Consider the following 115,343-nt stretch of genomic DNA (forward strand, 5'->3'; position numbering starts at 1 on the left):
TTGGATAGGCAGCAAGGTGCTGCCGGAAGAAACGGTCGATTATCTTGAGAAACTGGAACGAAAAGGCGGCGGGGAAAGTACGGTTTTTGATATTGTGTTGGCTGTCGAACGATTTTTCTTTGTATTGCTGGCGGCCCTGATCGGCAGCCGCGTAAGCGGAGTGATCTTGCGCACCTTCTCCGGCGAGGGATTTCGCTGGCGCAGCACTTAAAAAAGGGGAGAGAAACCTATGAAAGTTAAAGCATGGATCAAACAAATCGGTCTATGGAGCGCACTTGCCGGCAGTTTGGGTGTATCGCAGGCGATTGCCTTTGCATGGAGCATACCGGGGGTAACCCGGCCGTACGATCCGCCTGCCTATTACAGCCCTACCGCTATTTCCTGGCGGGATTCCAAGCCTTCGGTCTTTACGCTGCTTGACCTTGCACGGCAGGGCGGCACTGTCCATGACTATCAGGAAGAAGGGCAGGATACGTTCAAGGAGCTAAAAACTACGATTGAGCAGCTTAGACGGATTGACGAGCTTTTAAAAGAAATAAAAAACCTGACGCCTGCGGCCTGGGACGGTTTCTGGCAGTCCCTGGCCGAGCCATACACATCCCAAAGGGACCAGGCGATTTTTACGCAGCATGAGAACGCGGAAGCGCTGCTTTCCACTACCGATAAAAATGGCAGCGATCTTGCAAAGCCGGAAGCAGATAAACTACGTTATCTTGATACCCTGTATCGCAACATTCTCGCCTACAGCCAGGAAAACCGGCAGAGCTACGGGGCGAGTACGGGCGCCATTGAAAGCGGTCTGGCGCTTTCTGCCGTGGCCGAAGGCCAATTGGCGGCAACGCAGGCACAGGCCGGTCTGGGGGGAATACAGGCGGCCGAAAGTTTGCAGAAAAACCGTTTAATCGGTTTGCAGAACACGGTCATTGCCGTCAGGGAGCAGGCGAAAATCGATGAAACGGTGCGGGTTCAGGCGAAAAATCGCCGCAACTTCAATATGCAGTTTGCCTCGCCTTACGCTAAGAGTGCAAGTGATGCAAAGGTGTTTGCGAAACCCAAGGCGCCGGGCCTGCCGGATTTTTCCGAATGATGGCCTGATAGCGTTTTTTTGCAGGAAAAGGGTGTGTCATGCGGATGGATTCCTGGTAGCGTAAAGATGAGCGGTTGATGATAACCGAAAGGAGCGAGTGAAATGGCGGATGTTGAAATTCGTACGTTTGAAGCGTATGACACCAAGGGAAAAGGGAAGCCCTGGGCGGCCAAGGTGCTTGACAGCGGGAAACTGGATTTTAATATTCCTTCGACCTACAGCGGGGATATGGAAAATGGGGAGGCGGGCGTTCTTTATATCAAAGAAGCGGAACCGGGAAGAATTTATGCAACCGGGCAGAAAGATTACCAGACGCGGGAAAGCAATATTGAATATGTGAATTTTAACGGGCAAAGTTTTGATACGGTGGAGAAAGACGTTATCGTCGAGATGAAGGACCGCTATTATGCGGTCCTCCCGGCTGAGCGATCGACGAATAGAGCGCAGGAAGCGCAGGAAAACGTCGAACAGCAACTGGAACGCTATAAAAAATTTAATGAAATTGTCGTGATAAAGGAATTTGGCACCTATTCGACGGAAAAGCTAGGCAAGCCCTGGGTGTGCGAGCTGACCCAAGAGGGAATCCAACTGAATGCGGCCGGCAATCCGGAAGGAAAAGTCGTCGGGCGAGTGGTTGGACAGGCGGGCGAGTTTCAACAGGCTTTTGTCGTCAATCCGACGCCGGAGCAGGTGTTTGTCGTTGGACAGAAGGATTTACAGATGGATAAGCATCATCTGCATTTTTATCGGGTGGAGAATGGGCAAGCCGTGGAAATGACCAGGCAGGAGGCCGAAAAAAGCGTTGGTTATGAGCGGAAATTCCGTCCGTTTGAAGTCGAGGACAAAGGCAAAGTAGTTTTGAACATGCCAGAAGGGTACGAACCTGACCGCTATCAAATGTGGATAGCGAAAGAGGTGGTGGAAAACGGGAAACGAACCTGCAAGAGCGGTGAGCAAGAGGGCCAGTTTTATGGCAGCTATTCCGGCGGTCGGGAAGGAAAGCCCGGACAATTTTACATCAACCAGCCGGAAGAAGATGCAATTTATGTCGTATGGAAAAAGGATCTGGCGGAAAAACAGACGGAGATGGCGGCGCGCATGAAGTTCATGAATGGAGAAATGCATGAACAGCCGATTTTGCAGAAAGCGCGGGAGAAGGTGGTCTTAAAGGAAGTGCCGGCGTTTGATGAAGAACGGTTTGGCAATCCGTCCGTAGCCCTGTTGCGTCAGGATGGCAGTTTCTCTTTTATGAACGGCCAGAATGCTTACGGGCATCCGCAGCGGGTGGGCGGCTATACCGGACGGGACGGCCTGGGTGAGCCGGGCACTTTGTTTGTCTATGAACCCAAGGAAGATATGGTTTTTGCTGTTGTGCAGGAAAATTACCAGACGCTGCGAACCCATGTTTCCTATTATCAGTATCAAAAAGGAAACTTTATTGAAACCGACCGCGAAACCGCAAAAGAACTTGCGGCGAAGCAGCCAGAGCCGGAACAAAGCGTGAAACAGCCGGAAAAAGAGTTGGAGGCGATTGTGGAAAAATTGCAAAACGGTCAAGTACCTCCAGAAGAAAGGGCCCAAATGAAGGAACGGCTCCAAGACCTTCAGGTTGAAATGAAAAAGGAGCAAAAAGAGATCGATCGGAGTATAGCAGGCTCCAGAGGCAAGGGAAAATCGTTGGTGATTGCCCAACTAGAGGCGTATGATGCAAAAAGTTTCAAAACGCCCTACATTATGCTGCAAAATGAAAAGGACCGTATGAGCTTCGTTCAAGATAAGAGTATTGCCGAATTCAAAGGCTCGGCGGCGGAAGGGGGACAGATCATTCTGCACGATGCAAAAGACGGAACGGTCGTTGCCTATGGCCAGGCTCGTACCGATGGAACGAAAACACAGAGCCGGTATGCATTGGTCTTAGACAATAAGGTTCAGGAAATATCGCCGGCGCAGTATCGCGCGTATAAGAAAGATCCGGCAAGCCTTATTAAACCGAAAGAACAGGAATACGCGTCCCTTTCGCAAGCGGCAGATAGCCTGGCGGCGAAGGGGATTACGGGCCCGATGCTGGAGAAAAAACTGGCCGTGCTGGAGTTGCCGGAATTTAAGGGGAAAAGTGTGATCGAGAAGGCGAAGGCTATTCAGGAAACCGTGCAGATGCGTGAAAGAACAAAAGAACCTCATAGTTTGGCAAGATAAGGTGAAGCTGGAAATAGAGATATTAATCCTAGTTGCCAATAGACAAAGTCAACAGAGTGTCAAATCGGGTGACTTTGCGCTGGAGTTGCCACGAAAGGATTCATGCCGGGTAAGATCATACAGACCTGAGCAAGACAGTCTGGGATGTGGGAACATAAAGGGCGACGCGCTGCTTCAGAAAACCTACACCGTTGATTTTTTGAGCAAGAAACGGGCATATAACAATGGCCAGGTGCCGCAGTATTATGTGGAAGACAGCCATCCCGCAATTATTGCAAAGAGATGTGGGAAGCGGTACAGATTGAGATGGAGCGCAGACGGAATTTTGTGCTGCGGTATGGCATTCAGAAGTGGAGTACGCGACAACAGATAATCTTTTTGCGGGTCAGAGTCATCTGTGGCTCTTGCGGTCAGATTTTTGGCAGGAAGGTATATAGTGCTCTGGGAATTGTATTGGTTGTTATGGGGGTAGTGCTACTAAATTTTAAAGGAAATACTCACTAATGAAATCCTGTATTAACTGACGGCAAAAAGTGAATGTTATATGCTAAGACTAAGACAACTTTTGGAAAATAAAAGCCCGATTTTCTTACGCTAAGTAGATAATCAGGCTTTCTCTTGTCCTCTGGGTGTTGTCAAAGCGTAGAGAAATCAGTAAAATGTTCAAATTTATCGGAGATTTATTTATTCAATAATCATATTTAATGTGGTATTTTATTGTATAAGCACATTGTAGAATTGTGGATGAGTTGAAAATACAAATTTCTGAAAGAAAAGGTGTGTTTTATGGGAAATATATTGAGAGTAGAATCAATATCGCTCTTGCATGAAATTTTTGGTTATGATAAGCCCAAACATCCATTGATATCATTGATCGATTTAACTCATATCAGCCCGGTAAGCAAATACCAACATATGCAGGTAGTAACTGGATTGTATACGATATCGTTGAAAAACGGGATTAACTGTGATGTTAAATATGGACGGCAATATTATGATTTTGATGAAGGAAGCCTAGTTTTTATGGCACCTGGACAAGTGACTATGGTTGAATATGGCAGCTATGACAAAGTGATAACAGATGGAAAAGAAAACTGGATGCTTTGTTTTCATCCGGATCTAATAAGGAAAAGTAAACTGGGCAGCAAAATAAATGAGTATAGCTTTTTTTCATATGACGTGAATGAAGCGCTTCATTTGTCTGAATACGAAAAGAATATTGTGACTAGTATCGTTCGATCTATAGAACATGAGTATTGCCAAAATATTGATGTATATAGCCAGGATGTTATTATTTCAAATATCGAATTACTGCTGAATCATTGCAATCGCTTCTATGGACGGCAATTTATTACTAGAAGTACAATAAACAAAGATGTTGTAAGTCAATTTGAAACATTGATAAGAAATCAAATAGATCTTGAATGCTTGGAAGAAAAAGGAATACCAAGTGTTAAATCTTTGGCGCATGAGTTGGGGTATTCTCCCAATTATTTAAGTGATTTATTAAAAAAGGAGACAGGTAAGAATGTACAGGAACATATTCAACTGCATCTTGTAGAGAAGGCCAAAACTTTACTCCTCAACACATCAGAGCCAGTTTATCAGATTTCATACAGGCTTGGCTTTGAATATCCATCTCACTTCTCTAAGTTTTTTAAGGCCCAGACGGGCATGTCGCCAGTGTCATTTAGAAAATGAAAATTGTATGGATGAGAGAATAAATAGTTTGTATAAGTATTGAAAACTTATACAAACTATTTTTTTATGAAATATCAACATCTGTAAAATGTATAAGGTTATCGGAGATTGATATATTTAAGGAATCGATGTTCAATAGTAAACTTTTAGTTGTAAAGGTAATGCGCATTAAATGAAACAAAACGAATTTCAAAAGGTGGATAAAGAGATGAGATATTACGATCTAAATAATGGCACTCAGATACCGATTATGGGTTTTGGTGTTTGGCAGATTGATGATCAGCAGCTTTGTGAAAGTACAGTTGAACATGTACTGAAGTTAGGTTGCCTCTTGATTGATACGGCGACGGTGTATGGAAATGAAGCAGCAGTTGGCGCTGCTATCAAAAAATCAGGAGTTAAGCGCGAAGATTTATTTATCACTTCAAAACTGTGGGTTCAAGATATGGGGTATGAAAGAACGAAAAGCGCAATTGATCGCGTACTCATTCGTATGGGACTAGAGTATTTGGATATGTATTTGATCCACCATCCTTTTGGAGATTACATTGGCAGCTGGAGAGCGATGGAAGAAGCTTGCGAAGAGGGAAAAATAAAAGCCATTGGAGTATCGAATTTTTCAGTTAACCAGTTGCAAAAACTGATGGCAACTGCAAAAATTATGCCGGTTATCAACCAAGTAGAATTCCATCCGCTATTTCAGCAAAAAGACCTGCGAGCTTTTATGAAAGAACATGACATTCGCTTAGAAGCATGGAGTCCTTTAGCAAGTGGACATGAAAATTTGTTAACAGACCCTGCGATCAAAGAAATTGCCGATAAATATGAGAAAACTGCCGGCCAGATTATTTTACGCTGGCATGTACAGGAAGAATCGATTGCTATTCCTAAATCTGTTAATCCGGATAGAATTCTGAGCAACTTTAGTCTTTGGGATTTTGAACTAACGACAGATGACATGAATGTACTGAAAAGTCTGGATACGAATAAGCCGGTATTGGGTTATAATCCGGACGAACCTGGAGAATGGCGTAATTTTATTATGAAAATTGTCGTTGAGAGCTAAAACCGTAAGTGTATTTTTGAATAAACGGTTCAATTTTTCATTATATTTATGGAAAAGTTGGAAATGTTCTGAAGTTAAAATAGCATTGCATAGGGTGATGTCAGTATGAAGAAAATAAGTCGACGCAAGGCAATTAAATCCATCGGCGCTGGGTTACTGGGGTTGGCTGGAATTGCGGGGCTATGGACAAGGGAAGGTATTAGAGTAGAAGCTAGGAGTCATTTAGGAAATGGAATGAAAGGAAGAGATGAAATGGAGAAAAAAGTATTTTTTAACAACAATCAAATTAAAATGGCAGGAATCTTGTTTTTGCCAGATGATTTTAATGAAGCAAAGAAGTATCCAGCACTTGTTATTTCTGCACCAGCAGGTGCGGTAAAAGAACAATCCCCTTCTTTATATGGGAAGAAAATGGCTCAGAAAGGATTTCTGGCATTAGCATTTGATACATCTCATCAGGGGGAAAGCGGCGGTGAACCGCGCTATCTTGAAAATCCAACGGAAAGAGTAGAGGATATTCGCTGTGCAGTCGATTATTTAACAACACTTCCCTATGTAGACATAGAACGCATTGGAGCACTAGGAATTTGTTCCGGTGGCGGATATGTAGTGAATGCCGCTATGACAGAACGTCGTATTAAGGCAGTTGCCGGTGTCAGCTTATCAGATCCGGGTTCATGGATTAGAGATGGCCTTGATGGAAAAACACCTGTTGAAGAGCAGATCAAATTGCTGGAAAGCGTTGGGAAACAACGTACTGCAGAAGCAAATGGAGCAAAGCCGGTATATGGACCATATGTGCCGGATGTAGTAACCGAAGATATGCCTGTGGTATTAAAGGAGGCAAATAATTACTACAGAACACCTAGAGCTCAACATCCAAATTCAGAAAATCGTGTGCTTATGACATCACTAGATAAGTTGATTGCTTTCTCAACATTTACATTAACAGAAAGTCTACTTACCCAGCCATTATTATTGGTTGCAGGAAGTAAAGCTGATACAATTGGATATTCGGAAAAACTATATGAAAGAGTGAAGTGTAAAAAGGAAATGTTTAAGATAGAGGGTGCTACTCACGTAGACCTATACGACATTCCTAAGTATGTAGATCAAGCCATCAACAAATTAGATGGATTTTTCGCTAAAAACCTTTAACAAGCAGCATCTTAGAAGCTGCGATAAGTTCTCATAAGCAAGCAGATTGCTGTCCATATGATTACGTCTGTAAACCAACGGTCAATGATTTGCTACCGAACAAGTCTTTGACCGTTGGTTTACAGTTGCCCTTGTGACGCATACTGCAAAAAAAGCCGTTGTTGCCCAGCAATTTCTGATATTCCTTTCATAATCATGCAGATTTACTAGATAGAATCCTGACCGCGCATCTGGAAGTGGATTTTGTCCAGTTGCAGATTAATTATCTGGGCTGGGACAATGAAAGCATTCAGTTAAGAAAATGCTACGAGGTAGCAAGAAAACATGATAAACCAATTGTTGTGATGGAACCTGTCAAAGGCGGTACACTTGCGCAAGTACCTGAGAAAGCAGAAAAATTATTTAAAGGCTATCATCCGGACATGTCCGTACCCTCATGGGCAATCATGATGGTACTAAGTGGGATGTCCGATCTTCCTCTGTCAAGACAAGAAAACGATCCCTTAAGAATTTTAATCTAGTACAAACTGGATTGGGCCCATGGCTTAATTGAGTCAGCGTATTATTTGGGGAAGGAGTTTATTAATGCTGTCTTTTGAAAAAACATTTGAACCGCAATATTTTCAAAGTTTTCATTGCAGCGTAGGCAATTGTCTGGATAGTTGCTGTACCGGATGGGATATTGCTATTGACAAAGAAACCTATGTCGCTTATCAGAATTGCCAGGAGCCGCTCTTAAAACCGCTTTTTCAAGAAAACCTTGTAATAAATGATAAGAGTGTCGCGAATTCAACTTACGTCCCGTATGCTCTTGTAAAAACAAATCAGTATATTTGCCCGTTTTTGACAAGTAGGAAACTTTGTATTATTCAAAAGACGCTGGATGAAACAGCGCTATCCATGACCTGTGCCACCTATCCACGTACTTTTAATGTCGTCAACGGCGTGTTGGAGAGATCTCTTAATTTATCGTGTCCGGAGGCGGCTCGGTTAGCTCTTCTAAATGAAGATCCAATGCAATTTGAAAGTTATGAATTTGTTGTCGGCGTTCGTAATCCGGAAGTTCCTTTATTAAACACGCAAAGCAGCGCACAAAACAAACCGTACCAGTATTTTTACGCAATACGGGACTTTATTGTTGCCCTTTTGCAGGACAGAACATATCCGTTATGGCAGCGGCTAATTATTCTAAGTGTATTTTGCGGCAGACTGGAACAAGTGATTGCGGAAAACTATGAAACTGATATTCCCTGCCTTCTTTCTTATTTTAACGCTAAAATTCGGGAAGGCGAATTTCGGGCAGCAATGAGCGAAGCTGAGACTAACCTAGAAATGCAGATTCAGGTAGTGAAAGTTCTGCTTGACCATCGTTTGAGGGTGGGATTTGTGAGTAATCGCTTTCTTGCTTGCATCAACGAGTTTAAGCAAGGGCTTGGTATTGGGGAAGCCGCTCCGGATGAGGATGCCGTCGCACGATATGCAGAAGCGTATAGTAAGTATTATCAGCCATTACTGGAAAGACACGAATATATCTTGGAAAATTACATTGTCAATTACGTATTTAAAAATTTATTTCCGTTCGGCCCGCAAAAAAATAGTTTTTTTGAACCCCAAAGTATATATGATGAATACATATTATTAGCGCTTCATTATTCCTTAATCAAATCATTGCTGATTGGCACCGCCGCTTATTATCAGACGGATTTTGGAACCGAACAGGCAGTAAATCTGATCCAAATTTTCGCAAAAACGATTGAACACAACCGACCTTACTTGGAACAAGCTGTGCAGTTTATTCATGCGTGCAATATGAATAATACGGGTGGCATGAACGTATTGTTGAAAAATTAACTGTTGGGCGCTGGGTAAGGGAAATAGTATTGTCGTTAAGATAAATACATAAAAGTGGAGAAAAGTCCTCGGGGTTCTGAAAAATATACATGTGAAACGGAGGAGAACAGATAATGAAAGTATTATTGATTAATGGAAGCCCCAATCAAAATGGTTGCACAAATCGAGCTTTGGTGGAAATTGCCCATACTTTGCATGAAGAGGATATCGAAACCGAGATTTTTTGGATTGGCAACAAGGCTATTTCCGGGTGCCTTGCCTGTTACACCTGCATGAAAACTGGGAAATGTGTGATAAAAGGCGATAAAGTGAGCGAATTCCTTGAGTTGGCAAAAGGTGCAGATGGCTTTATTTTTGGCAGTCCTGTGCATTATGCCGCTGCAAGCGGAGCAATAACGTCTTTTATGAACAGGGCCTTCCTTTCTGATCTTGCCGGAAACGGTAATAAAACTTTCTACATGAAACCAGCCGCTGCCGTGGTTTCTGCACGACGGGCCGGGACGACAGCGACGTTTGATCAGCTTAATAAATATTTTACCATTCAAGAAATGCCTGTAATTTCATCCCGCTATTGGAACATGGTGCATGGTAATACTCCGGAGGACGTTGAGCAAGACATGGAGGGCTTGCATGTCTTGCGCGTTTTGGCAAGAAATATGGCCTACTTCCTCAGATGCAAGGAAGCGGGCAAAAAGGCTGGGGTTCCGCTGCCTAAATTGGAAGAGTATGTTTTTACAAATTTTATCCGGTGAAGCTCCTTTCAGCTTAATATTTGTAAGACCTTATGAAGTTGTCAAGAAAAGCGTACGGGTAAAGTATTTTAGCAGGATGATGATATGGGGAAAAATGCTATTAAGAAATTTGTCGATGTGATATTGTTGGGGCTGTTCTTTTATGAGGCCGGTAGTATGGCTTCTGCGAGCCGTATTCATGAAATATTGGGCTGTGTCTTTTTTGTTCTGCTCATTATTCATAATGCGCTCAATAAAGGCTATTACATGAACCTTGGACGAGGTCGGTATAGTCGTAAAAGGATAGCAGGCATTGTTGTAATTGGCATTTTTGGTATCAGTGTTTTGGTACTGGGAATTAGTGGAGTAGCAATGTCGACACAGTTGTTCCCTAATATAAGGTTTCTTTCTGACTGGAATGTTCGCACTCTTCATCTCAGTGCTGCAATTGCTGCCATGGCAGCATTGCTTTTCCATGTGCTCATGCATATGGGGAGGTATATACAGGGGAAAAAATTCTATTATTTGACCGGATTGGCACTTGTGCTGATGATTAGCGGCATCTTTGGCCTGCCCTATATCGAACGTTGGTATCATCCGGTAAGTATAAACCTGCAAGAGAGCATTGAGGGTGAAAAAGTTGATTTCTCTGGCAATGTGTTGATTGTATATTTTAGCCGGGTAGGTAATACGGAGTTTTCTGCGCAAGTGGATGCCGTATCGGGTGCTTCTTTAGTGAAGGCAAATGGAACTCTTTTAGGAAATGCTCAGGTTTTAGCTATGATGATACAGAATGCAATAGGCGGAGATATTGCGTCTATTCAGACAGAGGAAAACTATCCTGCCAGTTATAATGAAACCACTAAGATTGCAAGGGATGAGCTGGCGAATCAAAGCTTTCCTGTTCTGAAGCATAAGCCGCTGGATTTGGCACAGTATGATACGATTGTACTAGTTTATCCTTTGTGGTGGGGGACACTTCCCAGGCCTGTGGCCAGTTTTATGAAGGCATATGATTTCGAGGAGAAGACCATTGTGCCAGTCGTAACTCATGGCGGTGGGGGTGCAGGTGATAGCGTGAAAGTGTTGCGAGGGCTGGCAAAGGGAAAGGTGGTAGATCCACTGAGCGTATACAGCAGCGACATTCCGTTGTCAAGGAAAGATGTGACGAATTATTTGAAAAACTTCGTTATAGGAAATGCATATTAGTGATATGTTTACATGGGAGATTTTGATATCAAGGACAACCTACGTCAATGAATTGATAGCGGTTGTCCTTGTAAATTCCATATATAGTTCGAAAAAACAAAGAGGAAGTGTATTTATGAAAGTCATTATTTTCGGAGCTACGGGGATGATTGGGCAAGGTGTATTGAGGGAATGTCTGTTAGATGATGAAATCGAAACAGTGTTGTCAGTTGGTCGCAGTGTGACGGGGGTACAGCATGATAAGCTTTGCGAAGTTGTGCACGATGATTTTGAGGATTTTTCGGCCATTGAAGATATTTTAGCGGGATATGATGCCTGTCTTTACTGTCTTGGCGTAAGTTCGACGGGCATGAGCGAAGAAGAGTACCATCGCATCACGTTTGGTTTTACTCGGGCGGCGGCGGAAACTTTGGTAAAGCTTAATCCAGCTATGACCTTCGGCTATATTTCAGGCGCGGGGACTGACAGTAGCGGGCAGGGAGGCCAGATGTGGGCAAGAGTCAAGGGGAAGACCGAAAATATGCTGCTAGGGTTGCCCTTCAAATCCGCGCACATGTTCCGCCCGGCATATATTCAGCCGCTAAACGGTATTGTATCGAAGACTAAACTGTATAGAGTGATGTATAAAGTACTTGGGAATTTATACCCGCTATTGAAATTGCTATTTCCTAAGTCTGTCACAACTACGGAAATACTAGGACGCGCCATGCTTAAAGCGGCTAAAAAGGGTTTTCCCAAACAAATCCTTGAGGCAGCGGATATTAACAACATAGGTCTCTGACCGAGCCCCCTATGGAAAAGGTACAGATTGGCTGGTCGGCACTTGATTAAACAGCGTTGCATTGCCTGAACTGAGGGGGATTTGTGCTTTTTTGCGGCGAGCAATGCTTGGTGCCGGCCAATATGGTAAAGCGGCTATCCTGGTACCCAATTAGCTGATTTTTGTTAAGGCGTCATTCACGGATGAATAAGTATACAGACTTTACCTACATGAATAAATTATCAATTAAGTGCTATAAAATCAATTTTGGGCGAATGGCAGGAGAAGGCGGTTGAGAAAAATGCTAATAGTCCTGTTAATAAGTCTTGTCATAGGTTCTCTTGGTATAGGCCTTTATCTTCAGCAGCCTAAGTTCGGAAAATTGCCGGACGGCCCCTACCTTGAAAGAATCAAAAGTTCACCCAATTATGTCGATGGCCAGTTTCAAAATTTAGTTCCCACGCCTCGGTTGGCCGAAGAAACTAGTAGTGCTTCTATGCTGTGGCATTTTCTATTTGCGAAAAAAGCACGGCTGGCGCCAACAGAGGACATTCCGTCGGTAAAAACCGATTTGCTGGCCTTGGACCAAAGTCAGGATGTCGTTATTTCGCTCGGACATTCTTCTTATTTTGTGCAGCTTGGCGGCAAAAGGATGCTGATTGATCCTGTTTTTAGCCATTATGCAGCCCCTGTTTCTTTCGCCAATAGGGCCTTTGCGGGAACCAATCCATACACCGCGGATGATATGCCGGAGATTGATTATCTGATCATTTCCCATGACCATTGGGATCATTTGGATTATCCCACGTCTATTACATTAAAACCCAAAGTAAAATATGTAGTGTGTCCATTGGGTGTAGGGGCGTATTTTGAACAGTGGGGATTTGAAGAAAAGCGTATTCAAGAGGCGGACTGGTTTAATGCAGTAGAAATAGAAAAAGACCTTACCATCTATGTTCTTCCGGCCCGTCATTTTTCTGGTCGTTTGCTCACTGAAAATAAGACACTGTGGGCAGGGTTTGCCTTGGTCACTCCCGAGCGCCGGATATTTTATAGCGGTGACGGTGGATATGGGCCTCATTTCAAGAAAATCGGCGAAATGTTTTCTGGTTTTGATCTTGCTATTATGGAGAATGGTCAGTATGACAAACGGTGGCCTTACATACATATGATGCCGGAAGAAGTTTCACAAGCGGCTGAAGAAGTGGGAGCCAAGGTTGTATTGCCAGCCCATTCAGGAAAGTTTTCACTGGCCAATCATGCTTGGGATGAACCGTTAAAACGTATAACGCTTGCCAGCCAGAATAGAAAGTATAGGTTGATTACGCCTAAGATTGGGGAGAAGGTAGAAATTGAAAATCAGCAGCAAATTTTTTCACACTGGTGGGAAGGGATTAATTGAATGAAATTTTCCTAATTTGCAGTGCATATTAGATACCATTGACGACTAGACCTAATTACAGTGAGGGCGTTATTGGATAAAGAAAGCACATCGTTAACTTCACTTGCTGACGATGTGCTTTCTCTTTTTGCATAAGGATTTATTAATCGGATTTTCCTATCTACTGCCGCAATAGATTATAGAGCGAGGTATTAGGGGGTTCTGCTGCTTATAACTTTGTTCAGCACTGCGGCCGCATTATCGGCTTCTTTTTTGCCAACTTTGTCTTCAAGAACCGATACCAAGCTTCTCAGCTGAGCCTCGGTCAGTCCGACATTAAACCCGACGTTAAGATGCGATTGTAGTTGAGGATTGACGTTCCCGATACTGGCCAGAGCTGAGATGGTTGCAAGCTCTCTACTCTGGAAATCAAGGGTGTCGCGTCCGAAGATGTCTCCGAAAAGATGGCTTTTTAAAAACTGGTCAATAGCAGGGGCGAAAGTAGTAATTTTAGACTTGTACGGTGCTCCAACCAACTGGGTTTGAATTTCCGTTCCAAGTTCCAGACTGCTTTTGTTGGTGGGCAGTGGGTTTGCTTCCCGGCCAAGCTCATCATGGATGCCCTTGCGTTCGCGATCTTCCATGACGGCTATAAAGGTGTTGATACCATTTAGGCTTCGGGGAAAACCTGTATAGGCATACATCTGCACCAGAACTTCCTTTATTTCATTTACGGTCAAACCGGCGTCCAGTCCTTCGTTCAGGGCAGTTTTCAGTTTTTCCAAATCGCCGTTGGCAGTAAAAGCGGCAATAGTGACGATGCCCCGCTGCTTGGCATCTAAGCCTTGAGTATTTGTTGGCTGCGCCTGCGAAATGGATGTAAAGCAGAGTATCGAGAGAAAGATACTCGTGAAAATTATTGAGATCTTATTCATGATAGTACCACCTCATTCTTATCGAGTAGTATTTACCCGCTAAAAGGAAAGATGCATGCATAAAGGGGGTTACTCGGAATATTGGTCATCGCTCACTTTTTCCAACCATTCAACGCTTTTGCCATTGAGTACTCCCGCGATAGCGATATGCGTCATGGCAGTGGTGGGGGAGGCTCCGTGCCAGTGCTTGACGCCAGGCGGAAACCAGACTACATCGCCTGCCCGAACCTCTATAATCGGACCGCCCCATTCCTGTACCCAACCAACACCGGACGTAATTATCAGACGCTGGCCTGCGGGATGAGCATGCCATGAGGTTCGGGCTCCCGGTTCGAACGTTACGTAAGCACCGGAAAAGTGTGCCGAGTCGTTTGCAGTAAATAGGGGGTCAACGCGTACATTACCGGTAAAGTATTGGGATGAGCCTTTGACGGAAGGCGAGGAGCCAGCCTTGGTAATTACTGTTTGCAAATTATTGTTTGCTTCAGCTGCTAGTGCTTTTTCTGTGATGCCCGTTGAAATAAGCAAAGAGGCTGAAATGACCATGGCGGTTAATAATCTCATTTTATCCTTCCTTTCGAAATTATCTTTTTTGTTGGCTTTATAGTGAAGTGTTGTAAAAAATAAAGACATTCGTGAACGGAACCGTAGATTTCGTCGGAGTCATTTTCCGCAAAGCCAGATGCCATTATGCTGCCGATGTTTTCCCACCGGCAGCATAATGGCAATATACTGGAACATACGATCACAAATGTGCTCCATAGAACTCAGTTAATTTATCAACGGCTTGGTTCACATATTTCGGCACCCAATACGTCTGAATATGGGTTGCTCCCTCGATCAGGAACAATTCCTTATCATTTGTGCCAGTTGCTGCTGCAAAGCACTGTTCGGTCATATAGAAGGTATCCGCATTGCTGCCGGCCATCATCAGTAACGGCTGGTTGATCAAATCCATATTATTGGCCGCGTCAAACGTGAATAAGTCAAGATTGCTACTCACTGTGTAGCGGAATGTGGAATTCGGATGTGCGTGCGTCTTGCCATAGTACTCATAGCCTTCACGATACAAAACCGGCATTTTGGCAAGCTGTTCCTCACTCAGTTTCATATCCAGCATGTCCGGAGTATATTGTACTTCACCGCCAGCAGCTTCCTTAGCTCTGGCCTCCGAGGCTTGCTGTAAACGCTTTTGAATGGTATCCGTTTGCGAATTCAAGAAACCGTTACGTCGAACAATGCCCGAATTGAACATACTGAGCGTTGCCACCGCTTTGAAACGCTTGTCAGTTTGCACTGCCTTCAGCGTGTAGCCGCCACCACCGCAGATTCCCAGAATTCCCAGGCGCTCTGCGTCAACTCCAGGATAAGAAGAAATGACATCTGCCATACCACGAATGTCTTCAACCCGATAGGCCGGTTTATCAACATTGCGCGGGTGCCCGCCGCTTGCGCCCTGGAAAGAGGCATCTGCCGCAATGGTGATATAGCCTTTTTCGGCCATACGCTGTGCATATAAGCCCGCTACCTGTTCCTTAACTCCGCCATTAGGATGCGCGACAACAAGTGCCGGATATTTTTTCGTGCTTGACTTATCATAGTCTGCTGGCGTATACACATTGGCTGAAACCTTTATGCCATTCAAATCATAGGTTATTGGATGAATATTCACCTGACCGGGGACATTCTGGGTAATTGCTCCCTGATAAACCAGACCAAACGGATTTTCATTCGGGCTTTTGATGGTGCTTGGATCTATTTCCTGAAATGTTCTCTTTTCCATTGTCACTGCAGGATGGCTGCCTCGCTGCACCTGCTGTGCACTGACTTCCTGCCCGCCACTTCCAATGCCCATTAACCCCAATGTTAGCATTGCTATACTTACCTTTAATTTCAAGCTCATAGAAATTCCTTCTTTCTTCTTTTAGTTGTTACTTATTTAATCCTTACATAATGAAAATTCAAGAATCAACTCATCCATATCATTAATATTTTAATTCTTTCACCCATACAGCAACATCATCCGCACAATTCTGCACAGTATCTCTAGAAACTGTAAAGCCGTTTTTAACGATGGTGGCGTTCGGCTGTAAGGTAGCAATGGTGCTGATCGTATTAGAAAATCCGCTTCCTCCGTGAGTATTGAACGGAATGATGGTTTTACCGGACAGATTATGACTTTCAAGGAAAGAGTACAAAATCATTGGCATATCGCTCCACCAGTTGGGATATCCTAGAAAAATCACATTGTACTGATCAAGATTTTCTATTTTTGCCGCAAGCTCTGGTCTTGCTCTATTATTCTGTTCTGCCTTGGCCAAATCTACCAGTGTTTTATGATTGGTAGGATACGGCGTTTTCGGTTCAATACGGAAGATATCGGCGCCAGTATTTTTCTGAATCAAATACGCAACATATTGTGTGTTGCCTAAAACTTCACCATTGATAACTACTGTGCTGTTTGCCTCTTCCTGGGTCATATTATTGGGATTAGTTGTTTCCGGCATGGAAAAGTACACTACCAAAGCTTTCTTGCCTTTTTTATTTGCAGATGAGGCTTCGGCAAGGGGAGATGTTGTTTTGGTTTGTTCGGTACTGGAAGGCTGCGGCTGTGAGCTATTGTTGGACTGATTTTTACTGCTGCCGCATCCCGCAAAACTGGCTACCATAATAATCAAAGCTAAAACGAAAGTTAAAGTTTTCTTCATTCATAGGTCCTCCTCTCTATTCTATGCTTCCTGTGAAATAAGCTTTGTAATTTTATTATGCACAAGTAAGAAGGTAGCGCGGTATCTCATTTCTCTTAAATGATTGCCTAATTGTAGCAAACATCAAAAAACCATTTGGGGGAATGCAGTTTTTTTCTGCACTCCCCCAAATGGTTTTTACGCATCTGCCTTTTGGTTGTAATTGGCTTTCATGCGCTTCATATCTTCTTTAGGCGGAAGATTAAACATGCGAGAATATTCCCGGCTAAACTGTGATGGACTTTCATAGCCGACCCGAAATGCGACCTCAGCGGCATCGGCTGACTCGGATAGCAGCAAGCGTCTTGCTTCATGTAAGCGCAGTTGCTTCTGAAACTGAAGAGGGCTCATGGCGGTTACCTCTTTAAAGTGCCGATGAAAAGAAGAAACACTCATATTTGCCATTTCTGCAAGATCTTCAATCCGAAAAGACTGGTCATAGCGATTCATGAGCCGTTCAATGACGTTTCTAATTCGATAGGTATAGCTTCCTTCGACGGCAATCTGTTCTAACGTTTCTCCGTGCTGTCCCTGCAGAATCCGATAGAGAATTTCCTTTGTAACGAGAGGAACAAGTACCGGAATATCGTCGGGGTTTTCTAACAAACGAACCAGCCTGAGTACGGCCTCCAACAACGAGGTTTCAATCCGGCTGACAAAAATAGCATGACTAGAATGTTTTTTCGTGACAATGCGAGTTTCTAAATTGCTGAGAACATCTAAAACTTGCTTTGGTGTAAATTCCAGTTTGAGGGACAGATACGGCAGGGCGGGGGTGGCTTCTACAACTTGAGCTATAACGGGCACACTAATAGATGCAACAAGGTAATCGGCAGGACTGTACCGAAAGCGCTCCTGGGCCAGCCAGACATCCTTTGCGCCTTGAACAACAATGCATAAGGACGGCTTGAAAACTCCATAAACGGGTCCGGCAATCACAGACTGGCGGTTAAAAAATAAAGACGGAATAGCAGTCGGATGAACACCGTCCTGTCCGGAATATCGTTCAATGAAATCGGCGAGTTCAGCCTGCTGTTTATCTATTGATTCAGACATGAGATCCTCCTGTTCGTTCAGCCTTTAATAAGTCTATTATAATATGTATTTATCTGCTTGCAACTGGCTGCGATAGGATTAGGCAATCATTTGACACAAATGGGCTACCGGGCATTTGCCGGTTGGCTGCATAATGAAGATAACAAGGGATACCGGTGTTATAGAGGTATGTTGAAATGAAATTTGTTAGCCTAATTATCGCAAGCAGTCTCTTTTGTAGTTTCACAATGGTTCATTACGGTTGAGTCAGAAAGGATACAATGCATTTGTCATTCAATATCGTGTAGGAAGCGAGAAAGCCGCTTGCGAAGATTTGGCAGCCGCTATTTCTTTCATATTTAGAAATGCGGAATTGCTGAGTGTTGGTATAGAAGACTACTCTATATGGGGCAGTTCTGCAGGGGCAAGGATGGCAGCGAATATCGGATCATATGGTTCTTCCGGCTTTGGCTATTATGAGTTTCCAAAACCTTCTACGGTTGTCATGGCTTATACCGGGCACTCCGCCTATACCAAGGAAGATTCGCCGACTTTTGTCGCGGTTGGAGAAAATGATGGGATTGCCAGTCCGGTACTTATGAAAAACCGTGCGAATGCTTTGAACGCTGCAGGTGTTGATGTTGAGTTCCACAAGTATCCGAATATTGGTCATAGTTTTGGACTTGGCATTGGCACGCCGGCGGATGGGTGGATGGATGCGGCGGTTCAATTTTGAGAAAAGCATATGTCACCTAATAATATCAGGCGGCCATCTGACGACAGTGTGGGGCGATAGAATAATCGTGCTCTTAGCACACAAACGAAGAAAGAGGGAATAGAAAATGTCGAAAAAAGTATTAGTATTATCAGCAAGTCCCCGGATAGGAGGCAATTCCGATACGCTATGCGACCAATTTATACAAGGAGCAGAAGCCGTCGGAAACACGGCAGAAAAAATATATGTGCATAATCAGACGATTGGTTCCTGTATGGCCTGTTATGCTTGTAAAAAGACAAAAGCATGCATACAGAAGGACGATATGTCTGCCATCATGGATAAGCTGGTTGATGCCGATGTTATTGTACTCGCGACACCCGTTTATTTTTATTCGATGGATGGACAGCTGAAAACCTTGATTGATCGTACACTACCACGATATACGGAAATCCGTAACAAGGATTTTTACTTTATCGCAACAGCGGCTGCAGGAAAAGCTTCTATGGAGCGTACGATGGATGGTCTTCGGGGTTTTACCGATTGTTTGCCTGGCGCTAAGGTCAGGGGGCTTATCTATGGTGCTGACGCATGGCAAAAGGGTGATATCCAAGGAAACAAAGCAATGAAAGAAGCTTTCGATAAGGGAAAAGGCATTTAATTCATGTGAAGAAATTAGGCTTTGGATTTATGTGCCTTCCAGTTTTTGATGAAATGACTGATCTACAATTAGAATAATATTCATCTGTTGTGTAACTGATTATGAAGATAGGATTAGGCAATCATTTGGCACGAATGAGATAACGGTCAGTATTTCATTTGGTGCATAATGAAGATACTGAATTGGCTCATGAATTATTATGAGTTAATTTATCAAATATAGATAAAGGAGTATCTAGGACATCATGAGTAGTACATGGAGAATTTATTTGCTGACCATGCTCAGCTTCTTGATTGGAACATCACAATTCGTCATCGTGGGCATTTTGGATAAAGTTGCTGCCTCTGTCGGTGTATCTATCTCGACAGCCGGGCAGCTTATTACCATATTTGCGCTCGCAACTGCGATCGGCACGCCTATCGTTATCATGGCGACGGCCAAGATGAACCAGAGCAGGCAGCTACTGCTGGCTCTCGCTATCTTCTTTCTTGGCATCGTCGCAACGCTCGCCTTCCCAGGCTTCGGCTTCCTTTTGGCCTCTCGCGCCATACTCGGGGTCGGAACAGGTGTCTTTGTCGTCACCGCCTATGCTATATCAGCGCAGCTAGCCTCTCCCGAACATCAGGGCGAAGCGATGGCCAACATCTCAATGGGCTTTAGCGCATCCCTTGTTTTCGGCGTCCCGCTCGGTCGTGTTATTACTGCAGTGTATGATTGGCAGGCGATCTTTTGGGGCATCGGCTTCTTCGGTTTAGTGGGAATTTTTGCTGTTGCGAGAACAATTCCGGCCATGGTGGGCGAACCCCCTGTCCCCCTTGGTAAGCAAATTGCCTTTTTGAAGAAGTCGGAAATAGCTGTTGCCCTTGGTGTGACATTCTTAGTGTTTATCGGCTATTCAATGGTTAATACGTATATCACTCCTTTTCTGGCTTCTATCAGGCCGATGAGTGAACAGGAAATGAGTAGCATTCTCTTCACTTTAGGCATCGCGAGCTTGATAGGTTCCAAGCTTGGCGGCTTCCTGGCGGATCGAATCGGCATCACTCGTACGCTCGTCGGCAGCATGACCGTCCAAGCCCTCGCCCTCGCGCTCTTGTCCGCTGCCTCTGGTTCTGTAATCGTCACCATCATGTTGATCATGCTTTGGGCGACTTCAGCCTGGACGTTCGGACTGACCCAGAACTTTAACCTAATCTCGCTTGCCCCGGAAGCCTCCGGTATTATGCTGAGCCTGAACAGTTCCTTCGTGCAGCTCGGCTTTGCCGCCGGCGCCGGTATCGGGGGAATCGCCGTGGGAAGTTCGTCAATAATGGCGATCAGTTGGATCGGTGCTGCCTTGGTCACGCTCGCGGCCTGTGTCGCAGTCTTCTCCTTTGGCGTTACCCGCTCGTTATCAATAGCGCGTGATTAAGAGGGTGCACAACCCGTCTCCGGATGCGATACAGGGGTATTGCAGGTGCCAGTCGAGGAAGTAAGCCGGTAGGGTGAAAGACCGCATAAAAGGAGACATATAAAAGCATTGGGGCTGTTCAAAGAGAGAGTGATACTTACTGCGATCACGATGTCAGAGGTGCTTATAAATGAAAAAGACTAAACTAATCGTCATTATTGGACAATTGTTGGTCTTGATGATATTCATTACAGGCGGTAAGGATAAAGAGATTCTTATTCGTGCTACGCCTCATGATCCGACGGCTATATCAAATTCGGCCGGTAACGAAATCTTAAATGAAGAAGGAAACGTGATGGGAAGCTTTGCCCATGTAAAAACCAATGATACTGTCCGTGATGTTGTGAATCACCCGGCATTTAAAGGCTTTGGCAAATTTATACTGCCGCTCGATCGTGGGACATACGACAAGAACATGCAGCTGAATCGTGTGGCTTCGCTTTTGCCGTATCACGGGCATGTGGACCCTGACGCAGTTGTGGGCACAATCAATTACATGATTGACAAAGTGGGCGGCGGTGAAACCATATTCTACGATTTTTACACCGAACAGCAAAAGCGGGAGGATTCCACCAAAGAGTCTACTGGTCTTTTCTTCTTTCGCGGAAAGCCGGGAGCGCCGTTTGCCATTGTGTGCCCCGGCGGCGGCTTTTCCTATGTAGGCTCCGTCCATGAAGGTTTCCCGCACGCGATCGAACTGAGCAAGAAAGGGTATAATGCTTTCGTTTTACAATACCGCGTGGGCGGAGAGCGTACGGCCTGCGAAGATTTGGCAGCAGCCTTGTCTTATATTTTTAGGAACGCGGATATGTTAGGAGTCAGCACTAAAAATTATTCTTTATGGGGCAGCTCGGCGGGCGCAAGGATGGCGGCCAATATCGGTTCCTATGGAGCCGCTTACTTTGGAGGCAGCGATCTCCCGAAACCGGGTACTGTCGTCATGGCTTATACCGGTCATTCAACGCTTAGCGAAAATGATCCTCCGACTTTTGTTACATCAAGCGAGGATGATCCAATCGCCAGCGTTTCTACTGTTGAACGGCGCGTAAATACCATGAGAAAGGCAGGAGTCGAAGTCGAGTACCGTAAATATCAGCGCGCCGGTCATGGCTTTGGGCTCGGTATTGGGACAGATGCCGAAGGCTGGATCGGGTATGCCATTCCGTTCTGGGAAAAACATATGTCTAAATAAGGAGATGTCTAAAACTATGAATTTCACTATGTATGTACCTACGAAAATTTTATTTGGTGCAGGAATGCTCAATGAGCTTCACAAACAGGAATTGCCGGGTAAAAAGGCGATGATCGTTATTTCCAGCGGCAAGTCAACAAGAGCTAATGGCTATTTGGCGCGAACGGAGGAACAGCTTCGTTTGGCTGGTGTGGAAGCTATTGTGTTTGATAAGGTGCAGCCGAATCCGGTGAAGGACACAGTAATGGAAGGCGCTGCTTTTGCCAAGGGAAATGACTGTGATTTCGTGGTTGCGCTTGGCGGCGGTAGCTGCATCGACTCGGCCAAAGCAATTGCCATTATGGCAGTAAACGACGGCGATCTCTGGGATTATGTCGCAAGTGGCACAGGGAAGAAAAAACCAATTGTCAATGAGCCACTGCCGATTGTCGCCATCAGCACGACGGCGGGAACAGGCTCCGAGGCAGATGCGGGCTGTGTAATTACGAACCCGGCAACGAACGAAAAGCTCGGCATTAAGACACCGGTACTTTTCCCGAAGCTCTGCATCGAGGATACGGAGATGATGAAGAGCGTACCGCCGCTGCTTACGGCTTATCAGGGCTTTGATGCGTTGAGCCATAGCCTTGAAGGCTATGTTTCCAAATTTGCCAACCTCATGAGCGATATGTATGCCATCACGGCGATTGAAAATGTCGGACGCTATTTGGCTCGCGCGGTCAAGGACGGCAGCGATATGGAAGCCAGAGAACATGTGGCTTTCGGGAATATCCTGTCCGGTACGGTCATGTGCGTAGGCACAACTTCCAGTCAGCATTCTTTGGAACATGCTTTATCGGCTTATCATGAAAATCTGCCGCATGGCGCAGGTCTCATTATGCTCAGCCGCGCCTATTTTACGAACATCATTGAGCATCATGTATGCGATGAACGCTTCATCCGCATGGCTAAAGCCATGGGTATGGAGGATGCCAATAATCCGATGGATTTCATCACAATGCTGGAAAAGCTCTTGCTGGACTGCGGCGTAGCGGATCTGAAGATGAGCGACTATGGCATTACGCCGGATGAATTTCCGAAGATGGCCGATAATGCAATGGGCCCGATGGGCGGACTCTTCGCCTGCGACCGTGTACAGTTGACCAAAGAAGACTGTATCGCAATCTATGAGAAATCTTATAAATAACGGATAGGAGGAGAAAAAATGAGGAAGCTATTTATCCTGGCGCTGTCCAGCCTTATGATTTTTTCACTGACTGCTTGTGGTAGCAGTAATGCTGCAAATTCCGCCTCTTCGCAAAAGCAGGCGGCAGAGACTGTCACAGACAAAGCTAACTCGGCAAGTGCCAAGACTTCGGAGGTTAAAACAGCGAATACGAAGGGTAAAAAAATACTTGTAGCATATTTTTCCCAAAGCGGAAACACAAGAAGAGCCGCTGAACAAATCCACAAGCTTGTTGGCGGCGACATCGTTGAGGTTAAGACGGTAACCCCTTATCCGACAGGCTACAATGAATGCGTCGAAGTTGCCAAAAAGGAAAAAGAAACAAATGCCAGACCGGAACTTTCTACTAAAGTAGACAATATGGCCAGCTATGATGTCATTTTTGTAGGGTATCCCATCTGGTGGCATACAGCACCAATGCCGATTTACACCTTCCTGGAATCCTATAATCTTTCCGGCAAAACGGTAATTCCATTCTGTACAAGCGGCGGCAGCGATATCAGCGAAAGCATGGACGCCATTAAGAGCCTCTGCCCCAATTCAAACATCCTGGAAGGACTTACAGCTAATGATGCTAATAAAATCGAGCCATGGCTGACCAGAATCGGTATGCGTTGAGTAAATCGGTATTTAAGAAATGCCCCCAAAAATTATAACCAAAAGAAAGAAGCTGAAAAAATGGAAAAACGTATGTTAGGCAAAAGCGGTTTAGAGGTTTCATCAATTGGGCTTGGCTGTATGGGCATGAGCCACGGCTATGGTCCGGCCTCTGATAAAAAGGAAGCAATCGCAGTCATTCATCGGGCAGTTGATTTGGGAGTGACTTTTTTTGATACGGCAGAAGTTTACGATGACAATGAAATCCTGGTAGGTGAGGCTTTGGCTTCCTATCGTGATAATGTAGTAATCGCAACGAAATGCGGCATTAAAAACGTCAACGGGAAACAGGTGGTGGATGGACGCCCGGAAGAAATCCGAAAATCAGCGGAAAAGTCCCTGAAACGTTTGGGGATTGATACAATCGACCTCTATTATCTGCATCGGGTAGATACAAATATTCCCATTGAGGAAGTGGCGGGAACCATGAAGGAACTGATGCAGCAAGGTAAAATTCGCTATTGGGGACTTTCGGAGGCCGGAGTCCAAACGATTCGCCGGGCCCATGCAGTCTGTCCTGTAACGGCGATTCAAAGTGAATATTCTATGATGTGGCGCCAACCGGAGGAAGAATTGTTGCCTGTCCTGGAAGAACTGGGAATTGGCTTTGTTCCGTTCAGCCCGTTAGGAAAGGGATTCCTGACAGGAACCATTCAAAAGGATGCGAGTTTCGACAAATCCGATTTTCGCAGTATTGTTCCCCGTTTTGCGCCGGAAAACATTGCGGCAAACCAAGAACTTGTAAACATCATAACAGAAGTGGCCGCTGCTAAGAATGCAACGCCGGCGCAGATTGCGCTCGCCTGGGTACTCGCGCAGAAGCCGTGGATTGTTCCGATTCCGGGGACCCGTAAAATGAATCGCCTGGAAGAAAATTTAGGAACTGCAAACGTACAGCTGTCTGAGCAGGAACTTACTGCCTTAAATGAAGCGCTCGATAAAATCAAGGTGTCAGGGGATCGTTATCCGGCAGGTTCCGATGCGGCTAAACGGGTAGGAAAATAGAGTTTTTACGGTACACTACATCATTTCATGGCATCAATAAGTTTTTAATGAAAGAGTGAAAAAGATGAAAGTATTGCTGGTTAACGGCAGCCCGCATGAAAAGGGCTGCACCTATACGGCGCTTATGGAAGTTGCCGATACTTTGGAAAGAGAAGGTATCGAAGCGGATTTCTTTTGGGTTGGCAATAAACCTCTGTCTGGCTGTATTGCCTGTAAGTCCTGTGCGGAAAAGAAAAAATGCGTATTTGACGATAGAGTCAACGACTTTCTTGCGATTGCGGCAAGTGCCGATGGCTTTGTATTTGGTTCGCCTGTGCATTATGCAGCCGCAACCGGTAAAATTACTGCCTTCATGGATCGTGCCTTTTATGCAGACTTGCTTGCAGGCAGTCAGTCTTTTTATTTAAAACCGGTTGCGGCCGTAGTTTCCGCCAGAAGAGCCGGGACAACTGCCACCCTTGACCAACTCAACAGGTATTTCGCTATATCGGAGATGCCTGTCATTTCGTCGCGTTATTGGAATATGGTTCACGGCGCTACGCCGGAAGATGTTAAAAAAGATTTGGAAGGGCTGCAGACTATGCGCGTGTTGGCAAGGAATATGGCCTGGTTTTTAAAATGTAGGGAGGCTGGCATGAAGGCGGGCGTGCCGTTCCCTGTGAGAGAAGAAAACATCTATACGAATTTCATTCGGGAATGATCCAAGGTTCTCTATGCAAAATCTCGACTTAACTCCAAACGCTAACGATATTTCCATAAAAACTCTTTATTAATAAATGGGGGGAGTGAAAAATGGGAAAAAAGACTTTCTTTTTGCGTATTGGAATTTTGGTATTAAGTTTGATGATAACGGCCTATTCTAGTCAAGCATTGGCTTCAGTGACACAAGACAAGAAAGTGGAAGTTTATAATTTTGATAATCGAATTAATTCTGAGCTTAGGGAAGCTTTCTCTGGAATGCCGGTGTTAGATTATGTAAAGGATGTTGTGGCTTTTCGTGAAGCACATAAAGTTAGTCCAACAACTCTTCCGACTGATGACGCGGTATTAGTAAGGGAAGAAACAATTTCCGGTTATGAAGGTATCCCAGATCTAAAAGTAAGGACTTTCCAGCCAAAGACGAGAAGTGGAAATTTGCCTGCCGTCCTATGGATTCATGGTGGGGGCTACATACTTGGTAGCGCTGAGGCTGCTGAAGGACTCATATTACGTATTGTAAAAGAAGGGAATTGTGTAGTTGTTGCTCCTAATTACAGGTTGGCGCCTGAGAATACTTTTCCTGCAGCCATTGATGACTGTTACGCTACATTAAAATGGATGGCCGATAACAGCAAAAATAACTTGATGATTAATACGGAACGCATTGCTGTTGCCGGTACAAGCGCCGGAGGTGGACTTACTGCGGCCGTTGCGCTGAAAGCCAGAGATGAAAAAGGACCGTCAATCTGTTTCGAAATGCCGCTCTATCCCATGCTAGACGATCGCAATGTTACAGCTTCAAGTTACCAAGTAACTGATGGAAGGGTATGGAACAGAGAAGATAATGTAAAAGCCTGGGGAATGTATCTTGGAAATGGAAACGGAAAGAAGGTTTCTCCATACGCTGCGCCGGCCAGGGCCACTGACTTATCAGGGCTTCCTCCGACTTTTATTATGATAGGTGAGCTTGACGTTTTTCGCGATGAAGTAATTGATTATGCTAACCGCTTGATGCAAGCAGGTGTACCTACCGAATTGCACATTTATCCAGGGTGTTTTCACGGGTTTGAAATTTTTATTCCCCAAGCGGAAATCAGTAAGAAAGCCAAATCAGAATACATTGGGGCATTAACCAAAGCAATTAATCGATAGACTAACCATTGATATTCATAATTTATAGGGGGATTGAGCATGAATTATCAAAAACTATTTGCCGCCCTCTTGCTTTCTGCCAGCGTGATATGGTCGGGAAACGTAATGGCGGCCGACAGCGCCAAACCTAAACCGTTGGTCATCCAGGAGCAAGGCAGTTTTGCAGTAGGCGGAACAGTAATCAGTAATCCTGGCACCTTCGATCCAATCAAAAGAACGCCTGAGGGACAAACGCTACATGGCGATCATGCTTATGTATTCTACCAGATTCCGGTGAATGCCCGTAAACTTCCACTCGTTTTCCTGCATGGCGCCGGGCAGTTTTCAAAGACATGGGAAACTACGCCGGATGGACGTGAGGGTTTTCAGAACATTTTCCTGCGCCGCGGCTTCGGGGTCTACTTAATCGATCAGCCACGTCGCGGCGATGCCGGACGCAGCACTCTGCCAAGCACAATTACGGCTACGCCCGACGACCAGTTTTGGTTCGGTATGTTCCGCGTCGGCAATTGGCCTGATTTTTACCCGGGTGTCCAGTTTCCTCGCGACCCGGAAGCCTTGAACCAATACTTTCGTCAGATGACGCCAAACACGGGCCCCTACGATGCCGGTGTGATTTCGGACGCGGTTGCCGCGCTGTTTAACAAAATCGGCCCAGCAATTCTCGTCACTCACTCCCAAGGTGGCGGTCCGGGTTGGATCACGGCTATCAAGAGCCAAAAGGTCCGTGCCGTCGTTGCCTATGAGCCTGGCAGCGGATTTATCTTCCCAGAAGGCGAGGTACCTTCTCCGATGCCTAGCTCCGCTGGCCCGCTTGAAGCGTCAAGCGTACCTTTGTCAGATTTCATGCAGCTCACGAAGATTCCGATTGTCATCTATTACGGCGACAACATTCCGGATCAACCTTCGGCAAATCCGAGCCAGGACAATTGGCGTGTGCGTCTGGCGATGGCCAGGCTTTGGGCGGACGCCGTGAATCGCCATGGCGGCGACGTCACCGTAGTGCATTTACCCGAAATTGGCATTCACGGCAATACGCACTTTCCCTTCTCGGACATGAACAATGTCCAAATCGCAGACCTCCTGTCTAAATTTCTTAAGGAGAAGGGATTAGATTAATCTTAGTGATTGTCTAATTTCAACTGGTGATCTGTACCCGACGAGGAGTAATTGTGCTCCTCGTTGGATCATTTATCCACAAATAATAGATGTATAGGAGAGAAGGAGTTTCATTGTAGTGTTACTCCCCCAAAATAAATCGCTAATAGTTTATATAAAACACTTGACCTGGACTGAACTCCAAGTGATAGGCTGGATTATGACTCACGGAATGGTGATAAAGTCCAATACGAAAGGAGTACACTATGAAAAAATCGGTAACATTCAAAAATAAGAATCTGAAGATGGCTGGAGACTTGTACTTGCCGGAAGGGATAGATGAAAGTAAAAAATATCCTGCCATCGTTTGTGTTCATCCTGGCGGGGGCGTAAAAGAGCAGGTTGCGGGTTTATATGCACAAAATCTTTCCCAACTTGGTCTTATCGCCTTGGCCTTTGATGCATCCCACCAGGGGGAAAGCGAGGGTGTGCCACGTCTGCTCGAAGACCCTACATCCAGAGTGGAAGATGTGCGTTGTGCAATAGATTATTTGATCACACTTCCGCTTGTTGATGAAGAACGGGTCGGGGTGTTGGGGATTTGCGCCGGCGGCGGATATGCTATAAATGCAGCTCAGACCGAAAAGCGGATCAAAGCAGTGGCAAGTATCAGTGCTGTTGATATCGGTGATTTATTCCGAAATGGGCTAGGCGGTGGAACTTCGGTTTCGCAACAATTGGAAACCCTTAAAATGGTGGCAAAGCAGCGTACAGCAGAAGCAAAAGGAGAAGCGCCATTGTTGGTTCCATATGTACCTGATTCACCTGATGGTTTCGATGAAAAAACACCCATGCTTATGCGTGAAGCCTATGAATACTACAGGACTTCCAGGGCGCACCATCCTAATTCGACCAATCGTTTTCTGTTCAGCAGTTTCGATAAAATCATGGCTTTCTCGGCCTACAGCCAGATTAGCACTTTGCTGACACAGCCGCTATTAGTCATTGCGGGAAGCGAATCTGACACACGCTATTTCAGCGAACAAGCCTTCGAACTGGCAACAGGGCTAAAAGAGCTATTTTTGGTTGAGGGAGCAACGCATATCGCTTTGTATGATATACCGGAATATGTACAACAGGCAGTAGATAAACTTGCGGAGTTCTTTAGTAAGAATCTTTAATACGAACTAAAAAGATGATTGTATTAGAAAGGGGAATAGGAAATGGCAAATCCGAAAAGCCTTATCGCTTATTATTCACGCAAAGGAAACAACTATGTCGGTGGCAACATCGTAAACCTGCCGATTGGAAACACAGAAGTAATCGCAGAAAAAATCCGGAAAATCACCGGAAGCGATATGTTCGAAATCGAGACAGTAAAAGCTTACCCGGAGGATTATACAGAAACGACAAATGTAGCCCAGGCGGAAAAACGGCAAAATGCCCGGCCTGAGCTTACAGCAACTGTTGATATTGATGCATATGATGTGATTTACCTAGGGTATCCGAACTGGTGGGGCACGATGCCGATGGCGGTATACACCTTCTTAGAGTCATATGATTTTTTCGGAAAGACCATTATCCCATTTTGCACTCACGAGGGTAGCGGAATGGGCAGCAGCGGGCGCGATATCAAGAAGCTTTGCCCAGATGCAAAAGTGCTGTCCGGTTTAGCGATCCGCGGCGGCAACGTCGGCAGAGCGGACAAAGACGTCGCAGACTGGCTAAAAAACTTGATTTGATACCATGAACAATACAGAAGTCACTGTGAGCACAATAGCTCAATCGAATAAAACTGCAATATAGGGAAGAGAGGAACAGTTAAATGGAATACGTAAAACTTGGAAACACAGGCATGGATGTATCCAGGATTTGTCTTGGTTGTATGAGCTTCGGTATAGGAGAACGGGGATTATTTCCATGGGCGCTTGATGAGGAGCACAGTCGGCCTATGATCAAAAAAGCCCTTGAGTTAGGTATCAATTTCTTTGATACGGCGAATGTGTATTCAGACGGAACGAGTGAGGAGATTGTCGGTCGGGCTCTGAAGGATTTTGCCAATCGGGATGAAATTGTCCTTGCGACGAAGGTTTATTTCAAAATGCATGAAGGTCCAAATGGCGCCGGGCTCTCCCGCAAGGCCATTATGAGTGAGATTGATAAAAGCCTTAAACGCCTGGGAACAGATTATGTGGATCTATACCAAATTCACCGCTTGGATGCCAATACTCCCATTGAAGAGACGCTGGAAGCCTTGCATGATGTTGTGAAGGCGGGGAAAGCAAGATACATTGGAGCTTCCTCCATGTACGCCTGGCAGTTTATGAAGGCACTCAAAATAGCTGAGAAAAATGGCTGGACCCGGTTTGTAACTATGCAGAATCATTACAACCTCATGTACCGTGAGGAGGAGAGAGAGATGCTGCCGCTTTGTAAAGAAGAAAAAATCGGCGTGATTCCGTGGAGTCCGCTTGCGGCAGGAAGATTGACACATGATTGGGAGGCAACAACTCCTCGTACGAAAATAGATGCAGTTGCAAAAATGGTTTTTGATGAAACAAAAGAGCTGGATCAAAAAGTGGTTGAGCGACTAACAGAAGTAACAAAAAAACGGGGCATATCAAGGGCGCAAATGGCACTTGCCTGGTTGCTGCAAAAGGATACAGTAACAGCTCCCATTGTCGGTACTAGGGAAATCTCTCATATCGAAGAGGCGGTAGCAGCTCTTGCAATTAAGTTAACATCTGAAGAAATTGCATTGTTGGAAGAACCATATGTGCCGCATCCGGTGCTCGGTATGATGTGAGTGTTTTCTTTGAGAGCTGGGACGTTATAATACGGGTATCGGGAGGTGAACCCTCATGACGATTTCTGAAGTAAGTGAAAAATTTGGTATTCCGCAAGATACGCTTCGCTATTATGAACGCATCGGACTACTTCCAAGAGTAAACCGTAATAAAAGCGGAATCAGGGCTTATACCGAACAAGACTGCAAGTGGGTTGAGTTTATTCAGTGCATGCGAAATGCAGGCCTTCCGATTGAAGTTTTGATCGAGTATGTCGGACTGTTTCAGCAAGGCGACTCGACTATCGAGGCAAGAAAAGAACTCTTTGTCGAGCAGCGTAGTCGGCTTTTGAAAAGAATGGAAGACATGCAGAAAACTCTGGAGCGCTTGGATTACAAAATCGCAGTATATGAACAGACGGTAATTGAAAAAGAAAAAGAATTACAAAAGCCTGAGAAATAGTTTTAACGGAACATGTATTGAGTTGATCAATGTAGTTTGCAAAAGCTAAGGAGGCATTATTGTGGCAATTACAAAAAAAGCAAAAGCATATCACGAAAAGATGTTTCCTGGCTATGTGTCCGGCTTCCTTGCCACCGACCCAGAATTTATCGAACGGTTTGACAACTTCGCCTTCGACGAGGTGGTCAATTGCGACGACTTAGACGACAAGACCCGTTTTATGGCGATTGTGGCCACGCTGCTGGGCTGCCAGGGAACGGACGAGTTCCGCGCCATGATTACTGCTGCCATGAACTTTGGGGTAACGCCGGTGGAGATCAAGGAAATCGTCTATCAGGCGACAGCTTATCTGGGGATCGGGCGAGTGTTTCCATTCCTGAAAATCACAAACGAGGTGTTGACTGAAAAAGGAATCTCTCTGCCGCTGGAAGGCCAGGCAACTACCACGACGGAAAATCGTCTGGAGGCGGGCATTCAGGCGCAGGTGGATATTTTCGGTGAGAATATGCGGGAATTTTACAAATCCGGTCCCGAGGAGAGCCGCCATATCAATTACTGGCTGGCGGATAACTGCTTTGGCGATTACTATACCCGCAAGGGACTGAACTACAGGCATAGGGAGATGATCACCTTCTGTTTCCTTGCGGCTCAGGGCGGCTGTGAACCACAACTCACTAGCCATGCGGCGGCAAACATGAGAATCGGCAATGATAAGGCGTTTCTGATAAAAATCATATCTCAGTGTCTCCCCTATATCGGTTATCCCCGCAGCCTGAACGCGCTCCGGTGTGTCAATGACGCCTGCAAATAAAGGAGGAATTTCAAATGAACAACGAAAGAAACGAGCTTTTTAAGACAGGCGCTCCGCTGCCTGAAATGTTTTCCCAATACTTTAGCGGTCAGGCTTATTTGCAGCCGCTGACCGACAAGGGCGGTCCAATTTTTAACGTGACATTTGAGCCGGGTTGCCGCAACAACTGGCATATACACCACAAGGGCGGGCAGATTTTGCTCTGCACCGAGGGGCGCGGCTGGTATCAGGCATGGGGGGAGGAACCCCAAGAGTTGCAACCGGGCGATGTGGTTAATATCCCGCCTGAGGTTAAGCACTGGCATGGCGCGGCAAAGGACAGCTGGTTTGCCCATCTGGCGGTGGAGATTCCTGCCGAGGGGGCTGCCAACGAATGGCTGGAACCGGTGGACGACGAAGCATACGGCAAGCTGAAATAATCAAGAGGTGCGCTCATGGACAGACCGTATATCATATGCCATATGGTGACATCGCTGGACGGGAAGGTCACCGGAGACTTTTTAGGAAAAAGCGCATACAGTGGACTCATTGGAGACTACTACAGGATTCACAGGGAATACGATGCGGACGGCTTTCTCTGTGGCAGGGTGACGATGGAGGGCAGCTTTCCCCAGCCGCCCGTTCCATCGGCTGTGTACGACGGATCGCCCATTGCGCGGGAGGATTATGTCGCGGAGAGGGCGGCGTTTTACGCGGTTGCCATCGACCCGCGGGGCAAGATTTGGTGGGACAACCGCGCTATTGCCGACCAGGATGAGGGTTATGATGGTGCGCATGTCATCGAGGTGTTGACACAGAGCGTTTCCGACGCCTTTTTAGTGCATTTGCAGAAAAAGGGCGTTTCCTATCTCTTCGGCGGTAAAACCGAGCTGGACCTCGCCCTTGTCGCCCAAAAGCTCAAGCGGCTGTTTGGCATTGAAAGGTTGCTGCTGGAGGGCGGCGGCATTGTCAACGGCTCCTTTCTGCAAGAGGAACTGGTTGATGAAATCAGCCTTGTGGTAGTGCCCGAAGCCGAGTGTTCGGAAAATGCGGTTTCGCTCTTTAAAACAGGCAAATATCAAACCAGCAACATGCACGTAGCTTCCTTTCGGCTGAAAGAAGCAAGGCGGCTAAACGACGACGGACTATGGCTGACCTATCAAAAATAATGAAGGATTAAACTATATGTAAAAAATACAAATTATGAAGGGATAAGTAGAATGAGTAAAAAGGAAAAAGATGTTGTAGTATTGGTTGGTGCTGGTTCTATTGGACAGGCCATTGCTCGCAGGGTGGGAGCTGGCAGGCATGTGGTTTTGGCGGATTTGCATCAGGAAAATGCCGATGCGGCAGCAAAGGTCTTTGTAGACGCAGGGTTTGAGGTTAGTACAATATCTGTGGATATTTCCTCTCGTGAGTCAATTCTGAAGCTCATCGGACATGCGCAGGAGTACGGGCCTATCACGAATCTTATCAATGCAGCGGGTGTATCGCCATCCCAGGCTTCTGTACCGGTTATCTTGAAAGTTGATCTCTATGGCACGGCAATGTTGCTGGAGGAGTTCAGCAAGGTCATCGCTGATGGCGGCTCGGGAATCATCATTTCCTCGCAGTCGGGTCATCGGCTCGGGGCGCTTTCTGAGGCGGAGAACATGCAGCTGGCAACAACACCGACAGAAGAACTTCTAGAGCTTCCGTTTATCAAGGATATCACTGATACGCTCAAGGCCTATCAGTATTCGAAGCGTTGTAATGTACTGCGCGTTATGTATGAAGCAACTCGCTGGGGCAAGCGGGGAGCAACGATTAATTCCATCAGTCCAGGGGTCATCATTACACCACTGGCAAATGATGAACTGAATGGTCCACGCGGTGAAGGCTATCGCAAGATGCTTTCCCTTTGCCCGGCAGGACGTGCCGGCACGCCAGATGAAGTGGGTGAGCTTGCTGAGTTTCTTATGAGTAAACGCGGTCGCTTCATTACAGGAGCGGATTACCTCATCGATGGAGGTACGACGGCGTCCTATTGGTACGGCGATCTTCAATACCTGAAGGAAACCCATTGATTTTAATTCTTATTGGGAGAATGCGGATATAAAAAAGTTATTTATTGCCATGCTGTCCCTTGTTGTGTTGATGCTGTCTGCAGCCTGTGGCAGTACGATGGGAAATAGCAGTAGCTTTTCGAACCAGAAAGTTTCTACGGCAACGCAGGCTTCGTCAGCGGGCAGCGCGCAGGCGGTTACTCCAGAAAAAGTGCAGGGTAAGAAAATCCTTGTAGCATACTTTTCCCGTACGGGCGATAACTATGCGGTAGGCAATATTTCTAAGGGCAATACGCATATTGTAGCCGACATGATTGCCGAAGCGACGGGAGCAGATACATTTGAGATGAAAACCGTAAAGCCTTATCCAGAAAACTATAGGGAATGTACAGAGGTCGCGAAAAAGGAGCTTGCAGATAATGTACGGCCGGAGCTTACGACCAAAGTGGAGAATATGCAGGACTATGATGTAATTTTCCTTGGTTACCCAATCTGGTGGAGTGATATGCCGATGGCAATCTATTCCTTTATGGAAAGTTATGATTTTAAGGGCAAGACCATCATTCCATTTTGTACCTCGGCTGGTGATGTGTTGACGGGCAAGGAAAGCAGCATCCCGAACTATGCGAAGGGTGCCAAGATACTGCCAGGTCTAGGTATTGAAGGCAAACGTGCACAGGAAAAACCGGACAGCGTACGTCCAGAGGTCCAACAGTGGTTGGCAAAGCTTGGATTTGCTAAATGATGATAATCAGGATGATATTGCGATGTTGGTTGTCTTAAGAAAAGAATTGGGGATTAACAGAGACTTAAAATTCATTATGTTCCCAAGCTGTTTTACGCTGAGTTTCTTCACGCTCGGTTGCCGTTTTGGCCGAAGAATCAAAGAGGCAATTATCCTCTTCGGAAATCCTGGCAACAGCCGCGCAGGCGACCGGTTCGGCAGCGAAGGAACGGGCAATTAGGGAAACTGCATCAGCAGAAGTGGATATGCCTTTGGCAGCGTAGCGGATATTTTGCCGCTGGTCGGTAAGTACCTGTTTTTCTGTGGCAGCAAGAAGATGAGCCAGCTCGTTTTCCTGGTTTCTTAGTTCGGACTGCCGCTTGGTCAGGCGCTGCATTTCTTTTCCGACGGATTGGTTTTTCTTTAAAATACCGGCTGTGATGGCGGACAGCCTTTCTTTAGCCTGTGGCGTCGCAGTCAATTGTTCAATTTCTTTTTCCAGACAGGAGATGCGTTCCTTTAAGGCAGTATACGTTTGTGCTGCGGCAAGGGTTTGCATCTTTTGTGTTTCGATAGCGATTTGAGCGTCCTGGTATTGGTGTTGTGCTTGGGTACTTAGCATTTTGTCATACCACTTCGGTTTTTCTAGCATGGTCAATGCGTATTCGCGGGAAAGAAGAGAATCTTCTGCGTTGCGTTTTTCACGTTCTGATCTGGACAACTCTTTTTTCAGCTTTTGCAGAGCTTGCATTTTTCCTTCACTCAGGCGATAGAGCGCAATCGTTTTGGCGCGCTTTTCGGAAATGTAGAGGGGGCGCAGCGTTTCTATCTCTTGGAGAGTGCGCTTCTGTTCAGCGCGTAAGGAATATAAGGCGGTACGCAAAATGCCTTGAACTTCCCGCGCGGTATAGCGCTGTTTATGCGGCGTTTCTTTGGTTGGCAGATGCGAGAATTTGTTTTTGACCAGAGCGGTTTCTCTTATTAGCTTTAAGCGAAGAAGGGTGAGTCGGCGGATACGGTCTGTTGTTTCGCCTAGCTTATCCTGCATCATACGGTAGGCGGTTAGCTGGGCTTTTTGCGCCAGCAGAATCGCATTGACTTTGCGGGTAACAGAGGATTTGGCCTTTGGTGTGTTAAGGTGTTGGCGGATTTCCTGCAGTATATTGCGTTGCTGTTTGCGCTGTGCCGCATGGGATTGGGCTATATTTCCCAAACGTTTTTGCTCGGCGAGAAGTGCGGTTGTCTCTTTTGGTGAAGAAGCCGTTTTGAGCCGGATTTTGACATCCTTTTGAGCGCGTTTTAGGGCAAAAAGATCCTCGGAGAGCTGAGTGTCTTTTTGCCATGCGGCTTCAAAATCCGGATTATTGAGTGTCCTGATGTATTCTTCCTGGGCTTTGCGGATCGCCTGCGGATAGGTAAGCAGATTCTTTTCCATATCGGCCAGAATAGCGGCCCGCTTTTTAAGTTCCTCCTTTTGCAAAGGAAGCTCTACCAGGGTGGCCTGCTCAACTTCTTCGAGCCGTGATGCCTGGTGCAAATAGGCAAGACAAGCTCTGGCCAGTCGATCTTTTTTATCCGTGAGGGGGGCAATGGAACGAAGCGGTTGTGCCGCTTGACGCGCTTTCGCCGTACAGTTTTCAATGGTCTGGCAGAGCAGTGTCTCTTCTTCGTTAAACTGCAAGACGGCCAGCGCTGATTCGCAGTACGCGATCTGTTGGGACAGTGTTTTATTCTCCTGCCTCTGTAAGCTGGCAAGATGGTCTTTTTCTTCACTGCATTTTTCGCGTACTGCTTCCAGGATAATGGATAAAGATTGCTGGTCGCGGTGTGCACCTTTTAACGTGGAAAAAAGCTCTTTTTCCTGTTGGCCCATTTCGGAAAAACGTTCGGCCGCCAGGTATTCGCCAAAATGCCGGATGTTTCGGCAGGCAAGATCCGTTGCTTTTTGCGCAGTGGCGAGGTCAAGGGGAGGAGACAGGGGGGATTCATCAGATGTGCTGTGTAGTTGGACATCCACTTGCTCGGTTAGCTTTTTTGATTTTCGCCCATTTTTATAGTTCTGTAATTTCTGCAGACGGTCGGCCGATTCTATTAACTGGCAAAGCTCTTTACGGAGAGCACGGCGCTCTTTTATGGCGATCACCAGCGGGTGATCGGGAGTATTCGCAACCGTTGGGCCGATGTGTTTTTCCGGTTCCAGGGAAAAGAGCCTCTCCGTCAAGGCATCCCCCTTCTGGGCGGCCTCCTGCCTGCGTGCACGATAGGAGCGGTGGTCGACGCATTCCGCATGCCCATGTTTTTCTAACGCCGCATTCGTCAATTTGGCAAAATCCTCGCGCAGATATAACAGGTGGTTCCGGCCTTCTATTTGTTTATTCCAGACGGGAGCAACGGCGCAGCCGCCTTCGCGGCGCCGGTCCACGATGCTTCCGTCCTTACGGGTATAGAGCCGGCGAGCTTTTTGAAAAAAACAACGTGGCTGGCGTTCGCTTTCCTTTTCCAAGGCATCCAGTTTTCGCGGTGAAAACATGAGATGGCAGTGCAGGTTTTCTTCGCCTTCGCCCATGGCGGCCAGCTTGTTGTGGATGGCATATGAGTAATAATAGTCTGTTCCGAAATGTTTGCCGATAAATTCCTGAGCAAGTGCGAGGTTCTGTTCCAGCGTCAATTCGCTTTGCAGGGCAAATTCGATTTCCTTGTAGGTATGCACAGAAGTTTCATAAGCGTCTGCGGCCCGGAAGAAGGCTTTCGGTGAGTTCTTCGCCCATTCGGGGAGGTGATGTCCGCCGCAGATAAAACCTTCTTTTTGGCTGTATTTTTCCTGCCGCGCAATATAGGCAAGGTGATCGGCGGCAGCGATATGTCCGGCGCGCTTTTGATCAAGGTTTGCATACTTCCCCTCGCGATGATTATATTCGGCGTGGTCGCTGGCCAGGATGATGCGTCCGCCCGGTGTTTTGTTGTCTTTGATCGTAAAGTGGTAAAGCGCCATGACCGGATACCCCCTGAAAGGAAATTTGCCAACCGCAGGTTCAGCGCAGCCGAAGGCAAGCGGCAGATGGGTTTGGCGCGACTTGACGAAACCGTCAAGTCATAAGTGCGCCTGTCTCTTTTTCGGGCTGCTGTTTCGTTTTCATTGTAGCATGGCCGCGAGAAAATCATGTTGCACGCTGCTGTAGGAGTTGCGCACACCGTCTATTCCTGGTTATACGGGCTCCGTATAATGAAAAAAAGGCGGTGGAAAAGCATGGATAGCCTAGCGGTAATTGAGAAGAAAATCGAGCAGAGGCAAATCACTTTAAAGCGGGTGGATAAGGCGTGCCGGTCCTTGCTACATAAATATAACGCACGTATTTTCCACGATGCGTTGCGACAGGCCGGCTGGCAGGGTAAAGAGGAATGGAGCGAGGAGGAATTTTCCTTGCTAGTCGGCTTCCTGCGTGCTTTAAAATGCCGTGCTATTTCTGAAACCGACCGCCGCCTTTATTTGCACTTTGCAGCAGGCAAAGCAGCAAAGAAAGAGGGGGATGGGTGATGACAGCGGCAAAACCGAAAACGATTGAAGAGATGGAGGAACGGCTTGGCATTCTTTACAGGCGGCGGCAGAAAGCGGAGCAGCGGCTGAAAAAGTCGACTGCGGAAATGAGAACAGTGGAAAAGAAAATCAGGGAGTTAGAAGAGGCAAAGTTTACCCGCGAGTGTCGAGACTTCGGTTTGCGCTTGGCGCAGGCAAATCTTTCCCCGGGGCAGGTGGATATGGAAAAGGTCGCCCAAATGGTTGCGGCAAACCGCGGCGAATACGCCCGGCCGGCAGATTCTCCTTTGCCGGAAAATCCGCTTAACCCGGAAGACGGGAGGGAGACCGAATGAGAGTTTGGATTGCCGAAAAACCGAGTGTTGGGCGTGAACTGGCCAAATATTTGGGGAAGGGGACGCCAAGGAGTGGATACATTGAAATTGCAGGGACAAGCGATGTGGTCACCTGGCTGTTTGGACATATTCTGCAGCAGAAAACTCCGCAGATGTATGATCCGCTTTACAATTCGTGGTCGCCTGCGTTGTTGCCGATTGTGCCCCAAAGATGGGAGCTGTTCGTCAAGGCTGAAGCAAAAGAACAGTTTCAGACGATCAAGGATTTGTTAAAACGGGCGGACGAAATCGTTCACGCCGGCGATCCCGACCGTGAGGGCCAACTGCTGGTAGACGAGCTGCTGGAGTATTTGAAAAATAGAAAGCCGGTGAAAAGGCTTTTACTGAATGCTCTCGATGAAATCTCTATCAACCGGGCTTTGGGGGATTTGAGAAATAATGCCGATTTTCAGCCGCTCAAGAATTCGGCGCTTGCCCGCAGCCGCGCGGATTGGCTGATTGGTATGAATTTAACACGCGCCTATACAGCAATGGCCAAGCAAGCGGGTTACGATGTGGTCATGCGGATTGGCCGGGTCAAGACACCGACAATGGCGCTTGTCGTGAGACGTGAACGGGAAATCCGGGCATTTCGGTCGACCAAGCATTATGGAATTCAAGTGAGCCTGGAACAAAAGGGGAAATGCTTTTCGGCAGTGTGGCTTATACCGGAGGATTTTCCCGGCTGCGACAGTGAAGGGCGGATATTAAAACGAGAGCTTGTAGAGCGCGTTACGCATGAGATTCTACAGTCCGTAAACAATGGTGAAGTCGTTCGGGTCGAAGACGCGGCAAAAAAAGAAGCGGCAGAAGCGCCCCTTCTGCCGCTTAGCTTATCTGCACTGCAAATTCAAGCCGGCAAGCTCGGATATACGCCGCAGCAGGTCTTGGATCTAGCGCAAAAATTATATGAAATGAAGCTGACGACCTATCCGCGCTCCGACTGCGATTACTTGCCGGAAGCTCAATTCAAAGATGCAAAAGTCATTTTTGAGAATTTGGCACGGGCGGGTTGGCAGGCAGAAGTGGCAGGCGCGGATGTAAGCAGAAAAAGCCGGGCCTGGGTAGATGAAAAGGTTTCGGCGCATCATGCAATTATCCCGACAACCCTCCCGTGCGATCAGGCAAAACTTACGAAAGAGCAGCAAGATATTTACGCCTTACTTGCCCGCTCGTATCTTGCACAATTTTATCCGCCGCATCGCTTTTCTAAGACGGTTCTTCGCATCCGTATAGGCAACTATATTTTTCAGGGGACCGGGAAAGTGGTCTTGGAACAAGGCTGGCGCGCCTTATATAAGGCGGAACCAGATGATGAAAAGTCAGAGGAGGAAGCCGTTTTCCCTGATCTTAAAAATGGGGATGTAGTAAACTTACGGGAAATGTCTTTACAAGAGAAAATGACAAAGGCGCCAAAGCGCTTCAATCTTTCCAGCATTATTGAAGCCATGAAGAGCATTCACCATTTTGTTCGGGAAGAGACCTTCAAGGCGCAGATGAAAGAATGCTCCGGTATTGGAACAGAGGCAACACGGGCAGGAATTCTAGATGAACTCGTACAGGGAGGATTCCTGCGGGTCGAAAAAAACATGCTTTATGCAACAGATATTGCAGAAAAGCTGTTTGACGCGCTGCCGGAATCACTGGCTTACCCCGATATAACGGCAATTTGGGAGGACAAACTTGCACGCATTGCTAAAAACAACTTTTCGGCAGATGCTTTTCTTGATGCGACCACGGATTTTGTCAAAACTCTGCTTCGGGAAGCTAGGGGAAAAACCATTTCGGCAATGGAAGGGCAAATCCTATGCCCGGTTTGCAAAAAGGGATTTTTGAAGCGGCGCAGCGGCAAGAAAAAGGGAACATACTTCTGGGGATGTTCGTGTTATCCTGATTGCCAGACAAGATATTTTGATAAACGGGGAAAACCGGATATCGGGTAAATCCATTGTAAAAAACTGCCTTAGTCTTCTGGGAAGCATGAGGACTAAGGCAGTTTTTTACATTTTTTGATAATTTGTCTGGCAAAATTGCCCAAATGTATTTTTCAACTGTTTTAGTTGTATGAAGGGAAAATGTGGAGAGTGTCTTTGCGGACACAAATAAATTAGGACGACGTGCATTCGCATAGATCTCTCTTTGCTGTGAAGGGAGGTGATATGATGGAATGCCAGGAGCGTTTTGATAGTTTTTGTAAAACCGTCTTACGGAACCATGCTCACAACTACGATCAAATGTTACGCCGTCGCAGAAAAAGAGAATGTTTCTCGGAAGATATTTGCGAAGACAAAAGATTTCAGCGCCTTTTTTCTGTCGCACCTTTTCAAGATACTTATGTATTTCGTGTATTGGATATGGAAGTGAGCGTGGAAGATGTACTTCTCGGCGAAGCTTTACAAGAATTATCCGAGGAACGAAGAACAATTGTTTTACTGTCGTACTTTTTGGATATGACGGACAGCGAGATTGGTGCATACTTGCATCTTATCCGGCGGTCCGTATCATATCGCAGAGGCACTACGCTAAAGCAACTAAAAAAGTACTTGGAGGATTTGGCAAATGAGGAAAAAAGAGAATGCTAAATTGAGGAAATCGAAATGGAAACGCTCATTACTTCCGCATGAAGTTATTTTAGCTGCTGTACGGGGAGAAGAACCTGCGCTAAGGCAGGTATTAACGTACTATGAACGCTATATAACGCGGCTGGCATCCAAAGAATTATATGATCGGTATGGAAATTTATATACTTGCGTGGATCACGAGCTGAAGACAGAACTGCAAAATAAGCTGATCGCGGGAGTTTTAAAATTCCGTACCATGTAAAAGAAGCATGTTCTTTGAAAAAGAAAGCGCAAATGCGCAGTATAAACTTTGCGGATACAAGATAATGAAACTCCCGTATAGCTCTAGTCCGAGCAGAGAGAAACTGTCGCAGGCGAAGGTACGGCTGCACGGAGGTGCAGGGGTGGAATTCCCGTGGGCATAGATGCCGTCCGCAAAGTTTTTCTATATTATAGGCATAGTTGGCAAGGAGGAAGTGATAATGAAGAAAGAGCTCATCCAATATAGCATGCAGATTGCAATGTTAAAACAGTTACTTTCCCGTAGCTTGATTACAGCAGATGAGTATAAGGCAATCAAAAGTAAATTAATGAAAGATTATGGGATTACATCTGACATTATGGCTTGAATTGTATCTACTTTATATTTATAATTAGAGATATAAAGAAAATATAAAATAAGTATAGAGTAAATACAAAGTGAGGTGGTTGGATGTGGCTGAAGTCGAAGTTATAAAAGCAAGACAGGACTTATTAGTTCCAAGAAGGGGAATTGGAATTGAGCAGTTAAGGGTTGCGCCATATTGTAGAGTTAGTACTGATGATGAGGAACAGTTAGACAGTTATAAATCTCAAGTTACATATTATAAAGACCTTATTAATAAAAAGAAGGAATGGATATTAGTCGATATTTATGCTGATGAAGCAATTACAGGTACTATGGTTACGAAGCGGGAAGATTTTCAACGGATGATCAATGATTGTTTAAATGGCGACATTGATATGATTATTACAAAATCTATATCACGATTTGCCAGAAATACATTGGATACGCTCAGATATGTCCGCATGTTAAAGGAAAAGAATATAGCAGTCTTTTTTGAGGAAGAAAACATTAATACCCTGACTATGGATGGAGAACTGCTTTTAGTCATTTTAAGTTCTGTAGCGCAACAGGAAGTTGAGAATATTTCTGCGCATGTAAAAAAAGGATTAAAAATGAAAATGCAACGGGGAGAGCTAGTTGGCTTTCAAGGGTGCCTTGGCTATGATTACAATCCAGAAGATAAAAGTCTCACTGTTAATGAAGAGGAAGCAAAAACGGTTCAATATATCTTTCAAAGATATATTGAAGGAGCCGGAGGAAGTATAATTGCCAGAGAACTTAAAAATTTAGGTGCCAAAACAAAGAAAGGGACAGCAACGTGGGCAATTAGTACTGTAATGGGTGTTATAAAAAATGAAAAATATAAGGGTGACATTCTACAGGGAAAGACGTTTACAGTAGATCCCATTTCTAAACGAAGGCTGGAGAATTTTGGGGAAGAGGATCAGTTTTATGTCCGAAATCATCACGAGCCGATTATAAGTGCTGAAACGTTTGCGCAGGCTCAGGAAATACGACTAAAGAGAAGTGTCGTACGGTCTAGGGTTGTACAGAATGGTGGTAAAAGAGAGAAGTTTAGTAGACAATACGCTTTTAGTTGCATGATAAAGTGTGGTTTTTGTGGAAGTACACTGACACGACGAAGTTGGCATAGTGGTACAATATATAATAAAATCACATGGCAATGTGTAAAAAGCACGAAAATGGGCAAACAATTCTGTCCTGACAGTAAAGCTATTTCTGAGGAGGCCATTGAGAAGGCTTTTGTTGAAAGCTATCGCCTCCTATGTAGTGATAATAAAGAAGTGGTAGAAGATTTTCTGAAAAAGATTGCAGATACTTTAAATGGTACTACTATTCAAAAAGAACTTTTAAAAATAGAAAAGTCGATAGAGACAATAGAAGGCAAAAAAAATAAGCTCATAGATATGCGCTTAGAAGAAACTTTGGATAAAGAAACATATGATACGAAATATGCAGAGTTACTCCAGGAGTTAGAAATAAAATTAAAAGCAAGAGATCAGTTGGCATCTACTTTAGAGGATGAAGCAGGTATAAAGAGGCGAATGTCTGAGTTTAAAAAAGTGTTAGAGAAGAATGGAGTTTTAGATACCTTTGATCGCTATGTTTTTGAAAGTGTTGTAGAGAAAGTAATTATTGGAGGAATTGACGAGGATGGTAATAAAGATCCTGCTCAAATAACTTTTGTGTACAAGACAGGGTTAAAGAGCAAATTAAAAGGTGGAAATTTCAGACCTATAAGGAAAAATGCAAAAAGTAAATTAACGTCAAATCATCAATCTGCTATTGCTGATAAATTGTGTTCAGATATGACCGATGAGGCTGAAAAATTGTATCCTGATCATAGCGTCGGCTCATGTGGAATCGGTTGTGAAGATTGAGAGGATAAAATGCCTATAAATCGAGGCGTTCAGGCGTTTTGAAGCTTTAGCGATTGTAAGGTAACCCTTAAGAGATAAAAAAGATGACAAAGAGCTTAAATGTGTAAATTCAAGGCTTTCCTGAATTCAATACATCCAAATCTCGTTACCTCCTTGCTATATTTCATCTAAGATAATAAAATGAAATTGACATATTTTGTTGAGTTTTGCTATGAAATTACAAATATGGAGGATTGCAAGATGGCGGACAAGCAAATATATCAATTTCCATCAAAAAAACCGATTTCCATGAAAGCAGCATTATATTTGTTTGGACACGGACCCTATAGAGAGCCAAGAATAATCGAGATGCAATATCTTAGGATATTAAGATATTGTGAAGCATTAGAAAATAAACTGGAAAAGAAAGTTGATATAAAAGGAATTTATATTGATATTAATTTTCCTAGAACAGAAAATAAAGAGAAGCTACCTAATCTACAGATTTTGTTGGATGATGTGAAAACACAAAAAATTGATACAGTAATTGTTGATATATGTAATGGAGACAGTTTTCAACAGAATAAATACGCTTCAATAATTTGTGCTATGGAGAGAGTCGGTGCAAAAGTTTATAATTGCTATTATGATGATGAAAATGTGTTGTTGGCTCAACTAATTAAACATTATGGTGAAAATGTGCATTCATATATGCTGCCAAATGACAGAGAAGAATTTGTTGAATTATTTCCTGCATTAGCTTCTGAAATTACTTATGAAGTTCTAGAGGATAGGCTTTCGAGGATTTCTGCAGGTAATAATGATCCATTTATAAATTATGTGTATCGAAAGATCAATTCTCTAAGAAATGAAAATCCATATAATCGTTCATCGCTACCTTGGCTTAGCGATAAAAACTTTTAGAGTTACATCAACTAAAAGAAGATGAATTAGACAAAAGAAGACTGATAGAAGAAACTTATATTCTTGGACCTGACCAAACAGGAAAGTTATACGATGAGGACATTGCCAGATTACGCGGACAGAAGAGTTTCGAATGGGTTTTAAGCAGGCTTAACGATTTGGGATTTCATCATCATGTTAATGAAAAAAAGCATACCTTTATAATGGAATATGGTGGATATTCATTATACGCAGACCCTAGAGAAGAAGGGTCTATTGAAATGTTTGTTTATAAAAAAGAAACAGAAGAGGGAACTAAGAAAGACGAGGGGACGGTGGTTGTGTCTTGCGAGTGGCAGTAAAAGCAGTATAATTTCCATGGGGTGATTATAATGGCAAGAGTTGCCCGGAAAGAAAGTAGTAGTAGTATCTATCATGTAATGATTAGAGGTATAAATAAGCAGGTAATATTAGAAGATGATGAGGATAATAAAAAATTTTTAGAAGTATTAAAGGTTTGTAAGGAACTAAGCGGTTATAGAATATATGCCTATTGCCTTATGGGGAATCATATTCATCTGCTGCTAAAAGTTGAAAAAGAAGGTTTAGAACAAATCTTTAAAAGGCTAGGTGCGCGTTACGTATATTACTTCAATCAAAAATACAAAAGAAGTGGACACTTGTTTCAAGACAGATTTAAAAGTGAGCCAGTAGAAAATGAAGATTACTTAATAACCGTATTAAGATATATACATAATAATCCGGTCAAAGCGGGAATGAGTGTGTCGGTTGATCAATATCAATGGAATAGTTATAATCAGTACATTCATTTCGCATCATTGGTCGACACCGAATTAGTTCTTGGGATGATGGGGATAGATGAATTTATTTATCTCCATCATCAAGCCGATAATGAAACTGTTTTGGATATCAAAGAAGATAATTTTAGGATGACAGATGCTGAAGCAAAAATGATTGTCAAAAAAGTTTGTGGAACAGAAAGCAGCAATGATTTTTTATATTTAGACATTCAGGATCGAAATAGATTCATTAAGGAACTGAAGGGAAAAGGTTTATCAATACGGCAATTGGCCAGAATTACTGGGGTAAGTAAAGGAATTATTGAAAAAATTTGAGCGGACACAACCACCGTCCCCGTGGCTTCTGTCACTGAAATCTACTTTCCTGTAAAGAAATAACATAAAAGGAAGCCCCGGTCGAGTAGAAGCGCACCTCATGGTGCGCTTTTTCTCAACTGGGGCTTCCCAAGGATGTATGTGCCTTTAAAACGAAGATTTAAGCAATTCTGCAAAAACCTTTTCCTTTACTTGCAATAATCCCAAAATCATCCTATAATTAATAACGGGAAAGAAATTGAAAATCGCCATGACCCGTAAGTGTTACGAGCACTTACGGGCTCATGCAGGTGAAGGAACCACCTACACGCAACAGCTAGCTGTCCATGACGATGATCTATATTATACCCGTATCTTCCTGTATTTACAAGCGACGGTATGTTCGGGTATAGTAGGATGGCAGTCTTGGCAGGGGCTTAGCGACTGCATGCATTTAATTGACATATTCAAAAATAACAGGCAGGATTAAGAATACGTGAGCCTGTTATTTTGAATTGCAAACGATGAAGCAAAGCGCATGTGTAGGTTAAATAAAACCTGACATGCGCTTTGCAATTTCTTCCTAAGAATACGCTGTTTGCCGGATTTTGCCCTATGGGTGAAATCCTCATCGGCGTAAAATTAGGAGGAATATATATGATATCCAAAGTTGACAAAATTCTTGCCGTGCATAACATCATTCAGGATCAAAAAAGAATCCCAATTATCCGTCTGCAGGGAAAATGGCTGTACAAACTTGGTTTTTCGCTGGATGATAAAGTCTCGGTTGTGGGAGAGGAAGGAAATATATCAATAAAACTGATAAACACAAGGTTAGACAATATCGCCGAAAAGTAATTGATGATAAAATATCTAACCGTCTAAAAGAAATTTTTGAGTATATTGCGCCAAATTACAATATTGCTTTGCAGGAATGGAACCACGACAAAGACCACGTACATATTCTGTTCAAGGCGCAGCCAAATAGCGAATTATCAAAGTTCATCAATGCCTATAAAAGCGCGTCTTCGTGCCTCATTAAGAAAGAATATCCTGTAATCAAAAAATCCTTGTGAAAAGATATTTCTGGTCGAGAAGTTTTTGCTTACTAACAACAGGTGGTGTACCGATTGAAGTTGTAAAACGATACATTGAAAGCCAAGGTGAGAAGATATGAATAAGGCTTACAAGTACCGCATATACCCTGCTCCAGAGCAGGAATTTCTTATTAACAAAACCTTTGGATGCGTGCGTTTGTCTATAACAAGATGCTTGCTAACCGCAAAGAGGTTTATGAGCAGTTCAAGGATGATAAGGAAGCCTTGAAACAGCAGAAGTATTTGCTCCCAGCAGACTTCAGGAAAGAATTTGAGTGGCTAAAAGAAATTGATAGTCTGGCTTTGGCTAATGCTCAACTAAATTTGCAGACCGCCTATAAGAATTTCTTTCGAGATAAATCAATAGGTTTTCCAAAATTCAAAAGTAAGCACCATGACAGAAAATCATATACCACGAACAATCAAAACGGTACAATCCGGCTTATTGACAGTAAAACAATCCGATTGCCGAAACTAAAAGATGTACGGATTAAGCTACATCGGCAACTACCGAAGGAAGCAGTTATAAAGTCTGCAACCATAAGCAAAACGCCTACCGGCAAATACTATATTTCCGTACTGGTTGAGTATGAATCCGATATAGAGCCAGTAATACCAACGCCAGAAACAGTACTTGGCTTGGATTATTCATCAAAATCATTGTTTGTCGATAGCCAAGCAAACAATGCCGATTATCCAAAGTTTTACCGCAAGGCGGAGGAAAAACTAAAGAAAGCACAGCGCAAACTATCCAAACGACAAAAAGGTAGTAAAAACCGTGATAAGCAACGCCGTAAAATAGCTAAACTCCACGAGAAAGTAGCCAACCAGCGTAAAGACTTCTTGCATAAGCTGTCAAGGCAGATAACCAATGCCTATACAACCGTTGCAATCGAAGACCTAAACATGCGTGGTATGGCGCAAAGTCTTAATCTGGCAAAGTCCACGAACGACAATGGCTTTGGGATGTTTAAAACATTTCTGGCGTACAAACTTGCAGAACAGGGGAAACAGCTAGTCATGATAGACAAGTGGTTTCCGTCCAGTAAAAAGTGTAGGTTCTGCAACAATGAAAACAAAGAGCTGGCCCTATCAGATAGAACATGGACTTGTAGCTATTGCGGCGAGAAATTAGACCGCGATGTAAACGCCGCCATCAATATCAAAAATGAAGGCTGTCGAATGCTCGGCATAGCCTAATAAATGATATAGAACCGTTGGGCAAACGGGGATAGCTTGGTAATTATACTGGCGTTAGCTGGTACGTCCCAAGAAGCACCCACCTCTAAGCGTTAGCGTAGGTGGTGGGAGTATGTCACTAAATCCAAGAAGTGTTTGCTGTTAGCAGACAATCTGCGGTTTCGTAACCAGACAATTATCGTTTGCGTGGATACGGTGGGTTCAACAATTGTTTTGTAAATCAAGGTGGAATCTGCAATAAGTCCTTCTGTAGACTTAGGGACTAACGCCATGCCGATCCCTCTTTTAGCCCAGAGGATATTCATTATAATGCCATCGCATAAGCATACTATGTTTGGCTTAAATCCGGCTTTAGCGCACCAGTCAGCAAACATAGATTTCCATCGAATTGGCACAATAAGCGGCTGATTAGCAAGCTCAATCAGCCGAATATTTTTAGGGTCTACTCCACAGCAGCAATTTTGTTTCATTGCTATAACTAATGGTTCATCAGGCAGGGTAATGGATTGATAAATGTCCGAATCAAACGGGGCACGTATTATACCAATTTCGATAATACCTTTATCTAATAACTCCAGGATGCGAAAGCCATCACCTTCCCATAATTGGAAGGTAACATTGGGGTATAAGTCGTGAAATCGATTAATCAAATCCGGCAGTAATACAGCTCCCGAGGTAGTTACCGTACCCAGCGAAACTGTTCCGGCGGCACCGGAATTGAGTTCAGTGATTTCATTCATTGTACCTTCAACCAATTCTAATATTTGTTCTACCCGCGAATGCATCAACTGTCCTGCTTCCGTCAGCTTTATTCTGCGGCTGCCGCGCTCAAATAACTGAACTCCCAGATTATCTTCCAATTGTTTCATTTGTCTGCTCAGCGCAGGTTGGGCGATATTTAGCCGTTTGGATGCATTGCTGATATTTCCTTCTTCGGCAATGGCATAAAAATACCTCATGTCCCGGATATCCATAATCGACTCCTAACTATACCTATTTGTTATATTAGCCATGTATTTTTGATAATTTTATTATATTTATAGGTATGCTATAATGCAAGAAATAACGAAGAGGATTTCTTAGGAGGAGAGAAATGGTTTGAAGAAGCTATATAATATTCATCTGCTTTTACTGACAGTACCCATATTCTGGGGAACATCTTATGTTGCAGCCAAAATAGGAATGCGCGATTTGTTGCCTTTGAATCTAGCGATTATGAGATTTGTAATTGCTTCCTTACTTTTTAGTCTGATTCTTTTATTAAAAAAGAAAGATATTTATCTTGATAAGAAAGATATACCGCAGTTTTTTTTACTTGGATTTATGGCCATTACTTTCTTCTACTACATTCATTATACGGGGTTACAATATACAACGAGCACAAATGCCGGCCTTATCATGGCGACAAGCCCGATTTTTGTTGCTTTGTTTTGTATACTTACTAAACAGGAAAGTGTAGAGAGCCACAGCCTTTTAGGGACATGTATTGCTTTTATTGGGGTTTTATTGGTTATAACCCAAGGGAAAATTAGCAGCCTCTATCATCAAAAAACGCTTTTAGGGGATAGCTTAATTATTCTAAATGCCATGATGTGGGCGTGGGTTACTCTTAACGGGAAAACAGTTTTGGGAAAATACAGTCCATTTGTTGCCATGGCTTATATTCATATCTTTGGTACAGTTTTATTATTGCCGTTTGCCTTTATTTCGACATCTCTGGCTGAAATATCTTTGTGGCAGCAGCTTCCGGCAGTTGGTTGGAGTACTATTTTGGCATCGGCATATCTTGCTATTTTCTGCTCAGTTTATTCTTACTTTATCTGGTATTTAGGAGTTTCAAAAATTGGCGCTGTAAAAACAGCGGCATTCAACTATTTTACCCCCATTATGGCTTCCCTGGCGGGATTCACTGTTTTTCATGAACAAATGACGGGATATATTGCTTTAGGCGGATTTCTGGTTACTTTAGGCGTATACATTACCAATCAGAAGATGAAATTGTCAATTGGCAGATTTCTGCCCATGAGGAAATATAAACATTCTTAAGGAGCTTACCGATGATATCAGTATTTTCTAATAGGGAAGATTGCTGCGGCTGCAGCGCTTGTCAGCAAATATGTCCTCAAAGCGCTATTGTGATGAGTCGGGACGAGGAGGGTTTTTTATATCCGGAAATTGATCAAACCCGCTGCATTGATTGTGGCAATTGTATCGAAATCTGTCCTATGATACATAAAGGCAATTACAAAAAAAGTAGTACGCCACGCTTTTACGTGGCGCGCCATAAATCGCAGGCGGTTTTGCGGCAATCGACATCCGGGGGCGCCTTTACTGCTATTTCTGATGCGATACTCCGTCAGAACGGCGTTATTTATGGCGCGGATTATGACGAGGACTTTCATGTTCTTCATCGGCGGGCGGAAATTCCCGGGCAGCGGGACCGGATGCGGATTTCTAAATATGTGCAGAGTGACATGGGAGATACCTATGCTCAGGTTAAAGCCGATTTGCAAGAGGGCCGCAAGGTTCTTTTCACCGGAACCCCTTGCCAAGCCGCAGGGCTGCGCGGATTTATGGGGAGTTCACCGCTTACGGACAGGTTGTATATTTGTGATTTGATTTGTCACAGTATTCCAAGCCCGCTAATCTGGGAGGAGTATAAACGGTTACTTGAAAGGGAAAAAGGCGGGAAACTTGTCAGTGTGCAATTTCGTTCGAAGAGACACGGTTGGAGCCGTGCAAACAGTAATAAAGGGTTTCTCTTTACTACAGACAAAACCACGGAAATACAAGAAGATGATCGTTTTTACCAGTTGTTCTTTAAAGTTGGTGCCATCACCCGCCCTTCCTGTTCGCAGTGCCGCTTTACCGATATTCACCGCGTTTCGGATTTGACGATCGCGGATTATTTTGGTATTGAAAAATACAGCCCTGAATGGTTTGCCCCCCTGGGAGTCTCGCTGATTTTGGTGAATTCGCCGAAAGGCGCAGACTTTTTTGACCAATGCCGGCAAGAGCTGCTTGCAGAAGAACGCCCCAAGGAAGAAGCACTTAACGAACAAAAACGCCTGCGTGAACCGTCCCAATTTCCTGAAAACCGCCGCCTTTTTTGGGAGGATTACGGACGTTTTGGGTTTGAATATGTTATTGGGAAAATAGAATAGTAAAATTATCAGGGGTACGACAAAACCCGTTTTTCCGGCCGAAAGGGGAAGGGCCAGGAAAACGGGTTTTATTTTTTACCACGAGTTTGATTAGTTAGTAAAGTGGGTGGTCTAACCTTACATTGATGTCAATTCGGATTTTACCCGTTGGATATCCGCCGGTGCAGCCGGTGCGGCTGGTTTGTAAAACCCTTTTTGCTGAGCTGTCTGAGCAATTTGATATTGCCGCTGCTCATCCTGGTTTCTCAATTGCTGGAAGGTTGTCCGCAACTGGGAATTGCCCGTTTCGGCAATTATATTGGCATATGTAGTCAAACTGCCTTTAATCATTGCCAGATAATCATTCAGCATGTCTTTATCGTTCATAGTCTTCCCTCCTATTGTAAAAATAACATGAGCTTTTGTTTGGCGCTTTTCGCTGCCGCCGCATCTTCCAGAAACATTTGTTTAAGCTGCGTATCATTGCATTGCTGGGCATACGCTTCCAGTTTATTAGCCACCGTTGCGTGACCGCCGATAATATGGCGTAAACTTTGAAGCTCCATTTGATTTAACTGCGACAAAAGACAACACTCCTTTCACGTGGGATTACATGATTATTATTGGTTAAAAAATCTGCATTATACAGGAAATAACCGGCAATTTTCCGCTTAGCCCTTTTCACTGGTTTAGACGCACACATATTATAAAATTTACATAAGATGTAGTAATAGTTAATTGGAATGGAGGTTGGACAATGAATCAAGAAGAATACCCAATACCTCAACCGATCCGATATGATGGGGCCGGGGCGACGGATCCGGGGCCGCGAGATATTTGGCGGGATATTGAAAATCCTGATATGCTGGTTCCACCTGAAACGGATGCCGGTTTGCTTCCTAACCTGAAATTTTCTTTTTCTGACACCAGCATGGTATTAAAAATGGGAGGATGGTCCCGGGAGATTACCGCCAGGGAACTGCCGGCTTTAACCACCATGGCGGGCGTCAATATGCGTTTGACACCTGGCGGCGTGCGTGAGGTTCATTGGCATATAGCCTCGGAATGGTCTTACATGCTGAAAGGGAGTGCGCGCGTAACTGCGGTCGACCAGTGTGGCCGGAATTTTATTGCTGATATCGGTCCGGGGGATCTTTGGTATTTTGCTCCGCGCCTGCCTCATTCGATTCAGGGTTTGAAAGACGGCTGCGAATTTCTGCTGCTTTTCGACGACGGAAATTTTTCTGACCTTAATACGTTTTCTCTTTCCGATTTATTTGCGCATTATCCCAAAGATGTTTTAGCAGCTAATTTTGGTGTATCAGTGAGTGATTTTAACTGTCTTTCTTCAGGACAGGTTTATATCTATCAAGGCACCGTTCCGGGTCCGCTGGAATATGAGGCGGTCCAATCCCCATACGGAAGCGTTCCCCAAAGCTTCAAGTATCAGTTATTAGCGCAAAAACCGGTAATATCGCCTGGTGGGAGTATACGAGTGGCGGACACTTCTAACTTTTCCGTTGCCAAAACCACCGCTGCGGCGCTGGTTGAAATTAAGCCCGGTGCGATGAGAGAAATTCATTGGCATCCGAACAATGACGAGTTTCAATATTACATTACCGGGCAGGGACGTATGACGGTATTTGCGCAAAATGGCAGAGCCCGCACATTTGATTATCGGGCTGGTGATGTCGGTTATGTACCCGTTGGCGATGTGCATTATGTTCAAAATACCGGGAATGAAACGTTATGGTTTCTAGAGGCGTTCAAGAGCGACCGGTTTGAGGGAGTGTCGTTAAAACAAATGATGGCCGTTAACCCTCCCGAGCTGATTGCGAGTAATTTACACGTCGGACCGGAATTCTTAAATGCGCTGCGGCAGGAAGAATGGCCCGTAGTCTGATAGAAGTATGGGACCGGCATTGTTGCGTCTGCATATTTTCAGGAGTCAGGCATTATGTTGGCATTTTTTGGATAATCTATGGCAAAGATACATTACATTATTTAAGAGAGGAAATCCATGCTGCCAATTCCGTCCGGGTTTGAAACGATTATGCAAATAAAGGTTCATCTGGGGGAAGCCAGAACACAATACTGGTACTCAAATGCATTATTTTCTTTTCAATGGTGGTTTAGTGTATTTGTACCTCTGGGGTTTGTTTGGATATGGATAAAACTTTATAAACGGTCACAGCTTGTAGAGACGGTATTATACGGGTTGTTATGGGCGACCACTGCGAGTTATCTTGATTTCGTCGGTACATCCTTTTTATTATGGGAGTACCCATATACAATACTTCCATACTCAAATAAAGATCTATCAGCGAATCTGACCTCGATCCCAATAGCCTTCATGCTTGTTTACCAGTATTGTTCAACGATAAAATCGTTCACTGGGGGGACTGTTGCAATAGCTATTTTTTTTGCCTTTGTTATGGAACCTTTTCTTGTGTGGCTGGGTCTTTATAAATTGTATCATTGGACATTCTGTTTCTCTTTTATACTTTATATTGTATTTTCGTTTGTTTTCAGGTGGTTAACGAAGAAAATTATTGCAGCTCAGTTAAAACAGGAAAAATAAATCTTCCTTTTAGGGTTAATAAACACCAATGATTGATGATTTTTCTAAGTTTTGAGTGACGCCTTCTGTGCGTGCTTTTTTTAAAAGATAATTATATTTATTTTGAGCGGCCAGCATTTGGTACATTGCGTAGTCTAGCAGATAGGGGTCCGTAACAGTGTTATAATAATTTTGTGCCCAAAAGAATTCGCACTTTGCTTGCTTAAGCTGATCGGGTAATGATGGAATAACTGGTGCAGGTTGGGATGAGCCAAAGATTAAATTACTAAACCATTTTACAAACTGCATAACAGACACAATTATTTTTTGGGGGAATTGATTAACTTTGGGCGCTATTGTACTCAGTAACCATTTATAGCGCAGTAAAATATTCATTCAATTTTCCTCCTTCACGTATCGGCTTCGAGTGATTGAACCAAGCCGAGGCAATACAGTATATCGCTGTCTAAAGGCAAACATGCAAAAGAAAGGGTAATTTTTGATGGAATAATATGGAAATGATGCTTTTCTTACTAAGTCTGCGCAGAAAAGATAGTGTATAAAATTGGGAGGATCATATCATACTATTAGGCAGCGTTCTATATATGAGTCGGGGGGAACAAGCAGATGAAAAAGTTTGTTTGCACAGTTTGCGGCTATATTCATGAAGGAAATGAACCGCCTGAAAAATGTCCGGTTTGCAAAGCGGGCCGGGATAAGTTTAAAGAAATGACCGGAGACTTAACCTGGGCCGATGAACATAGAATTGGCATCGTGAAAGACATTCCGGCTGAGGTTTTAGACGGTTTGCGAGCCAATTTTATGGGTGAATGCACCGAGGTTGGCATGTATCTGGCGATGTCGCGCCAAGCAGACCGGGAAGGTTACCCCGAAGTTGCCGAGGCCTACAGGCGGATTGCGCTGGAAGAGGCCGAACATGCTGCGAAGTTTGCAGAAATTCTGGGTGAAGTGGTAGTGCCCGATACAAAAGCTAATTTAAGAGTAAGAGTCGAGGCGGAATATGGAGCCTGTGAAGGCAAGAAAAAAATTGCCACGTTAGCCAAACAGCATAACCTGGATGCCATCCATGACACAGTCCATGAGATGTGCAAGGATGAGGCCAGGCATGGATGTGCTTTCAAGGGTTTGCTGGAAAGATACTTTAAACAATACGGAGGAGTAAAAAATGGCTAAAATTGAATGTGGCGCAACGACCTGCTCTCATAACCGGTCAGGAGTATGTTATGCGAATTGTATTGATATAGTAGGCAGTTCGGCGCATAAAGATTGTGACACTGCGTGTGGCTCGTTCCTGAACAGACTTCATTATTCGGAATTGACAAACAATATATTTAGCACAGGGTCATGCGACTGTTTGACCTGTGCGGTCGAGACATGCCGTTACAATACGAATAATCTATGTACGTTAGATAGCATTCAGGTTAGAGGAGAAAGCGCGGAATATTATACTCAGACAGAGTGTAATAGCTTTAAACCGAGATAATAGCTTTCTCCCGTGTCAGACAGGCCGAGGCTTTTTTCACCGGGCAATTCAAAATCTCTTGAACCCTGTATTCCAAGACCGCGTCAGCGGTCTTTTCTCATGGCTTGGGTGCCTAGTCGTCCAAGCCGTTTTTTTAGCAGAAAATACCGGGTGAAGCATTAGGAGACCCAGTTGATCTTATTGTTTAACATTTAACACATAACATTTAGCTTGCCAGCGGGACAATATGATGATAAAATCGCATTGATTTAAAAAGCAACTACTCGCAATAAAGGATGATTGCCGTTGTTTTCTGAAAGATGGGCACTGGTGGCTTTAATTGCGTTGAGCACATTGATTATGGGCTTTTTGTCGCTGCTGGCCTGGCGGCGGCGGCAGAGTCCGCTGGGACGTGTCTTTTTTCTATTCACTCTGTTAGGGAGTTTCTATACCTTTGGCTACATGTGCGAACTTGCCAGTAATACTTTGGCGGCGATTCGCTTCTGGCTTCGTATTGAATCGGTTGGCATTGCTTTCTTACCGACTGCCTGGGTCACGCTTGCTGTTCGTCATACGGGCATACAAAACAGACGTTGGCCTCAACTGCAGGCGGTTTTGCTGATGTTGTCGACGATTACTTTCATTCTCAGTAATACTTCGGAATTTCATCATCTTCACTATGGTCCGCTGCGATTGAATCCAGAGGCTCCTTTTCCGGTAGTAACTTTTGTGCCGGGGCCTTGGTACTGGATACATACTGCCTTCATTAACCTGGCGATTCTTTTCGGCAATATTCTTTACGCCCGTGTATGGTTGAAATCATCTTCCGATAAAAGTCAGCAGGCGTTTACTATTTTTCTGGGCTCCCTGTTTCCCTGGGTAGTATACATTATCTATCTGTTAAAGCTGATTCCCTGGGGAATTGATCCGAATCCGATTGCTTTTCTTGTGCCGGGAATTCTTTATGCCTGGGCCACATTTAACCTGAATATGCTTGAAATTACCCCGATTGCCCGGCAAGCGGTGTTTCAAAGACTTTCTGACGGCGTACTTGTTTTTGACCGGGAGGGTTGTCTTGCCGACTTTAATGCCGCCGGCAGCAGGGCATTTCCGGAATTGCGCGGCGGCACAAAAGGCAAGGCCGGAATCAGGTTGTTCTGTGAATATCCGGCGATGATGAATATTCTTGCCGGACCTACGGATGAGCAGAGTACGATATGGCTGGAGCCGGACGGCGGGAAGATTAACTTTCAGTTGCAGCGTATTGAGCTGTATGACCGGAAAGGATCTGTGGCCGGATTTATGGTGCTTCTCCGGGATATCACTCATTTTTCGGCAATTATGGAAGGGTTGCAGCTCCAGGCGACCATTGACCCGTTGACCAAAGCCTGGAATCGCTACCGTTGGCAGGCGGATGGCGAAGCCTTGCTATCCCAGGCTCGCTGGCAGCAGGGAGTAATTTCGCTTATTATCATGGATATGGACAATTTCAAACTAATTAATGATACTCACGGACACCGGTCAGGCGATGCCGTTTTAGCTCAATTTGCCTTGACATGCCAACAGAATCTGCGTGTACAGGATATTTTTGGACGCTATGGCGGGGACGAGTTTGTGATAATCTTACCGGGGATGAACCGGTCCGGAGCTGTTGAATTAGCTGAGAGACTTAAGCGTGCGGTGGAATCCATGACGGTGGAAGCGGGAGAGAAAAAAATAAAAATCACCGCCAGTTTTGGTGTAGTTACAGAACAGCAGGGAAGCACGGTCCACTTAGAAGAGATTATCGAAAAAGCGGACCAAGCATTGTACAAGGCAAAGAAAGCCGGGGGGAACGGGGTTTGTATTTTAGACAATTCCAATAAAGCAAAGTAAAAAAGTTCACGTCCGACAGACGGACAGGAGCTTTATTTTTTTTGCTCCTGAGCCCTGGGGCCGGGTCGAAAAATTGATTGACGTGGATAGCATGATAATGTAACATATACATGAACATATAATCATATATAACAATCTGTGGAGCACAGCATTGATAAAAGGGGGAAATAAGGTGAACGGGTATTTGAATAGCGGTGCCGGCCAGTTGCATATATTTCAAGTGGATGGTATTTGTTGCCTGGACTGTGCCGCCAAGTTTGAAAAGGGAGTGGCGGCATTGCCCGGAGTAATTAAGGCCTCGTTGAATACCGTTACGGGCAAACTGACGGTGAAAGGGGAGGCGGACCTGGAAAGCATTCGCCGGTTAGGCGCCGGGGAGAATTACATCATTACACCGCTGACGGACCGAATATTACCGGCATCTAAGACAAATGAGACAAAACCCAAGTGGGAACTTCGGCGGGCGGTCCTGTCCGGTGTTGCCCTGTCTGTTGCTTATGGGATAGAAAAGTCTGGTGCTTCTTCCATGATTTTTCTTCCGTTCTATGTTGTTGCGATGATCCTGGGAGGGTGGGGTAATTTTCAGAAAGCAGCCCGCGCTCTGCCCCGTTTTAATTTTAATATGAGTGTGCTAATGAGCATTGCCGTGGTCGGCGCATTGGCCATCGGCCAGTACGAAGAAGGGGCCTCCGTAGCATTTCTCTATGCTATTTCCGAGATGCTGGAGGCTTGGACAATGGATAAGGCCCGCCGCTCCATCCGGGAACTCATGGACATTGCACCCGGTACCGCCCGGATTCGGCAAAATGGCAATGAGGCAGAGGTTCCTGTAGAGCAGATTGCCATTGGTGATGTGATGATCATTCGGCCCGGCGAAAAACTGGCAATGGACGGTGTTATTATCAAAGGCGTGTCCGCCATCAATCAGGCGGCCATAACCGGGGAGTCGATTCCTGTGGAAAAAGGACCCGGGGAACCGGTCTATGCCGGTACGATAAATACCCATGGGGCGCTGGAAGTAAAAGTAACCAAACTTGTTCAAGATACAGCGATTGCCAAAATTATTCACATGGTTGAAACGGCGCAGGAACAGCGGGCCCCTTCGCAAACTTTTATCGAGCGGTTCGCCGCAGTCTACACTCCGGTGGTGATGATACTGGCAGTCGGCGTCATGATCGTGCCGCCATTCATGTTCGGTTATGGATGGGCAGCCTGGATTTATCGCGGCCTGGTGCTATTGGTCGTTTCCTGTCCGTGTGCGCTGGTGGTATCGACACCGGTGGCCATAGTCAGTGCCATCAGTAACGCCGCTAAGCACGGCGTTCTTATCAAAGGCGGTGTTTATCTGGAGAAATTCGGTGCCCTCACTGCGATCGGTTTTGATAAAACCGGTACGCTGACAAAAGGGGAGCCGGCAGTAACCGATATTGTTCCGTTTGGTAATGTTACCGAAACCGATTTGCTGGCAATGGCCGCCGGACTGGAAATAAGGTCCGAACATCCCCTGGCTGCAGCGATCGTAAAAGCGGCGGAAGCCCGCGGCTTTGAAATAGTAGCGGTGAAGGATTTTTCAGCAATTCCCGGACGCGGCGCCCAGGGAAGGTTCGCTGATCAAACTGTATATATCGGTAACCCGCGGCTTTTTAGTGAGCTTGGTGTTTCTTTAAAACCATTGGAAATAGAAATTAGGCGCCTGCAAGGCGAGGGGAAAACCGTAATCATTGCCGGTACGCAGGAAGCGTTTTACGGTACCATTGCGATTGCCGACGAAGTCCGGGATGGCAGTGCTGCGGCAATTTCAGTCTTAAAACAGGAAGGGATCCGTCACACCATCATGCTTACCGGCGATAATGCCGCAACCGCCAAAGCGATAGCAACCCGGGTAGGAGTGGATGAACTCCGGGCCGAACTGTTGCCGCAAGATAAAGTAACGGTTATCCAGGAATTGCTCACAAGGTACGGCCAAGTGGCCATGATTGGGGATGGGATTAACGACGCACCGGCCATGGCTCTCTCAACCGTCGGAATTGCCATGGGGGGAGCAGGAACGGATACGGCGCTGGAAACGGCCGATATTGCGCTTATGGCCGATGATTTGCGTATGCTGCCCTTTACCATCCGCCTGAGCCGCAATACGCTGAAAATTATCCGTCAAAATATAGGCTTCTCACTGGCAATCAAAATGATAGCCGTTCTTGCCGTATTTCCGGGCTGGCTTACTCTCTGGCTGGCAATACTGGCCGATATGGGGGCGTCTATTAGTGTCACGTTAAACAGTCTGCGGCTGCTGCAGGTTAAGCCCCGGGAAGACCAAAGGTTGTAAGGCGGCCGTGTCTTGACAATACAGGATGGCCGAAATATGATTGAACTAATAACAATACCTACTTGTGGGAGGCACTATGAAACAACTGGAATGTGAATTTGATATGTGCGAACAGTTATGCGAACATCCCCAGACGGTCTGCCTTGCCAAGGCGGAGATGATTCCCAATGAGGACGCTTACCGAATGGCTGACCTTTTTAAAATTTTAGGAGATGCCACCAGGGTTAAAATTTTACATGCCCTTTCCCGCAGAGAACTTTGTGTTTGCGATATTGCCGCCGTTGTCGCTATCGGGCAATCCGCTATTTCTCATCAACTCCGTCTGTTGCGTAACGCAAAACTCGTAAAATTCCGTAAAGAAGGGCAGATGGCCTGGTATTCCCTTAATGATGACCATGTTGCGAAGTTGTTGTCCCAGGGGATTGAGCATATTACTCATGACTAGCCGTCCCATATGATAAATGGTGTCAACTGATCCTTTTTTGTTCCGGCGGGCGAAGGCTCGTTTTTTTTTGTCTATTTTCGTGTGGGTTGTATCGTATACCCTGCCGGAATGAGGGAAATTATATTTTACATAGCCCGGTCCAATCAGTTAATTAAAATAGCGATTGCCACAAAATGGAGATAGACTAATTCCAATACGTTGACAGGGAGAATTATTAGGGTGAAAGCGGAATTGCTTAATATCATATTGCGGACGTTTATCGCTCTCGGCGTTTTACTTTTTCTAACCCGTATCATGGGAAGAAGGTCAGTGGCCCAACTAACCTTATACGACTATGTATTGGGATTCGTATTTGGCAATATTGGCGCCACTTTCGCAGTCGACAAATCCATTCCGGTAATTGACGGCGTTGTGAGCTTGTTGACCTGTACAGTATGGATGTTTGCTATTAATTTTATTGCTCTTAGAAATATGCCGGTGCGGAAATTTATTGAAAATGAACCGGTAATGATTATTTATGACGGCTGTATTTTGGAAGAGAATTTGCGGAAAAATTATTATACCGTTGACAGCCTGCTTGAAGTGTTGCGGGAACAAGGGGTATTTGACCCAGGCATGATCCGGGTTGGTATTGTTGAATCGGATGGCAAATTAAGTTTAATTAAAAAACAGGAAGACAAGGGGGAAGGAAGTAATTCCTATCAACTATACCCGGAAGGGATCAATAACTTACCGGTTCATCTGGCGGGGCAGGAAATTATCGTTGACGGCGAGATCGTTGAGCAGACATTGCAGCATGCGGGAATTAACCGGGAATGGATCTTAGATAATTTAAAAATGAGAGACTTAAAGCTAAAGGACATTACGGTAGCCTTAATTACGCCGGAGGGGAGACTGTATGTTGATAAACGGGCAGATAATCTGCCGTCGGCGCCCAGGTCCTGATAAAGAGCTAAAGATTATTACTTAATGCTCCTTTTGGCATAAACGGCAGGAGGTTTTATTATGTATCCGGGAACACAGCATAAAGTATTATTGGCAGGCTTATTTACAGGCCTTTTTTTTGCATCCCTTGACCAAACCGTAGTAGGCACCGCCATGCCGCGAATTATCGGTGACTTGGGCGGGTTAAGCATTATGACCTGGGTGACTACGGCTTATATGCTATCCTCAACGGTCGTCGTTCCTATCGCCGGCAAACTGGCGGACCTATATGGCCGCCGTATTGTATACGTCAGCGGAATCGCTGTATTTTTGGCCGGATCGGCTCTGTGCGGAACCAGTTATAATATGACTCAGTTAATTATGTATCGCGGGTTACAGGGGATTGGCGGCGGGATCATGATGCCGCTGGCCATGACCATTGTAGGCGACATATTTCCGCCGGAACAGCGGGGCAAGTGGCAGGGGATTATCGGAGCCATGTTTGGGCTTTCATCGATCGTAGGGCCGGCGATAGGCGGCTGGATCGTCGATTACACTTCCTGGCACTGGGTCTTTTTTATTAATCTGCCAATCGGAGTTCTGGCGGCGGGTACAATTTATGTCGGGCTGCAGGGAGAAAAAAGACGGAATGATAAGGTGTCAATTGATTATTCAGGAGCGATAAGTTTGATTTTGGCTACACTTTGTCTGCTGCTTGGGTTGAACCTGGGAGGAACGGATTATGCATGGTCTTCCTGGCAAATTATTTTGCTATTCGGGCTGTCTTTTTTATTTTGGGCTATTTTTATTGCAGTGGAAAAAAAGGCCAAGGAACCGGTTTTAGATTTAAAGCTGTTTGCCAACAGGATATTTGTAATTGCCAATCTTATCGGCTTTCTAATGGGGTTAGGAATGTTCGGGGCACTGATATTTACTCCTTTATTCTGGCAGGGAGTGATCGGCGCCAGCGCGACCCAGTCGGGCAATATGATGTTGCCGATGATGGCTGCCAATGTCGCAGCCAGCGTACTCGGAGGAAAATTGGTCTACCGCGCCAGTCTCCGCACAATGTTTGCAACCGGTATGGCTTTTATGGCTTGCGGTTTTTATTTGCTAAGTACAATGATCGTTGGCACCCCCTTGAAAGTTGCAGTTTTGTATCTGATTATCCTGGGGTTTGGCATGGGATTAATCCTGCCGACCGTTACCCTGTCCGTACAAAACGTTTTTCCTCAGGAAGTGCGGGGCGTGGCTACGTCGGCGACCCAGTTTTCCCGCAGTATCGGCAGCACGCTGGGCATGACGATTCTTGGCGTTTTATTTAATGATTATTCACTGCAAGTCATGGGAAGAGATTTTTTTCCTATGATCGCAGCGGTTCCTGCCTTACAAACCGGAGCGGTACAGGGAATTCTGGCCAAAGCTCATGCAGACCCTCATAGTATATTTAACCTGCTGCTTAGTCCGGAAGCCCTGGCCGTGATTCCTGCCGGTCTTCAGCAACTTTTGCTGCCTCTTTTGAAGAATGCTTTGGCGGAATCATTGCGGGTAGTATTCCTGGCGGCTATGTTTATTGCTTTGGCCGGTGTGGGTTTCAGCTTATGTCTCGGCAATATTCCGGTTGCCGCAAAAACGGCGGGTCCCCGCAATAACGATGCGGGAACTATATTACTGGCCGAAGGGGTTGCCACCGAGAACGAAATTTCCGCTGAACTGGTACCTGACTTAGTCGATGGCGATACCAGCCGGAAACGGTTTTGATTTATTTCCAGGTCTGTTTTTTAGATGTGGGGAAATAATAGAATCAAAAGTTTGCACGGGCAGGTGAAAGGAATGAAGATCGGCATTGTAGGGCCCATATCGAAGGATCTGATGATTTTGCCGGATGGCAATATTAAGATGAGATGGGGAGCTGTGGCCTATAGTGCATTGGCATTTGCCAAATTATTTGAAGGAACAAACGACCAGGTCATATGTCTGTCTCACTTATCCCGGGAGGACAGTGAGGAAGTACGCGCCTTCCTGGCTCATCCCAACATCAGCATTCCTGATGTCGACACAGCGTATACCAATGGGACCCGGATCGAATTGAGCCATGTCGATGCTCACGAGCGGCTAAGCCATCAGACGCGGACGATGACGCCGGTTTCGCCGGACGAGTTGGAACGGTTGGCCGATTGTGATTATCTTATATTGATGCCGCTCAATGCTACCGATATTTCACTGGATGCGGTCCGGCGGTTCCGGCGGATTTCCCGGGCTCAGATTTTTCTGGATGTGCATGGACTGATTACAGATGTTGATGCCGCCGGAAAACGTTTTAAGAAAGCCTGGGAACAAGCCGGTGAGTGGTTCGAATCCATTGATTTCCTAAAGATGAACGATAAGGAAGCGCCGTGGGCTGCGGGAGAGCCGCTGCCAGGCCAGGAGGATTATGCCCATTACGCAGCTTCCGCAGTCGGCATGGGAGTGTCGGTATGCTGGATTACTTTCGGCGACCAGTCATCGTTGGTTGCCTGGCGGCGAAATGAGCGGATATTCTGGGCCAATGTCCCGGTAGTGGATGTGGGCAAGGTAGTGGATACTGTCGGCTGCGGCGACTCTGCGTCGGCCGGGTTTATCTACTCGTACGCGAAGCTGCATAATCCGCTGCTGGCCGTAGTACTGGGCAATACGTTCGGCTCGGTAAAGGCTTCCCTTTCCGCCATCAATGAATTTCCTTCCAGGCCGGAAGTACGGGGAATGGTTTACCAGCATTATCGCGATTATCTGCATACTTTACTTGACGAATTTCTTACCCAGGAACATTTAATCGTACAAGAAGTTAAGGAGGGTTCTACGGATGAAAGTTCTTTGCACGGCTCAGATGGGCACGGCCACGGTCATGGGGCAAACTATGAGAGTCGTGGCAATAGCCAAGGCTCTCCAGCGTCGTGGACATGAAATAAAGTTTCTGGCAGGCGACAAGCTGATTCCTGTTATCCGGCGTTTTGGTATTGACGTGATTGAAATTGACGATATGCCGCAGCATGAATATCCGTTAAGCGACCAATTGGACGATCCGCGCTGCCGGAAAGAGCTGTTGGCGAAGATGCAGCAGGTTATGGGCCGGTTGCGTGAAATTGAAACCGAGGCGGCAGTGCGGGAAAAACCGGACCTTCTCCTGTGCGGCACAATCAGCGGGCCACAGGTAGGGCAGGAGCTTGGTATTCCTTCACTGTTGACATTTCTACAGCCGCACGGAACCAAAACATTGGCCTTATTTACGGAGCGTCTCAAGGACAGTAAAGCAAAGAGCGAACTGGCCGGTTCGCTGGCGGCGGCAAGCCTCATTATCCTCGAAGGCATGCCGGAAATAAGCGGCGGAGTTACTATGGCCAGCCTGGGAGCAAATGCAGTGGAGCTGCAGGACCAGATTCATTTTAGCGGACCCTTATTAACCGAATACCCGGATGAGATGCCATCCCGGGAAGTACTCAGAGAGAAGCACGGCGCGGCCGCGGATAAACCCCTGGTGTATGTTACGATCGGCGGCGGGTCGGCGCTCATTGGCGAGCAGTTTCTCCAAATTGTCCTGGAGGCGCTAAAGATGTTGCCGCAGCTAACGGGGATTATCGCCACCGGCATTGCCATCTCGCCGGAGAAAATAAAGTCCTTTAATCCCCCCGGCAACACAAAAGTACGGGGCTTTGTACCCGGCACGGAATTGATTAAGGCCAGTGACGTGACTATCTTTCACGGCGGTTCATCAACCCTGATGAATTGCATAGCCTGCGGTACGCCGGCGGTGGTAATTCCCTCCATGGGGGAACAAGAGGATAATGGGGACGTTTTGGCGCATAACGGCGCAGGTATCGTTCTTGAGAAAGAGACACTAACCGCATCTCTGCTGGCGGAAGCAATCCAAAAAATTGTAGGGGATTCCCGCTATCGCCGGCAAGCTTTACGGTTGAAAGCACTGGGAGAAAAATATGGCGGGGCGGTGGCGGTGGCTTTCCTTGCGGAAAAAATTGCGGCCCGGGAGGCGGTTAGGCAGTGAAAGTCCTAATATTGGCAGCCGGTAAGGGGACCCGGTTACGCCCGATTACCGACTTTATTCCGAAGCCCATGGTACCGATTCAGGGAAAACCGCTGTTGGAATGGATTCTGCTCCAATTGATTGCGCAGGGTTTTCGGGATTACGTTTTTGCGGTCAGCTATTTTGCCGAACAAATTGAAAATTATTTTGCCGACGGCAGCCGCTGGGGTATAAACATTCAGTATAGTTCCGGGGCTTCCCCGGCGGGAAAGGCCGGAGAAATATGGCGGGCGAGAAAGCTTATCGGCGGCGAAAAGTATTTTCTCATTGTACCGGGAGATACGGTTAGCCGGCTTGATTACCGGGAACTGACCGCTTTTCATGAAAGTTACCGCAGTTTGGTTACGGTTGCATTTTCCACCCGCTACCGCTTGGAAGTCGGACTGGCGGCCGTGAATGAACAAAACCTGGTTACCGGTTTTTATGAGAAAGCCAATCTTTCCCGGCCGGTCAGTACGGGGGCTTATGTGCTGGACCAGAATATTTTGCCTTATGTCGAACGGTTTGACCCGGAACGGCAAATAGTAGATTTACCGGGTGATATTTTTCCGGTGCTGCTGCAAGAGAAGATTCCCATCTACAGTTTTGTACGGGACTACGAATGGTGGGATATCGGCAATATTTCCGAATATGAGAAAATGGTGCGAATGCCGGCCGCTGAACTCTCCCGTATTTTAGGTCTGGAACGGGCATGAAAATGGTTTTATAGTTGCTTTGGCAAGGGGTGCGGCTGCGCCTCTTTTTGTTTATTCAAAACAGGGAGCCTTGGGAAAAATCTTATTTTAAATTCGCCCGTGATAAAAGGGTTATTGTTGTCTCATCCAGAATAAATAGAAAAATTCCCATAAAACCTACATTACAAAAATAAATGGAGGAGCAGATGGAACAGTCGACGAAACATTTTGATAAGCAGTTTTTCCGGTCTATGTGGAAACTAACCCATTCCTACTGGTATTCGGAGGAAAAGTGGAAGGCAAGAGGCCTCCTTGCCGTAATTGTATGTTTAACTCTGTTTGATGTATATATTGCGGTGCTTATAAACCAGTGGTACAATACGTTCTACAACACTCTGCAGCAGTATCGCCAGAGTGAATTTTTGCACGATATCAGTTTATTCGCGACTCTGGCCTTTCTTCATATCGCTGCCGGTGTCTATGGACTGTATTTGCGGCAAATGCTGCAAATCGCCTGGCGAAAATGGATGACTAACCGGTATGTGAACAGTTGGCTGGCACGGCGCACTTATTACCGGATGCAGTTACTGGGGGACAGCACTGATAACCCGGACCAGCGTATCAGCGAGGATTTGAATCTATTTACTTCCGCCACACTGCAATTGACGCTGGGTTTATTAAAGGCGATTGTTACCGTGGGTTCTTTTATTGTTGTCTTATGGCGTTTGTCCGGTATTCTGACATTACCTTTGGGATCCTATCAACTGACTATTCCCGGCTATCTGGTATGGGCGGCGGTGGGGTACACCATTGCCGGTACCTGGCTGACGGTCAAGATCGGCCGGCCCTTAATCGGCCTAAATTATAATCAGCAGCGGTATGAGGCTGATTTTCGTTTCAGTCTGGTGCGGTTGAGGGAAAACAGTGAAAGTATTGCTTTTTACCGGGGTGAGAATCAGGAGCGGGTTCATTTTACCAAGCGTTTTTTAGTCGTATTTGATAACTTTTGGCAGATTATGAAAAAACAGAAACAATTAACTTGGTTTACGTTAAGTTATTTTCAGTTTGCTATTATCTTTCCGACGTTGGTAGCGGCACCACGCTATTTTGCCAGAAAGATCGAACTGGGTGGGTTAATTCAAATATCGAATGCCTTCGGCAACGTGCAGGAATCGCTTTCGTTTATTGTGAACAGTTACACCGACATTGCCGCCTGGAAAGCAGTTGTCGACCGTCTTCTCGGCTTTGTGAGGCATATGGAGACAGTCCAGGCCGCGGCGACGGGAAAAGAGAAAATCGAATGGCGGGATGGACAGGCTGGTTTACTGGCAATAAAGAACTTGAAACTGGGTCTGCCGTCGGGACGAATGATTCTTAATAACCTGGATTTTCAGCTTAAAGAGGGGGATGCTTTGCTGGTAGCGGGTCCGTCCGGTGCCGGCAAGAGCACCTTGCTGCGTTCCCTCGCCGGTTTATGGCCCTATGGGGAAGGCTGTATCTTAGAGCCATCCGGCCAGACCGTTCTGTTTTTGCCGCAAAAGTCGTACCTGCCCTTAGGGACACTGCGGGACGTTTTGCTATACCCGCAGCCGGCCGGGTCGGTCAGCGAGGATGGAATCAAGCAGATTATGGCCTGGTGCAAATTGGACGGTTTTATCAATAAACTGGATCAGACCGAAGACTGGTCCCGGATTTTGTCCTTAGGTGAACAGCAGCGAATTGCTTTTGCCCGGGTGCTTTTGCAGCGGCCTCAGTGGCTGTTCCTGGATGAGGCGACTTCCGCTTTGGACGAAGTTACGGAAAAGGCTCTCTACCAATTGCTGCAGGAAAGGCTGAATAAAACGACCATTGTCAGTGTCGGGCACAGAGATACGTTAAACAACTACCATAAGCAAAAGCTGACGCTGGATGGTGCCGGCGGATGGAGTCTGTCGGTAATAAACCGCACCTGACTTTTGACCGGTCTTTTCCGTTTACACCGGAGCTGGCCGATTCGCATTAAAGATGTTATAATGGCATATTGGTATGGGATCGAAAATAAAAGGAGACTATTAGCTGATTATGAAGAATGTGTATGACCAGGTGCAACTCTTTTATGAAGAGGACTCCTGGACAAGTGCCGTGAAGCGGGAATGGGTGGAAGGATATTTACGCCAAAAAGCCTGGCAAGGGGCAGACGATAAAGAGCTTACGGATGACTGGCGCAACTTGGAAATGTTTTTGCAATATTTAACGTATGCCGGCCACAGCTACAGCGGCGAACTGGAAGTGATGCCGCCGCAGGAATACAGTCAGGCTGTTACATGGATGGGAAAATACATGGAGGGTTTTAATGTTACATTAAAACCGGTAAAAAAGTTTTTTAGCGTATTATTGAGCTTTTATCAATATTTAGCCGGTAAAAAAATCATCAATAATATGGGACTCCTTCAAGAAGCGGCCCAAGCCATCGCCGGCGGCAGTAAACTGGATTTGAACGTTGTCGGCGTCGACCCCATGCTCCCCGCCTCGCATACAATCATAACCGATGACTGGGATACTGCCGACGATGAAACGGTGGAAACATTAATGAACCGGCTGGGCGACTGTTTTCAGCAGGAACAGTTTATCGACGATTTTGAACGGGCTATGCTTCTATACTCAGGACCGATGCAAAATGTGCCCGATGATGAATATGATGAATTTTGGCTGGGCTTCTGGGATTATTTTTTATTTGACTATCATCTGTTGAATAACGACGATACGCCGTTGACCCATTTCTATAAGACCTATAAGGAGAATGTATCCGTTGAGGAGCGCCGGATGCTGGAAGACCTCCTGCAGGCCCAATTTACTGTTTTTTATATAACCCGAGTAATTAATCAGGACTGGGTGGATTGTGTCAATCTTTTTACCGGGGAACATATCAAGTTGCCCCATCCCGATTTTGATTATAAAAAAATGAAAAAGTTGATTTTTTATGGCCATGTATTTTCGGAAGGAATGGTCATAGTTAACTATGTTACCAGTATGGAAATCAGTCCGAAACTCCGCCGGCGTATAAAAGAAGAAGTGACACGGCAAAAGGAGATTTTTTCAATCCAAGTTCCGGGCGCTACCTGGGAGGAGTTTTTTTCCCGCCATGCTATTACGGTACGGCATACGTTTGATGTATTCGGCACCATGGCCAAGGTCAATGTGACACCATTTAATCAAATGGAACGGGTTTTTCCGGAAATTGCCGCGCCGAAAGCGGTAAATCAGGATGTCATGGTTTTACTTAGCGGTCAGATGCGGCAACTGGGTTTTTCCGCCCATGATGTGAAACTGGCCGGGCAGTTATGGCATCAGTTTAATCAGTTAAACCCGGTTGTTGTACGTAAACCGGCAGTCTGGGCCGCCGCAACAGTTCATGCCTATTCCGCTATTAATGCATCCCATGTGCTTTCGGCCGACAGTTTGGCGGAAGTGTTTGGTGTATCGGCTTCTAGTGTATATACCAACCGTAACCGGCTTTATAAAGTACTGGAACTGGAGAAATTTGACCCCCGTTTTCTTAGCGAGGAAGGGTTTTTATTTTCTTTATTTTCGACATAATTCCATTGCCTGCCAGGCACGGAAAAGGAATTTGTCCGCAAAGGCGTTTGAGGGGAGGAAGGAACGTGCGTTGTTACTATTGCGGCGCCGAGAAAGATACGATAGAAGAGCAGTGCCCCCATTGCGGCCGCAAAGAAACGGAAGTGCAAATCTTAAGCCGGGAAGAACGGGAAGGATTTCAGGGCGTCACCATTGAGGGAGAACCGGATCCCGGCTCAAATGGTTACCAGGAAGATAACAACAGCGGCGGTAACCGGATTTATGTCAGGCATATACAGTTCGGTTCCAATCGGACCGGCTTTTGGACAAGGTTATTAATTGGCGCTATATTGGCGGGCATTATTCTGATAGCACTGCCGCTGGCCGTTTTTCTGGCCGTGGCAGGCAGCTTGATCTGGTTTCTGTTCCGGCGCCGGTAAATTTTAAAGTGGAAAATTTAAAGGCTGTGGTAAGTGTTTGCTTACCACAGCCTTTTCTGTCTGATCATTTTGCCGCTCAGCAATATCCATTTCTAGAATGTTTCCCGTTCATTATAGGTTGGGGTAGTTTCGTTTCTGAAACGTTCCAGTGCTTGCCGCACCTCTTCAAGCAGCCGGTCTTTATCTGCCGGCAGGGAGCCGGCCAGCGCAACCAGATTGGAGATGTGATTGCTGCGGAAAATGGATGGTTCGCTCATCCGGGTATTTTCCAGCAGCCACTTTAATTCCTGCAGGAGTTCATAGGGGGATAAGGGAGCAAAATTTCCCTGCTCGGCTTCTGCGCGTAAAGCGGTTTCTTCCGGCAGCATAAGTGTAAGAGCGCTGAGCATGGTGGGATTAATGGCACTAACTACCTGGGCGGTATGGGCGGCGTGAACCCGGGAGAGTTCTTTGCCGCCCAGTCCGAGGATTACCATAGCCGATAATTTCATGCCGGCATCAAGCACTTTACGTCCGGCCGTTATCATTTCGTTTGCCGTTGCTCCCTTGCCTACGCGCCGGAGGACTTCCTCATCGCCGCTTTCGATGCCCAGATAAATGAGCTGGAGTCCGGCCGCTTTCAATTCCCGCAGTTCGGAAGGTGTTTTGCGCAGAATATCTTTCGGGCCGCCATAGCAGGTAACACGGGACAATTTAGGCAGCGACTCCCGCAGCCAATGCAGAATGGTCAGCAACTGTTTTTGCGGCAGAACCAAGGCATTCCCGTCCGCCAGAAAAACCCGGCGCGTTTGGGGATAGAGCCGGGCCGCCTGCCGGATCAGGGCGGACACTTCTTCCGGCGGGCGGATGCGAAATGCAACATCTTTATACATGGCGCAGAAGGTGCAGGCATTGTGGGAACAGCCGATGGTAACCCGTAAAATCAAGCTGTTGGCCTCGCTGGGAGGACGAAAGACCATCCCTTCCGCTGTGTCAAAAATCATCTTAAATTAACCTCCCTTTGCCAGGAGCTGTTTTTTTAATGTCTGGTACCGGGCTGTATAGTACACTCCGTTTTGGGCTTCCCGGTGGTCAAACCCATAGGCTCGGCGGCTTACGGCCAAAACAGGCGGCGCCTGAATCCTTTTGGCCACGGCCATGCCGTTATATAAATTCCACCACCGTTCCAGATCGGCAATAAAGGCGGCGGGAGAGGCAAAAAGTGATTGGACCAGGCCCGGCCGGCAACCGATTTTTGCTTCCAGAACTCCTTCCTGGTACCAGGAGAGAATGTCTTCCGGCGTTGCTTTATTCCAACGTTCCATAAAAGAATGAAACAAAAAATCATGATAGGGATAGATGATCGGGTCGCCTTGACCGGCGTCGACCGATTGTTCGGCGGAGAGCTCGGCACTGGGGACAATGGTGATCGTTTCCTGCGGAATGACCGGCTGCGGGTATACATGCTCGTTAATAAACGCGGCCAGGGCATAAATTTGATGTTTCCATAAATCGGCCAGAGCGGCTAAAAAACCGGCCTGGTCCCCGTATAAGGTGGAGTAGCCAACGGTCAATTCACTTTTATTGGCATTGCAGGTAAAACCGCCGCCGAAAGCAGCGGCGATGCCTGCCAATACCCGGGATGACCGGTCCCGGGCCTGTATATTTTCCTTTACAAACGAACTGACAGACAAATGACGGGAAGTATTGGCCGCAAGATCGGTAATGGGAGTGCGGCCGATTTGGTCCACCGTATAGTCGACCACGTCCTGAATCGGCATAACCGTGTATAAGGTGCCAAGGTTTTCTGCCAGTTTAGCGGCCAGATCTTTCGTAGTTTGTGAATTATACCGGCTGGGCATATTTACAAGTAAAACATTGTCCGGTCCCACCACCTTGGTATACAGGGCTGCGGCTACGGCGGAGTCAATACCGCCGGAAATGCCGATTACAACTCTTTTCATGCCGATGGAAGACAGAAAATGGGAGATGCCGTAATGGAGAGACTGGTATATGGTTTCGATATCACTTGGTTCCGTAATTGCTACCGGAGGAAGATTACCGGCGCCGGCTTTTATATCAATGTCAAAGCCGGCCAGGGTAGCGGTGAAGGGAGGACAGGCGGCGACAATTTCCCCCCGGCTGTTGTAAAGGGTGCTGGAACCGTCAAAAGTGTAAAGGGTTTTACCATTGTTTTGAATCCCCGTATTATTTACATAGAGGAGCGGTACGCCGGCGTCTTTGGCTTCCTTGGAAAAAACACGGTTGCGTTTATTATTTTTTCCCAGGGTGAAAGGGGAGCTTGAAATGTTTATATAAAGGTCGACACCACCCTGCGCCTGCAGAACGGAAATTGGTTTCACGGCATAATCATCGCTCCAGCCGTCCTCACATAATAGGCAGCCTAGTTTCATGGCGATGCCGTTCAAAGTCAAATGAACCGGTTGAATTAAATTTTCGATGGAAGTACCCAATTCTACCGCCAGTTTGCGCAAACTATAAAAATGGCGGGTATCATCAAATTCACGGTAATTCGGTAATAACGTTTTTAGGCGGAACGGGTAAGGAAAGTTTTCACTGCCCCTTAATTGTCCGTTCTGGGCAATAAAGCAGGCATTATATTTGCGGACGCGGCCGTCGTCGCCCACCTTATCCCAATCTGTGGCCACATTGCCAAAAATAATGCAAAGGTCTGCCGATGCGCGAATGACAGCCCGGCCGTATTCTTCACAATCCCGCAAAAAGGCTTCCTGCTCCCACATGTCACCCAAAAAGTAACCGGGAATGGCCATTTCGGGAAATATGACCATCTGCGCGTGAATGGCGCGGGCTTCCTCAGTCATTGATAACATGGCCGCAGTATTCAGATCGGGTCTGCCGGGTATGACTTCCATCTGGCCTAAAGCTACTTTGAACAAAATACCCACCTCTTATGAACAACGATTTCTTTATTATTTTTCCAGGGATGATGCAAAACAATGAAAATGATTAAAAATAAAATATTCTGCATGGATTTGCCATGTCCTTCTAAATTTCGATAATAAAATCGAAAGGGCCCTGCGTGCTCGCAGGGCCGGATGATTGGAACCGTTATAAACCGGGAAATGGACCGGCGGCGCTGATTGTTGCCGGCATGCCGGCAAAGTTGGCAAAATTTTTATGGAACATGGCGGCCAGCTTTAAGGCGGCTATTTCATAGGCCTTGGGGTCAGACCAAGTAGTTTGGGGTTGCAGGATGTCCGCCGGCACTCCCGGGCAGGTAAGCGGGACGGACAAATTAAAGACCGGGTGGGTGGTATAACAGACCTGGTCCAGAGCACCGGCCATGGCGGCCGATACCATTTGCCGCGTGTGCTGGATGGAGATTCGTTTCCCGATTCCATAGGGGCCTCCCTGCCAGCCGGTATTGATGAGAAACACCCTGGTTTTATGAGCGGCGATTTTGTCTTTTAATAAATTGGCGTAAACCACCGGGGAAAGAGGCAGGAACGGTGAGCCGAAGCAGGCGGAAAAAGTGGCTTGCGGTTCCGTCACGCCCCGTTCCGTACCGGCCAGTTTACTGGTATAACCGGAAAGAAAATAATACATGGCCTGGTCCGGAGAGAGTCTGACAACGGGCGGCAAGACGCCAAAGGCATCGGCAGTTAAAAAGAGAATCGTTTCCGGATGGCCGCCGGTGCCCGGATAGATACTGCCCGGTATGTAGCTGACCGGATAGGCGGCCCGGGTGTTTTCCGTAATTTCTTCACTGTTGAAGTCAAGAGACCGTTTTTGTTCGTCAAATACGACATTTTCCAGGACCGTGCCGAATTTTATTGCGTCCCAAATTTGGGGTTCATTTTTATAGGTCAGATGGATGCACTTGGCATAACAGCCACCCTCAAAATTAAATACACCGTTGTCATTCCAGCCGTGTTCGTCATCGCCGATGAGAAACCGTTCGGGATCGGCAGACAATGAAGTTTTGCCTGTGCCGGACAGCCCGAAGAATAGCGCGACATCGCCACGCGAACCTTGATTAGCCGAGCAGTGCATGGATAGCGTGCCTTGCCTCGGCAATAAATAATTCAGGATGGAAAATATAGACTTTTTCATTTCTCCCGCATAATAGGTACCACCGATTAGAATGAGTTTTTGTTCAAAATGCAGTATGACGAAGGCTTCCGAGTTTGTGCCGTCTTCGTCCGGCACAGCCTGAAACCCGGGAGCACAGAGAACTGTGAATCCGGCTTCTTCCGGTACCGGCCAACCTGTATCTTCGGGGCGAAGAAACAACTGTTGTACAAAAAGATTATGCCAGGCTAACTCGTTGATTATACGAACCGGCAGCGAGTGTTGGCGATCGGCGCCGGCAAAGCCGTTGAAGACAAAAAGTTCTTTGTCGCCCAAATAATCCAAGACTTTGTGATAAAGACGGCCGAATGCCTCTTCGGAGACGGACTGATTGTTTCCCCACCAGATTTCATCATGGACGGACGGGGTATCGACGATAAACTTGTCATTCGGGGAACGGCCGGTATATTTTCCGGTAGAAACTCTGAGTGCGCCGGATTCTGTCAGGTGTCCCTCGCCGTGCTGCAGGGAGAGCTCAACCAATCTGGGAATGGGGAGATTGATGTGAATAATGCCCGTGTGTTTTTGCCGGAGGTCATACCAAACTGATGTTGCCATTTTTTCACGTCCTTTACACTTTAAAGTAAAAGTTGATTAGTCTAAAAATTTAAATTTATCAGACTAAATATAATGATTATTTATATCATTATATGGGAATTGCCTGCCTGGATTTTATTTTTTTTTTTGACAAATTACTGTATATTGTATATTTATGGTTTTTCGTCCAGGCAGGATTTTTTTTCCGGGGCAATAACTTTATAAAATAAATCGGGTAATATTAGGAGGCCGGGTTATGGAAAAGACCTACCGAATGATTATCGACTCGTTGCGCCGGGAAATTGAAGCGGGGAAATACCGGTATGGACAAAAACTGCCCAGTGAAAAAGAATTATGCAGTCAGTTTAAGGCCAGCCGCTCTTCGGTACGGGAAGCCTTAAGCGCGCTGGAATACGTGGGAATGATCGATGCCCGGGGCGGGAGCGGCTACTATGTGACCGGCAATCCGGAGCTGCCGGGACAGGAAAGTGACAGTCCGTGCTTTAGCAAGATTATGTGTGTATTGGAAGCAAACTGGTCGGCTAAAACATTAAAAGAGCTATTGGAAAATGGAGTCGACGGAATTAGTCTTTGCCTCACCGGTGATTGTGAGGATTGGATGAGGCAGGTACGGATAATCCGACAGGCTGCACAGGATACCGCCGGAACGGGAGCGGCTGTTTACGCCGCCATTTTGTTAAAGGAAACGCCACATTTGCCGGAGATTGTTGAACGAGCCGTTACGATGAATATGGACGGTTTCATTCTAACCGGCGTACAGGATATGCGCGATATAATCACAGTCCGGCGTATTTTAGATGAGATGGACAGTAATATGCCGGTTTTATTGCGGTTGGACCCATTGGCAAATTATCCGGCAGACGGGTTGCGTATGGTGGACGGATTAGTAGTTGAGGGCTCGGGCCTTCTGGCATGTTATGAAACAGCGGTAAAGGTGATTAAAGAGTGCAACCGCAACGGCAAGACTTGTCTGGTAACCGCAACTGCAGGTACGAACGCTTCTTTAGGCAATGATGTCGTAGATAAAGCCATCGCCGCCCGGTGTGACGGGATCCTTCTGACCATGCTGGGTGCTGCCCGGCAGTTTCCCGGCGAAGCTGTCAGCCAGGTGCGAATGGGGGTACGTCAGGCAGAAGAGAAGTTACAGCAAGAGGGCGTGCGGCCGGAGGAAAAGCGGCTGGGAAGCCCATTAACCCATGCATTGTGTTTGGCAGCGGTACAAGCAGCCGGTGTGATGAAGGCCGGTGCCTTTGTCATACCCAGTGATACGGGCTTTACGCCAAGGTTATTATCGAAAGTTCGTTGTTTTGTGCCGATTATTGCCGTTTCGGCGCAACTGCAGGTGATTCGCCGTCTCAGAATGGTCTGGGGAGTCCGGCCGCTTTTATCGCGACGGGCCATTCGCCAGGAAGACCGTATCCAGTTGGCGGTTGATACCGCATTGCGGGCAAATTGTTTAAAAGAAGGAGACGCTGTAGTCGGTGTATCGGGAAGTGTTGACGTTCCGGGTACGGATAATGCTGTAAAATTGATTTTAGTTGGGGATATCGTCATCAAAGGAATCGGCATCGGTGACGGAATTATTTCCGGCAGGGTCAGTATTATAAAGAACCGGACGGACATTGCCAAATTCTGCAAAAATAAAATTCTGGTGATTCAGGCTACCGAAGCGGAACACATGCAACTCATTGAACAGGCAGCCGCTTTAATTGTTGAGGAAGGCGGACTTTCTTCGCATGCGGCAATTACTGGCCTTTCCCTGCAAAAGCCGGTAATTGCCGGAGCAGCCGATGCTACGGAATTGTTGTTCGAGAATGAACTAATAACGCTTGATATTACCCGCGGTATTGTTTATCGGGGCTTAATAAACTTTGGATAAAAGACAATCGTTTTTTACTTGCAAACGGATTGCTTTTTATGTTACAATGATTTCAATTTAATAAGCAAAAAGAATGATGATGAACGGGAAAAGTAAACATAGATGTTCAGCTACAGAGAGCCGGAGCTGGTGGAAGCCGGTGCTGACTATATGTCGAAGTTCTCCTGGGAGTTGCGGGCTGAAGTCCGGATTGGCCGGATGGTAGGCTGCGCCGGCTTCTTCCCCGTTAAGGAAGAAGGGTATCGGCTTCGGCCCGTACTCGTTGAGTGATTCGCAATTTGCGGATAAATAGGGTGGTAACGCGAGAAAACCTCTCGTCCTTAGTTAAGGACGGGAGGTTTAATTTTTGTTAGGAGGAAAGAGTATGGCAGTGTTAGAACCGGCTAATGAGCGGGTTGTAGGTTATCTTGGTCCCCGGGGCACTTACAGCGAAGAAGTAGCCCTCAAACTCTATCAACTGGAAACGGGACGGCTGTTTTTTATGCCCTATACTAGTATCGACGCCGTGATCCGGTCCGTGGAAAAAGGGGAAGTTTCCGAATGTATCGTGCCGGTAGAGAATTCTTTGGAAGGCTCGGTGAACGTTACGCTGGACGATCTGGCCCATGAAGTGGAACTGTTCATTACCCGGGAAATTGTGCTGAGTATCCGCAATAACCTTCTCGTCAAGCCGGGAACTCAAAAAATTGATGTGATTGTGTCTCATGCGCAGGCATTGGCTCAATGCCGGCATTATCTTACGACCCATTATCCGGACGCGGAGATAAAAATTATGGACAGCACCGCATCGGCAGCTTATCTCGTGGCGTCGGGAGCTAAAAATCATGCCGCCGTAGGCAGTGCCAGAGCGGGCCAGATTTATAATTTGGCCGTCCAGGCTGCCGATATCCAGGATAATCCGAATAATAGCACCCGGTTTATTGTATTGAAGAAAGATGCGGACGCAGACGTCTTCCCGGCGAATCGCAAAACTTCCATCGTCTGCCGGATTAACGGACAGCACCCGGGCAGCTTGTGCAACGTACTGCTCGAATTTGCACAGCGGCAGGTCAACCTGACTAAAATTGAATCGCGTCCGGCCCGGACCGGGCTTGGTGAATACGTTTTTTTCTTCGATATGCAAGGCAGCTTAAACGATGCCAATGTACGCGCCGCAGTCGATGCCGTAAAAAGCAAAAGCTTATGGTTCAAAAATTTGGGCTCTTATCCTTTATATGCTATATAACATATAAACTAGCGGAGAACGTACTGAATGCGTACATCGGGGTCTTCCGATAAATCCAGCACGGTTTGGTCGTTAAGCTGTACCATGGAACGGGATGGCTGCTCGGTATTCAAAAACACGACCCGTCCCTGCCGCTTATCGGTTAACACGACTTGATTGCCGGAAAGGCAATTGAGCATGTTATCGATAAATACCAGGCAGGCTTTCGGATCCAGCGTATGCAGACGGTCCCGCAGTTTTTCCAGGCTGGAATAGGGTGTAAAATGAGTGTCGGCGGGATCATGGTTTAAGGTTAAAGCTTCATCATATAAATCGGCTACGGCAACGATTTTAGCATAGGGATGGATTTTATCCGTTTTCAGTCCGTAGGGATAGCCGCTGCCGTCTTCCCGTTCGTGATGCTGTAAAATAGCATCTAAAATGCTGGGGGCGATTTGGGTCGACTGCCGGGCTAATTCATAGCCGTAGGCAACATGCTGCCGGTAATGTTCATAAGCCGGAGCGGCAAGTTTATGGGGTTGATGCAACAAATCGGCCGGCAGGCGGGCTTTGCCAACGTCATGCAATAATCCCGCCATGGAAACGGCATTCATAATATGCGGGGGAAGTTTAAGCCAGCGGGCAATCATCGACGCAATGATACTGACATTTACGCTGTGGAAATACGTGTAATCATCACAACGGGGAAGATTATACAACTGGTCGATAATATTGCCGCAGCCGGATGTTTTTTCGACTAAGCCGCCGGCCACGCATTCAAAAGAGGCGACTGGAATCTGGTCGGTTGTGCGAATATCGTCAAATGCTTTTTGAATAAATGTTACGGATTGGTTGTATTCGTTAATAAATTGCCGGATGTTCAGATCGGTAATTGGATTTACCGGAGTTTCGGCAGCAATGAAAACTTTGCTAATCTGCCAGGCCGTAAACTTTTCGATCGTGTGCCGGCTGACTATGCTGCCATTATTCGCAAGAACCTTGCCGTCGGCAGAACATACGTCGGCAGCCAGTTTCATACCGGGAACCAGGAGGGCAATATCCTGCTCAATCATTTCGGAGTCTTCCCGTTCTTTTATCTCCATACAGCACCTCGATTTATCAGCATATATCTTTTTTCGCCTGCCAAGAAACATTTTCCTGTTTATTTTAGCCTAATTTTACATTTTATACTGATAATTAAGAGGATTTTGGGTCATGATATGGAATAAAATTACTATGATTCTTTGCGAGGTGAAAAAATCATGACCAACTGTTCGGCAATTATGGCTATTCTGCAGGAAAATCGTACCGAAACAGCTGTAAAGGTTCAAGATGTATTAACAAAATATGGTTGTCACATTCGTATCCGGTTGGGGCTGCATGATTCCGGCGTGGATACGTGTACTAACAGCGGAATCATTTTATTGCAGCTCTGTGGCGATAACGTCCCGCTGCAGCAATTGGAAAAAGAATTACAGGTGATTCCCAATGTCAAAGTGAAGTATATGACCCTTGATTTTTAGCTGGAACACTGAATCGTTGTTCGTTTTTGTACGTTTTCTCTAAGCGCGGGTAACCGCGCTTGCTGTTATTTTCCTATTATATTGTTATTGTTGGATTGACAGGGCAGGAAAACAATTATATACTGTTGAGAAAAATAACAGATCCTGCTAAAGAAAATGGACGGACTGATCAAATTGTAAAGAGGGATACGCAGTGAAAACAAATGCAGCCCGGATTTTAGACGGGCTCAAGATTAAATATGAGTTACGGGAATATGTTGTGGATGAAGGCGACCTTAGCGCTGAGAATGTGGCGGACAAAGTTGGTTTTCCGGCGGAACAAGTATTTAAAACCTTAGTAGCGCGGGGGGACAAAACAGGAGTATTGATGGCTTGCGTTCCCGGATCTGCCGAATTGGACCTGAAGGCATTGGCGGTTGCTAGCGGCAATAAAAAAGTGGAAATGGTATCTTTAAAAGAAGTCCAGCCCCTGACCGGATATATTCGGGGCGGAGTGTCGCCACTGGGAGCCAAAAAACGTTATCCCGTATTTCTTGACGAGAGTGCTTCCCATTGGCCGTTCATATCCATTAGTGCGGGAATGCGGGGTCATCAGATTCTGGTGGCATCCGGCGAATTAGCCAGGGCCGTTGAAGCGAAAATATGCAAAGTAGCGCGATTTTTGGTAGTGGAGGAACTATGAATATCACGATTCATGAAAGTATTAAGGACAGTATTCCTTGTTGCCGTTTGGGATGCACATTGATCCAGGATGTTATCGTACGGGGAACGCCACCCCCTCTAACGCGTGAATTTATGGACTTACAGGCGGAAATGGCACAAATCTATAATTTAAAGGTATTGCCGACGATTCCCCGGATCGCTTCCGTACGTAATATGTATAAGAAGCTGGATGTCGATCCATCCCGCTACCGTCCGGCGTCGGAGGCGCTGGTGCGGCGGGTTTTGCAGGGAAAGGGCCTGTATTATGTAAATAGCGCCGTGGATGTAAATAATTATTGTTCAATCAAGTTCCTGCTTCCTTTTGGAATTTATGACGCCGGCCAGATTGCAGGGGACGTAACCTATTGTCTGGCGGAAAATGGAACATATATTAATATAGCCGGCAAGCAGGTTTCAACAGATCAGAAACCCTTTTTGACTGATTCTTTGGGATTTTTCGGCAATCCTACTTCCGATTCCCGGCGAACCGCTGTCACGTTATCCACCCGGAATCTTCTTTCCGTCATATTTGCTGATGAAGAAATCGGTGAACCGGGTTTAAACAATATTATGGAATTTTTCGGTGATATGATTGTTAAGTATAATGGCGGCCGTATTGTAGAAAAAAAAGTTGTCCATGCATGATGCCGCAATAAAGAGGTGTTTTATGTATATTAGTACGCGCGGCGGAAAGGACTCATTTTCCGCTTCCATGGTAATAAAAAAGGGAATTAGCGTCGATGGCGGCTTATTTGTTCCCAACAGGGTTCCGAGCTTCGGTTCAAATTTTGTGGCCCAATTAGTGCCTATGGATTATTGCCGCCGGGCGGTTGCTGTTTTGCAACCCTTTCTTGACGACTATTCGCCGGAAGAGATTCATGATTGTGTCCGGCAAGCCTATGGTAAGGCTAAATTTGACTGTGCCGCCGTCGCTCCTCTGGTGCCTGTTGGTGCCGACTATATGCTGGAACTTTGGCATGGACCGACCTGTGCGTTTAAGGATATGGCCCTGCAAATGCTGCCGCATCTGTTGACTCATGCCTTGCGAAAAAACGGTGAAACCAGGGAAACGGTCATATTAGTGGCCACTTCCGGCGATACGGGTAAAGCGGCATTGGAAGGATTCCGGGATGTTGACCGGACCCGCATTATTGTCTTTTATCCCGACGCCGGTGTGAGCGAGATGCAACGCCTGCAAATGGTCAGTCAGGAGGGAAATAATGTTGCCGTTATTGCCGTCCAGGGCAATTTTGATGATACGCAGACGGGCGTAAAAAATATATTTAATGACCCGCTTTTTAACCGGCAGCTTCAGCAGGATGGCTTTGAGCTGTCTTCCGCCAATTCCATCAATTGGGGCCGTTTGATGCCCCAAATCGTTTACTATTTCAGCGCTTATGCCGATATGGTTCGGGATGGACGGCTGGTAAACGGACAGGCTGTTAATTTTGTCGTTCCCACGGGAAACTTTGGTAATATTCTGGCCGGATATTATGCCAGGCTGATGGGACTGCCGGTTCAGCGGCTGATTTGCGCTTCCAACAGCAATAACGTATTGACCGACTTTTTACGGACCGGGATTTATGACCGGCAGCGTCCGTTTCACAAAACGATTTCCCCGTCCATGGATATTTTGATCTCCAGCAATGTGGAACGTTTTTTATATCACATGACCCGGGGTAACACGGAACAAGTCCGGCACTGGATGGAAGACTTGAAGACCGGCGGGTCGTACCGGGTGGATGAAACTACGCTGCGGCAGATACAGGAGGTATTCTGGGCCGACTGGGTCAGTGACAGGAGCGCCTTGCAATCCATTCAGGAAGTGTATGGCCGTTATGGCTATGTCATGGATCCCCACACAGCGGTAGCCTGGAAGGTGTGTGAAACGTACCGGCAGCAAACGGGAGATAAAACGCCGGCAGTCATTGTTTCTACCGCCAGTCCCTTTAAGTTTAATGCCAGCGTTTTACAGGCCGTAAACGGTGAGCAGTCCGTACAGGGCTTTTCGGAATTTGCCATGCTGGAGCAATTGTCGCAGTTAACGGGATGGCCGGTCCCGGCCGGGCTGGCCATATTGAAAAACAAGAAAATTTTGCACCGGACTATATGTGAAAAGCAGGAAATGCCGCACATTGTGCAGCAAGTTTTAAAAAGCTGACCGCGAGGCCAGCTTTTTGCTATATTTCGAATTTCCGAGAGCCGGATTTTGCCCCATAGATGATAGCCGTTAACGGCAGAAGAATCGCCTTATCAACGCTCCGCCGTTGCCACTTAACCTCCGCTTATGACAAGATGATCCTTCTGCCTGGATTAGCCGCTTAAAATGATTTTCAGACGGGTTTTCCGTGCTTCGAGCCCTGCGCCATGAGCCGAAAGACCGCATAGCGGTTTTTCTCACACCGCAGGTAGACTTTGCTGCAAGGTGAGCAGGGGAGCAAACAGGTCGCCATACTGCTGCAGCCGCTCAAGAACCTGCGGTGCCGTAAAGGTAAGACGGTCTTTGGCTTTAGTTTGCCAGGCGGATTCGATCTCTTGCCAGGTGAGGGGAGTAGAAACGGTTGGTTGCTCCCGGGCTCGCAAGGAATAAACGCAAACTGTTGTCTTGTGACTGTCATTCTGGCTCCAGTCGACAAAGACCTTGCCGGTTCGCAGATTTTTCCGCATGTTGGAAATGACGGCCAGAGGGTACCGGGTTTCCAGTAAGTGGGCCAGCGTGTTAGCGAAACGTTTGGTTTGGCTGTAACTGACCGGAGAATTTAAAGGGACATAGATTTGTAACCCCTTAGAACCGGATGTTTTCGGAAAACTTTGCAGATGATAGGATGTGAAAATATCCTGTAGCCAAAGGGCGACTTGACAGCAATCAAGAATGCCGGCCGGCGGGCCGGGGTCCAGATCGAAAACCAGGGTGGTAGGCACGGCAATGGCCGATGCGAGAGAAAGGGAGGTATGAAGTTCCAGGGCGGCCAGATTAACGGCCCAAACGAGGGACGGCAAATCTTCGACGAGACAGAAGTTAACATGACGGCGGTTTTTTTCACTCCAGACCGGGGCAGTGCGCAGCCAGGCAGGACGGTGGGCGGGGCATTCCTTTTGATAAAAAAAGGGGCTGGAGGCTCCCTGTGGATAGCGTTTCAAGGTAAGAGGCCGGTTATGGAGGTGAGGCAAAAGGTAAGGAGCAACCCGGATATAGTAATCGATTACCTGGGTTTTGGTGAAGCCGGCCGCAGGATAGTAGAGTTTGGTGAGGTTAGACAGTTGTAATGTAACTCCATTGACGGTCAGATTTGTTTTTTCAGGCACGGCTTTTTTTCCTCCTCGGTTTGGCCGCCGGCGTATCTTTAATCGCTGCCAAACTGGCTTCCAGGGCAGCCATCAGGTCGATTACTTTCCCTTTCTCTTGTGCGGCGGGTTGGGTTACCGTTTGTTCTCCCTCGGCTTTGCGTTCAATCATGGCCAGTACTTTTTCCCTGTACTCATCCTGGTATTTCGCAGGGGCAAAATCGCTTGCTAAGGATTCAATCAATTGCTCCGCCATTTTTAATTCCCGTTCCGGCGGTTCAACAGAGGCAGGCAGGTCATTCAGTTCTTCCCGGGCAACCACTTCGTCGGCAAAAAACATGGTAGCCAGGACAAGCAGATTTTCCGCCGGCCGGATTGCGGCAAGATACTGTTTACTGCGCAGGATAAAGCGGGCCAACGCTACCTTTTTTGTCTTTTGCATCGCCGAGAGCAGCAAAGTATATGCCTTACCTGCCCCTTTGTCCGGAATTAGATAATAGGAATGTTCAAAATAAACCGGATCAATTTGCTCCCACTGAACAAAATCCTCAATTTCAATGCCACGGGAAGCTTCCGGACTGAGTGCTTCCAATTCCTCATTGGTGACAACTACATATTGGTTGGAAGACAGCTCATATCCCTTTACAATTTCTTCTGCAGGCACTTCTTTGTCGTCCAGGGCGCAAACCCGCTTTAACCGGATCCGGCAGGCATCGCTCCGGCGAAGTTGATGAAAATGCAGCGTTTTTTTCTTGACGGCATTGAATAGTTTTACCGGTATATTAACCAGGCCGAAACTGATGGCACCGCTCCAGATAGGACGTGGCACATAAATTTCCCCCTTTAGGTTTCTTTAACAACAATTTGCGGATCCTTATCAAAGCGTAATCCTTTGAAGACGGGGTGGCGCAGGGTATGGGACGGTGTCCATTCGGTGAATTCAAATTCACCGATCAGGCGGGGTTCAACGAAGATTGTATCTTTCGGCAGCAACTGCGGCATTTGTGAAAACGGGGAAGAACAGCGTACCAGCGGCTGGAGCAGGTCGGCCAGTTGTTTTAGTGTTTGGCGGGAAAACCCGGTTCCTACCTTGCCGGCGTATAGCAACTGCGGCGTCGCGGCGGTCCGGTCGTAATAGCCGGTGATAAGGGCGCCGATTTGTCCCGAGCGGGCGCCCTGGCCGGGTGTCCAGCCGCAGATTAAGAGTTCCTGCCGCTTTTGATTCTTGATTTTTTGCCAGTCACCGGTGCGTTTTCCCGGTTGATAGGTACTTGCCAGGCGTTTGGCGATAATTCCTTCCAGGCCCAGTTGGCGGCTGGCTTGCCATACCTCTTGTCCGTGGCCGGCTTTGAAGGAAGGGGTTTGCCAGGACGGGCCGGAAAGGGACAGGTTCTCCAGGCGGGAGCGGCGTTCAGAATAAGGAAGATGCAGGATGGAAGAACCATTGATGAATAGCAGGTCAAAAATCATATAGGTAACGGGATATTGGTCTTTTCTCTGTTCAATCTGCTTGAGCGACGTAATTCCCATGCGGTTCTGCAGGCGGGAAAAGGAGGGTCGTCCGTCCGGGCCGATGCATACAATTTCTCCGTCCAGAATAACCGGGGCGGATGATACGCAGCCCGCTAAGGGTAAGAGTTCAGGATAATGGCTGGTAATATCCTTTAGATGGCGGCTGTGAATGGTTAACAGTGAGTTGTCGATGAGAATGAGAGCGCGCAATCCGTCCCATTTGATTTCATAGCCAAATTCGGCGTCATTATTGGGAAGCTGGGAAGATGGAGTTGCCAGCATGGGTTTCAATTGCGAAAATTTAAATGGCTTCATGAGAGTAGTATTTTTCCTGACGACAAAAATATTACAGCGATAAATAAAAAACAGACCGGAAATTCGGTCTGTTTGTATCGGAAATTAACTTTTTCCAATCATTTTTTCGCAGAGTATTAACTCCGCCCGAATCACTGCATTAAGTGATTCTTCTTTTTAGTAGCTTTTGTGAGCCTGGAAGCAGTCCCGGCAATAAACCGGTTTGCCGGCGGTAGGTTTGAAAGGAACTTGCGTGGTTACACCGCAATCGCTGCAAGTGGCTTCAAACATTTCCCGCGGTTGGCGGAATCCGCCGGAACGGCCATTATTTTGGGATTTACGGGCAGCGCGGCAGGAAGGGCAGCGTGAAGGCTCATTCTGGAAGCCTTTTTCTGCATAGAAAGCTTGTTCCGAAGCAGTAAAAGCAAAGTCTGCACCGCATTCCTTACAGGTAAGATTTTTGTCTTGGTAGGTCATGTCAACCAACCTCCTTAGTAAATTACTCCAACAATTGCGGGCGGTTGGTCAGTGACATGATCTATCAGCGAACCACGAGCAATTATTTTCGTTTCAGCTCATAATACCGTATTTTCCCGGCGTTTGTCAATAGTCTGCGAGTAATTTTTCCAATTCGCCCAGCATACCGGCAAATTTTTGTAAGGTAATTTCAACCGGTTCCGGTGAAGCCATATTAACGCCGGCTTTTTTCAGGATGCTGAGAGAATAGTCCGAGCCGCCGCTTTGTAAAAAGCCAATATACCGTTTTTGCGCCGGCTGCCCTTCCTGCAATATTTGTCCAGCCAGAGAGGTTGCAGCTGAATAGCCTGTTACGTATTGATATACATAGAAATCCCAATAAAAATGGGGAATACGGGCCCATTCCACATCGATTTCCTTGTCGATTTCTATATTGGCACCATAATACCGGACATTCAGCTCATGCCACAAGGCGTCCAGCATATCGGCGGTAATGGTTTCCCCATTTTCCGATTTATCATAAAGCAGTTTTTCGAATTCGGCAAACATGGTTTGGCGGTAAACGGTTCCCCGGACGGCTTCCAAATATTGATTCAAAAGATACATTTTCCGCTGCTTGTCTTTGGTGATTTTTAGCATATATTCCAAGAGCAGGATCTCATTGGTAGTAGAAGCTACTTCTGCGCAAAATGTGGTATAAGAAGCCGTCGCATAGGGCTGGGTTGCATAACTGTAGTAGCTATGGATGGCATGCCCCATCTCATGGGCCAAAGTGGAAACATCATCATAACGGTTGCTGTAATTCAGCAAAACAAAGGGATGAACGCCGTAAACTCCCCAGGAATAAGCGCCGGTTTGTTTTCCCTTATTTTCGTATACATCAATCCACCCGGATGAAAATCCTTTTTCCAGGATGGCTGTGTATTCAGGGCCTAACGGTGCCAAAGCCTGACGTACCAGACCCAGGCCTTCCTCATAGGGAGTGGTGAAGTCCACTTTGGCAACCAGGGGAGCATACATATCATACATATGAATTGTATCCAGTTTTAAGGCTTTCTTTTTCAGCGCTACATAGCGGTGCAGCGGAGCCAAATTGTCGTGGACGGTGGATATTAAATTTTCATATACGGCAATGGGAACATTATCGCCTTCCAGAGCCGATTCCAAGGTAGACTTGTATTTGCGGACTTTGGCATAAAAGATATTTTTTTTGATACTGCCGCCAAGGGTGGCGGCAAAGGTATTTCGATACTGGTTATAGGTGTTATACAGAGCTGTAAACGACTTTTGGCGTAATATGCGGTCCGGAGACATAATTAAAGTCCGGTACCGCCCTTCACTCAGGTGTACTTCCTTGCCGTTGGCGTCGGTGACGGAGGGAAATTTTAGATCGGCGTGGGCTAACATATTAAAAATGTTTTCCGGTGCCTGGGTTACTTCTGCAGAACGGGAAAGAATTTCTTCCTCCGGCTGAGAAAGAACATGCTTTTTTTGCCGGGCCAGGTCGTCGAAATAGAAACCGTATTCCTTTAGACCGGCTTCCTGTTGGCGAAATTGATTTAATACGGCTTCGGGAATAGCAAGGATCTCGGGCTCAATGAAAGCGGTGACGGCGCCGGCTTCCGCCAATAATGCCTCGGTTTTGCCGGTCATGGACTGAAATTTGGTATTGGCGGTATTTTCGTCTTTATGCATCCGGGCGAAGCCGAACAATTTGCCGCTGATGATCCCGATTTCATCACGGGCTTTTAGACATTTAAGCAGATTTTGGGCGCCGGAGGCTAATTTCCCCTGATATTGAACGACTCCCGGCAACAATGATTTCAAACGGTCAAAATCGGCCTGCCAGGCCTCGTCACTGGCATAAATATCATTTAAATGCCATTGGTATTTTGCCGGTATTTCATTGCGGTCGGGAACCTGGGAGGAAAGCGTGAACCCGTCATTAGCAAAATAACGCTCTGATGCGTCGATGAACTTTTTCAATATGAGACACTCCTTTATAAGAATGATCTAAAATATATTGGCATAAAAGGTCTGATTTTCCTCTTATAGCATACCCTTGCCCGATATTTTTCTATACTTTAAAATAACTTACAATTCCTTCAAAAATAGCATCGGCCGCTTTCTCCCTTCCGTCCGTACTTGAGAGAAGAACTTCTTCTTCCGGATTGGAAATAAAAGCAACTTCGGTAAGTACCGCCGGCATGCGGGCATGACGAATGACAAAAAAACTGGCAAAACGGACACCCCGGTCCGTTGTTCCTAATTGTCCTACCAGGTTTTTTTGAATTGCCTTAGCCAGGTATATCGATTCCGTACCCCCATAATGGAAAGTGGTTGTTCCCGATACCGTACTGTCGTTAAATGCATCATTATGAATGGAGATGAAAAGATCGGCATTAATTTTATTGGCAATATCGATACGGGATGCCAGTTCTTCGGCAACCGGCGCCCCGGCGTAGGAAACCTCCTGGTCGGACTCGCGTGTCATTACGGCGGAAGCACCGTTTTTTTGCAGTTTATAACATAATTGTTGGGCAATGGCCAGGGTATTTTCTTTTTCCAATGTACCGGCAGGACCGGCAGAGCCGGAGTCGCCGCCGCCATGGCCGGGATCAATGCAGATTGTTTTTCCCCCCAGCCGGTCACTTTCGGCGGATTCCGCATTGTCCGCTGAAAGCCGGTCCGGCGTAAACAGGAACAAGGACGGATTCCGGGTATTAATATAGACAATTCCCCGGCGGGTATCATAGGCAATCCCCCAGCGGAGTTTTTCCGCCATGCTCTTCAGTGTAGTGAGGATATCTTTGGTGACCCGGGGGTTTACCGGGATTTTCTGCCCATCTATGATGATTTGCATAGCCTCACACCCTTTTTCGTTTTACTTTGTTTATCTTATTCAACAAAGTTTAGGGGAGTGATTTGGCCGGGCAAGGATATTGACGCTTGCATGGGGAAAATACTAGAGTACGGTCTGTTGACACTATGAGAAGATAGGTGAGTTGTTTGAAGATAGTATTAACCACGTTAAATGCCAAGTTTATTCATTCTTCCCTGGCGTTACGTTATTTAAAGGTCTCTTGTCGGGACGCCGGCGCTGAGATAAAGATTAAGGAATACACCATTAATAATGAACCACTGGCAGTTCTGGGTGATATCTACCGGGAAAAACCGGATGTCGTTGGCTTGGCGTGTTATATATGGAATATTGAGCAAATTTTAAGTCTGGCCCAAATGATACGCAAGGTTTTGCCCCAAACTAAAATTATTCTTGGCGGTCCGGAGGTATCCTTTGATCCCTTGGAAACAATGAACCGGCATTCCTGGGTGGATTATATCGTAACGGGGGAGGGGGAAAAGGGATTTCGGGAGCTTATTTTGGCGTTAAAAGACGGCGGCAGTGTCGAGGAACTCGAGGGACTGGCGTTCCGCCGGAACGGGGTTGCCGGTGTAAACGGCGCACCGGCAATAATTAACGATTTGAATACCCTGCCGTTTCCTTACGACGAGGCAGATATGGAGCAGTTGAAGGATAAAATCATTTATTATGAATCCTCCCGGGGCTGTCCCTTCCGCTGCCAATACTGTTTATCCAGCGCGACGCAGGGAGTCCGGTACCGCTCCCGGCAGCAAGTTTTGCAAGAACTTGCCTTTTTTATTCGCCATGACGTCAAGCAGGTTAAGTTTGTGGACCGCACGTTTAACGCACGGAAAGAACATTATCTGCCCATTTTTCAGTTCCTGGCCGGTCAGGATTGCCGGACTAATTTTCATTTTGAAATGGCAATTGACAGTTTGGATGAAGAGACTCTTCAATTTTTACGCCAGATTCCGCCGGGCCGTTTTCAATTTGAGATCGGCGTTCAGTCGACCTATGAACCGGCGCTTAATGCCATTTGCCGTCATAACGATTGGCCGTCCATTGTTGCAAAAGTAAACCGGATTCAGTCTTATAACAATATCCACATGCATCTGGACTTGATTGCCGGACTGCCGCAGGAAACTTACGAGCGGTTTGCCGGTTCCTTTAATGCTGTATATGCTTTACAGCCGGATATGCTGCAGATTGGCTTTCTGAAACTCTTAAAGGGGTCGGGCATTCACAAGGCGGCTAAACAGTATGGTTATGTAGCGATGGATACGGCACCTTATGAGGTTTTGGCCAATAACTATATAAATTATGAGCAGGTCCGGCAGCTGAAAAACATGGAAACGGTATTTAATCTATTTTATAATAGCGGACGAATGCGGCTGACTACCGCCTGGATTATCCGGACTCAGGAAAAAAACGCATTTTCTTTCTATTCGCGGCTGGCCCGGTACTGGGAAGAAAAGGAGCTGTTTATGATGGCTTATAGTGCAAAATCTCTTTATCGGCATTTCTTTGCCTTTTGCCAGGATGCCTATGGGGAGATGCAAAGGTTATGGGAGCAACTGTTGAAGATGGATGCGTTGTTAACCGACCAGGGAACCATCCGGCCTGATTTGTTAGCCTGGAATGGAGAAAAGTGGGCTGGAGAAAAGAATGATTTTTGGCGGGACAAGAACCGCCTGCAGCGTTATTTACCCGGCTATTCATTTACTACCTGGCGTGACAATAAAAAGAAATTTCTGATCGAAGTTTTTGACGTAGATATCCCGGAATATTTGCGGTCAGGTACGGTGGTTTACAAACCGACGGCCCTTTTATTTTCGTATGCCGGGAAAGAAGCGTCCTATCAATTATTGCCTGACCGGGATTTCTGGCTGGAAGGGGAAACTGCGACCGATGATGCGCTATAATGTGTATTCTGAATATCTGCGCCGGCGATACGGCGAGAAAGTATATAAACTGCCTGTGAGCCTGCCTGTTACCTGCCCTAACCGGGACGGCACCTGCGGTACCGGCGGGTGCGTGTTTTGCGGCGAAATTGGCGCCGGTTATGAAAACCTGCCTGCATCTCTGGGAGTCGCGGAACAAATTGCGGCGAACCGGAATCATATCGCCCCCAAATATAAAGCAAAAAAGTTTATTCCTTATTTTCAAAATTTTAGCAATACCTATTTGCCGCCGGCACAATTACAGGAATATTTGATTCAGGCCTGTCAAGACGATGTGGTTGCCCTGGCGCTGGCTACCCGGCCGGACTGTATCCATGAAAGGTATTTGGAGATTCTGGCGGAAATAAAAAGGCGGTACCAGGTAGATATCAATATTGAATTGGGGTTGCAGACCGTTAATTATCATTCCCTGCACAAAATTAACCGGGGTCATACGTTGGCGGAATTTATTGACGCGGTGTTGCGGATCAAACGATACGGTTTGGAGACTTGTGCTCACTTAATTTTAAACTTGCCATGGGATAATGAGACGGATGTAATTGAGAATGCCAAGGTTTTATCCGCCCTTACCGTCGACCAGGTCAAACTGCACGCTTTGTACGTTGTGAAAGGAACAATGTTGGCAGAGTGGTATGAAAGCGGGGCGATACAGATCATTGGCAGAGAAGAATATATTGAACGGGTTGTGACATTTCTGGAATATCTCCATCCCGATATTGTAGTGCAGCGGCTTATCGGCCGGGCGCCGGCGGAAAGTACCTTATTTGCCAACTGGCAAACGGGATGGTGGAAAATCCGGGATAAGATTGAACAAATTTTAGAAGCAAAGGATACCTGTCAGGGACGCCGCTGTATTTATTTACAGGGGAGGGCGGTGCAAAAATTTTTGTAAATTAGTTGTAACTTCTTACATTGAATCAGATATCTGGTATAATGAAAGTGTAAATGTTGTATATTGGGGGAGAATTTGTTCCCGCGTAAAGACGAGGAGAGATTATTGTGCAGATTCATTCGTTATTTGGTTCCGGCAAAGCAGTGGTTTCGTTTGAAATATTCCCGCCCAAGCCGAATTATTCCCTGGACACAATTTTTGCTACGCTGGATGGCTTAAAAGAACTTAAGCCGGATTTTATCAGCGTTACTTATGGCGCAGGCGGCAGCAGTACGGAACGTTCCATTGAAATTGCCGACAAGGTTAAAAATGAATATCATATCGAAACATTAGCCCATTTAACTTGTGTCGGTTCCACGCGGGGCGATATCGAAAAGGTCCTAAACCGGTTTAGCAACCACAATATAGAAAACGTACTGGCTCTGCGCGGGGATCCGCCCCAGGGACAGGCGGGCTTCGCGGCTTCGAACCCTGGCTATAAATACGCCGGGGATTTAGTAGCCCATATAAAGGAACGGACTGATTTTTGCGTTGCGGCGGCGGCCTATCCGGAGGGTCATTTGGAGTGTCCGGATTTGAATGTTCATTTCAGCCATTTGAAAGCAAAAGTAGACCAGGGGGTAGATTTCTTAATTACCCAACTGTTTTTTGACAATAATATATTTTTTACATTTCTGGATAAGGCCCGCGCCCAGGGAATTTACTGTCCCGTTGTGGTGGGGATCATGCCGGTGCTTAATGCCGCCCAAATTAAACGCATGACCAGCTTGTGCGGCGCATCCGTTCCCGACGGTTTGCAGAGGATCCTTGAAAAATATGCAAATTCGGCTGCGGATATGGAGAAGGCCGGTATTGAATATGCGTGCCGGCAAATTAACAATCTGTTAGAGAATCATGCGGATGGCATTCATTTATATACCATGAATAAGGCAGAGCAGGCCCGAATTATTATGCATCAAACCGGACTTCGCTAATTATCTGTGAAAATTCGCAAAAAACTTGCTTTTCTGTGTATTTATGAGCTTATTTACAATTCGCTTTTTCATTGTTAATATAATAAATGCAATTTTAATGAAAGGACGTATATTAGCAATGCAAAAGCTTGAACTGCTGAACCGCATTCAAAAGCTGGCATCCATTGTGCATAGCGAGGATTTGACCCAGCAGCTTTCTGCCGAGAGTTTAAATGATTTACGGCGTGTTTTGGATGAAATGACGGAAGAGTACATTGTTAGTTACTGCTAAGCGGGTTATATTAAATTGCTCTTAGGCGGCTAAGAGCTTTTTATATTGGACAAAAAAATATCCCTCTCAAATTTTGAGAGGGATATTTTTTTGTTATGCACGACCGCTGCAGTTTAAAACGTTTTTAACTTTATGTTTTACCATACTCTTAATTGCTTCACGCGCCGGTTTCAAGTATTGGCGAGGATCGAAATCACCAGGATGTTTGGCGAAATGTTCCCGAATGGACGCAGTCATTGCCAGGCGCAGGTCGGTGTCAATATTGATTTTACAAACACCCAGCTTACCGGCTCTTAACAGCATATCTTCCGGAACACCCTGAGCACCGGGGATCTCACCGCCATATTCGTTGCATTTAGCAACAAATTCAGGAAGAACGGTAGATGCACCATGAAGTACTAAGGGGAAATTAGGAAGCATTTTGGAGATTTTTTCCAGACGGGCGAAATCTAGAGACGGTTCGCCTTTGAATTTGTATGCGCCATGGCTGGTACCGATTGCGATAGCCAGCGAATCAACGCCGGTGCGTTCTACAAACTCGACGGCCTGATCAGGGTCAGTATACGTGGCATCTTTTGCATTTACTTTTACAGCATCCTCAACCCCGGCCAGACGGCCTAATTCTGCTTCAACCACTACGCCACGAGCATGCGCATATTCAACAACTTTTTTGGTGACGGCGATATTTTCTTCAAAAGGATGTTTCGAACCGTCAATCATGACAGAAGAAAATCCACCGTCGATACAGCTTTTACATACTTCGAAATCTTCACCGTGGTCAAGATGAAGAGCGATGGGCAAACCTGTATCTTCCAAAGCGGCTTCAACCAGTTTAACCAAATAAACATGTTTGGCATATTTACGGGCGCCTGCCGATACCTGCAGGATAAGGGGGGCATTTTCTTCTTTCGCCGCGTCGACAATACCTTGAATGATTTCCATGTTGTTGACGTTAAATGCTCCAACGGCGTATTGACCATCATAAGCTTTTTGGAACATTTCTTTAGTTGTAACTAATGGCATAGAATCCCTACCTCCTGGAAATAATTTCTTTGCATAGAATTCATTATAAAATTCTAAAGGATGTATGTCAACCCGCAATTGTGATTTTGCGAGTTAATTCCCATTATTTTGATAAAAACGTAATAAAAAAGTCATATCGTCAGGAATTGGACTAACGGTGACAATACGTTGGGCAGTAACGGGATGAGAAAAATTCAGCTGGAAAGCGTGTAAGGCTTGCCGGTGAATCAGAGTGGAAGGGGGGCCATAGAGGTCGTCCCCGAGAATTGGATGCCCCATATGGGCCAGGTGGACCCGGATTTGGTGCGTTCTGCCTGTTTCCAGTTCTAGCTTTAACAGACTGGCTTGTCCCATATTTTTTAGTACTTGGTAATGCGTTATGGCACTTTGGCCATCAGGCCGGACCATGCGTTCAATAATACTGTCCGGTGCCCTGCCGATCGGAAAATCAATAATTCCCGAGCCTTTACCGGGTACGCCGTGAACGATTGCCAGGTAGGAACGTTGGAATCGTTTGTTTGTTTTAGTGGATAGTTGGTGCTGAATGTTAGGATATTTAGCAATCGCCAGAAGACCGGAAGTGTTACGGTCCAACCGGTGAATCGGATGAAATCCGTAGGGCCGGTTTTTTTGCTGATAATAAAAAATGACACCATTGGCTAATGTTTTCGTTTCATTCCGTACGGTAGGGTGGACCAGCAATCCGGCCGGTTTATTTACTATTAATAGGAAATCGTCTTCGTAACGGACATCAAGCGGCACTTCCGCCGGGGTTAGTGTGCGGTCCGGAGTCAACTCGATGCGGACAATATCGCCGGCCGTTACCAGGGTGCGGGGCAAAGCAGTTTTTTCATTGACCGTTAAAATTCCGTTTCTTTTGATTCGTCGCCACAAGGTGAGTGAAATTCCACACTGATACCGTAGAAAATCACCCACAGGGACTGTTGTCAGAGAAGGGGGGACGGTAAAAACCAGCATAATCAGGCTCCTCTATCGTTCTATTATCATATTCTTTCTGGTTTGAAAAAAAAAATTCCTGCTGTCGAGAAAAGAGCAGCAGGATTTCGATTATGATTATAATGAATTTTGGATCATAGCCACCAGTTCGGCAATATGTTCTCTTTCCATAAGCAATGTTTCTTTTAGGTAGTCATCCATAGGAGTGCCGCGAGCACCAAGAATCGTTGCAAAGCGGCGGTGACGACGCAGTAAAGCTTGTGTTAACAACAGCAGTAGCCCGCGATTTAAGCCGGCACTGCGGTCGACCGTATCGATTGTGTTACGCGTTTCCAAACGATATTTACGGATAGTTGTATTCATTGATTCATCGTGCATGCAAACCATATGCAGCACATCCATATAAGCCTGCCAGTGGTTAAAAGCCATATCATCTAAACATTCACGCATGTCCCCGCTTGCTTGTTCGGCAGTTTCTAAGACGGTACGCATTAATTCCAACTGGTCAATAGATTCTTGATGCAGGGTGCGCATATGTTCCGCATCAAGTACCATTGTTTTGCGGGTAAACGGTTTTCTCATTACATATTTTCCCCTCCTTGCCCCCCGGTTGCGCTTTTCTTATGACACCTTTATGTAAAAGGTGTGCATAAGCGCACACCTAGCGACGATGAGACTTGTAGGGAGCGATAAAGCGCAAACATTTAATGGGAATATGCATGGATAGGGATTTTCCGCACAGGCAAACATTTACAATAATAAAGTTGCAGCCGACATAACAGAGTGTACCGCAAAATGATTCGCGGCGGCCAATTCTCGCATCTACGGAAAACAGTACCTCGTCTCCTAATAAAGTCATGATACGGTCTTGAAATGTTTCCGTGTAATACATTTTTTGCGGCATATGTTCTTCTTCACACATCATTTCGGGGCCCATGTAGTCGCAGCAAGGTTCCATTTTATCTTCTCCGTGATACCAATGTGGATATTTGCTGTCCATTGATTTTACATCCTCCTTTATTTGTCGATTGGGCAAATAATAAATTCTTAATATCTGATATATCATATGAATTGCCGCAACATAATGCTACACTTGGTAAGGGAATGAAATAGAAGAAATGAGACGGTTTTTGTGAAGTACCGATGCTATTTTTAGAGTCCGGCAAACTTGCGGTTGGAAAGCCCTGTGTAACTATAATATGGTAGGAGATTGCTAAAGTGTGCAGGAAATTGATAATTTACCGCGAATAAAAAAATTAAAGTTTCCGTATTTCTTGCTGCCCTTGCTCATTTGTTTTATAAAACCAGTTTTAAATTTATGGTAAGAAATGGAGATTATGCTTCATGGGGTTGTTAACACATGGTAATATTATTTTGCTGGGGTTTATTGTTTGGGTCTGTATTGCGCCAAAAATTAACAGTCCTCAATATGGGGAGTCTTTTTTAGCGTATATGGTGGCATTGCTATTTAGTTTAACTGCCAGTACAGAATTAATGATGGTTAAACCGGTAGCATTCTTTTTTACAGTTGGCGGTGTATTGGCTTTTTGCTATATCGTAGCAAGAAGAACAATTCGGATTACATTTCGAAAATAGGTAAGGCAAAAGGAGGAAGTCGGTTCCGTGGCAAAAGATTGCTCATTTGATATTGTTTCCGAGGTAGACATGCAGGAAGTTGACAACGCAGTAAATCAGACCGCTAAGGAGATCGGTCAACGGTTTGATTTCCGCGGCAGTAAAGCAAATGTCAGCTTGGAAGGGGAACAAATAAAGATCGTTGCTGATGACGATTATAAACTAAAAAGCGTGATTGATATCTTGCAGACTAAGGTAATAAAACGGGGGATATCATTAAAGAGCCTTGATTATGGACGGGTTGAACCGGCTGCGCAGGGAACGGTTCGGCAACTGATAACCATAAAAAAGGGAATCAGTAAGGAAAAGGGAAAAGAAGTAGTGGCCGCAATTAAGGATCCGAAACTGAAGGTGCAAGCACAGATCATGGATGACCAAGTTCGCGTTTCCGGTAAAAATAAGGACGATTTGCAAAATGTTATTGCTAAATTGAAACAGGCTGATTTCGGAATTGATTTGCAATTTGTCAATTTCCGGTCATAACGATTTGGACTTCCGCTGCGTCGGAAGTTCTTTTGCTAGCAGATAATCACTCTGTTGTCTTAATAAAGCCATCTTAGAATGGCGTAAGGTTATTTATGAGAAGGGTGGGTACCTTTTATGGATGTAAAGCAGCGCATCGAAGAACGTCATTTAAAACAAGCCGAACAACTGGAACGGTGGCATAGTGAACAGGAACATAATCAGGAGATAGAAAATCAATTAGCTGCTTTGAGTAAATTTAGTTATGAAGCGGTCGACTATGAGCCTTTTTTAGTCCGGACACCATGGAAGGAACCGCCTTTAACCGATTATTCTTATTTAGTAGAGGAAGCACAATTAAAAGCAGAGAGTGCCTATATTATGCCCCTTGCCGTACGAACCGGCCTGTTGCTTCTTTTATTGACGATCGTTGTCATTAGTGGCAATGCGGCTGCTTTTTGGGTTGCCGGTACAGCAGGAACCGCCTTGGCGGTCTCATTATACTTGAAGGTCGTAGAACGCAAAAAAATGATTGTGACAGCTGTAAACGAAGCTCAGTTACAGGTGAAAAATAAAGAAGAAGAAGAACGGAAAAAGAATGAAGCAGCCAAAAAAGCCCATGAGAATACGGAAAATGAGCGGATTGCGGCAATTAACCGCCTGTTAAACGGAGAATTGGGTGCAGTTATTTTACGTTTGGATGAAGTATTGACGAATTTACGAATGCCTGTACTTATTGAAGTGGATATTGATATTCATAAGGAAATTCCTTTGCTGCGAATCTGGTTGCCGGCCAAAATGGTCATTCCCAGGCAGCGGAGCACTCTTTTGTCCTCCGGCAGAATTCAATATGAGGACAAAGAAATCAGAAAAATTAATCAGCAGTATTTGGAACTCTGTTCGGCTGTTATTAGCCGGATTCTCGCCATTGTTTACGGGAATATTCCTTCCTTTGATGTTGGTTATGTGTGGGGGATGATCAAGGACGGTCCGGAAGACGAATGCATCGTTATGGGAAGGTTTGACCGCCAGGCGGTAATCGATGCCTGTCGTGCAGCAAGTGGTATAACTGCCTTAAAGGCTCTGCAGGCTGAATTTGATTATGACCAGTCCCTGAATTTTTTTCCGCAAAAGGCTCGCTGGCCGGAAGAATGGGGAGAGGCTGAGCATAATATGCTCCGGAGTTTACATGTAAAGATTTTTAAATAAAAATTATTTTTAACAAATTAACAAACAAAGAGGAATTTATTTCTGTGCGGAGAAGTATACTATATATGCAATTTATTCCACAGAGAAACAAATGAGGAGGGAATTCTATGAAGTTTACAGATGTGATTCAAAGTGCGGACTGGAAAGCCGAAAAGCATGTGCCTGTAATCAGTGCGCCGGAAACGGTTAAGGCGGGAGAAAAATTTAATGTCGAGGTATGCGTGGGAAAAGAGATTGCTCATCCCAATACTACCGAACATCATATTCGCTGGATTAAGCTGTACTTTAAACCGGACAACGGCAAATTTGCTTATGAATTAGGTACATACCAGTTTGATGCTCATGGGGAATCCGCAGAAGGGCCGAATAAGGGCCCGGTTTATAGCGAGCCGGCTGTTAATGCCTTTATTAAGTTGAGCGCTTCCGGCACCTTGCTGGCAGCCGCTTATTGCAACATTCATGGTTTATGGGAAAGCTCAAAAACCATTACGGTGCAAGCTTGATAAGAACGTGTTAGTTAATAATAAGGTCGTGGAGTTATATCCGCTCCGAAAAAATCCCGGTGATGCCGGGATTTTTTTGTGTTTAAAATGCACTATAATGATGAAAATCTGTTAAAATATAATAAATATTAACATTTTGTGTTCTTGAAAATGAACATTTTGCTCTTGGAGTGAGAATACGTGATAAAAGTATTTTTGTTTTTTGCTATCTTCTCTACTTTATGGAACTACTCGATTCCAAGGCGATACAGGGAATATGAAGCGGGAACCAGGACGGGCGGGAAGAGGGCTTACCGGCTGTTGCTGATGGATTTGGCGAGGAAAACCGGCATAAAAGGAATACGTTATCTGGTATTATTTTTTTTAGTTTTTGGCTGGTTAATTTTAACCGGTTATTTTGTGACGGTAAGTGTCTATTTTGACACTTACGGGCTGAATGCAGCAGCAGCCATGACGGCGATCCTGACGACGATTGCGCTGTTGAAGGATATGCAATCGGTACATACCAATTTTCTTCAGTGGTGTTATGAGCAGGATGATACGGTTCTGGATGTAACACGTGGCTGCTGGGAAATGATTTTGGCAGGATTGGTGCTGGTCAGGATTTTTTTATATCCCTAATGTCCGTCTCTGGGAGGAGTTTGTTCTTTTGTGAAGAATAGAAAGTGTTATTGTGCTAATTATTGGTTACAGGGGGATGGACATGGCTCTAATAGTAAAAAAGTTTGGCGGCAGTTCTGTAGCGACTCCCGATAAAATTAAAGGGGTAGCCGAAAGAATATTGCGGGAAAAACAGCAAGGAGATCAGATTGTGGTTGTAGTATCCGCTATGGGGGATACTACGGATGAATTAATTGATTTATGTACAGCGATTACCGATGAAACGCATGGGCGGGAAATGGATATGTTACTATCAACGGGTGAGCAGATATCCATTGCTCTTTTGGCAATGGCCTTAAAAAAGCTGGGACATCCGGCTGTTTCTTTGACCGGTTATCAGGCGGGAATCCGCACGAATGAAAATTTCGCCAAGGCTAGAATTGTGAATATGGACCCCGCCCGGGTTTCGCAAGAATTAAATAGGGGTAACATCGTAGTGGTAGCCGGATTTCAAGGCGTAACGCCGGGTGGTGATATTGCGACGCTGGGAAGAGGGGGCTCGGACACGACGGCGGTGGCATTGGCTGGGGCGTTACAAGCGGATGTCTGTGAAATTTATACGGACGTGGATGGCGTTTATTCGGCTGACCCCAGGATTGTAACCAAAGCCAGAAAGATGAAGGAAATTACTTATAATGAAATGTTGGAAATGGCCAGACTGGGGGCGGTGGTTATGCAGCCGCGCTCGGTAGAAATGGGAAAACACTACGGTGTACCGATTCATGTTCGCTCAACATTTACCCAGGAATCGGGGACATTTATCAGGGGGGAATATACTATGGAAGAACGGGAATTTATCATTAGAGGTGTCACACATGATAACAATGTGGCTAAAATTGCCATTCTGGGAGTACCGGACCATCCGGGAGTAGCTTATAAAATTTTTTCCGCGTTAGCGGCTGCCAATATTGATGTAGATATGATTGTACAAAGTATTCGCAATACCGATAAAAATATTAACGATATTTTGTTTACCATTGCCAAACCGGAACTGAACCAGACCAAAAGTATCATTGAACAGTTGGGAAAAGAAATCGGCATACTCGGTGTAATTGTAGAGGATCATGTAGCTAAAGTATCGGTTGTCGGTGCCGGCATGCTGGGAAGCCCCGGTATTGCGGCAACAATGTTCGGAGCCCTGGGGGACGCCGGGATTAATATTGAAGTGATCAGCACGTCGGAAATCAGCATTTCCTGTCTGATCCGGGCTGATTTGGTTCAGCAGGCAGTGAATGCGATTCATAATCGATTTTTCCCGGAAAAGAAATAATCACTGTTTATAAAATTTTGTCTGAAACGCAAACCGTATTATTATCTAATGCGGTATTGCGTTTTTTTTATTTAATAACATAACAAGTATACATATCGTTAGAAATAATGTATTGAAATATGATAGTTAGAAAGAATTACCGCCATGATATTCTTAGTTATTAGGAGGAGTTATGTATACTTAGTAGAATTTATTACAACCATAGAAAGTCATAGCAGCTTATTTCCGCTCCGTTTCTGTGGCAGGGAAAGAAAGGGGGGAAATCTCAGTAAGCCGCAGAACGACAGCGTAATAAGATAACCGCCGGGATAAGACAGAGGATAAACTTGTGAGGAAACATGGAAACTCATAATGTTACCCCTCAGGAAGCGAAGGCGGTTATGGATAGAATGCCTTCCCATAAGAAATAATCCAAAATTACTGAGGAGGAAACACAATGAAAAAGAAATTGCTGGTTGCTGCTATTATGGCGGCCATGACTCTTTCCGCTTCCGCTGTTTTCGCTGCCACTCCGATTAATTTCTCCGGCGACGGTTACTTGCAATACAATAATACACAAGGGGATACGGGCGGCAATAATGGTTTCGACAGCCGGATCCGCCTGAATATTGACGGGACTGTTGACAATGTCCTGAATGTTCACGTTCGGGCAAAAACGCTTACAGACCTTTCAACTTCTTATGTTGGTTCTGAAAATGGCCAAGTACAATTCGACCAGGCTTGGGTAGGCGGAAAATTGGACAATGTTGATTTGAAAGCCGGTAAAATGTCACTCTACTCCGGTAAAGGCCTGTTGATGGATGACGATGGCTTCAACGGTATTCAGGCCGGTGCTGCTTTGGACGGCGTGCAACTAAACGGATTTTATGGTAAAGATAGCGGCAGAGTCAAAACCAATATAGCAGAAATGAAAACCGCTTTCGGCGATGTAAATTTTGGCGCCAACTATATGGAATATGGTGCTGATCATTACTATGGCTTAAATGCCGATACCAAAGTTGGCGACGCAGTCCTGAATGTTGAATATGTAAAAAATACGACTACCAGTGATAACGGTTATATGGCCGGTGTAACCATGGGGAATTATACCGTTTCCTACCGTGATATTGAACCGACGGCTATTGACGTGCATACCACCAACACCAACTACATTGATTCCAAAGGCTTCAAAGTGGCTGCACGCTATGGCTTGAGTAAGAACTCCAGCATTACTCTCTATCAGGATTTTGCCAAACATCATGACGGATCTGGAAATCATGAACGTACTAACGTAGAATACGATTATAATTTCTAACCTTACTGAATTAAATTTTGTCCCAATTAAGACGGCCCGGCAAAGGGTCGTCTTAATTTTTAACAAAATTTTCAACGCATGAAAGCAGTGTTTGAAGCCATTCTATAAATGGGTGCCAAATAATCTAAAAAGGGAGGTTTTGCGTAATGTCAAGGAGTAGAAAACCTGTAAATCCCTCTGCACAACAGGCACTTGACCGCCTGAAAGAAGAAACGGCAAGCGAACTTGGTTTAAAAGACTACAAAAACACCTACAAAGGTGCTTTGACCTCAGCCGATAATGGCCGGGTCGGTGGTCATATGGTACGTAAAATGATCGAATCTCAGGAACAGCAGTTTTCTGGCGGCACCACCGGAACCATGAGTGCCACTAATACTACCACCAATAGTATTACTAACAGTTATCAGCAAGGGAAGACCTTAACTTCCCAATATGATGCCAATAGGAAACCGTAACTTGCTGAGAGCAGGCCGTAAGGTCTGCTCTCCTGGCATTTTCTTAGAAAATTTTGTTAAAGTTAGCTATTTTGGCAGATTATAAACAGGAAATACTATGATCGAGCCAGAAATAATAAAACATTCTAGTGAAAACTATTTACTAAAAGGAGGACCTTTGTGGAAGCGGTACTAATAAAGAATTTTGCTCAGCATATCGGCAAGGAAGTCACAGTGCAAGGATGGCTGTATAATAAGCGGTCTTCGGGTAAAATTTTGTTTTTGATTGTCCGGGATGGTTCGGGCTTAGTACAAGGCGTACTGGTTAAACAGGAAATTGGCGAGGACTTGTTTGCGTTGGGAAAACAATTGACCCAGGAAAGTTCTGTAAGGTTGACCGGGATTGTTAAAGAAGAGCCCAGGTCGGTCGGCGGCTATGAAATGCAGATTACAGGTTTGGAGGTAATCTGCATTGCCGAGGAATATCCGATTACCCACAAAGAACACGGCGTTGACTTTTTAGCTGACCGGCGCCATTTATGGATTCGCGCGCCGCGGCAGATGGCGATTTTGCGCATTCGTTCGGAGATTGAACATGCGTTGCGTCAATTTTTTTACGAGCGCGATTTTGTTCTTGCCGATGCGCCGATTATGACACCGGCAGCCTGTGAGGGAACCACGACGTTATTTGAACTGGATTATCACGGGGAAAAAGCCTATTTATCCCAAAGCGGCCAATTATACAACGAAGCAACGGCTATGGCCCTGGGGCGAATTTATTGTTTTGGGCCTACTTTCCGGGCGGAAAAATCAAAAACCAGGCGTCACTTGATGGAATTTTGGATGATTGAAGCGGAAATGGCTTATTTGGATATGAATGATAATATGCAGTTGCAGGAAGAAATGATCACTTATGTGATTCAGAGAGTAGTAGACCGCTGCGCACGGGAATTAAAAATCCTCGACCGGGACGTAGAAAAACTAAAAGCAATAAAATTGCCTTTCCCGCGGATTAGTTATACGGAAGCGGTTGAAATTCTCAAGCAGGCAGGCGAAGAGTTTGTGTGGGGCGATGATTTTGGCGCTCCCCATGAAACCATTATTTCCAGTCATTTTAATGCGCCGGTTTTTGTTCATCGTTATCCTACGGAGATTAAAGCTTTTTATATGAAACCCGACCCGGAAGACCCGCGGGTCGTATTAGGAGCCGATTTGCTGGCCCCGGAAGGCTACGGAGAAATTATTGGCGGCGGTCAGCGTATTGACGACTTAGCGCTTTTGCAGGCACGGATTGCGGAGCATAAATTACCGGAAGAAGCATTTGCCTGGTACCTGGATTTAAGAAGATATGGATCGGTGCCGCATTCCGGTTTTGGTTTGGGGCTGGAGCGTACCGTAGCCTGGCTTTGCGGTTTGGAACATATCCGGGAGACCATCCCGTTCCCGAGGATGCTGCATAAAATGTATCCTTAAGATAATAAAAGACTAGGGCGGCTTATAAAATTGTATTGCGGTTCCGCAAGTAAAGGCAGGAGGATAGAGTATGATGTTTAGTTTGGCTGCATCCCATGCCAAGGGAAAATTGGCCACGGATAAAATTTTTGGCGCCAGCGCTGCGGCCGGAAAAGCTGTGGCGCAATATGGAAAAGAGAACGTGGTTAATGCTACGATAGGAGCTATTTTAGACGATCAGGAGAGGCTGATTTGTCTCCCGACTGTAGAGACGGTTTATCGCGGCATTCCCATGAATGAGGTAATTAATTATGCGCCCATCGCCGGGTTGCCAGATTTTTTAGAAGCAGCCGTTGATGTTTGCTGCGGGTCCCACCGTCCGGATGCATACATAAGAGCCGTTGCTACTGCCGGCGGTTCGGGTGTGATTCACCATGCCATATGGAACTATTCTGAGATTGGCGATACGGTATTAACTGCCGACTGGTATTGGGGGCCATATAAAGTCCTTTGTGAGGATGCCTTGCGTAAACTGGATACCTATGCCCTGTTTGACGAACAGCAAGCGTTTAATGTGGCCGCTTTTGAAACGAAAGTAAAATCTCTGTTAAGCAAACAGGACAGTTTGTTGATCATTATTAATACCCCGGCCCATAATCCCACCGGGTACAGTCTTACCGACGCGGAATGGGACAGTGTCCTGAATGTTTGCAAAGATAGTGCCAAAGTCGGTAGCAAGCGGATTGTTGTTCTGGTGGATGTGGCCTATATGGATTATGCCGGTGAAAAAGACGCCTGCCGTTCTTTTCTAAGAAAATTTGGTGGATTGCCGCAGAATATCCTGACTGTTTTGGCTTTCAGCATGTCAAAAGGTTATACTATGTATGGACAGCGTACCGGCGCCATGATCGGCGTATCCTCCAGTCAGGATGTGATCAGGGAATTCGAAGCAATTAACCAGTATACCAGCCGGGCTACCTGGTCCAATATTAACCGCGGCTGTATGCGGTTGCTGGCAACGATTCATCAGGATAAACTTCTTTCGGCGCAACTGGAACAGGAACGGGAAGTTCTATACCGGATGATCCGGGACCGGGCGGAAATTTTCATGGCAGAAGCCAGCAATGTAGAGCTCAAGATGCTTCCCTATGTGGCCGGATTTTTCTTGTCGGTTCCGGCTAAGAACACCGATGCGGTTTGTGATGAATTGCATAACGATAATATTTTCGCCGTACCTTTGGCCAAAGGGGTCCGTATTGCAGTTTGTGCCGTGCCGGCTTTGAAAATTAAGGGAATGGCCGCAAAAGTGAAACGGGCAATCGACATAGTAGAAAATGGCTAGTTAATAACAGACTCTGCCGGAAAAACTATTTTCGGGAGGGTGATTGATATGGGACGTCGTCGTCAGAATTTTATTGATGATTCGATTATGGAATTTCCCCGCGGCGGTTTTTGGGCAATTCATTTTATCGGAGCTGTATTGCTGTTTTTCATGGGTATGCGCTTTGCGGTTCGACGTGCACCGTTTCCCATGGTTGCGTACCGGTTTTTACGCATGTTGACACATCATTGACCGGCGAAAAGGGTGAACATTTTAAGTTCACTCTTTTCGCATTTTATGGTATAGTAGGTGAGGGTTACATTGTACCCACATTTCGCATCCTGAACTTATGCGACAAAGGACTGCGAAAAATGGGACTGATTGACAGGAGGTAATTATGTTTCATTTGAAACCGAAGGAAGAAAAATTTTTCGAACTGTTTTCACAAAGTACCCGCCTGGCGCGTAAAAGTGCCTACATATTGAAGGACATTATGGATGATCATACCAAGCTGGCCGAGCAGGTTGAAGTGATTTCTGATTTGGAACATGAAGCGGATGAACTGAACGACGCCATTATTGACAGATTAAATCAGACCTTTATAACGCCGCTTGACCGGGAAGATATTTTTGCAATCGCCACAATGCTTGATGATGTGGTTGACTTTGTACAGGGCACCATGGAGCGAATGGTACTTTATCATACCGGCAAACCTTCTAACGGGGCGGCTGAATTAGCCAGGCTGATTGCCGATTGTACGGAAGAGTTGGTAAAAGCTTTTGATCTGCTAAGAAACATTCAGGGGAACCAGCATAAAATCCTGGACCATACGCGAAAAATCGTCGTACTCGAAAGTGAAGGTGACCGTATTTACCGTAAGGAAGTTGCCAATTTATTTACCAGTTGTCCCGATCCGATTGAAATTATTAAGTGGAAGGAAATTTTGGAACACTTGGAGGACGCTCTTGACCATTGTGAAAATATTGCCGACTTGCTGCGGGGCGTGGTTATGAAATATGCCTGATATTTTAATGATTGTGGTTATTATTTGTTCCTTATCGTTTGATTATATTAACGGGTTTCATGATACCGCCAACGCAATCGCCACTTCTGTTTCCACCAGGGCGCTTACACCGCGCCGTGCTGTCTGGCTGGCCGCCGGGTTGAACCTGCTGGGAGCGCTTTATAGCACCGGAGTTGCGAAAACCATTGGCGGTGATATTGTAAAGTCGGCTCATTTGGTAAACGAGCATACGATTATTTCCGCCATGCTGGGGGCAATTTGCTGGAATTTGCTTACGTGGTGGTTTGGCATTCCCAGTAGTTCCTCTCACGCGCTGATCGGGGGGATTATCGGCGCTGTTATGATTAGTAAAGGCAGTGAGGCTTTAAATATCGAAGGAATTTTAAAGATTGTTGGCTCTTTAATTTTTTCTCCTGTCATCGCCATGATTACCGGTCTGATTATTATGATTGCTTTATTTTGGATTTTCGGCAGGATGGCTCCGGCTAAGCTTAATTTCCGCTTTAAAAAGATGCAGGTTTTGTCGGCGGCTATGATGTCATTTTCCCACGGTTCTAATGATGCCCAGAAGGCAATGGGGATTATAACCTTAGCTTTGGTTAGCTCCGGTTATCTTCCTACGTTTGAAGTTCCTTTCTGGGTAAAACTGGCGGCTGCTACCGCGATGGGGTGTGGGACGGCCGCCGGGGGCTGGCGGATTATCCGGACTATGGGGGGGAAAATATTTAAATTAGAGCCGATTACCGGTTTTGCCGCCGATGTAAATTCCTCTTTAGTTATTTTCGGAGCAACACTGCTTCATTTGCCGGTCAGTACTACCCACGTTGTTTCCGGCTCCATAATGGGAATCGGGTCGGCGAAACGGATCCATGCCGTTCGCTGGGGAGTAGCGCAACAGATGGTAATGGCCTGGGTATTGACCATTCCTTCCACAGCAGTCGTAAGCGCTATTATTTATAAATTAATTACGGTTATATTTTTATAATCACCGAAAACCGGGTATTAGCGGGATACAAGCCTGCCGATACCCGCTTATTTTTTCCCTTTTTATGCCAAATCCAGCCTCAAACCCCAATATCTAACATCCAATATCCAATTTCAACACCAAATCCCAATTACTAAACCGGCCGGTTTCCTTTTGGGCTCATTTACGTATATAATAAAGATGTGGAGGTGCATTTATGCAAAAAATGATAACAGTTCATTTTGCCAATGGTATGGAACAGCAATATGCCGCCGGAACTACCTTGTTGGAAATTAGCCGCCATATGGCCGGTGCATTCAGCTCACCCATCGTGGTTGCCTTGGTTAATAACGAATACAAGGATCTCCAGGTAGATATACAGGACGACTGCAATGTTGATTTTCTTGATTTGAATACCGATCCGGGTATGAAGGTATACCAGCGCAGTTTGTGTTTTGTTATGATTACAGCCGTTTGCGAATTGTTTCCGTCGGGCGAGGTGACAGTAGAGCATTCCCTTGATAAAGGCCTGTATTGTGAGCTTTATCTGGGAAGAAAAGTGACAGCGGAAGATGTGAGACATATAGAGCAGCGGGTAAAGGAAATCGTAGCGGAAAAACGCCCGCTTGTGCGCAAGGTGTTGCCGATTCAAGAAGCAATTGAGCTTTTTGAAGCAACCGGACGGGAGAGAAAGGTGAAACTGCTGCGGCGGTTAAACCGTGATAAAGTCAGTATTTATTATTGCGGGGATGTTTGTGACTATTTTTATGGTAATATGGTTCCCCATGCGGGTTATTTGCCGATTTTTGAACTTAGTTATTATCCGCCGGGATTCATTTTACGTTTCCCGACGAAAGAGAATGTTCATTCCTTGCCGCCATTTAAAGACCAGCCCAAATTGGCACAGATTTTTAGCGAAGCGGAACAATGGGGGGAAATTCTTGATTGCGGCTATGTTGGAAATTTAAATGAACACATCGAAAAGAATAATATTAAAGACTTGATTCGGGTTGCCGAAGCATTGCATGAAAAAAAGCTGGCCCAGATTGCCGATTTTATATCGGAGCATCGCAAAACAGCCCGGCTGATTCTAGTGTCCGGCCCGTCTTCGTCCGGTAAGACGACCTTTGCCCAGCGTTTGCGGATTCAGTTAAGGGTAAACGGAATGCGCCCGGTCCCTATTTCGCTGGATGATTATTTTGTTAATCGTGAATATACGCCGCGGGACGAAACAGGAGCCTTTGATTTCGAAGCCATTGAAGCCATTGATTTAAAATTATTTAATGAACATATTACCCGTCTATTAAGCGGTGAGCCTGTTGAGTTGCCAAGCTTTAATTTTGCAACCGGTCAGCGGGAATACCGGGGAAACGTGATTCAGATCGATAAGGAGCAACCCTTGATTATTGAAGGAATCCACGGCCTGAATGAACGTCTTACCCAGTCCGTTTCCCGGGATTATAAAGTTAAAATTTACGTTAGTGCTTTGACCCAGTTGTCTATTGACCGTCATAACCGGATTCCGACAACCGACGCCAGATTGATCCGGCGTATTGTCAGAGACAATCAGTTTCGCGGGTATGATGCGCTGAGAACTTTGTTCCTGTGGCCTTCTGTACGGCGGGGAGAAGAAAAGAATATCTTTCCTTTCCAGGAAGAAGCGGATATGATGTTTAATTCCGCCTTGATTTATGAGTTAGCGGTATTAAAAAAATATGCCCAGCCGCTGCTGGAGAAAATTGGGTCCGACCGGCCCGAATATGCGGAAGCCAGACGGATGTTGAATTTCCTCGAGTATTTTATGTGCGCCGATGATTCGGAAGTTCCACCTAATTCGATTTTGCGCGAGTTTATCGGTCAATCTTGTTTTTATTAAGAAAAGGAAGCAAAGCAAAATCCCCGGTCAGACGGCCGGGGATTTTGCTTTTTAAAAGGCTTTGGAAAACTAGTCCGAAGTTAACGGTTGGCGGCGAAGAATTTTAAGGCTACATCAGGGAATAAAGCATAAGAAAGAATATCTTCGACCGAAGCATTGGGATATCCCTTGTCGGCCAGTTCGCGGCGAAAAGAATCCATTTGGTAAGGGATGTCGTCGGCCGGCCGGTGTTCAATAAATTCTGCATTACCGATAATAGACTGGCGGAATCCAGGATCAATCGGGGCCGGAGTACGGCCGTATTTGCCGCGAACTAAATCTTTTACTTCGTGGGGAACCATTTTATAGCGGCCCAGCATTACATTGAACGCGGCCATAGAGCCTACGATCTGACTGGTCGGCGTAACCAGCGGGGGATAGCCCAGTTCCGCTCTGATGCGTGGCATTTCTTCAATCAGCTCGGGGAATTTGTCGGCCATACCCTGTTCTTTCATTTGATTAAGCAGGTTGGATAGCATACCGCCCGGTATTTGGAAAGAGAGAACTTTCGTATCAATGTCGATGTTGGTATTCAGTTTGAACGTTTCGGCAATTTCTTTTTTAACGGCACGAAAATGGTCGGCAATCGGAAAAAGACGAGTTTTGTCGATCCCCGTATCGCGTTCATGACCTTCCAGGGTGGCAACCATGGCCTCGGTAGCCGGCTGGGAAGTTCCCAGGGCAAAAGGGGAAAGAGCACAGTCAATGATGTCTACACCGGCTTCAATGGCTTTTAAATAAGTCATTGAAGCCATGCCGCTGGTGTAATGAGTATGAAGGTTGATAGGGACCTTAATTTCCGCTTTCAATGTTTTTACAAGGTCGTAAGCTTTGTAGGGAGTCAACAAGCCGGCCATATCTTTAATGCAGATTGAATCAGTTCCCAGGGATACCAGGTCTTTAGCAACCTTTACAAACGACTCATTGCTGTGATAGGGACTGATCGTGTACACGAAAGCGCCTTGTACATGAACTCCGGCTTCTTTGGCTGCTTTCATGGCTATTTCCAGGTTGCGCACATCATTAAGAGCATCAAAAATACGGATAACCCCGACACCGTTGTCGGCGGCCCGTTTTATAAATTCGGCTACCACATCGTCGGCATAATGATTGTATCCAAGCACGTTTTGACCACGCAACAGCATTTGAATCGGCGTTTTTTTCAAGTGTTTCTTTATAACACGGAGACGCTCCCAAGGATCTTCATTCAGATAACGGAGACAGCTGTCGAAGGTTGCTCCACCCCAGGCTTCCAAGGCGAAATAACCGACATTATCCAATTGTTCAAGCATTGGCTGCATATCGGAGGTGCGCATACGGGTTGCGGCCAGCGATTGGTGACCATCCCGCAAGACAGTTTCTACAATTTTGACCGGTTTATTATTGGACATGACAAGTTTCCTCCTCACACTATTTGGACAATAATAATCAAACTATATAGGAAAGAATTCTGCTTGGCAATATTTTGTTTTTAAATTTCATTTTGTTTACGGTTGTTTTAATTTTCGTGCCAGCAGTACAGCCATCGGACTTTCCCCGGTTAGGGCTGGTACTTCGTTGTTATGTCCGAGACGGGTTAAAATGGAGTAGACCTGGGGATTTTCCACCGGTGTATGAGCAGGAGCCAAATCCCCATACTGATTGACATTTTGCGTACCCGCTTCCGGCGTTAGAAGACGCCCCGGTCCCCCGACGCAACCTCCTTTGCAGGCCATTCCTTCTATAAAATTGGCCTCTAAATGACCATTCTTGATTTGATCCAGCACCTTCTGGCAGTCGGGAATTCCATCGGCTTGAATCGGCGTAAAGCTTTGGGCGCGCCGGGGAACCAGTTTGGCAAGGGTGGTACCGACGGCGGCACTGACCCCACCGGTACGGGCATAGACCCTGCCACCCCAGGAAGCAACAGCATTTTCCGCGTCGGGTTCTTCCTCCGGCCGAACTCCAGCTGCTTCCAGGATCGCTTTCAACTCCTGAAAAGTCAGTACAAAATCAATTGCTCCCGCCAGTTCCGGCAGCAGAGCCTCGGTTTTCTTAGCTACACAGGGACCAATAAAAACGACTTTTGCCTCCGGCTCCAGGGTTTTAATCACTCTGCCGGAAGCTACCATCGGTGATACGGAAGGTGAAATATGAGATATTAGTTCGGGAAATTTATTTTCAATTAATTTGATCCACACCGGGCAACAGCAACTGGTAATCATGAAGTCGTCCGCCGTTTTAACGTGATCATCGAATTCAAAAGCTTCTTTCATGGTGACTAGGTCTGCATACAAGGCGGTTTCCAACATATCAGTGAAGCCCAGCTTCAAGAGTGCCGAACGGAATTTACCGGCCGTTACACCGGGACCAAACTGCCCGGCGAAAGCCGGTGCGACCGAAGCGTATACAGGCTGCTCTTTTTGGCGCAGCAATTGGATTAAGGGAACGAACTGAGATTTGTCAGCCAATGCGCCGAAGGAACATACCTGGACACAGTGCCCGTCGCCAAGACACTTGGCAGGATCAATCTTGGTCCGGCCGGACTCGTCGTGATAAATTGCGCCGGAAAGACAGGCCTTCTCGCAGGCCCGGTCTTCCGGCGGACACAAGGCGCAGGCCGAAGGGTCAATGGTGATGACGGAGCCGTCTTCCAGTCCCATCAACGCTTCTTCATCATGTTCCTGAATCACGGTATCGGAATCATGGGGGGGTAATCCCATCGCAAGCCGGATCTGATTGGCAATTTGACGGCGCGTGGTGCGATCCTGAAATTCCTGATGGACTAAGCGGCATATTTCCTCGCGGCGTTCAAATAAATTTCCTTCCCACGCCGCTTTGGCAACCTGATAAAGGATACGCGGCCGGATATTAAGCGATTTTTGCTGATCGGTCATAAGAATACCACCTTGTCAAAAATTAAATTCAATGTATGACTATATTTGCCATATTTAGCGCTTTTCCTGTTGTAATTAGCATTTTTTATTATTCTGGCAATCGAAGCGGTTTTTATCCTGCCGTTTCGACACCATGGCGGTATGTTTTTTATTCGTCGGTGCATGCTAGAAATAAGGAGGATTTCGCATGGAGATGATTTGTCCACTCTGCAACGGACTGGAACAAGTAGGCGAGATATGTCCCGGTTGTGGTCAAAAGATGACCGATGGTGGCGCATTGCGCAATTATGCCGGCCCGTATGCACCGTATACGGAGGCAGTGGAGCGGAACCGCTGTTTTTGTATTCACTTGCTTTATTGTTCTTATTGCCATTACGATAAACGAAAAGCCTGGACAATGATTGTTAAATAGAATATTCGTGGATAAATACGGGGCAAGTAAGAGATAATTAAGGTATCAATAATAGTGGAGGTGAACCTCAGTATGTCCAATCCGACAGTCAAGTGTACGGTGGATCAATGTACCCATTATATGCCGGGTGATCAATGCATGGCGGCCAAGATCGGCGTTTACAACGATGAAATTGCCGGCGAATCCACTGCCAGGTCCGATACACAATGCAAATCGTTCCACCTTAACAGCGGCATTGGCGATATGGTGGGGGGGCTGCATAACGCCAATATTAGCGGTACCTTAAAAGCGGCTTTTATGGATGGCAAGCAAATTACACCGGCGGTGGAATGCTATGTGAATTACTGTAAATATTGGGATCAAGGCAATTATTGCAATGCAAGGGAGATTCATATTGCCGGACCAAATGCGGCCAAAACGCCGGATACTAATTGCAATACATTTGAAGCAGAATAAAGCAGGCAAAGACCGGAAGCATTAGCTTCCGGTCTTTGCTGTAACGGGGATAATCTTTCAGGAATATAATAGGTTAAAGGAATGGAACCCAAACAGAAAGGAATGCAGTAAATATTTGAGGAATAATAAGCAAAGATCTCCTTTCAGCTGGGTTAATGCTGATGGTGACAGCCGCAATCGCAGTGGTCAGGATGAGGGTCTTTTCTAACAGCGTCTAATTGGGCTCTGACCTGTTCTTTAATGTTGTCAATATAAATTCGCCGCAATCGTGCCTGTTCGTCTTGCTCTTCTGCCGATAACCCAGCGGTTTTCTGCTTGCGGGCCAATTCGTTAATCCGGTTTATCAGTTCAGGGGTAATTGGTGTACTCATAGTATCCTCCTAAGCTTCCTATATAAGAAAGACCTAAAGGGTCTTTGAAATGGAAGGAAAGTATTTTACTGTTCGATATTTAGAAGAAAAGCACATTATATTTAGAAACAGCCCGAAAAGTTATACTTTCCTATCCCATGAAAAAAATACTATCAAATTACAAGTCAATATGCAAGTACAAGAGCTGCGCGGAAAGATTGACTGACTCTAAAAGAAAGGATGAGCGGATATGCATGAACTTGTAATTATCGGCGGCGGGCCGGCAGGAATGACAGCTGCGGTTTATGCCGCCAGAAAAAAAATAGATACCTTGCTTTTAACGAAGGAATTCGGGGGTCAACCCATGTGGACCGCCGAAATTGAAAACTATATGGGATATCAATTTATTACCGGGCCGGAATTAATGGCCAAATTTGAGGAACAGGTCCGGCGCTTTTCCATAAAAATCCAATACAGTGAAGTAACCGGGTTGATGTTGAATGGGGATGGAACTTTCCGGATACTAAGTGACGAAGGCGAGTTTCAAAGCCAGACTGTAATTGTTGCCTCCGGCAAACGTCCCCGGCGTCTGGATGTGCCCGGCGAAAAAGAGTTTACCGGCCGGGGAGTCAGTTATTGTGCAACCTGTGACGGTCCGTTATATGACGGTAAAACCGTAGCGGTTGTTGGCAGCGGGAACTCGGCTTTACAGGCGGCCGTTGAATTAAGTTCGGTAGCGCAAAAGGTATATTTAATTGTTCGCCATGAATATCACGCCGATCCGGTTGTTGTTGATAAAATCAAGCAGGCCGGCAATATTGAATCCTTATTTGGCTACACTTCCCAGGCTATTCATGGCAGCGACAGCGTTGAAAAATTTATCCTGCGGCACGAAAGCAGCCGGGAAATAAACGAATTGGCAGTGCAGGGCGTTTTTGTGGAAGTTGGACTTATACCGAATTCGGAATATGTAGCAAATTTGGTGAATTTAAATAAACATGGGGAAATTATTGCCGACTGCCGCACCAGAACGAATGTCCCCGGTTTATTTGCTGCCGGGGATGTAACCGATGGTCCGGACAAGCAAATTGTCATTGCGGCGGGAGAGGGAGCTAAGGCCGCTTTGGTAGCGTACGAATATTTGCTTTACAAACCGTAATCGGCGGAAGAAATCAGGGGAAGATGATGTATACCGGCTCTCCCCGAGAGCCGGTATGGACGTTTTAGCACCGGGCCACCCGTATATTTTGACGTTATTTCTGCTTAATCTGTGATATTATAAATGCGAGAAATTGAAAATGGGACAAGCTAATTTGATTGTTAGGGAGGAAACAGTTTTGACGCAGTTTGATCAGTTGCGCAGCGCCGCCGAACAGGGATTAACGGTATCCGTTTTAACCCTTATTGCCGGTCAACAGGAACAGATAGGGCAAATGCTGCTGCTTTACCCCGACGGAAGGACAGAGGGCTGTTTGGCCGATGCAGCCCTGACGCAAACCGTATTGGAAACTTGCCGGAATACCAGTTGGAACGGTCCGGTCGTATTGGAATTTCAGGGCGGCTATCGCATTTTTTGGGACCGGCTAAAAAGTAAAATGAATGCGGTAATACTTGGCGGGGGCCACATTAGTCTGTTTCTGGCACAACTGTTGTCGATGATTGATTTCGAAATCACAGTTGTTGACGACCGGCCGGAATTTGCCAATACAGCCCGCTTTCCGATGGCCGGACAAGTGATTTGCGCTCCCTTTACATCCTCTTTTGAACAGATAAAAATTGATGAACAGACAGCTGTATTTATTGTTACCCGTGGTCATCGCTATGATTTAGAGTGCTTAAAAGCAACCATCGGTACAACCCCTTTTTACTGGGGAATGATTGGCAGCCGGCGGCGGATTCGCTCCATTCTGGATTTGCTGACAGAAGAAGGAACGGAACCGGCCTTGTTTAACCGGTTAAAAGCGCCGATCGGCCTCGATATTGGCAGTCAAACGCCGGCTGAAATCGCAGTCAGTGTCGTAGCCGAGGTATTATCGGTTCTGCGGGGCGCTTCTTGTATGCCCTTAAGCACGTTACCCGGGAAACGGGTTCAGTCTTCCGGGGAGGTGAAAGAATAATGGAATCCCAACTGCTTCCTTTCCTTTGTGAAGTGCAAAAGAATGATGAAAAGGCGGCGCTGGTCAGCATAATCTCAACCCGCGGCTCGACACCGCGCAAAGCGGGCTGCCAAATGCTGGTTTATCCCGACGGCCGTATTCAGGGGACCATTGGCGGCGGCTGCGGTGAAGCGGAGGTGCGGCAGCAGGCCTTGACGGGCCTGGACACGGGCCGGTCATTTCTGTATACAGTCCGTATGGTCAATGAGGCTGCTGCCCAGGATGGTATGGTATGCGGCGGCATTATGGAAGTTTTCATTCAGATCATCCAATAATCCCATTTTTCGCGTCCTCTGTCATTCGGCAATAATTCTTTTGGGAGGGTGCGAAATGCGGGAATGAAGGAGGTAAAAAGACATGACCGTTGCCGCTGAATCCGGACCGGAAATTCATATTCTTCATCAGGCTTTTAACATGGTTTCAAGCCGTTCCTATATGATTACCCTGATTGGCGGCGGCGGCAAGACCAGCTTAATGTACTATCTGGCGTACGCATCCCGGGCCATGGGACGGCGTCCTGTTACCATTACGACAACTAAATTATATTATTCCGCCGCCCCGGAGCGGCCAACATACTTCGTAAAGAACCGGACAGACTGTTTTCGCGTCTTGGCAGAAACGGAGAATAAAAATACGGTCATTACGCTGGCTGGGGGATTTGATCCGCACGATTCCCGGAAGATTACCGGCATTGATCCTCGATGGATTGACACAATACTGGAGCAGTCGGAAAATCTTGTTTGTATTGTAGAAGGGGACGGGGCGGCCGGAAAGTCACTGAAAGCCCATGCTTCTTATGAACCGGTAATTCCGTCGCGGTCGGACTGGGTTATTCCGGTAATCGGTATGGATATCATCGGTAAACCGCTGAATGAACATAATGTACATCGGGCCGAACGGTTTTCCTTTCTGACGGGTATGTCCATAGGGGATCCGGTTACGGAAAAAAGGATTGTCCGGATTCTGACTCATTCGGAAGGATATTTGCATAATTGTCCCCAAAGGGCGAAAGTAATTCCATTTCTCAATAAAGTGGAATCTCCGGAGCAAAGGGAAGCAGCGTGGCGGATCGCCGGAAAATTTTTCGCTTCCTTTTCACTGCCGGGTATCAGGCCGGAGGGAATTCTACTGGGCAGTATCCGGAATCGGCATCTGGAATATATCGACAATTTATATCTTGAACGTTAACAGGG

At 46.0% G+C, this 115,343-nt stretch carries 117 protein-coding genes, 3 pseudogenes and 1 other annotated feature (1 of these 121 only partly in view); of the genes and pseudogenes, 93 read left to right on the plus strand and 27 right to left on the minus strand.

Annotated elements, in window-relative coordinates; translation table 11 throughout:
- The 13 genes and pseudogenes from LUCIF_RS19170 to LUCIF_RS19230 form a co-directional block, all read left to right on the plus strand.
- Positions 1–211 carry the final stretch of a peptidoglycan DD-metalloendopeptidase family protein gene (locus LUCIF_RS19170; protein ID WP_122629472.1) on the plus strand. It extends 1,565 nt beyond the left edge of the window, so the window shows 211 of its 1,776 coding nt (coding positions 1,566–1,776); its start codon lies beyond the left edge, outside the window; its stop codon occupies positions 209–211.
- A gap of 18 nt (positions 212–229) precedes the next feature.
- Positions 230–1,087: a hypothetical protein gene (locus LUCIF_RS19175; protein WP_122629473.1), complete on the plus strand. Its 858-nt coding sequence runs from the start codon at positions 230–232 to the stop codon at positions 1,085–1,087.
- Between the two features lie 102 nt (positions 1,088–1,189).
- Positions 1,190–3,283 carry a hypothetical protein gene (locus tag LUCIF_RS19180; protein ID WP_122629474.1) on the plus strand — a complete coding sequence of 698 codons (2,094 nt, stop codon included), beginning with the start codon at positions 1,190–1,192 and terminating at the stop codon, positions 3,281–3,283.
- Positions 3,284–3,565: 282 nt separating this feature from the next.
- Positions 3,566–3,787: a hypothetical protein gene (locus LUCIF_RS26575; protein ID WP_207858071.1), complete on the plus strand. Its 222-nt coding sequence runs from the start codon at positions 3,566–3,568 to the stop codon at positions 3,785–3,787.
- Positions 3,788–4,069: 282 nt separating this feature from the next.
- Positions 4,070–4,984 carry a helix-turn-helix domain-containing protein gene (locus LUCIF_RS19190; RefSeq protein WP_207858073.1) on the plus strand — a complete coding sequence of 305 codons (915 nt, stop codon included), beginning with the start codon at positions 4,070–4,072 and terminating at the stop codon, positions 4,982–4,984.
- A gap of 172 nt (positions 4,985–5,156) precedes the next feature.
- Complete coding sequence (locus LUCIF_RS19195) at positions 5,157–6,050, plus strand: aldo/keto reductase (RefSeq protein ID WP_207858075.1); 894 nt, start codon at positions 5,157–5,159, stop codon at positions 6,048–6,050.
- 105 nt (positions 6,051–6,155) lie between these two features.
- Entirely contained in the window at positions 6,156–7,208 is a 1,053-nt protein-coding gene (locus LUCIF_RS19200) for an alpha/beta hydrolase (protein ID WP_207858077.1), read from the plus strand.
- Positions 7,209–7,417: 209 nt separating this feature from the next.
- Positions 7,418–7,729, plus strand: a pseudogene (locus LUCIF_RS19205) (aldo/keto reductase); the annotation flags it as partial.
- Positions 7,730–7,793: 64 nt separating this feature from the next.
- Positions 7,794–9,059, plus strand: a complete 1,266-nt coding sequence (gene fliB / locus LUCIF_RS19210; protein ID WP_122629476.1) for a flagellin lysine-N-methylase — start codon at positions 7,794–7,796, stop codon at positions 9,057–9,059.
- 113 nt (positions 9,060–9,172) lie between these two features.
- Positions 9,173–9,811, plus strand: coding sequence for a flavodoxin family protein (locus tag LUCIF_RS19215; RefSeq protein ID WP_122629477.1), 639 nt, complete (start codon positions 9,173–9,175; stop codon positions 9,809–9,811).
- An 84-nt stretch (positions 9,812–9,895) separates the two neighbouring features.
- A complete protein-coding gene (locus LUCIF_RS19220) occupies positions 9,896–10,999 on the plus strand; it encodes a flavodoxin (protein ID WP_122629478.1) in 1,104 nt (367 codons plus the stop codon).
- A 115-nt stretch (positions 11,000–11,114) separates the two neighbouring features.
- Positions 11,115–11,780 (plus strand): NAD-dependent epimerase/dehydratase family protein, encoded by a 666-nt coding sequence (locus LUCIF_RS19225; RefSeq protein ID WP_122629479.1) that lies wholly within the window; start codon positions 11,115–11,117, stop codon positions 11,778–11,780.
- Between the two features lie 280 nt (positions 11,781–12,060).
- Positions 12,061–13,161 carry an MBL fold metallo-hydrolase gene (locus LUCIF_RS19230; protein ID WP_122629638.1) on the plus strand — a complete coding sequence of 367 codons (1,101 nt, stop codon included), beginning with the start codon at positions 12,061–12,063 and terminating at the stop codon, positions 13,159–13,161.
- A 191-nt stretch (positions 13,162–13,352) separates the two neighbouring features.
- Here the strand turns inward: LUCIF_RS19230 and LUCIF_RS19235 are convergent, their stop codons facing one another.
- The 5 genes from LUCIF_RS19235 to LUCIF_RS19255 form a co-directional block, all read right to left on the minus strand.
- Positions 13,353–14,075 (minus strand): carboxymuconolactone decarboxylase family protein, encoded by a 723-nt coding sequence (locus LUCIF_RS19235; RefSeq protein WP_122629480.1) that lies wholly within the window; start codon positions 14,073–14,075, stop codon positions 13,353–13,355.
- 69 nt (positions 14,076–14,144) lie between these two features.
- Entirely contained in the window at positions 14,145–14,708 is a 564-nt protein-coding gene (locus LUCIF_RS19240) for a (R)-mandelonitrile lyase (protein WP_207858084.1), read from the minus strand.
- Positions 14,709–14,820: 112 nt separating this feature from the next.
- Positions 14,821–15,978 carry an alpha/beta hydrolase gene (locus tag LUCIF_RS19245; protein ID WP_207858087.1) on the minus strand — a complete coding sequence of 386 codons (1,158 nt, stop codon included), beginning with the start codon at positions 15,976–15,978 and terminating at the stop codon, positions 14,821–14,823.
- Between the two features lie 82 nt (positions 15,979–16,060).
- The gene (locus LUCIF_RS19250) at positions 16,061–16,783 is read right to left on the minus strand and encodes a flavodoxin (protein WP_122629482.1); all 723 of its coding nucleotides are present in this window, start codon (positions 16,781–16,783) and stop codon (positions 16,061–16,063) included.
- Positions 16,784–16,960: 177 nt separating this feature from the next.
- The gene (locus LUCIF_RS19255) at positions 16,961–17,878 is read right to left on the minus strand and encodes an AraC family transcriptional regulator (RefSeq protein ID WP_122629483.1); all 918 of its coding nucleotides are present in this window, start codon (positions 17,876–17,878) and stop codon (positions 16,961–16,963) included.
- 241 nt (positions 17,879–18,119) lie between these two features.
- On the opposite strand from LUCIF_RS19255, the gene LUCIF_RS19260 reads away from it, so the two are divergent.
- The 19 genes from LUCIF_RS19260 (at position 18,120) to LUCIF_RS19350 (ending at position 34,539) form a co-directional block, all read left to right on the plus strand.
- Positions 18,120–18,593 (plus strand): alpha/beta hydrolase, encoded by a 474-nt coding sequence (locus LUCIF_RS19260; protein WP_122629484.1) that lies wholly within the window; start codon positions 18,120–18,122, stop codon positions 18,591–18,593.
- 106 nt (positions 18,594–18,699) lie between these two features.
- Positions 18,700–19,233, plus strand: a complete 534-nt coding sequence (locus LUCIF_RS19265; RefSeq protein ID WP_122629485.1) for a flavodoxin family protein — start codon at positions 18,700–18,702, stop codon at positions 19,231–19,233.
- Positions 19,234–19,477: 244 nt separating this feature from the next.
- Positions 19,478–20,644 (plus strand): MFS transporter, encoded by a 1,167-nt coding sequence (locus LUCIF_RS19270; protein ID WP_122629486.1) that lies wholly within the window; start codon positions 19,478–19,480, stop codon positions 20,642–20,644.
- A 169-nt stretch (positions 20,645–20,813) separates the two neighbouring features.
- A complete protein-coding gene (locus tag LUCIF_RS19275) occupies positions 20,814–21,875 on the plus strand; it encodes an alpha/beta hydrolase (protein WP_122629487.1) in 1,062 nt (353 codons plus the stop codon).
- 16 nt (positions 21,876–21,891) lie between these two features.
- The gene (locus tag LUCIF_RS19280) at positions 21,892–23,061 is read left to right on the plus strand and encodes an iron-containing alcohol dehydrogenase (RefSeq protein ID WP_122629488.1); all 1,170 of its coding nucleotides are present in this window, start codon (positions 21,892–21,894) and stop codon (positions 23,059–23,061) included.
- Positions 23,062–23,079: 18 nt separating this feature from the next.
- Positions 23,080–23,718 (plus strand): flavodoxin, encoded by a 639-nt coding sequence (locus LUCIF_RS19285; RefSeq protein WP_122629489.1) that lies wholly within the window; start codon positions 23,080–23,082, stop codon positions 23,716–23,718.
- A gap of 60 nt (positions 23,719–23,778) precedes the next feature.
- Complete coding sequence (locus LUCIF_RS19290) at positions 23,779–24,762, plus strand: aldo/keto reductase (protein ID WP_122629490.1); 984 nt, start codon at positions 23,779–23,781, stop codon at positions 24,760–24,762.
- 64 nt (positions 24,763–24,826) lie between these two features.
- Entirely contained in the window at positions 24,827–25,462 is a 636-nt protein-coding gene (locus tag LUCIF_RS19295; RefSeq protein ID WP_122629491.1) for a flavodoxin family protein, read from the plus strand.
- 92 nt (positions 25,463–25,554) lie between these two features.
- Entirely contained in the window at positions 25,555–26,613 is a 1,059-nt protein-coding gene (locus LUCIF_RS19300) for an alpha/beta hydrolase (protein ID WP_207858089.1), read from the plus strand.
- Positions 26,614–26,652: 39 nt separating this feature from the next.
- The gene (locus LUCIF_RS19305; RefSeq protein WP_122629492.1) at positions 26,653–27,732 is read left to right on the plus strand and encodes an alpha/beta hydrolase; all 1,080 of its coding nucleotides are present in this window, start codon (positions 26,653–26,655) and stop codon (positions 27,730–27,732) included.
- A 245-nt stretch (positions 27,733–27,977) separates the two neighbouring features.
- Entirely contained in the window at positions 27,978–28,892 is a 915-nt protein-coding gene (locus tag LUCIF_RS19310; RefSeq protein WP_122629493.1) for an alpha/beta hydrolase, read from the plus strand.
- Between the two features lie 42 nt (positions 28,893–28,934).
- On the plus strand, positions 28,935–29,453 hold the full coding sequence (locus LUCIF_RS19315) for a flavodoxin (RefSeq protein ID WP_122629494.1): 519 nt from the start codon (positions 28,935–28,937) through the stop codon (positions 29,451–29,453).
- An 83-nt stretch (positions 29,454–29,536) separates the two neighbouring features.
- Positions 29,537–30,517: an aldo/keto reductase gene (locus LUCIF_RS19320; RefSeq protein WP_122629495.1), complete on the plus strand. Its 981-nt coding sequence runs from the start codon at positions 29,537–29,539 to the stop codon at positions 30,515–30,517.
- Positions 30,518–30,572: 55 nt separating this feature from the next.
- Positions 30,573–30,959, plus strand: a complete 387-nt coding sequence (locus tag LUCIF_RS19325; RefSeq protein ID WP_122629496.1) for a MerR family transcriptional regulator — start codon at positions 30,573–30,575, stop codon at positions 30,957–30,959.
- Between the two features lie 61 nt (positions 30,960–31,020).
- Entirely contained in the window at positions 31,021–31,770 is a 750-nt protein-coding gene (locus LUCIF_RS19330) for a carboxymuconolactone decarboxylase family protein (protein ID WP_122629497.1), read from the plus strand.
- 14 nt (positions 31,771–31,784) lie between these two features.
- Positions 31,785–32,189, plus strand: coding sequence for a cupin domain-containing protein (locus LUCIF_RS19335; RefSeq protein ID WP_122629498.1), 405 nt, complete (start codon positions 31,785–31,787; stop codon positions 32,187–32,189).
- 15 nt (positions 32,190–32,204) lie between these two features.
- Entirely contained in the window at positions 32,205–32,918 is a 714-nt protein-coding gene (locus LUCIF_RS19340; RefSeq protein WP_122629499.1) for a dihydrofolate reductase family protein, read from the plus strand.
- 51 nt (positions 32,919–32,969) lie between these two features.
- Entirely contained in the window at positions 32,970–33,815 is an 846-nt protein-coding gene (locus LUCIF_RS19345) for an SDR family oxidoreductase (protein WP_122629500.1), read from the plus strand.
- A 97-nt stretch (positions 33,816–33,912) separates the two neighbouring features.
- Positions 33,913–34,539, plus strand: coding sequence for a flavodoxin (locus LUCIF_RS19350; protein WP_207858092.1), 627 nt, complete (start codon positions 33,913–33,915; stop codon positions 34,537–34,539).
- A 64-nt stretch (positions 34,540–34,603) separates the two neighbouring features.
- On the opposite strand, the gene LUCIF_RS19355 is transcribed toward LUCIF_RS19350, so the two are convergent.
- Positions 34,604–37,510 carry a MobA/MobL family protein gene (locus LUCIF_RS19355; protein ID WP_122629502.1) on the minus strand — a complete coding sequence of 969 codons (2,907 nt, stop codon included), beginning with the start codon at positions 37,508–37,510 and terminating at the stop codon, positions 34,604–34,606.
- A 255-nt stretch (positions 37,511–37,765) separates the two neighbouring features.
- On the opposite strand from LUCIF_RS19355, the gene LUCIF_RS19360 reads away from it, so the two are divergent.
- From LUCIF_RS19360 to LUCIF_RS19420, 14 genes and pseudogenes are all read left to right on the plus strand, one after another.
- Entirely contained in the window at positions 37,766–38,053 is a 288-nt protein-coding gene (locus LUCIF_RS19360; RefSeq protein ID WP_122629503.1) for a hypothetical protein, read from the plus strand.
- Positions 38,053–38,388: a hypothetical protein gene (locus LUCIF_RS19365; protein WP_122629504.1), complete on the plus strand. Its 336-nt coding sequence runs from the start codon at positions 38,053–38,055 to the stop codon at positions 38,386–38,388. The genes LUCIF_RS19360 and LUCIF_RS19365 overlap by 1 nt, the downstream gene beginning before the upstream one ends.
- Complete coding sequence (locus tag LUCIF_RS19370; RefSeq protein WP_122629505.1) at positions 38,385–40,370, plus strand: DNA topoisomerase 3; 1,986 nt, start codon at positions 38,385–38,387, stop codon at positions 40,368–40,370. Before LUCIF_RS19365 ends, LUCIF_RS19370 begins: the two co-directional genes overlap by 4 nt.
- Before the next feature lie 216 nt (positions 40,371–40,586).
- On the plus strand, positions 40,587–41,009 hold the full coding sequence (locus tag LUCIF_RS19375; RefSeq protein ID WP_122629506.1) for an RNA polymerase sigma factor: 423 nt from the start codon (positions 40,587–40,589) through the stop codon (positions 41,007–41,009).
- Between the two features lies 1 nt (position 41,010).
- Positions 41,011–41,250, plus strand: a complete 240-nt coding sequence (locus LUCIF_RS19380; RefSeq protein WP_207858094.1) for a helix-turn-helix domain-containing protein — start codon at positions 41,011–41,013, stop codon at positions 41,248–41,250.
- Positions 41,251–41,470: 220 nt separating this feature from the next.
- A complete protein-coding gene (locus LUCIF_RS19385) occupies positions 41,471–41,617 on the plus strand; it encodes an SHOCT domain-containing protein (protein WP_122629508.1) in 147 nt (48 codons plus the stop codon).
- Positions 41,618–41,702: 85 nt separating this feature from the next.
- Complete coding sequence (locus LUCIF_RS19390; RefSeq protein ID WP_122629509.1) at positions 41,703–43,496, plus strand: recombinase family protein; 1,794 nt, start codon at positions 41,703–41,705, stop codon at positions 43,494–43,496.
- A gap of 240 nt (positions 43,497–43,736) precedes the next feature.
- Entirely contained in the window at positions 43,737–44,399 is a 663-nt protein-coding gene (locus tag LUCIF_RS19395) for a hypothetical protein (protein ID WP_122629510.1), read from the plus strand.
- A gap of 158 nt (positions 44,400–44,557) precedes the next feature.
- On the plus strand, positions 44,558–44,740 hold the full coding sequence (locus tag LUCIF_RS19400; protein ID WP_122629511.1) for a hypothetical protein: 183 nt from the start codon (positions 44,558–44,560) through the stop codon (positions 44,738–44,740).
- 30 nt (positions 44,741–44,770) lie between these two features.
- Positions 44,771–45,514, plus strand: a complete 744-nt coding sequence (locus LUCIF_RS19405; protein ID WP_122629512.1) for a transposase — start codon at positions 44,771–44,773, stop codon at positions 45,512–45,514.
- A 636-nt stretch (positions 45,515–46,150) separates the two neighbouring features.
- The gene (locus LUCIF_RS19410) at positions 46,151–46,351 is read left to right on the plus strand and encodes a SymE family type I addiction module toxin (RefSeq protein WP_165866076.1); all 201 of its coding nucleotides are present in this window, start codon (positions 46,151–46,153) and stop codon (positions 46,349–46,351) included.
- 32 nt (positions 46,352–46,383) lie between these two features.
- Positions 46,384–46,670, plus strand: a pseudogene (gene tnpA, locus LUCIF_RS19415) (IS200/IS605 family transposase).
- A pseudogene (locus LUCIF_RS26820) lies at positions 46,667–46,711 on the plus strand (helix-turn-helix domain-containing protein); the annotation flags it as partial. The pseudogenes tnpA and LUCIF_RS26820, both read left to right, overlap by 4 nt.
- A 26-nt stretch (positions 46,712–46,737) precedes the next feature.
- A complete protein-coding gene (locus LUCIF_RS19420) occupies positions 46,738–47,790 on the plus strand; it encodes an RNA-guided endonuclease InsQ/TnpB family protein (protein WP_243638761.1) in 1,053 nt (350 codons plus the stop codon).
- A gap of 92 nt (positions 47,791–47,882) precedes the next feature.
- Here LUCIF_RS19420 and LUCIF_RS19425 read toward each other — a convergent pair whose 3' ends face one another.
- Complete coding sequence (locus LUCIF_RS19425; protein ID WP_122629514.1) at positions 47,883–48,764, minus strand: LysR family transcriptional regulator; 882 nt, start codon at positions 48,762–48,764, stop codon at positions 47,883–47,885.
- 124 nt (positions 48,765–48,888) lie between these two features.
- Here LUCIF_RS19425 and LUCIF_RS19430 point away from each other — a divergent pair, with 124 nt between their 5' ends.
- Both LUCIF_RS19430 and LUCIF_RS19435 read left to right on the plus strand, forming a co-directional pair.
- On the plus strand, positions 48,889–49,836 hold the full coding sequence (locus LUCIF_RS19430) for a DMT family transporter (RefSeq protein WP_207858098.1): 948 nt from the start codon (positions 48,889–48,891) through the stop codon (positions 49,834–49,836).
- A gap of 11 nt (positions 49,837–49,847) precedes the next feature.
- Positions 49,848–50,954 carry a Coenzyme F420 hydrogenase/dehydrogenase, beta subunit C-terminal domain gene (locus LUCIF_RS19435; RefSeq protein ID WP_122629515.1) on the plus strand — a complete coding sequence of 369 codons (1,107 nt, stop codon included), beginning with the start codon at positions 49,848–49,850 and terminating at the stop codon, positions 50,952–50,954.
- A gap of 117 nt (positions 50,955–51,071) precedes the next feature.
- Here the strand turns inward: LUCIF_RS19435 and LUCIF_RS19440 are convergent, their stop codons facing one another.
- Positions 51,072–51,320 carry a spore coat protein gene (locus LUCIF_RS19440; protein WP_122629516.1) on the minus strand — a complete coding sequence of 83 codons (249 nt, stop codon included), beginning with the start codon at positions 51,318–51,320 and terminating at the stop codon, positions 51,072–51,074.
- An 11-nt stretch (positions 51,321–51,331) separates the two neighbouring features.
- A complete protein-coding gene (locus LUCIF_RS19445; RefSeq protein WP_207858101.1) occupies positions 51,332–51,499 on the minus strand; it encodes a hypothetical protein in 168 nt (55 codons plus the stop codon).
- A 191-nt stretch (positions 51,500–51,690) separates the two neighbouring features.
- Between LUCIF_RS19445 and LUCIF_RS19450 the strand changes: the two genes are divergently transcribed.
- The gene (locus LUCIF_RS19450) at positions 51,691–52,836 is read left to right on the plus strand and encodes a cupin domain-containing protein (RefSeq protein WP_122629518.1); all 1,146 of its coding nucleotides are present in this window, start codon (positions 51,691–51,693) and stop codon (positions 52,834–52,836) included.
- 150 nt (positions 52,837–52,986) lie between these two features.
- A complete protein-coding gene (locus LUCIF_RS27400) occupies positions 52,987–53,514 on the plus strand; it encodes a CBO0543 family protein (protein ID WP_370745715.1) in 528 nt (175 codons plus the stop codon).
- Between the two features lie 15 nt (positions 53,515–53,529).
- Here the strand turns inward: LUCIF_RS27400 and LUCIF_RS19460 are convergent, their stop codons facing one another.
- On the minus strand, positions 53,530–53,889 hold the full coding sequence (locus tag LUCIF_RS19460; protein ID WP_122629520.1) for a DUF2508 family protein: 360 nt from the start codon (positions 53,887–53,889) through the stop codon (positions 53,530–53,532).
- Between the two features lie 231 nt (positions 53,890–54,120).
- Here LUCIF_RS19460 and LUCIF_RS19465 point away from each other — a divergent pair, with 231 nt between their 5' ends.
- The 13 genes from LUCIF_RS19465 (at position 54,121) to LUCIF_RS19525 (ending at position 69,290) form a co-directional block, all read left to right on the plus strand.
- Positions 54,121–54,687 (plus strand): NADH peroxidase, encoded by a 567-nt coding sequence (locus LUCIF_RS19465; RefSeq protein ID WP_122629521.1) that lies wholly within the window; start codon positions 54,121–54,123, stop codon positions 54,685–54,687.
- Complete coding sequence (locus LUCIF_RS27405; protein WP_122629522.1) at positions 54,680–54,997, plus strand: DUF1540 domain-containing protein; 318 nt, start codon at positions 54,680–54,682, stop codon at positions 54,995–54,997. The genes LUCIF_RS19465 and LUCIF_RS27405 overlap by 8 nt, the downstream gene beginning before the upstream one ends.
- 285 nt (positions 54,998–55,282) lie before the next feature.
- The gene (locus tag LUCIF_RS19475) at positions 55,283–56,851 is read left to right on the plus strand and encodes a histidine kinase N-terminal 7TM domain-containing diguanylate cyclase (protein ID WP_122629523.1); all 1,569 of its coding nucleotides are present in this window, start codon (positions 55,283–55,285) and stop codon (positions 56,849–56,851) included.
- Between the two features lie 172 nt (positions 56,852–57,023).
- Positions 57,024–59,174 (plus strand): heavy metal translocating P-type ATPase, encoded by a 2,151-nt coding sequence (locus LUCIF_RS19480; protein WP_207858103.1) that lies wholly within the window; start codon positions 57,024–57,026, stop codon positions 59,172–59,174.
- Between the two features lie 76 nt (positions 59,175–59,250).
- On the plus strand, positions 59,251–59,619 hold the full coding sequence (locus LUCIF_RS19485) for an ArsR/SmtB family transcription factor (RefSeq protein ID WP_122629524.1): 369 nt from the start codon (positions 59,251–59,253) through the stop codon (positions 59,617–59,619).
- Positions 59,620–59,838: 219 nt separating this feature from the next.
- On the plus strand, positions 59,839–60,564 hold the full coding sequence (locus LUCIF_RS19490) for a DUF421 domain-containing protein (RefSeq protein WP_122629525.1): 726 nt from the start codon (positions 59,839–59,841) through the stop codon (positions 60,562–60,564).
- Positions 60,565–60,624: 60 nt separating this feature from the next.
- Entirely contained in the window at positions 60,625–62,304 is a 1,680-nt protein-coding gene (locus LUCIF_RS19495) for an MDR family MFS transporter (protein WP_122629526.1), read from the plus strand.
- 72 nt (positions 62,305–62,376) lie between these two features.
- Positions 62,377–63,486: a carbohydrate kinase family protein gene (locus tag LUCIF_RS19500; protein WP_165866077.1), complete on the plus strand. Its 1,110-nt coding sequence runs from the start codon at positions 62,377–62,379 to the stop codon at positions 63,484–63,486.
- Entirely contained in the window at positions 63,386–64,582 is a 1,197-nt protein-coding gene (locus LUCIF_RS19505) for a glycosyltransferase (protein ID WP_122629528.1), read from the plus strand. The genes LUCIF_RS19500 and LUCIF_RS19505 overlap by 101 nt, the downstream gene beginning before the upstream one ends.
- Positions 64,579–65,316: a nucleotidyltransferase family protein gene (locus tag LUCIF_RS19510; protein ID WP_122629529.1), complete on the plus strand. Its 738-nt coding sequence runs from the start codon at positions 64,579–64,581 to the stop codon at positions 65,314–65,316. Before LUCIF_RS19505 ends, LUCIF_RS19510 begins: the two co-directional genes overlap by 4 nt.
- A gap of 185 nt (positions 65,317–65,501) precedes the next feature.
- Complete coding sequence (locus LUCIF_RS19515; RefSeq protein WP_122629530.1) at positions 65,502–67,247, plus strand: ABC transporter ATP-binding protein/permease; 1,746 nt, start codon at positions 65,502–65,504, stop codon at positions 67,245–67,247.
- A 109-nt stretch (positions 67,248–67,356) separates the two neighbouring features.
- Entirely contained in the window at positions 67,357–68,871 is a 1,515-nt protein-coding gene (locus LUCIF_RS19520; RefSeq protein WP_122629531.1) for a hypothetical protein, read from the plus strand.
- Positions 68,872–68,936: 65 nt separating this feature from the next.
- Positions 68,937–69,290, plus strand: coding sequence for a hypothetical protein (locus tag LUCIF_RS19525; RefSeq protein ID WP_122629532.1), 354 nt, complete (start codon positions 68,937–68,939; stop codon positions 69,288–69,290).
- A gap of 92 nt (positions 69,291–69,382) precedes the next feature.
- Here the strand turns inward: LUCIF_RS19525 and LUCIF_RS19530 are convergent, their stop codons facing one another.
- The 3 genes from LUCIF_RS19530 to pckA form a co-directional block, all read right to left on the minus strand.
- Entirely contained in the window at positions 69,383–70,273 is an 891-nt protein-coding gene (locus LUCIF_RS19530) for a radical SAM protein (RefSeq protein WP_122629533.1), read from the minus strand.
- A 6-nt stretch (positions 70,274–70,279) separates the two neighbouring features.
- On the minus strand, positions 70,280–72,187 hold the full coding sequence (gene nadE, locus LUCIF_RS19535) for an NAD(+) synthase (protein WP_207858105.1): 1,908 nt from the start codon (positions 72,185–72,187) through the stop codon (positions 70,280–70,282).
- 172 nt (positions 72,188–72,359) lie between these two features.
- Complete coding sequence (pckA, locus tag LUCIF_RS19540) at positions 72,360–73,940, minus strand: phosphoenolpyruvate carboxykinase (ATP) (protein ID WP_122629534.1); 1,581 nt, start codon at positions 73,938–73,940, stop codon at positions 72,360–72,362.
- 235 nt (positions 73,941–74,175) lie between these two features.
- Between pckA and LUCIF_RS19545 the strand changes: the two genes are divergently transcribed.
- Positions 74,176–75,819 carry a pyruvate kinase alpha/beta domain-containing protein gene (locus LUCIF_RS19545; RefSeq protein WP_122629535.1) on the plus strand — a complete coding sequence of 548 codons (1,644 nt, stop codon included), beginning with the start codon at positions 74,176–74,178 and terminating at the stop codon, positions 75,817–75,819.
- Between the two features lie 70 nt (positions 75,820–75,889).
- Positions 75,890–76,144: a binding site (T-box leader), on the plus strand.
- 39 nt (positions 76,145–76,183) lie between these two features.
- Entirely contained in the window at positions 76,184–77,044 is an 861-nt protein-coding gene (gene pheA, locus LUCIF_RS19550) for a prephenate dehydratase (protein WP_122629536.1), read from the plus strand.
- An 8-nt stretch (positions 77,045–77,052) separates the two neighbouring features.
- Here pheA and LUCIF_RS19555 read toward each other — a convergent pair whose 3' ends face one another.
- The gene (locus LUCIF_RS19555) at positions 77,053–78,126 is read right to left on the minus strand and encodes an HD-GYP domain-containing protein (protein ID WP_165866078.1); all 1,074 of its coding nucleotides are present in this window, start codon (positions 78,124–78,126) and stop codon (positions 77,053–77,055) included.
- A gap of 159 nt (positions 78,127–78,285) precedes the next feature.
- On the opposite strand from LUCIF_RS19555, the gene LUCIF_RS19560 reads away from it, so the two are divergent.
- The 4 genes from LUCIF_RS19560 (at position 78,286) to thrC (ending at position 81,409) form a co-directional block, all read left to right on the plus strand.
- Positions 78,286–78,546, plus strand: coding sequence for a CPF_0552 family protein (locus tag LUCIF_RS19560; protein ID WP_122629538.1), 261 nt, complete (start codon positions 78,286–78,288; stop codon positions 78,544–78,546).
- 193 nt (positions 78,547–78,739) lie between these two features.
- Positions 78,740–79,228: a Cys-tRNA(Pro) deacylase gene (ybaK, locus tag LUCIF_RS19565; RefSeq protein ID WP_122629539.1), complete on the plus strand. Its 489-nt coding sequence runs from the start codon at positions 78,740–78,742 to the stop codon at positions 79,226–79,228.
- Positions 79,225–79,893 (plus strand): B3/B4 domain-containing protein, encoded by a 669-nt coding sequence (locus tag LUCIF_RS19570; protein WP_122629540.1) that lies wholly within the window; start codon positions 79,225–79,227, stop codon positions 79,891–79,893. Before ybaK ends, LUCIF_RS19570 begins: the two co-directional genes overlap by 4 nt.
- 22 nt (positions 79,894–79,915) lie before the next feature.
- Positions 79,916–81,409: a threonine synthase gene (thrC, locus tag LUCIF_RS19575; protein WP_122629541.1), complete on the plus strand. Its 1,494-nt coding sequence runs from the start codon at positions 79,916–79,918 to the stop codon at positions 81,407–81,409.
- 236 nt (positions 81,410–81,645) lie between these two features.
- Here the strand turns inward: thrC and ligD (LUCIF_RS19580) are convergent, their stop codons facing one another.
- The 6 genes from ligD (LUCIF_RS19580) to LUCIF_RS19605 all read right to left on the minus strand — a co-directional run bounded on the left by ligD (LUCIF_RS19580) (position 81,646) and on the right by LUCIF_RS19605 (position 87,679).
- Positions 81,646–82,554: a non-homologous end-joining DNA ligase gene (ligD, locus tag LUCIF_RS19580; protein ID WP_122629542.1), complete on the minus strand. Its 909-nt coding sequence runs from the start codon at positions 82,552–82,554 to the stop codon at positions 81,646–81,648.
- Positions 82,547–83,362, minus strand: coding sequence for a non-homologous end joining protein Ku (gene ku / locus LUCIF_RS19585; protein WP_122629543.1), 816 nt, complete (start codon positions 83,360–83,362; stop codon positions 82,547–82,549). Before ku ends, ligD (LUCIF_RS19580) begins: the two co-directional genes overlap by 8 nt.
- Positions 83,363–83,376: 14 nt before the next feature.
- Positions 83,377–84,360, minus strand: a complete 984-nt coding sequence (gene ligD, locus LUCIF_RS19590; protein WP_122629544.1) for a non-homologous end-joining DNA ligase — start codon at positions 84,358–84,360, stop codon at positions 83,377–83,379.
- Positions 84,361–84,516: 156 nt separating this feature from the next.
- Complete coding sequence (locus LUCIF_RS19595) at positions 84,517–84,816, minus strand: zinc-ribbon domain containing protein (protein ID WP_122629545.1); 300 nt, start codon at positions 84,814–84,816, stop codon at positions 84,517–84,519.
- Positions 84,817–84,942: 126 nt separating this feature from the next.
- A complete protein-coding gene (gene pepF / locus LUCIF_RS19600) occupies positions 84,943–86,802 on the minus strand; it encodes an oligoendopeptidase F (RefSeq protein WP_207858113.1) in 1,860 nt (619 codons plus the stop codon).
- Positions 86,803–86,893: 91 nt separating this feature from the next.
- Positions 86,894–87,679: an N-acetylmuramoyl-L-alanine amidase family protein gene (locus LUCIF_RS19605; RefSeq protein WP_122629547.1), complete on the minus strand. Its 786-nt coding sequence runs from the start codon at positions 87,677–87,679 to the stop codon at positions 86,894–86,896.
- A 146-nt stretch (positions 87,680–87,825) separates the two neighbouring features.
- Here LUCIF_RS19605 and LUCIF_RS19610 point away from each other — a divergent pair, with 146 nt between their 5' ends.
- From LUCIF_RS19610 to LUCIF_RS26210, 4 genes are all read left to right on the plus strand, one after another.
- Positions 87,826–89,601, plus strand: a complete 1,776-nt coding sequence (locus tag LUCIF_RS19610) for a B12-binding domain-containing radical SAM protein (RefSeq protein ID WP_122629548.1) — start codon at positions 87,826–87,828, stop codon at positions 89,599–89,601.
- The gene (mnmL, locus tag LUCIF_RS19615) at positions 89,588–90,532 is read left to right on the plus strand and encodes a tRNA modification radical SAM protein MnmL/YtqA (protein WP_243638762.1); all 945 of its coding nucleotides are present in this window, start codon (positions 89,588–89,590) and stop codon (positions 90,530–90,532) included. Before LUCIF_RS19610 ends, mnmL begins: the two co-directional genes overlap by 14 nt.
- 107 nt (positions 90,533–90,639) lie before the next feature.
- Positions 90,640–91,506 (plus strand): methylenetetrahydrofolate reductase [NAD(P)H], encoded by an 867-nt coding sequence (metF, locus tag LUCIF_RS19620; protein WP_207858117.1) that lies wholly within the window; start codon positions 90,640–90,642, stop codon positions 91,504–91,506.
- 118 nt (positions 91,507–91,624) lie between these two features.
- Positions 91,625–91,777: a hypothetical protein gene (locus LUCIF_RS26210; RefSeq protein WP_165866079.1), complete on the plus strand. Its 153-nt coding sequence runs from the start codon at positions 91,625–91,627 to the stop codon at positions 91,775–91,777.
- Positions 91,778–91,870: 93 nt separating this feature from the next.
- Here LUCIF_RS26210 and fba read toward each other — a convergent pair whose 3' ends face one another.
- The 4 genes from fba to LUCIF_RS19640 form a co-directional block, all read right to left on the minus strand.
- A complete protein-coding gene (fba, locus tag LUCIF_RS19625) occupies positions 91,871–92,800 on the minus strand; it encodes a class II fructose-1,6-bisphosphate aldolase (protein WP_122629550.1) in 930 nt (309 codons plus the stop codon).
- Positions 92,801–92,893: 93 nt separating this feature from the next.
- On the minus strand, positions 92,894–93,778 hold the full coding sequence (locus LUCIF_RS19630; RefSeq protein ID WP_122629551.1) for an RluA family pseudouridine synthase: 885 nt from the start codon (positions 93,776–93,778) through the stop codon (positions 92,894–92,896).
- A 96-nt stretch (positions 93,779–93,874) separates the two neighbouring features.
- The gene (locus LUCIF_RS26580) at positions 93,875–94,339 is read right to left on the minus strand and encodes a hypothetical protein (protein WP_207858119.1); all 465 of its coding nucleotides are present in this window, start codon (positions 94,337–94,339) and stop codon (positions 93,875–93,877) included.
- A gap of 79 nt (positions 94,340–94,418) precedes the next feature.
- On the minus strand, positions 94,419–94,757 hold the full coding sequence (locus LUCIF_RS19640; protein WP_122629552.1) for a hypothetical protein: 339 nt from the start codon (positions 94,755–94,757) through the stop codon (positions 94,419–94,421).
- Positions 94,758–95,101: 344 nt separating this feature from the next.
- Here LUCIF_RS19640 and LUCIF_RS19645 point away from each other — a divergent pair, with 344 nt between their 5' ends.
- From LUCIF_RS19645 to LUCIF_RS26830, 14 genes are all read left to right on the plus strand, one after another.
- Positions 95,102–95,353 carry a hypothetical protein gene (locus tag LUCIF_RS19645; protein ID WP_122629553.1) on the plus strand — a complete coding sequence of 84 codons (252 nt, stop codon included), beginning with the start codon at positions 95,102–95,104 and terminating at the stop codon, positions 95,351–95,353.
- 27 nt (positions 95,354–95,380) lie between these two features.
- Positions 95,381–95,875, plus strand: coding sequence for a YajQ family cyclic di-GMP-binding protein (locus LUCIF_RS19650; protein WP_122629554.1), 495 nt, complete (start codon positions 95,381–95,383; stop codon positions 95,873–95,875).
- A gap of 117 nt (positions 95,876–95,992) precedes the next feature.
- Positions 95,993–97,063 (plus strand): hypothetical protein, encoded by a 1,071-nt coding sequence (locus LUCIF_RS19655; RefSeq protein WP_122629555.1) that lies wholly within the window; start codon positions 95,993–95,995, stop codon positions 97,061–97,063.
- 107 nt (positions 97,064–97,170) lie between these two features.
- Entirely contained in the window at positions 97,171–97,566 is a 396-nt protein-coding gene (locus tag LUCIF_RS19660; RefSeq protein ID WP_122629556.1) for a class II SORL domain-containing protein, read from the plus strand.
- A gap of 180 nt (positions 97,567–97,746) precedes the next feature.
- On the plus strand, positions 97,747–98,187 hold the full coding sequence (locus LUCIF_RS19665; RefSeq protein ID WP_122629557.1) for a hypothetical protein: 441 nt from the start codon (positions 97,747–97,749) through the stop codon (positions 98,185–98,187).
- 82 nt (positions 98,188–98,269) lie between these two features.
- Positions 98,270–99,496, plus strand: a complete 1,227-nt coding sequence (locus LUCIF_RS19670) for an aspartate kinase (RefSeq protein WP_122629558.1) — start codon at positions 98,270–98,272, stop codon at positions 99,494–99,496.
- A gap of 436 nt (positions 99,497–99,932) precedes the next feature.
- Positions 99,933–100,790: a hypothetical protein gene (locus tag LUCIF_RS19675; RefSeq protein ID WP_122629559.1), complete on the plus strand. Its 858-nt coding sequence runs from the start codon at positions 99,933–99,935 to the stop codon at positions 100,788–100,790.
- Positions 100,791–100,936: 146 nt separating this feature from the next.
- Positions 100,937–101,245, plus strand: coding sequence for an alpha/beta-type small acid-soluble spore protein (locus LUCIF_RS19680; protein ID WP_122629560.1), 309 nt, complete (start codon positions 100,937–100,939; stop codon positions 101,243–101,245).
- 159 nt (positions 101,246–101,404) lie between these two features.
- Positions 101,405–102,697: an asparagine--tRNA ligase gene (gene asnS, locus LUCIF_RS19685; protein WP_122629561.1), complete on the plus strand. Its 1,293-nt coding sequence runs from the start codon at positions 101,405–101,407 to the stop codon at positions 102,695–102,697.
- A 70-nt stretch (positions 102,698–102,767) separates the two neighbouring features.
- On the plus strand, positions 102,768–104,018 hold the full coding sequence (locus LUCIF_RS19690) for an aminotransferase class I/II-fold pyridoxal phosphate-dependent enzyme (protein WP_122629562.1): 1,251 nt from the start codon (positions 102,768–102,770) through the stop codon (positions 104,016–104,018).
- A gap of 48 nt (positions 104,019–104,066) precedes the next feature.
- Complete coding sequence (locus LUCIF_RS19695) at positions 104,067–104,249, plus strand: hypothetical protein (protein ID WP_122629563.1); 183 nt, start codon at positions 104,067–104,069, stop codon at positions 104,247–104,249.
- A 145-nt stretch (positions 104,250–104,394) separates the two neighbouring features.
- Positions 104,395–105,021, plus strand: a complete 627-nt coding sequence (locus LUCIF_RS19700) for a DUF47 domain-containing protein (RefSeq protein WP_122629564.1) — start codon at positions 104,395–104,397, stop codon at positions 105,019–105,021.
- Complete coding sequence (locus tag LUCIF_RS19705; protein WP_122629565.1) at positions 105,014–106,006, plus strand: inorganic phosphate transporter; 993 nt, start codon at positions 105,014–105,016, stop codon at positions 106,004–106,006. Before LUCIF_RS19700 ends, LUCIF_RS19705 begins: the two co-directional genes overlap by 8 nt.
- 196 nt (positions 106,007–106,202) lie before the next feature.
- Complete coding sequence (locus LUCIF_RS26830) at positions 106,203–107,861, plus strand: nucleoside kinase (protein ID WP_122629566.1); 1,659 nt, start codon at positions 106,203–106,205, stop codon at positions 107,859–107,861.
- A gap of 80 nt (positions 107,862–107,941) precedes the next feature.
- Here the strand turns inward: LUCIF_RS26830 and LUCIF_RS19715 are convergent, their stop codons facing one another.
- Positions 107,942–109,291: a pyruvate carboxylase subunit B gene (locus LUCIF_RS19715; protein ID WP_122629567.1), complete on the minus strand. Its 1,350-nt coding sequence runs from the start codon at positions 109,289–109,291 to the stop codon at positions 107,942–107,944.
- Between the two features lie 96 nt (positions 109,292–109,387).
- The gene (locus tag LUCIF_RS19720) at positions 109,388–110,776 is read right to left on the minus strand and encodes a [Fe-Fe] hydrogenase large subunit C-terminal domain-containing protein (protein ID WP_122629568.1); all 1,389 of its coding nucleotides are present in this window, start codon (positions 110,774–110,776) and stop codon (positions 109,388–109,390) included.
- Positions 110,777–110,963: 187 nt separating this feature from the next.
- Here LUCIF_RS19720 and LUCIF_RS19725 point away from each other — a divergent pair, with 187 nt between their 5' ends.
- Positions 110,964–111,188 (plus strand): hypothetical protein, encoded by a 225-nt coding sequence (locus LUCIF_RS19725; RefSeq protein WP_122629569.1) that lies wholly within the window; start codon positions 110,964–110,966, stop codon positions 111,186–111,188.
- 72 nt (positions 111,189–111,260) lie between these two features.
- A complete protein-coding gene (locus LUCIF_RS19730) occupies positions 111,261–111,644 on the plus strand; it encodes a DUF1540 domain-containing protein (RefSeq protein ID WP_122629570.1) in 384 nt (127 codons plus the stop codon).
- 152 nt (positions 111,645–111,796) lie between these two features.
- Here LUCIF_RS19730 and LUCIF_RS19735 read toward each other — a convergent pair whose 3' ends face one another.
- A complete protein-coding gene (locus tag LUCIF_RS19735; protein ID WP_122629571.1) occupies positions 111,797–112,015 on the minus strand; it encodes a DUF896 domain-containing protein in 219 nt (72 codons plus the stop codon).
- Between the two features lie 229 nt (positions 112,016–112,244).
- Here LUCIF_RS19735 and LUCIF_RS19740 point away from each other — a divergent pair, with 229 nt between their 5' ends.
- The 4 genes from LUCIF_RS19740 (at position 112,245) to yqeC (ending at position 115,338) form a co-directional block, all read left to right on the plus strand.
- Positions 112,245–113,153 (plus strand): NAD(P)/FAD-dependent oxidoreductase, encoded by a 909-nt coding sequence (locus LUCIF_RS19740; RefSeq protein ID WP_122629572.1) that lies wholly within the window; start codon positions 112,245–112,247, stop codon positions 113,151–113,153.
- Between the two features lie 178 nt (positions 113,154–113,331).
- Positions 113,332–114,111, plus strand: a complete 780-nt coding sequence (locus LUCIF_RS19745) for an XdhC family protein (protein ID WP_165866080.1) — start codon at positions 113,332–113,334, stop codon at positions 114,109–114,111.
- A complete protein-coding gene (locus LUCIF_RS19750) occupies positions 114,111–114,425 on the plus strand; it encodes an XdhC family protein (protein ID WP_122629574.1) in 315 nt (104 codons plus the stop codon). Before LUCIF_RS19745 ends, LUCIF_RS19750 begins: the two co-directional genes overlap by 1 nt.
- Positions 114,426–114,507: 82 nt before the next feature.
- Positions 114,508–115,338: a selenium cofactor biosynthesis protein YqeC gene (gene yqeC / locus LUCIF_RS19755; protein ID WP_122629575.1), complete on the plus strand. Its 831-nt coding sequence runs from the start codon at positions 114,508–114,510 to the stop codon at positions 115,336–115,338.
- The last annotated feature ends 5 nt before the right edge of the window (positions 115,339–115,343 follow it).

Source organism: Allolucifera butyrica (genome assembly GCF_900476375.1).
Classification (GTDB): domain Bacteria; phylum Bacillota; class Negativicutes; order Sporomusales; family UPPP01; genus Lucifera; species Lucifera butyrica.

Bases quoted from the DNA above. Each gene is read 5' to 3' on its own strand.
- LUCIF_RS19175 (WP_122629473.1), top strand. From the start codon at position 230: ATGAAAGTTAAAGCATGGATCAAACAAATCGGTCTATGGAGCGCACTT.
- LUCIF_RS19180 (WP_122629474.1), top strand. From the start codon at position 1,190: ATGGCGGATGTTGAAATTCGTACGTTTGAAGCGTATGACACCAAGGGA.
- LUCIF_RS26575 (WP_207858071.1), top strand. From the start codon at position 3,566: ATGTGGGAAGCGGTACAGATTGAGATGGAGCGCAGACGGAATTTTGTG.
- LUCIF_RS19190 (WP_207858073.1), top strand. From the start codon at position 4,070: ATGGGAAATATATTGAGAGTAGAATCAATATCGCTCTTGCATGAAATT.
- LUCIF_RS19195 (WP_207858075.1), top strand. From the start codon at position 5,157: ATGAAACAAAACGAATTTCAAAAGGTGGATAAAGAGATGAGATATTAC.
- LUCIF_RS19200 (WP_207858077.1), top strand. From the start codon at position 6,156: ATGAAGAAAATAAGTCGACGCAAGGCAATTAAATCCATCGGCGCTGGG.
- fliB (WP_122629476.1), top strand. From the start codon at position 7,794: ATGCTGTCTTTTGAAAAAACATTTGAACCGCAATATTTTCAAAGTTTT.
- LUCIF_RS19215 (WP_122629477.1), top strand. From the start codon at position 9,173: ATGAAAGTATTATTGATTAATGGAAGCCCCAATCAAAATGGTTGCACA.
- LUCIF_RS19220 (WP_122629478.1), top strand. From the start codon at position 9,896: ATGGGGAAAAATGCTATTAAGAAATTTGTCGATGTGATATTGTTGGGG.
- LUCIF_RS19225 (WP_122629479.1), top strand. From the start codon at position 11,115: ATGAAAGTCATTATTTTCGGAGCTACGGGGATGATTGGGCAAGGTGTA.
- LUCIF_RS19230 (WP_122629638.1), top strand. From the start codon at position 12,061: ATGCTAATAGTCCTGTTAATAAGTCTTGTCATAGGTTCTCTTGGTATA.
- LUCIF_RS19235 (WP_122629480.1), bottom strand. From the start codon at position 14,075: ATGAATAAGATCTCAATAATTTTCACGAGTATCTTTCTCTCGATACTC.
- LUCIF_RS19240 (WP_207858084.1), bottom strand. From the start codon at position 14,708: ATGTCTTTATTTTTTACAACACTTCACTATAAAGCCAACAAAAAAGAT.
- LUCIF_RS19245 (WP_207858087.1), bottom strand. From the start codon at position 15,978: ATGAGCTTGAAATTAAAGGTAAGTATAGCAATGCTAACATTGGGGTTA.
- LUCIF_RS19250 (WP_122629482.1), bottom strand. From the start codon at position 16,783: ATGAAGAAAACTTTAACTTTCGTTTTAGCTTTGATTATTATGGTAGCC.
- LUCIF_RS19255 (WP_122629483.1), bottom strand. From the start codon at position 17,878: ATGTCTGAATCAATAGATAAACAGCAGGCTGAACTCGCCGATTTCATT.
- LUCIF_RS19265 (WP_122629485.1), top strand. From the start codon at position 18,700: ATGTCGAAAAAAGTATTAGTATTATCAGCAAGTCCCCGGATAGGAGGC.
- LUCIF_RS19270 (WP_122629486.1), top strand. From the start codon at position 19,478: ATGAGTAGTACATGGAGAATTTATTTGCTGACCATGCTCAGCTTCTTG.
- LUCIF_RS19275 (WP_122629487.1), top strand. From the start codon at position 20,814: ATGAAAAAGACTAAACTAATCGTCATTATTGGACAATTGTTGGTCTTG.
- LUCIF_RS19280 (WP_122629488.1), top strand. From the start codon at position 21,892: ATGAATTTCACTATGTATGTACCTACGAAAATTTTATTTGGTGCAGGA.
- LUCIF_RS19285 (WP_122629489.1), top strand. From the start codon at position 23,080: ATGAGGAAGCTATTTATCCTGGCGCTGTCCAGCCTTATGATTTTTTCA.
- LUCIF_RS19290 (WP_122629490.1), top strand. From the start codon at position 23,779: ATGGAAAAACGTATGTTAGGCAAAAGCGGTTTAGAGGTTTCATCAATT.
- LUCIF_RS19295 (WP_122629491.1), top strand. From the start codon at position 24,827: ATGAAAGTATTGCTGGTTAACGGCAGCCCGCATGAAAAGGGCTGCACC.
- LUCIF_RS19300 (WP_207858089.1), top strand. From the start codon at position 25,555: ATGGGAAAAAAGACTTTCTTTTTGCGTATTGGAATTTTGGTATTAAGT.
- LUCIF_RS19305 (WP_122629492.1), top strand. From the start codon at position 26,653: ATGAATTATCAAAAACTATTTGCCGCCCTCTTGCTTTCTGCCAGCGTG.
- LUCIF_RS19310 (WP_122629493.1), top strand. From the start codon at position 27,978: ATGAAAAAATCGGTAACATTCAAAAATAAGAATCTGAAGATGGCTGGA.
- LUCIF_RS19315 (WP_122629494.1), top strand. From the start codon at position 28,935: ATGGCAAATCCGAAAAGCCTTATCGCTTATTATTCACGCAAAGGAAAC.
- LUCIF_RS19320 (WP_122629495.1), top strand. From the start codon at position 29,537: ATGGAATACGTAAAACTTGGAAACACAGGCATGGATGTATCCAGGATT.
- LUCIF_RS19325 (WP_122629496.1), top strand. From the start codon at position 30,573: ATGACGATTTCTGAAGTAAGTGAAAAATTTGGTATTCCGCAAGATACG.
- LUCIF_RS19335 (WP_122629498.1), top strand. From the start codon at position 31,785: ATGAACAACGAAAGAAACGAGCTTTTTAAGACAGGCGCTCCGCTGCCT.
- LUCIF_RS19340 (WP_122629499.1), top strand. From the start codon at position 32,205: ATGGACAGACCGTATATCATATGCCATATGGTGACATCGCTGGACGGG.
- LUCIF_RS19345 (WP_122629500.1), top strand. From the start codon at position 32,970: ATGAGTAAAAAGGAAAAAGATGTTGTAGTATTGGTTGGTGCTGGTTCT.
- LUCIF_RS19350 (WP_207858092.1), top strand. From the start codon at position 33,913: ATGGGAAATAGCAGTAGCTTTTCGAACCAGAAAGTTTCTACGGCAACG.
- LUCIF_RS19355 (WP_122629502.1), bottom strand. From the start codon at position 37,510: ATGGCGCTTTACCACTTTACGATCAAAGACAACAAAACACCGGGCGGA.
- LUCIF_RS19360 (WP_122629503.1), top strand. From the start codon at position 37,766: ATGGATAGCCTAGCGGTAATTGAGAAGAAAATCGAGCAGAGGCAAATC.
- LUCIF_RS19365 (WP_122629504.1), top strand. From the start codon at position 38,053: ATGACAGCGGCAAAACCGAAAACGATTGAAGAGATGGAGGAACGGCTT.
- LUCIF_RS19370 (WP_122629505.1), top strand. From the start codon at position 38,385: ATGAGAGTTTGGATTGCCGAAAAACCGAGTGTTGGGCGTGAACTGGCC.
- LUCIF_RS19375 (WP_122629506.1), top strand. From the start codon at position 40,587: ATGATGGAATGCCAGGAGCGTTTTGATAGTTTTTGTAAAACCGTCTTA.
- LUCIF_RS19385 (WP_122629508.1), top strand. From the start codon at position 41,471: ATGAAGAAAGAGCTCATCCAATATAGCATGCAGATTGCAATGTTAAAA.
- LUCIF_RS19395 (WP_122629510.1), top strand. From the start codon at position 43,737: ATGGCGGACAAGCAAATATATCAATTTCCATCAAAAAAACCGATTTCC.
- LUCIF_RS19405 (WP_122629512.1), top strand. From the start codon at position 44,771: ATGGCAAGAGTTGCCCGGAAAGAAAGTAGTAGTAGTATCTATCATGTA.
- LUCIF_RS19410 (WP_165866076.1), top strand. From the start codon at position 46,151: ATGATATCCAAAGTTGACAAAATTCTTGCCGTGCATAACATCATTCAG.
- LUCIF_RS19420 (WP_243638761.1), top strand. From the start codon at position 46,738: ATGCGTGCGTTTGTCTATAACAAGATGCTTGCTAACCGCAAAGAGGTT.
- LUCIF_RS19425 (WP_122629514.1), bottom strand. From the start codon at position 48,764: ATGGATATCCGGGACATGAGGTATTTTTATGCCATTGCCGAAGAAGGA.
- LUCIF_RS19435 (WP_122629515.1), top strand. From the start codon at position 49,848: ATGATATCAGTATTTTCTAATAGGGAAGATTGCTGCGGCTGCAGCGCT.
- LUCIF_RS19440 (WP_122629516.1), bottom strand. From the start codon at position 51,320: ATGAACGATAAAGACATGCTGAATGATTATCTGGCAATGATTAAAGGC.
- LUCIF_RS19445 (WP_207858101.1), bottom strand. From the start codon at position 51,499: ATGGAGCTTCAAAGTTTACGCCATATTATCGGCGGTCACGCAACGGTG.
- LUCIF_RS19450 (WP_122629518.1), top strand. From the start codon at position 51,691: ATGAATCAAGAAGAATACCCAATACCTCAACCGATCCGATATGATGGG.
- LUCIF_RS27400 (WP_370745715.1), top strand. From the start codon at position 52,987: ATGCAAATAAAGGTTCATCTGGGGGAAGCCAGAACACAATACTGGTAC.
- LUCIF_RS19460 (WP_122629520.1), bottom strand. From the start codon at position 53,889: ATGAATATTTTACTGCGCTATAAATGGTTACTGAGTACAATAGCGCCC.
- LUCIF_RS19465 (WP_122629521.1), top strand. From the start codon at position 54,121: ATGAAAAAGTTTGTTTGCACAGTTTGCGGCTATATTCATGAAGGAAAT.
- LUCIF_RS27405 (WP_122629522.1), top strand. From the start codon at position 54,680: ATGGCTAAAATTGAATGTGGCGCAACGACCTGCTCTCATAACCGGTCA.
- LUCIF_RS19485 (WP_122629524.1), top strand. From the start codon at position 59,251: ATGAAACAACTGGAATGTGAATTTGATATGTGCGAACAGTTATGCGAA.
- LUCIF_RS19495 (WP_122629526.1), top strand. From the start codon at position 60,625: ATGTATCCGGGAACACAGCATAAAGTATTATTGGCAGGCTTATTTACA.
- LUCIF_RS19500 (WP_165866077.1), top strand. From the start codon at position 62,377: ATGAAGATCGGCATTGTAGGGCCCATATCGAAGGATCTGATGATTTTG.
- LUCIF_RS19505 (WP_122629528.1), top strand. From the start codon at position 63,386: ATGAAAGTTCTTTGCACGGCTCAGATGGGCACGGCCACGGTCATGGGG.
- LUCIF_RS19515 (WP_122629530.1), top strand. From the start codon at position 65,502: ATGGAACAGTCGACGAAACATTTTGATAAGCAGTTTTTCCGGTCTATG.
- LUCIF_RS19520 (WP_122629531.1), top strand. From the start codon at position 67,357: ATGAAGAATGTGTATGACCAGGTGCAACTCTTTTATGAAGAGGACTCC.
- LUCIF_RS19530 (WP_122629533.1), bottom strand. From the start codon at position 70,273: ATGATTTTTGACACAGCGGAAGGGATGGTCTTTCGTCCTCCCAGCGAG.
- pckA (WP_122629534.1), bottom strand. From the start codon at position 73,940: ATGGCAACATCAGTTTGGTATGACCTCCGGCAAAAACACACGGGCATT.
- LUCIF_RS19545 (WP_122629535.1), top strand. From the start codon at position 74,176: ATGGAAAAGACCTACCGAATGATTATCGACTCGTTGCGCCGGGAAATT.
- pheA (WP_122629536.1), top strand. From the start codon at position 76,184: ATGGCAGTGTTAGAACCGGCTAATGAGCGGGTTGTAGGTTATCTTGGT.
- LUCIF_RS19555 (WP_165866078.1), bottom strand. From the start codon at position 78,126: ATGGAGATAAAAGAACGGGAAGACTCCGAAATGATTGAGCAGGATATT.
- LUCIF_RS19560 (WP_122629538.1), top strand. From the start codon at position 78,286: ATGACCAACTGTTCGGCAATTATGGCTATTCTGCAGGAAAATCGTACC.
- LUCIF_RS19570 (WP_122629540.1), top strand. From the start codon at position 79,225: ATGAATATCACGATTCATGAAAGTATTAAGGACAGTATTCCTTGTTGC.
- thrC (WP_122629541.1), top strand. From the start codon at position 79,916: ATGTATATTAGTACGCGCGGCGGAAAGGACTCATTTTCCGCTTCCATG.
- ligD (WP_122629544.1), bottom strand. From the start codon at position 84,360: ATGAAGCCATTTAAATTTTCGCAATTGAAACCCATGCTGGCAACTCCA.
- LUCIF_RS19595 (WP_122629545.1), bottom strand. From the start codon at position 84,816: ATGACCTACCAAGACAAAAATCTTACCTGTAAGGAATGCGGTGCAGAC.
- LUCIF_RS19605 (WP_122629547.1), bottom strand. From the start codon at position 87,679: ATGCAAATCATCATAGATGGGCAGAAAATCCCGGTAAACCCCCGGGTC.
- mnmL (WP_243638762.1), top strand. From the start codon at position 89,588: ATGATGCGCTATAATGTGTATTCTGAATATCTGCGCCGGCGATACGGC.
- LUCIF_RS26210 (WP_165866079.1), top strand. From the start codon at position 91,625: ATGCAAAAGCTTGAACTGCTGAACCGCATTCAAAAGCTGGCATCCATT.
- fba (WP_122629550.1), bottom strand. From the start codon at position 92,800: ATGCCATTAGTTACAACTAAAGAAATGTTCCAAAAAGCTTATGATGGT.
- LUCIF_RS19630 (WP_122629551.1), bottom strand. From the start codon at position 93,778: ATGCTGGTTTTTACCGTCCCCCCTTCTCTGACAACAGTCCCTGTGGGT.
- LUCIF_RS26580 (WP_207858119.1), bottom strand. From the start codon at position 94,339: ATGAGAAAACCGTTTACCCGCAAAACAATGGTACTTGATGCGGAACAT.
- LUCIF_RS19640 (WP_122629552.1), bottom strand. From the start codon at position 94,757: ATGGACAGCAAATATCCACATTGGTATCACGGAGAAGATAAAATGGAA.
- LUCIF_RS19645 (WP_122629553.1), top strand. From the start codon at position 95,102: ATGGGGTTGTTAACACATGGTAATATTATTTTGCTGGGGTTTATTGTT.
- LUCIF_RS19655 (WP_122629555.1), top strand. From the start codon at position 95,993: ATGGATGTAAAGCAGCGCATCGAAGAACGTCATTTAAAACAAGCCGAA.
- LUCIF_RS19660 (WP_122629556.1), top strand. From the start codon at position 97,171: ATGAAGTTTACAGATGTGATTCAAAGTGCGGACTGGAAAGCCGAAAAG.
- LUCIF_RS19670 (WP_122629558.1), top strand. From the start codon at position 98,270: ATGGCTCTAATAGTAAAAAAGTTTGGCGGCAGTTCTGTAGCGACTCCC.
- LUCIF_RS19675 (WP_122629559.1), top strand. From the start codon at position 99,933: ATGAAAAAGAAATTGCTGGTTGCTGCTATTATGGCGGCCATGACTCTT.
- LUCIF_RS19680 (WP_122629560.1), top strand. From the start codon at position 100,937: ATGTCAAGGAGTAGAAAACCTGTAAATCCCTCTGCACAACAGGCACTT.
- LUCIF_RS19690 (WP_122629562.1), top strand. From the start codon at position 102,768: ATGATGTTTAGTTTGGCTGCATCCCATGCCAAGGGAAAATTGGCCACG.
- LUCIF_RS19695 (WP_122629563.1), top strand. From the start codon at position 104,067: ATGGGACGTCGTCGTCAGAATTTTATTGATGATTCGATTATGGAATTT.
- LUCIF_RS19700 (WP_122629564.1), top strand. From the start codon at position 104,395: ATGTTTCATTTGAAACCGAAGGAAGAAAAATTTTTCGAACTGTTTTCA.
- LUCIF_RS19705 (WP_122629565.1), top strand. From the start codon at position 105,014: ATGCCTGATATTTTAATGATTGTGGTTATTATTTGTTCCTTATCGTTT.
- LUCIF_RS26830 (WP_122629566.1), top strand. From the start codon at position 106,203: ATGCAAAAAATGATAACAGTTCATTTTGCCAATGGTATGGAACAGCAA.
- LUCIF_RS19715 (WP_122629567.1), bottom strand. From the start codon at position 109,291: ATGTCCAATAATAAACCGGTCAAAATTGTAGAAACTGTCTTGCGGGAT.
- LUCIF_RS19720 (WP_122629568.1), bottom strand. From the start codon at position 110,776: ATGACCGATCAGCAAAAATCGCTTAATATCCGGCCGCGTATCCTTTAT.
- LUCIF_RS19725 (WP_122629569.1), top strand. From the start codon at position 110,964: ATGGAGATGATTTGTCCACTCTGCAACGGACTGGAACAAGTAGGCGAG.
- LUCIF_RS19730 (WP_122629570.1), top strand. From the start codon at position 111,261: ATGTCCAATCCGACAGTCAAGTGTACGGTGGATCAATGTACCCATTAT.
- LUCIF_RS19735 (WP_122629571.1), bottom strand. From the start codon at position 112,015: ATGAGTACACCAATTACCCCTGAACTGATAAACCGGATTAACGAATTG.
- LUCIF_RS19740 (WP_122629572.1), top strand. From the start codon at position 112,245: ATGCATGAACTTGTAATTATCGGCGGCGGGCCGGCAGGAATGACAGCT.
- LUCIF_RS19750 (WP_122629574.1), top strand. From the start codon at position 114,111: ATGGAATCCCAACTGCTTCCTTTCCTTTGTGAAGTGCAAAAGAATGAT.
- yqeC (WP_122629575.1), top strand. From the start codon at position 114,508: ATGACCGTTGCCGCTGAATCCGGACCGGAAATTCATATTCTTCATCAG.